This window comes from Micromonospora sp. NPDC085948, from assembly GCF_040686315.1.
Classification (GTDB): Bacteria; Actinomycetota; Actinomycetes; order Mycobacteriales; family Micromonosporaceae; genus Micromonospora.
Genome location: NZ_JBFBJW010000001.1, coordinates 722,463 through 837,805 on the forward strand (window position 1 = coordinate 722,463; position 115,343 = coordinate 837,805).

At 69.8% G+C, this 115,343-nt stretch carries 107 protein-coding genes (2 of these 107 cut by a window edge); 54 read left to right on the forward strand and 53 right to left on the reverse strand.

The window, feature by feature from the left end; translation table 11 throughout:
- Both AB0O48_RS03545 and AB0O48_RS03550 read right to left on the reverse strand, forming a co-directional pair.
- Positions 1 to 337 carry the 5' portion of a hypothetical protein gene (locus tag AB0O48_RS03545; protein ID WP_365062626.1) on the reverse strand. Its footprint begins 74 nt before the window's first position, so the window shows 337 of its 411 coding nt (coding positions 1–337); its start codon is at positions 335 to 337; the stop codon falls past the left edge of the window.
- A 185-nt stretch (positions 338 to 522) separates the two neighbouring features.
- Positions 523 to 1,050, reverse strand: coding sequence for a DUF6244 family protein (locus AB0O48_RS03550; RefSeq protein ID WP_365062628.1), 528 nt, complete (start codon positions 1,048 to 1,050; stop codon positions 523 to 525).
- A 244-nt stretch (positions 1,051 to 1,294) separates the two neighbouring features.
- Between AB0O48_RS03550 and AB0O48_RS03555 the strand changes: the two genes are divergently transcribed.
- Positions 1,295 to 2,149, forward strand: a complete 855-nt coding sequence (locus AB0O48_RS03555; RefSeq protein WP_365062630.1) for a hypothetical protein — start codon at positions 1,295 to 1,297, stop codon at positions 2,147 to 2,149.
- Positions 2,150 to 2,306: 157 nt separating this feature from the next.
- Here the strand turns inward: AB0O48_RS03555 and AB0O48_RS03560 are convergent, their stop codons facing one another.
- The 3 genes from AB0O48_RS03560 to AB0O48_RS03570 all read right to left on the reverse strand — a co-directional run bounded on the left by AB0O48_RS03560 (position 2,307) and on the right by AB0O48_RS03570 (position 4,431).
- Complete coding sequence (locus tag AB0O48_RS03560) at positions 2,307 to 2,741, reverse strand: NUDIX domain-containing protein (protein ID WP_365062632.1); 435 nt, start codon at positions 2,739 to 2,741, stop codon at positions 2,307 to 2,309.
- Positions 2,742 to 2,972: 231 nt separating this feature from the next.
- The gene (locus AB0O48_RS03565; protein ID WP_365062634.1) at positions 2,973 to 3,884 is read right to left on the reverse strand and encodes a GNAT family N-acetyltransferase; all 912 of its coding nucleotides are present in this window, start codon (positions 3,882 to 3,884) and stop codon (positions 2,973 to 2,975) included.
- Between the two features lie 76 nt (positions 3,885 to 3,960).
- Entirely contained in the window at positions 3,961 to 4,431 is a 471-nt protein-coding gene (locus tag AB0O48_RS03570) for an NUDIX domain-containing protein (RefSeq protein WP_365062636.1), read from the reverse strand.
- 90 nt (positions 4,432 to 4,521) lie between these two features.
- Between AB0O48_RS03570 and cutA the strand changes: the two genes are divergently transcribed.
- Positions 4,522 to 4,857, forward strand: coding sequence for a divalent-cation tolerance protein CutA (gene cutA / locus AB0O48_RS03575; protein ID WP_365062638.1), 336 nt, complete (start codon positions 4,522 to 4,524; stop codon positions 4,855 to 4,857).
- Positions 4,858 to 4,945: 88 nt separating this feature from the next.
- Here cutA and AB0O48_RS03580 read toward each other — a convergent pair whose 3' ends face one another.
- Positions 4,946 to 5,860, reverse strand: coding sequence for a PfkB family carbohydrate kinase (locus tag AB0O48_RS03580; protein WP_365062640.1), 915 nt, complete (start codon positions 5,858 to 5,860; stop codon positions 4,946 to 4,948).
- Positions 5,857 to 7,236 carry a helix-turn-helix transcriptional regulator gene (locus tag AB0O48_RS03585; RefSeq protein WP_365062642.1) on the reverse strand — a complete coding sequence of 460 codons (1,380 nt, stop codon included), beginning with the start codon at positions 7,234 to 7,236 and terminating at the stop codon, positions 5,857 to 5,859. Before AB0O48_RS03585 ends, AB0O48_RS03580 begins: the two co-directional genes overlap by 4 nt.
- 302 nt (positions 7,237 to 7,538) lie before the next feature.
- On the opposite strand from AB0O48_RS03585, the gene AB0O48_RS03590 reads away from it, so the two are divergent.
- Positions 7,539 to 8,249: a sulfotransferase domain-containing protein gene (locus AB0O48_RS03590; protein WP_365062644.1), complete on the forward strand. Its 711-nt coding sequence runs from the start codon at positions 7,539 to 7,541 to the stop codon at positions 8,247 to 8,249.
- Between the two features lie 68 nt (positions 8,250 to 8,317).
- Here the strand turns inward: AB0O48_RS03590 and AB0O48_RS03595 are convergent, their stop codons facing one another.
- From AB0O48_RS03595 to AB0O48_RS03615, 5 genes are all read right to left on the reverse strand, one after another.
- Complete coding sequence (locus tag AB0O48_RS03595) at positions 8,318 to 9,634, reverse strand: MFS transporter (RefSeq protein ID WP_365062646.1); 1,317 nt, start codon at positions 9,632 to 9,634, stop codon at positions 8,318 to 8,320.
- Complete coding sequence (locus AB0O48_RS03600; protein WP_365062648.1) at positions 9,631 to 9,966, reverse strand: hypothetical protein; 336 nt, start codon at positions 9,964 to 9,966, stop codon at positions 9,631 to 9,633. Before AB0O48_RS03600 ends, AB0O48_RS03595 begins: the two co-directional genes overlap by 4 nt.
- Entirely contained in the window at positions 9,963 to 10,529 is a 567-nt protein-coding gene (locus tag AB0O48_RS03605; protein ID WP_365062650.1) for a kinase, read from the reverse strand. The genes AB0O48_RS03600 and AB0O48_RS03605 overlap by 4 nt, the downstream gene beginning before the upstream one ends.
- An 11-nt stretch (positions 10,530 to 10,540) precedes the next feature.
- Positions 10,541 to 12,547 carry an ABC transporter ATP-binding protein gene (locus tag AB0O48_RS03610; protein WP_365062652.1) on the reverse strand — a complete coding sequence of 669 codons (2,007 nt, stop codon included), beginning with the start codon at positions 12,545 to 12,547 and terminating at the stop codon, positions 10,541 to 10,543.
- 132 nt (positions 12,548 to 12,679) lie between these two features.
- A complete protein-coding gene (locus AB0O48_RS03615; RefSeq protein ID WP_365062654.1) occupies positions 12,680 to 13,162 on the reverse strand; it encodes an NUDIX hydrolase in 483 nt (160 codons plus the stop codon).
- 229 nt (positions 13,163 to 13,391) lie between these two features.
- Here AB0O48_RS03615 and AB0O48_RS03620 point away from each other — a divergent pair, with 229 nt between their 5' ends.
- Genes AB0O48_RS03620 through AB0O48_RS03630 form a run of 3 tightly spaced genes read left to right on the forward strand, consistent with a single transcriptional unit; the run spans position 13,392 to position 15,974 of the window.
- Entirely contained in the window at positions 13,392 to 14,729 is a 1,338-nt protein-coding gene (locus tag AB0O48_RS03620; RefSeq protein WP_365062656.1) for a helix-turn-helix transcriptional regulator, read from the forward strand.
- A complete protein-coding gene (locus AB0O48_RS03625; protein WP_365062658.1) occupies positions 14,726 to 15,436 on the forward strand; it encodes a 2'-5' RNA ligase family protein in 711 nt (236 codons plus the stop codon). The genes AB0O48_RS03620 and AB0O48_RS03625 overlap by 4 nt, the downstream gene beginning before the upstream one ends.
- A complete protein-coding gene (locus tag AB0O48_RS03630) occupies positions 15,423 to 15,974 on the forward strand; it encodes an NUDIX domain-containing protein (RefSeq protein ID WP_365062661.1) in 552 nt (183 codons plus the stop codon). Before AB0O48_RS03625 ends, AB0O48_RS03630 begins: the two co-directional genes overlap by 14 nt.
- Positions 15,975 to 16,103: 129 nt before the next feature.
- On the opposite strand, the gene AB0O48_RS03635 is transcribed toward AB0O48_RS03630, so the two are convergent.
- The 5 genes from AB0O48_RS03635 to AB0O48_RS03655 all read right to left on the reverse strand — a co-directional run bounded on the left by AB0O48_RS03635 (position 16,104) and on the right by AB0O48_RS03655 (position 21,915).
- A complete protein-coding gene (locus AB0O48_RS03635) occupies positions 16,104 to 17,495 on the reverse strand; it encodes a UDP-glucose/GDP-mannose dehydrogenase family protein (protein ID WP_169596961.1) in 1,392 nt (463 codons plus the stop codon).
- A gap of 202 nt (positions 17,496 to 17,697) precedes the next feature.
- On the reverse strand, positions 17,698 to 18,309 hold the full coding sequence (locus tag AB0O48_RS03640; RefSeq protein ID WP_365062663.1) for a GTP cyclohydrolase II: 612 nt from the start codon (positions 18,307 to 18,309) through the stop codon (positions 17,698 to 17,700).
- Complete coding sequence (locus AB0O48_RS03645; RefSeq protein ID WP_365062665.1) at positions 18,306 to 19,163, reverse strand: class I SAM-dependent methyltransferase; 858 nt, start codon at positions 19,161 to 19,163, stop codon at positions 18,306 to 18,308. The genes AB0O48_RS03640 and AB0O48_RS03645 overlap by 4 nt, the downstream gene beginning before the upstream one ends.
- A 17-nt stretch (positions 19,164 to 19,180) precedes the next feature.
- Positions 19,181 to 20,470, reverse strand: a complete 1,290-nt coding sequence (locus AB0O48_RS03650) for a hypothetical protein (RefSeq protein ID WP_365062668.1) — start codon at positions 20,468 to 20,470, stop codon at positions 19,181 to 19,183.
- Entirely contained in the window at positions 20,467 to 21,915 is a 1,449-nt protein-coding gene (locus tag AB0O48_RS03655) for an FAD-dependent oxidoreductase (protein ID WP_365062670.1), read from the reverse strand. The genes AB0O48_RS03650 and AB0O48_RS03655 overlap by 4 nt, the downstream gene beginning before the upstream one ends.
- 357 nt (positions 21,916 to 22,272) lie before the next feature.
- Here AB0O48_RS03655 and AB0O48_RS03660 point away from each other — a divergent pair, with 357 nt between their 5' ends.
- Complete coding sequence (locus AB0O48_RS03660; RefSeq protein ID WP_365062672.1) at positions 22,273 to 23,007, forward strand: haloacid dehalogenase-like hydrolase; 735 nt, start codon at positions 22,273 to 22,275, stop codon at positions 23,005 to 23,007.
- On the opposite strand, the gene AB0O48_RS03665 is transcribed toward AB0O48_RS03660, so the two are convergent.
- Positions 23,004 to 24,272 carry a helix-turn-helix transcriptional regulator gene (locus tag AB0O48_RS03665; RefSeq protein WP_365062674.1) on the reverse strand — a complete coding sequence of 423 codons (1,269 nt, stop codon included), beginning with the start codon at positions 24,270 to 24,272 and terminating at the stop codon, positions 23,004 to 23,006. The two genes, AB0O48_RS03660 and AB0O48_RS03665, sit on opposite strands and share 4 nt — an antisense overlap.
- A 188-nt stretch (positions 24,273 to 24,460) precedes the next feature.
- Between AB0O48_RS03665 and AB0O48_RS03670 the strand changes: the two genes are divergently transcribed.
- Complete coding sequence (locus AB0O48_RS03670) at positions 24,461 to 25,048, forward strand: class IV adenylate cyclase (protein ID WP_365062676.1); 588 nt, start codon at positions 24,461 to 24,463, stop codon at positions 25,046 to 25,048.
- 73 nt (positions 25,049 to 25,121) lie between these two features.
- Here AB0O48_RS03670 and AB0O48_RS03675 read toward each other — a convergent pair whose 3' ends face one another.
- The 7 genes from AB0O48_RS03675 to AB0O48_RS03705 form a co-directional block, all read right to left on the reverse strand.
- The gene (locus AB0O48_RS03675; protein ID WP_365062678.1) at positions 25,122 to 25,580 is read right to left on the reverse strand and encodes a DUF296 domain-containing protein; all 459 of its coding nucleotides are present in this window, start codon (positions 25,578 to 25,580) and stop codon (positions 25,122 to 25,124) included.
- 84 nt (positions 25,581 to 25,664) lie between these two features.
- A complete protein-coding gene (locus AB0O48_RS03680; RefSeq protein ID WP_365062680.1) occupies positions 25,665 to 26,372 on the reverse strand; it encodes a creatininase family protein in 708 nt (235 codons plus the stop codon).
- 20 nt (positions 26,373 to 26,392) lie between these two features.
- Positions 26,393 to 27,205 carry an endonuclease/exonuclease/phosphatase family protein gene (locus tag AB0O48_RS03685; protein ID WP_365062682.1) on the reverse strand — a complete coding sequence of 271 codons (813 nt, stop codon included), beginning with the start codon at positions 27,203 to 27,205 and terminating at the stop codon, positions 26,393 to 26,395.
- A gap of 15 nt (positions 27,206 to 27,220) precedes the next feature.
- Positions 27,221 to 27,820 (reverse strand): dTMP kinase, encoded by a 600-nt coding sequence (gene tmk, locus AB0O48_RS03690; protein ID WP_365062684.1) that lies wholly within the window; start codon positions 27,818 to 27,820, stop codon positions 27,221 to 27,223.
- The gene (locus tag AB0O48_RS03695) at positions 27,817 to 28,920 is read right to left on the reverse strand and encodes a radical SAM protein (RefSeq protein WP_365062686.1); all 1,104 of its coding nucleotides are present in this window, start codon (positions 28,918 to 28,920) and stop codon (positions 27,817 to 27,819) included. The genes tmk and AB0O48_RS03695 overlap by 4 nt, the downstream gene beginning before the upstream one ends.
- Positions 28,917 to 29,888, reverse strand: a complete 972-nt coding sequence (locus AB0O48_RS03700; protein WP_365062688.1) for an aminoglycoside phosphotransferase — start codon at positions 29,886 to 29,888, stop codon at positions 28,917 to 28,919. The genes AB0O48_RS03695 and AB0O48_RS03700 overlap by 4 nt, the downstream gene beginning before the upstream one ends.
- Positions 29,885 to 30,472, reverse strand: coding sequence for an HD domain-containing protein (locus AB0O48_RS03705; RefSeq protein ID WP_365062690.1), 588 nt, complete (start codon positions 30,470 to 30,472; stop codon positions 29,885 to 29,887). Before AB0O48_RS03705 ends, AB0O48_RS03700 begins: the two co-directional genes overlap by 4 nt.
- 36 nt (positions 30,473 to 30,508) lie before the next feature.
- Here AB0O48_RS03705 and AB0O48_RS03710 point away from each other — a divergent pair, with 36 nt between their 5' ends.
- Entirely contained in the window at positions 30,509 to 30,955 is a 447-nt protein-coding gene (locus AB0O48_RS03710; RefSeq protein ID WP_365062692.1) for a hypothetical protein, read from the forward strand.
- Here AB0O48_RS03710 and AB0O48_RS03715 read toward each other — a convergent pair.
- On the reverse strand, positions 30,945 to 31,556 hold the full coding sequence (locus AB0O48_RS03715; protein ID WP_365062694.1) for a hypothetical protein: 612 nt from the start codon (positions 31,554 to 31,556) through the stop codon (positions 30,945 to 30,947). The two genes, AB0O48_RS03710 and AB0O48_RS03715, sit on opposite strands and share 11 nt — an antisense overlap.
- A 446-nt stretch (positions 31,557 to 32,002) precedes the next feature.
- Between AB0O48_RS03715 and AB0O48_RS03720 the strand changes: the two genes are divergently transcribed.
- The 10 genes from AB0O48_RS03720 to AB0O48_RS03765 all read left to right on the forward strand — a co-directional run bounded on the left by AB0O48_RS03720 (position 32,003) and on the right by AB0O48_RS03765 (position 41,874).
- Complete coding sequence (locus tag AB0O48_RS03720) at positions 32,003 to 34,387, forward strand: nitrate- and nitrite sensing domain-containing protein (RefSeq protein ID WP_365062696.1); 2,385 nt, start codon at positions 32,003 to 32,005, stop codon at positions 34,385 to 34,387.
- Positions 34,384 to 34,794, forward strand: a complete 411-nt coding sequence (locus AB0O48_RS03725; protein ID WP_365062698.1) for a roadblock/LC7 domain-containing protein — start codon at positions 34,384 to 34,386, stop codon at positions 34,792 to 34,794. Before AB0O48_RS03720 ends, AB0O48_RS03725 begins: the two co-directional genes overlap by 4 nt.
- Positions 34,791 to 35,390 (forward strand): ATP/GTP-binding protein, encoded by a 600-nt coding sequence (locus tag AB0O48_RS03730; protein WP_365062700.1) that lies wholly within the window; start codon positions 34,791 to 34,793, stop codon positions 35,388 to 35,390. Before AB0O48_RS03725 ends, AB0O48_RS03730 begins: the two co-directional genes overlap by 4 nt.
- 46 nt (positions 35,391 to 35,436) lie before the next feature.
- Positions 35,437 to 36,651: an ABC transporter substrate-binding protein gene (locus tag AB0O48_RS03735; RefSeq protein ID WP_365062702.1), complete on the forward strand. Its 1,215-nt coding sequence runs from the start codon at positions 35,437 to 35,439 to the stop codon at positions 36,649 to 36,651.
- Between the two features lie 30 nt (positions 36,652 to 36,681).
- Positions 36,682 to 37,551 carry a branched-chain amino acid ABC transporter permease gene (locus tag AB0O48_RS03740; protein WP_365062704.1) on the forward strand — a complete coding sequence of 290 codons (870 nt, stop codon included), beginning with the start codon at positions 36,682 to 36,684 and terminating at the stop codon, positions 37,549 to 37,551.
- Positions 37,548 to 38,615 (forward strand): branched-chain amino acid ABC transporter permease, encoded by a 1,068-nt coding sequence (locus tag AB0O48_RS03745; RefSeq protein WP_365062706.1) that lies wholly within the window; start codon positions 37,548 to 37,550, stop codon positions 38,613 to 38,615. Before AB0O48_RS03740 ends, AB0O48_RS03745 begins: the two co-directional genes overlap by 4 nt.
- Positions 38,612 to 39,409 (forward strand): ATP-binding cassette domain-containing protein, encoded by a 798-nt coding sequence (locus tag AB0O48_RS03750; protein WP_365062708.1) that lies wholly within the window; start codon positions 38,612 to 38,614, stop codon positions 39,407 to 39,409. The genes AB0O48_RS03745 and AB0O48_RS03750 overlap by 4 nt, the downstream gene beginning before the upstream one ends.
- A complete protein-coding gene (locus AB0O48_RS03755; RefSeq protein WP_365062711.1) occupies positions 39,393 to 40,136 on the forward strand; it encodes an ATP-binding cassette domain-containing protein in 744 nt (247 codons plus the stop codon). The genes AB0O48_RS03750 and AB0O48_RS03755 overlap by 17 nt, the downstream gene beginning before the upstream one ends.
- Before the next feature lie 173 nt (positions 40,137 to 40,309).
- Positions 40,310 to 41,086 carry a hypothetical protein gene (locus tag AB0O48_RS03760; RefSeq protein ID WP_365062713.1) on the forward strand — a complete coding sequence of 259 codons (777 nt, stop codon included), beginning with the start codon at positions 40,310 to 40,312 and terminating at the stop codon, positions 41,084 to 41,086.
- A complete protein-coding gene (locus AB0O48_RS03765) occupies positions 41,083 to 41,874 on the forward strand; it encodes a methyltransferase domain-containing protein (RefSeq protein ID WP_365062715.1) in 792 nt (263 codons plus the stop codon). The genes AB0O48_RS03760 and AB0O48_RS03765 overlap by 4 nt, the downstream gene beginning before the upstream one ends.
- A gap of 258 nt (positions 41,875 to 42,132) precedes the next feature.
- On the opposite strand, the gene AB0O48_RS03770 is transcribed toward AB0O48_RS03765, so the two are convergent.
- A complete protein-coding gene (locus AB0O48_RS03770) occupies positions 42,133 to 43,602 on the reverse strand; it encodes a tyrosine-type recombinase/integrase (RefSeq protein WP_365062717.1) in 1,470 nt (489 codons plus the stop codon).
- A gap of 212 nt (positions 43,603 to 43,814) precedes the next feature.
- Here AB0O48_RS03770 and AB0O48_RS03775 point away from each other — a divergent pair, with 212 nt between their 5' ends.
- Positions 43,815 to 45,203: a hypothetical protein gene (locus AB0O48_RS03775; RefSeq protein WP_365062719.1), complete on the forward strand. Its 1,389-nt coding sequence runs from the start codon at positions 43,815 to 43,817 to the stop codon at positions 45,201 to 45,203.
- Between the two features lie 61 nt (positions 45,204 to 45,264).
- Here the strand turns inward: AB0O48_RS03775 and AB0O48_RS03780 are convergent, their stop codons facing one another.
- The 5 genes from AB0O48_RS03780 to AB0O48_RS03800 all read right to left on the reverse strand — a co-directional run bounded on the left by AB0O48_RS03780 (position 45,265) and on the right by AB0O48_RS03800 (position 49,143).
- Complete coding sequence (locus tag AB0O48_RS03780) at positions 45,265 to 45,633, reverse strand: DNA-binding protein (RefSeq protein WP_365062721.1); 369 nt, start codon at positions 45,631 to 45,633, stop codon at positions 45,265 to 45,267.
- 241 nt (positions 45,634 to 45,874) lie between these two features.
- Positions 45,875 to 46,360 (reverse strand): hypothetical protein, encoded by a 486-nt coding sequence (locus AB0O48_RS03785; protein ID WP_365062723.1) that lies wholly within the window; start codon positions 46,358 to 46,360, stop codon positions 45,875 to 45,877.
- A gap of 223 nt (positions 46,361 to 46,583) precedes the next feature.
- Positions 46,584 to 47,132 (reverse strand): DNA cytosine methyltransferase, encoded by a 549-nt coding sequence (locus AB0O48_RS03790; RefSeq protein ID WP_365062725.1) that lies wholly within the window; start codon positions 47,130 to 47,132, stop codon positions 46,584 to 46,586.
- A 108-nt stretch (positions 47,133 to 47,240) separates the two neighbouring features.
- Positions 47,241 to 48,155, reverse strand: coding sequence for a DNA methyltransferase (locus AB0O48_RS03795; protein WP_355517540.1), 915 nt, complete (start codon positions 48,153 to 48,155; stop codon positions 47,241 to 47,243).
- Positions 48,156 to 48,225: 70 nt separating this feature from the next.
- On the reverse strand, positions 48,226 to 49,143 hold the full coding sequence (locus AB0O48_RS03800) for a hypothetical protein (protein WP_365062727.1): 918 nt from the start codon (positions 49,141 to 49,143) through the stop codon (positions 48,226 to 48,228).
- 862 nt (positions 49,144 to 50,005) lie between these two features.
- On the opposite strand from AB0O48_RS03800, the gene AB0O48_RS03805 reads away from it, so the two are divergent.
- The 27 genes from AB0O48_RS03805 to AB0O48_RS03935 all read left to right on the forward strand — a co-directional run bounded on the left by AB0O48_RS03805 (position 50,006) and on the right by AB0O48_RS03935 (position 77,543).
- Positions 50,006 to 50,890: a hypothetical protein gene (locus AB0O48_RS03805; RefSeq protein WP_365062729.1), complete on the forward strand. Its 885-nt coding sequence runs from the start codon at positions 50,006 to 50,008 to the stop codon at positions 50,888 to 50,890.
- Between the two features lie 703 nt (positions 50,891 to 51,593).
- Positions 51,594 to 51,947: a pilin gene (locus tag AB0O48_RS03810; protein ID WP_357950961.1), complete on the forward strand. Its 354-nt coding sequence runs from the start codon at positions 51,594 to 51,596 to the stop codon at positions 51,945 to 51,947.
- A gap of 2 nt (positions 51,948 to 51,949) precedes the next feature.
- The gene (locus tag AB0O48_RS03815) at positions 51,950 to 52,864 is read left to right on the forward strand and encodes a conjugal transfer protein TrbL family protein (RefSeq protein ID WP_365062731.1); all 915 of its coding nucleotides are present in this window, start codon (positions 51,950 to 51,952) and stop codon (positions 52,862 to 52,864) included.
- Positions 52,861 to 53,823, forward strand: a complete 963-nt coding sequence (locus tag AB0O48_RS03820; protein WP_357950929.1) for a PrgI family protein — start codon at positions 52,861 to 52,863, stop codon at positions 53,821 to 53,823. Before AB0O48_RS03815 ends, AB0O48_RS03820 begins: the two co-directional genes overlap by 4 nt.
- Positions 53,820 to 55,640: an ATP-binding protein gene (locus AB0O48_RS03825; protein WP_365062734.1), complete on the forward strand. Its 1,821-nt coding sequence runs from the start codon at positions 53,820 to 53,822 to the stop codon at positions 55,638 to 55,640. The genes AB0O48_RS03820 and AB0O48_RS03825 overlap by 4 nt, the downstream gene beginning before the upstream one ends.
- Entirely contained in the window at positions 55,637 to 58,150 is a 2,514-nt protein-coding gene (locus AB0O48_RS03830; RefSeq protein ID WP_365062736.1) for a DUF87 domain-containing protein, read from the forward strand. The genes AB0O48_RS03825 and AB0O48_RS03830 overlap by 4 nt, the downstream gene beginning before the upstream one ends.
- Before the next feature lie 366 nt (positions 58,151 to 58,516).
- Positions 58,517 to 59,356 (forward strand): replication-relaxation family protein, encoded by an 840-nt coding sequence (locus tag AB0O48_RS03835; RefSeq protein ID WP_365062738.1) that lies wholly within the window; start codon positions 58,517 to 58,519, stop codon positions 59,354 to 59,356.
- Between the two features lie 470 nt (positions 59,357 to 59,826).
- Positions 59,827 to 60,639 carry a hypothetical protein gene (locus AB0O48_RS03840; protein WP_365062740.1) on the forward strand — a complete coding sequence of 271 codons (813 nt, stop codon included), beginning with the start codon at positions 59,827 to 59,829 and terminating at the stop codon, positions 60,637 to 60,639.
- A gap of 439 nt (positions 60,640 to 61,078) precedes the next feature.
- Positions 61,079 to 61,924 (forward strand): hypothetical protein, encoded by an 846-nt coding sequence (locus tag AB0O48_RS03845; protein WP_365062742.1) that lies wholly within the window; start codon positions 61,079 to 61,081, stop codon positions 61,922 to 61,924.
- Positions 61,921 to 62,238: a hypothetical protein gene (locus AB0O48_RS03850; RefSeq protein ID WP_365062744.1), complete on the forward strand. Its 318-nt coding sequence runs from the start codon at positions 61,921 to 61,923 to the stop codon at positions 62,236 to 62,238. Before AB0O48_RS03845 ends, AB0O48_RS03850 begins: the two co-directional genes overlap by 4 nt.
- A 258-nt stretch (positions 62,239 to 62,496) precedes the next feature.
- Positions 62,497 to 63,633 (forward strand): FAD-dependent monooxygenase, encoded by a 1,137-nt coding sequence (locus tag AB0O48_RS03855; RefSeq protein ID WP_365062746.1) that lies wholly within the window; start codon positions 62,497 to 62,499, stop codon positions 63,631 to 63,633.
- A gap of 30 nt (positions 63,634 to 63,663) precedes the next feature.
- On the forward strand, positions 63,664 to 64,014 hold the full coding sequence (locus tag AB0O48_RS03860) for an Lsr2 family protein (RefSeq protein ID WP_365062748.1): 351 nt from the start codon (positions 63,664 to 63,666) through the stop codon (positions 64,012 to 64,014).
- Positions 64,015 to 64,190: 176 nt separating this feature from the next.
- Complete coding sequence (locus tag AB0O48_RS03865) at positions 64,191 to 65,186, forward strand: MarR family transcriptional regulator (RefSeq protein WP_365062750.1); 996 nt, start codon at positions 64,191 to 64,193, stop codon at positions 65,184 to 65,186.
- A gap of 94 nt (positions 65,187 to 65,280) precedes the next feature.
- Complete coding sequence (locus AB0O48_RS03870; RefSeq protein ID WP_365062752.1) at positions 65,281 to 65,928, forward strand: GGDEF domain-containing protein; 648 nt, start codon at positions 65,281 to 65,283, stop codon at positions 65,926 to 65,928.
- Positions 65,929 to 66,067: 139 nt separating this feature from the next.
- Positions 66,068 to 66,541: a hypothetical protein gene (locus AB0O48_RS03875; RefSeq protein ID WP_365062754.1), complete on the forward strand. Its 474-nt coding sequence runs from the start codon at positions 66,068 to 66,070 to the stop codon at positions 66,539 to 66,541.
- Between the two features lie 195 nt (positions 66,542 to 66,736).
- Positions 66,737 to 67,183 (forward strand): hypothetical protein, encoded by a 447-nt coding sequence (locus AB0O48_RS03880; protein WP_365062756.1) that lies wholly within the window; start codon positions 66,737 to 66,739, stop codon positions 67,181 to 67,183.
- A 21-nt stretch (positions 67,184 to 67,204) separates the two neighbouring features.
- The gene (locus tag AB0O48_RS03885) at positions 67,205 to 68,242 is read left to right on the forward strand and encodes a hypothetical protein (protein WP_365062758.1); all 1,038 of its coding nucleotides are present in this window, start codon (positions 67,205 to 67,207) and stop codon (positions 68,240 to 68,242) included.
- A 103-nt stretch (positions 68,243 to 68,345) separates the two neighbouring features.
- A complete protein-coding gene (locus AB0O48_RS03890; RefSeq protein ID WP_365062760.1) occupies positions 68,346 to 69,422 on the forward strand; it encodes a M23 family metallopeptidase in 1,077 nt (358 codons plus the stop codon).
- A 113-nt stretch (positions 69,423 to 69,535) separates the two neighbouring features.
- On the forward strand, positions 69,536 to 70,198 hold the full coding sequence (locus tag AB0O48_RS03895; RefSeq protein WP_365062762.1) for a hypothetical protein: 663 nt from the start codon (positions 69,536 to 69,538) through the stop codon (positions 70,196 to 70,198).
- A 71-nt stretch (positions 70,199 to 70,269) separates the two neighbouring features.
- Positions 70,270 to 71,361, forward strand: coding sequence for a DUF4314 domain-containing protein (locus AB0O48_RS03900; protein ID WP_365062764.1), 1,092 nt, complete (start codon positions 70,270 to 70,272; stop codon positions 71,359 to 71,361).
- Between the two features lie 110 nt (positions 71,362 to 71,471).
- On the forward strand, positions 71,472 to 71,945 hold the full coding sequence (locus AB0O48_RS03905; RefSeq protein ID WP_365062766.1) for a hypothetical protein: 474 nt from the start codon (positions 71,472 to 71,474) through the stop codon (positions 71,943 to 71,945).
- Positions 71,946 to 72,293: 348 nt separating this feature from the next.
- Positions 72,294 to 73,475 carry an AAA family ATPase gene (locus AB0O48_RS03910; protein WP_365062768.1) on the forward strand — a complete coding sequence of 394 codons (1,182 nt, stop codon included), beginning with the start codon at positions 72,294 to 72,296 and terminating at the stop codon, positions 73,473 to 73,475.
- A gap of 33 nt (positions 73,476 to 73,508) precedes the next feature.
- A complete protein-coding gene (locus AB0O48_RS03915) occupies positions 73,509 to 75,146 on the forward strand; it encodes a VWA domain-containing protein (protein ID WP_365062770.1) in 1,638 nt (545 codons plus the stop codon).
- Positions 75,147 to 75,436: 290 nt separating this feature from the next.
- Entirely contained in the window at positions 75,437 to 76,048 is a 612-nt protein-coding gene (locus AB0O48_RS03920) for a hypothetical protein (RefSeq protein ID WP_365062772.1), read from the forward strand.
- Positions 76,045 to 76,587, forward strand: coding sequence for a hypothetical protein (locus tag AB0O48_RS03925; RefSeq protein WP_365062774.1), 543 nt, complete (start codon positions 76,045 to 76,047; stop codon positions 76,585 to 76,587). Before AB0O48_RS03920 ends, AB0O48_RS03925 begins: the two co-directional genes overlap by 4 nt.
- 108 nt (positions 76,588 to 76,695) lie before the next feature.
- Positions 76,696 to 77,067 (forward strand): hypothetical protein, encoded by a 372-nt coding sequence (locus tag AB0O48_RS03930; protein ID WP_365062776.1) that lies wholly within the window; start codon positions 76,696 to 76,698, stop codon positions 77,065 to 77,067.
- 14 nt (positions 77,068 to 77,081) lie between these two features.
- Positions 77,082 to 77,543: a DUF4262 domain-containing protein gene (locus AB0O48_RS03935; protein WP_365062778.1), complete on the forward strand. Its 462-nt coding sequence runs from the start codon at positions 77,082 to 77,084 to the stop codon at positions 77,541 to 77,543.
- Positions 77,544 to 77,902: 359 nt separating this feature from the next.
- On the opposite strand, the gene AB0O48_RS03940 is transcribed toward AB0O48_RS03935, so the two are convergent.
- The 15 genes from AB0O48_RS03940 to AB0O48_RS04010 form a co-directional block, all read right to left on the reverse strand.
- Positions 77,903 to 78,496 carry a hypothetical protein gene (locus tag AB0O48_RS03940; RefSeq protein WP_365062780.1) on the reverse strand — a complete coding sequence of 198 codons (594 nt, stop codon included), beginning with the start codon at positions 78,494 to 78,496 and terminating at the stop codon, positions 77,903 to 77,905.
- Complete coding sequence (locus tag AB0O48_RS03945) at positions 78,489 to 79,193, reverse strand: PD-(D/E)XK nuclease family protein (protein ID WP_365062782.1); 705 nt, start codon at positions 79,191 to 79,193, stop codon at positions 78,489 to 78,491. The genes AB0O48_RS03940 and AB0O48_RS03945 overlap by 8 nt, the downstream gene beginning before the upstream one ends.
- 330 nt (positions 79,194 to 79,523) lie before the next feature.
- The gene (locus AB0O48_RS03950; RefSeq protein WP_365062784.1) at positions 79,524 to 80,672 is read right to left on the reverse strand and encodes a DUF2637 domain-containing protein; all 1,149 of its coding nucleotides are present in this window, start codon (positions 80,670 to 80,672) and stop codon (positions 79,524 to 79,526) included.
- Between the two features lie 44 nt (positions 80,673 to 80,716).
- On the reverse strand, positions 80,717 to 84,097 hold the full coding sequence (locus AB0O48_RS03955; RefSeq protein ID WP_365062786.1) for a BTAD domain-containing putative transcriptional regulator: 3,381 nt from the start codon (positions 84,095 to 84,097) through the stop codon (positions 80,717 to 80,719).
- A gap of 32 nt (positions 84,098 to 84,129) precedes the next feature.
- Positions 84,130 to 84,576 carry a pilus assembly protein TadG-related protein gene (locus AB0O48_RS03960; protein WP_365062788.1) on the reverse strand — a complete coding sequence of 149 codons (447 nt, stop codon included), beginning with the start codon at positions 84,574 to 84,576 and terminating at the stop codon, positions 84,130 to 84,132.
- Positions 84,573 to 85,040, reverse strand: coding sequence for a TadE family protein (locus AB0O48_RS03965; RefSeq protein ID WP_365062790.1), 468 nt, complete (start codon positions 85,038 to 85,040; stop codon positions 84,573 to 84,575). Before AB0O48_RS03965 ends, AB0O48_RS03960 begins: the two co-directional genes overlap by 4 nt.
- Positions 85,037 to 85,489 (reverse strand): TadE/TadG family type IV pilus assembly protein, encoded by a 453-nt coding sequence (locus tag AB0O48_RS03970; RefSeq protein ID WP_365062792.1) that lies wholly within the window; start codon positions 85,487 to 85,489, stop codon positions 85,037 to 85,039. Before AB0O48_RS03970 ends, AB0O48_RS03965 begins: the two co-directional genes overlap by 4 nt.
- A 2-nt stretch (positions 85,490 to 85,491) precedes the next feature.
- Complete coding sequence (locus tag AB0O48_RS03975; RefSeq protein WP_365062794.1) at positions 85,492 to 85,698, reverse strand: hypothetical protein; 207 nt, start codon at positions 85,696 to 85,698, stop codon at positions 85,492 to 85,494.
- 27 nt (positions 85,699 to 85,725) lie between these two features.
- Positions 85,726 to 86,598, reverse strand: coding sequence for a type II secretion system F family protein (locus tag AB0O48_RS03980; protein WP_365062796.1), 873 nt, complete (start codon positions 86,596 to 86,598; stop codon positions 85,726 to 85,728).
- Entirely contained in the window at positions 86,598 to 87,446 is an 849-nt protein-coding gene (locus tag AB0O48_RS03985; RefSeq protein WP_013289172.1) for a type II secretion system F family protein, read from the reverse strand. The genes AB0O48_RS03980 and AB0O48_RS03985 overlap by 1 nt, the downstream gene beginning before the upstream one ends.
- Before the next feature lie 2 nt (positions 87,447 to 87,448).
- The gene (locus AB0O48_RS03990) at positions 87,449 to 88,759 is read right to left on the reverse strand and encodes an ATPase, T2SS/T4P/T4SS family (RefSeq protein WP_365062798.1); all 1,311 of its coding nucleotides are present in this window, start codon (positions 88,757 to 88,759) and stop codon (positions 87,449 to 87,451) included.
- On the reverse strand, positions 88,756 to 89,490 hold the full coding sequence (locus AB0O48_RS03995; protein ID WP_365063268.1) for a hypothetical protein: 735 nt from the start codon (positions 89,488 to 89,490) through the stop codon (positions 88,756 to 88,758). The genes AB0O48_RS03990 and AB0O48_RS03995 overlap by 4 nt, the downstream gene beginning before the upstream one ends.
- 20 nt (positions 89,491 to 89,510) lie before the next feature.
- Positions 89,511 to 90,191, reverse strand: coding sequence for an SAF domain-containing protein (locus AB0O48_RS04000; protein ID WP_365062800.1), 681 nt, complete (start codon positions 90,189 to 90,191; stop codon positions 89,511 to 89,513).
- On the reverse strand, positions 90,188 to 91,051 hold the full coding sequence (locus AB0O48_RS04005; protein ID WP_365062802.1) for a hypothetical protein: 864 nt from the start codon (positions 91,049 to 91,051) through the stop codon (positions 90,188 to 90,190). Before AB0O48_RS04005 ends, AB0O48_RS04000 begins: the two co-directional genes overlap by 4 nt.
- Positions 91,045 to 91,575, reverse strand: coding sequence for a hypothetical protein (locus AB0O48_RS04010; protein ID WP_357951637.1), 531 nt, complete (start codon positions 91,573 to 91,575; stop codon positions 91,045 to 91,047). The genes AB0O48_RS04005 and AB0O48_RS04010 overlap by 7 nt, the downstream gene beginning before the upstream one ends.
- Before the next feature lie 815 nt (positions 91,576 to 92,390).
- On the opposite strand from AB0O48_RS04010, the gene AB0O48_RS04015 reads away from it, so the two are divergent.
- The 4 genes from AB0O48_RS04015 (at position 92,391) to AB0O48_RS04030 (ending at position 97,775) form a co-directional block, all read left to right on the forward strand.
- Entirely contained in the window at positions 92,391 to 92,741 is a 351-nt protein-coding gene (locus tag AB0O48_RS04015) for a helix-turn-helix domain-containing protein (protein ID WP_269740070.1), read from the forward strand.
- A gap of 217 nt (positions 92,742 to 92,958) precedes the next feature.
- A complete protein-coding gene (locus AB0O48_RS04020) occupies positions 92,959 to 93,504 on the forward strand; it encodes a prepilin peptidase (protein ID WP_269740071.1) in 546 nt (181 codons plus the stop codon).
- Between the two features lie 763 nt (positions 93,505 to 94,267).
- Positions 94,268 to 95,791 carry an ATP-binding protein gene (locus tag AB0O48_RS04025; protein WP_269740072.1) on the forward strand — a complete coding sequence of 508 codons (1,524 nt, stop codon included), beginning with the start codon at positions 94,268 to 94,270 and terminating at the stop codon, positions 95,789 to 95,791.
- 1 nt (position 95,792) lies between these two features.
- Entirely contained in the window at positions 95,793 to 97,775 is a 1,983-nt protein-coding gene (locus AB0O48_RS04030) for a Druantia anti-phage system protein DruA (RefSeq protein WP_365062804.1), read from the forward strand.
- Between the two features lie 4 nt (positions 97,776 to 97,779).
- On the opposite strand, the gene AB0O48_RS04035 is transcribed toward AB0O48_RS04030, so the two are convergent.
- Genes AB0O48_RS04035 through AB0O48_RS04045 form a run of 3 tightly spaced genes read right to left on the reverse strand, consistent with a single transcriptional unit; the run spans position 97,780 to position 105,541 of the window.
- Positions 97,780 to 102,477: a DUF87 domain-containing protein gene (locus AB0O48_RS04035; protein WP_365062806.1), complete on the reverse strand. Its 4,698-nt coding sequence runs from the start codon at positions 102,475 to 102,477 to the stop codon at positions 97,780 to 97,782.
- Positions 102,474 to 103,982, reverse strand: coding sequence for a hypothetical protein (locus tag AB0O48_RS04040; protein WP_365062808.1), 1,509 nt, complete (start codon positions 103,980 to 103,982; stop codon positions 102,474 to 102,476). The genes AB0O48_RS04035 and AB0O48_RS04040 overlap by 4 nt, the downstream gene beginning before the upstream one ends.
- The gene (locus AB0O48_RS04045) at positions 103,979 to 105,541 is read right to left on the reverse strand and encodes a hypothetical protein (protein ID WP_365062810.1); all 1,563 of its coding nucleotides are present in this window, start codon (positions 105,539 to 105,541) and stop codon (positions 103,979 to 103,981) included. The genes AB0O48_RS04040 and AB0O48_RS04045 overlap by 4 nt, the downstream gene beginning before the upstream one ends.
- Positions 105,542 to 106,113: 572 nt before the next feature.
- Between AB0O48_RS04045 and AB0O48_RS04050 the strand changes: the two genes are divergently transcribed.
- Both AB0O48_RS04050 and AB0O48_RS04055 read left to right on the forward strand, forming a co-directional pair.
- On the forward strand, positions 106,114 to 106,497 hold the full coding sequence (locus AB0O48_RS04050) for a hypothetical protein (RefSeq protein WP_365062812.1): 384 nt from the start codon (positions 106,114 to 106,116) through the stop codon (positions 106,495 to 106,497).
- A gap of 245 nt (positions 106,498 to 106,742) precedes the next feature.
- Positions 106,743 to 107,759: a hypothetical protein gene (locus tag AB0O48_RS04055; protein ID WP_365062813.1), complete on the forward strand. Its 1,017-nt coding sequence runs from the start codon at positions 106,743 to 106,745 to the stop codon at positions 107,757 to 107,759.
- On the opposite strand, the gene AB0O48_RS04060 is transcribed toward AB0O48_RS04055, so the two are convergent.
- The 3 genes from AB0O48_RS04060 to AB0O48_RS04070 all read right to left on the reverse strand — a co-directional run bounded on the left by AB0O48_RS04060 (position 107,756) and on the right by AB0O48_RS04070 (position 114,409).
- The gene (locus tag AB0O48_RS04060; RefSeq protein ID WP_365062815.1) at positions 107,756 to 108,856 is read right to left on the reverse strand and encodes a hypothetical protein; all 1,101 of its coding nucleotides are present in this window, start codon (positions 108,854 to 108,856) and stop codon (positions 107,756 to 107,758) included. The genes AB0O48_RS04055 and AB0O48_RS04060 overlap by 4 nt on opposite strands.
- Before the next feature lie 230 nt (positions 108,857 to 109,086).
- Positions 109,087 to 112,209, reverse strand: coding sequence for a hypothetical protein (locus AB0O48_RS04065; protein WP_365062817.1), 3,123 nt, complete (start codon positions 112,207 to 112,209; stop codon positions 109,087 to 109,089).
- 388 nt (positions 112,210 to 112,597) lie between these two features.
- Entirely contained in the window at positions 112,598 to 114,409 is a 1,812-nt protein-coding gene (locus AB0O48_RS04070) for a hypothetical protein (protein ID WP_365062819.1), read from the reverse strand.
- Between the two features lie 515 nt (positions 114,410 to 114,924).
- On the opposite strand from AB0O48_RS04070, the gene AB0O48_RS04075 reads away from it, so the two are divergent.
- A protein-coding gene (locus tag AB0O48_RS04075; RefSeq protein WP_365062820.1) for a hypothetical protein crosses the window boundary here: on the forward strand, positions 114,925 to 115,343 show its 5' end (the start). Its footprint extends 1,165 nt past the window's final position; 419 of the gene's 1,584 nt are visible here — the first part of the coding sequence; its start codon is at positions 114,925 to 114,927; the stop codon falls past the right edge of the window.

Below are 115,343 nucleotides of genomic sequence, written 5' to 3' on the forward strand. Positions count from 1 at the left end.
GCCAGGTGTCGAACTGTGTCCGCAGGGCCGCGAGGTCTCCGTGCCAGTCGTGCAGGTTCAGCACCACGCGTTGGGTCTGCTCCTTGTCGACCTTGGCGCGGACCTCGCTCCAGACGCCCCGTACCGGCTTGCCGAGAGTGGGCGAATAGCAGTCGAACACGTGACCTTCGATCAGGTAATCCGGGTCTTTGTTCGGGTTGCCGGAGTCGCCGGTGCGAAGCCGGGCGTCGGCGATCTCCTGCCTGGTGGGGTTCTGGTGGACCCGGTAGCTCTTGCTGGCGACTATATCGGCGCATTCGTTCTCGAGTTCCAACGGACGTCGCCCTTCGTCGTCCAACCGGGGTGGAATTCTGGTTCTCGGACCGGTCGGCGTCCCGCCCGAGACACCGGTTGGCTGTCTGGTCCAGGGCGTGCCGTAGCCGTGTTCAGCGGATGTGGCGTCGCCGGCGGCATGAGGTGTCGACGGCGGGTCGCCGTGCTCGGAAGGGGTAGGGCTGGCCGGTAGGTGACGGCCAGCCCCTGTCAGTTTCCCGACGACCCCAACTGCCGGGCCTGCGCGATCGCCGCTTCGACGGCCTGCCGGGCCCCGCCGGTGCGCTGAACGACCAGCACCAGGACCTGCTTGATGCCGTCCAGGGCCTGCAGCAGCGGCCCGGGCTGCCCGCCCTGCAGGACCATGGCGACGAGTTGCTGCGCCTCACCGACTCCGGTGATGACCCCGGTCGCCGCGTCACGAGCGGCGTCCACGGCGCTCTGCACGGGCGCCAGCCCGGCGATCGTCTCCTGGGGGGTGGCTTCGTTCGGCACCGCCGCAGTGGCCTTCGTCGCCTCACCAATCGAACCGGCGAGACTCCCCAGGCCGCCCTGGATGCCCGTGATCGCGTTGCGCACCCGCGCCACACCCGCCGCCACGGCGACGAAGCCCGCGCCCGCGGCCCGCAACGCCACCTCCTGCGCCTGACTGTCGGCGGCGGCTGCCAACCCCTGCGCGCGTTCGACCCCGGTCATCAACGCGCGGAACTCACCGGTGATCGTCTCGATTTGCGACACGTGGCCGGCACCCCAATCGATGAGAGCGAAAGTGCTGGACAGCTGAACCTACCGGGCTCCTTGTGAGGCCACCAGACACGGCGAGGCGGTCGGCACCGCAGACAGCCGCCGCGATGCGAGTAGTCGCGAGGGGCTTCCGGTCCAGATTCCAGCTCGTGGGGTGGGGTCTGTGGCTGTCGTGTCCGGCTGTCGACGTGTCAGCATCGACGGGACGGCGGTGCGGGTGTTCGCGTCGGGAGGCTCGGTGGGTAATCGCAAGCGCAGTGGCCGTCGGCAGCGGCGGGAGCCGATCCGCCGGATGATCCCGCCCACCCGCGTGCCCGGCAGCCGGCGCCCTCACCGCCCGGACGAGACGGCGCTGATGCCGAAATTTGAGTACAGCCCGATGTTCGGACGGCTCGTCGACGCGCCGGTGGAGATGGTGCCGCTGCTCGCGGTCCTAGCCGTTCTGCACCAGGCGCAGAGCGGCATGCCGGTGGGTACCTGTGTCCCGACGAGTCATCAGGTCAGTGGGGCGCTGCGGCACCTTGGCTTCGAGGCCGAGGCGGTCGCCGCGTACGCCTCGCTGTACCGGGTGACCGACACGTTTACCGAGGTGTCCGAGGTCGGCGTGTGGAAACGACCGCCGGTCGTCCATGCCGATGGCACCACGAATGGCCACATGGTTGTTTGGACGCCGTCGTTCGCGCAGCTCGTGGACGCCACCCTGGTGCAGGACCCGCTTCTGCTGGCCGCCGCCCAGGTTGATCCGGTCTACTCGACGCCGGTGTTCGTCGAGGTTCCCACCGACCGGAGGGAGTTTTTCGCGGCTCGGCCCGTCGCCTGGCTCGACGATCACCTGTATGCGTCCTGGGTCCTGCTGCCGGAGTGGACCCGGCTGATGGACCCGGTTCTGGCAGGGGAGGCCGGCACGGTCGTGGAACTCGGCGCACTCGGTCTGGCCACCGACGCGCTCCGCCTCATCGCGGCCGTCGCGGAGGAGCGGGATCTGAGCGCGATGCTGGTCCAGTGCCCGCGGCTCGGGGCGCTGCTCCGAGGTGAACACCAGCTACCGGAGTTGCCAGTCGAGCCACCGCCGCATCTTGCTTCAGGGGTGTAGAACGTTCCGACCGGCCTGCATCCGCACCCGGGTCTCGCGGTCGTCTCACAACGCATGGCGGGATATTGGTATGACGGCATTGCCAATGATCAGGAAATGCCGCTGGCGCACTTCGGTCCCATAGCCGCGCATTGCCAAACTCGCGATGTACACCCGATCACGAACATAGTTTGGCCAGGAGAGCACCCTGGCCAGCCTGCAGGATATGCGCAGCCTTCAACGGTATCCAGAAACACTCCAGGTGGGTGGGTTCCTGGGTACCGTCGTGGTCTTCCTGACTAGCCCACCGCTCGGGCGTTGGCCCTACGAGTTCCAACTGAAAGACGTGACGGTACTGAATCTCGAACCGGAGCGGTGTGATGTCGTACTCAACCTCCCCCAGCTTGCGGACAACGCGAAAGCCCGTCAGCCCGGTCTCCTCGCGGGCCTCGCGCAGCGCGGCGTCCTCCGGCGCCTCACCTACACGAACGGTGCCTCCCGGCACCTCGACGCCCACCTGCTCATAGCTGTAGTCGGTGTGACGGAAGACGAGCAACCGCCCCTCTCGCACCACGTAGCAGAGAACCTTATCCACCACGACCTTCGCCACCATATGATCTCCCGTATTGGCATTAGCAAAACAAGGGCAGCCCGCGGAAAATGCGGCCTAGCCGCACGGCTCCCGACAATAGGTAACAGGGTGTAACTCATGGACAGGCTATTGGACTCTTATGGATACCAGGCGCGCAGGCCACGAGTCCATCGGCGATGAATATTGCCTATCTCGCCAACGGTGCGGGGCGGGCATTGGTCGACCATGACATCGCCGTGGGCGCCATTCCCGTCAGCGGACGATGACGAGGTTGGCCATGTCTACCACCGGCCGGTAGCCAAGCGCGGCGTAGATTTTGTTCGAGGTTGGGTTTGCTTGATCGGTGTACAGGCACACCCGCGCACCGTCGGCCTGGATCCGCCGGGAAACCTCGGCAACCGCGTTGCTGGCCCATCCACGCCCGCGCTGGGCTGGTGGCGTGTACACCGGACCGATGCGCGCGACCCCGAACGATGGAGGGCTGGCACCGGTGAGGTGCACCCGCTCTCCAGTCCCGTCGACCCAGAACCACAGATGCCCGGCCCGCAGTCGGCGCAGCACTTCCGCACGGTCGGGCACCTCATGTGCGCTGGTACCGCGTCGGCGGCCCGCCTGTTCGTCAGCGTCGCCCACGAACTCGCCGAACCACTTCATGACCAGCTCGACGTCCTTCTCGACCGCTAGCTCCAGGCTGCCAGGCACTGCCGCCGGACGAGCCAGCTTGCCGAGTTCGTGCAGCCGCGTGTGCTGGTTGACCTGGACCCTACCCCCGCCGAGCCGGGTCAACTCGGTGGCGCACAGCGCAACGGCAGGAACGGCCCCGTTGACCGCAAGGACCTCCTCCCCGCGCTCGTGCAGAGCGCAGGCCAGGGCCACGGCCGCCTCGTCGGGCATCGGCAGCAGGAACGGCGGATAGGGTGCGAACGGCGCCGCTCGCATACCGGCGCCGACGACCGTGCCGGATGCACCCCTAACCACCAACCACCAATTGCGGTCGGGCTGCGCGATCCCATCGGCTTGCAGCGCCAGCAGCCGGTGCGCGACGGTGGTCACGACCGTGCTGACTACCGGGTCGGCGGCCAGATGATCGCCAGCTACCGCGAGGAACTCGCCCGGAGTCTTGCAGAACTGCAGGCGCGGCGCGGCTACCGAGGTTGCGCTCATCTGCGCAACCTAACCGTCACCACGGGCTATGGGCACGGGATTTTCCGCGTCATCAAGGTGACACGCCCCTCCTTGCTCAGCCGATGTACGGCGTCGCCCGCTCCTTGAGGGCATGGTCGATACGCAGCCGCATCGAGGGGTGGATATCCAAGTGGTTGAGCTGGGCGGGGTTCACCCAGCGGACCTGACGCGACTCGCTGGAGGTCGTCAGTTTCCCGCCGACGGGTCGGGCTGTGAAGCAGATCGAGAACTGCTGGCGTACTTCACCGTCGTCGTAGGCCATCACGTGGTGGGGGCTGGTGTAGATCCCGACCAGGCCGGTGACCTCTACCTCGATGCCGGTTTCCTCGCGTACCTCCCGCACCACCGTGTCGGAGACCGACTCGCCGATGTCGTGACCACCGCCGGGTAGTGCCCACAGGTTGTTGTCAGTGCGGTGGATCATCAACAGCTCACCGCGCTGGTTACGCACTGCCGCCACAACCGACGGCACCACGCTGTTGGCAGCTGGCGCATTGGGGTCGTTGAAGTAGTCACGGCGCGCCATCCGTCATCTCCCGTCGAATGCAGCTACCAGCGCATCGATATCGCAGTGAGCTCCGCCCAGCTCAGCTGCCTCCTGAGTAGTGTCAGCTTCATGAATGAGGTCCTGTATGTCTACACCGCTGCGGGCAGTCTGGAGGTCGCGCGGCGGTTGGTGCAGGGCGCAGTGCAGGAGCGGTTGGCGGCTGGTGGCCAGGTCGTGGGGCCGGCCGAGTCAGCCTTCTGGCATGAGGGGTTCTTCGGCACCGGCCAGGAGTGGCAGGTGGTGCTCAGATCCAGTGCCGGAGCGTATCCCGAGTTGGAGAGCTACCTGAGGAAGCATCACGAGTGGTCCAACCCGGAGATCGTCGCGCTGCCAGTGGTCGCTGGCTCACGGCCGTACCTTCAGTGGGTGCGCGGTGTCACCGAAACCGCCGGTGAGGGTGGATGACGCGGCTGCCCTACAATGTAACGCCCACAGGTAGACCTTGTCTCGACGCTCGATTGAAGGTGAATGGCAGCGGCTGAGCAGCCGCACTTCATCGAGGGTCTCCGCGAGGCGAGTTGGTGTGTCGGATGTGAGCGCCGCTGTGCCCGACGGTGTGGGAGCCGGCGTGCACAGCGGTGGTGATGGCGTCGGGTAGCGGGGCGTGGCGGGCGAGATCCAAGGCAAGAGAGCCGAGGAAGGCGTCGCCAGCTCCGGTGGTGTCGACGACCGGGACGGCAGGTGCCGGCACGGTGCCGGATCCGTGGGGATCGGTGAAGGCTGCGCCGTTGGGGCCTGCGGTGACGACGACGGTACGGGGGCCGAGGCGTTGCAGCGCGGCGGCGGCGTCGAGCGGGTTGCCAATGGTGGTGCGCAGGATCGCGGCGGCTTCGTGCTGGTTGACCACGAGGACGTCGAGTTCCGCGAGCAGCCGGGGGTCGAGGTCGGGGTTAGGGACGAGATTGCCAACGACGATCGGTGCGCGGCGGTGGCTCAGCAGTGTGGTCACGGGTTCGGGTGGTAGGTCGAGCTGCACGATCACGGCTTCTGCGGCGAGGCCGGCGGTGGCGCGGTGGATATCGTCGGTGGTGAGTTCAGTGGCGGGTGAGAGGGCGAGGGTGATGTAGCTTTCGCCGTCTGGGGTCACCTCGATGATGGCCGCTCCGGTGGTGGCGTCGGGGACGAGCCGGACGTGGCGGGTATCGACGCCTGCGTTGGTCAGTGCTGTGGTGATCTGGTGGCCCCAGGTGTCCGCGCCGACGTTGGCGATCAGGGCGGCGCGCCCGCCACGGCTGGCGGCAGCGATGGCCTGGTTAAGGCTCTTGCCTCCGGCATTGACGGGTAGAGCCGAGCCGACGGCGGTGCGGCCGGGTCGGGCACGGTGGGGTACATGGATGGTCAGGTCGATGTTGGCCCGGCCGACGAAGGCGGCATCGACCCTGTCTCCGACCCCGCTGCTGTCGGTCACGAGCTCGCCGCGAAAGCGGCCAGGGCGGCATGCAACTGCTGCACTGCGGGCTCGGTGGGAAACACCGCGAGCTGACGGCCCGCGATCGCGACCTCGCGTTGGATTCGTGCCGATCGGGTGAGGTTGGCCAGGTTGAGCGCGGCGAGGGCAGAGGCAGCGGCTAGCTCGGGTTCATCGGCGGCAGCGTGGGCGACGGCGGTACGCGCCAGATAACGGCCCCGTTCCCGTCGGTACGTTTCCGGCCACGCGTCGAGAGCCTCACCGAAACACCGGACGGCGGCGCCGGGGCGGCCCAGCCGAAGCCAGCCCTCGCCCTCCTGCGCACTGATATATGCCGTGGTGCAGAACGCACCGAGCCCACCGCCGTCCGTTCCGGTGGCCGCAGCGAGGTGGTGGGCCTCGTCGATGGCGGCCCGGAACGAACCGGCGTCACCTTCGACCGTGTGCCCGTGGGCGCGCTGCACCGCCGCGAACGCGCGCACCTGCTCTCGCGTGCTGCCAGCGCGCTCGGCGGCACGGGCGAGCCCGAGTACGCGGTCCTGGTCTCCGGCGTCGCTGGCCCGCTGCGCCATGCGAGCGAAAACGTAGGCGGTGAACTCCATGTCGCCGGCCTCGTGGGCCATGGTCAGCGCTTGGGCGAGCCACCATTCGCCGGCGTCCCGGTCGCCCATATCGTCGCTGAGCCAGCCGGCGAATTCTGCCCACCGGGCCTCGGTACTCAACAGCGCGTCGCGCAGGCTGCCTCGTGCGGCTCGGCGGTAGTCGGCGATGTGACCGAGCTGCTGTCGGGCCGTGGGGAGGATCGCCGCGGCGCCGACCCGGTTGTCGGATTCCACGAGCACCGACCGCAGTGCCGCAAAGTGCTCCACGACGGCCGGATCAACTTGCGCCGCCCGTGTCGCTGCGGGCTGCGGTTCCGCACTCGACAGGGACGCCACCACACTGCCGGGGACCGCCTGCAGGAGAGACCGGCGGCTGACCTGAATGTGCCGTCCTCGCCCGTCTGCCACAGTCATCACGATATCCGCTTCCCCTGCGGGCTGGCCGCTTGAGCCAGTCACCAGGGTGGTGCCGGCTGCGGTCAGAGCGGTGGTGAATGCTGCTGTTCCCCTGGCCCGGCGGTACTTCTGTTCAATGGCCGCGACCCGGTCGTACCCGGCGGTGAGTGCGCCGTCGGTGTCGAGGACCTCGTCACAGCGTTTCCAGAAGGCCCGGTCCGGGTGCTGGCGTCCGACTTCGGTATTCGCGATCGTGCTGCGGCCGGTGAGGATCCTGGGCGCCAGTGAGTGCTGGGTGTGGCCAGCCGCCTTGCGGTACGCGGCCAACTGCTGGCCGAGCGCGCGCCACGCTTCGCTTACGTCGTGCGGATCTGCCACCGCCGCCTCCCCGGGGCCATCGCACCTCGGCTGGCTGAGCGAGATGGCTGAGTGCCGGCCAGAGGCGGTCTTCGATGTGAGTCGTTACCCTACCGTGCGGTCGTGCCTGCGTAGGCCGTTCACCCGCCGTTGCTGGCAGCGGCTTCCGTCGCGGGCGGTCGCCTGCCACGGCCGGGCGGCGTGCAGGGCGATACGCCTGCGGGTGCGACATCGAGGAAGGGTGCCCCGTTGGCGTCGATGGGTGACAGCCCGGCAGGCCCTCGCGTCTACACGCCTGGGCATCAGATCGTTACAGTTCGTGGATGATCGTGTGGGTCGCGTCGTTCCCCCGCTCCGGCAACACCTTCCTGCGGATCGTCCTGCATCGCATGTACGGCCTCCGTACTTCAACGATCTATGACGTCGATGGCGTGGCCGCCCGCCTGGGGCCAGATCTCATCGGCTTCACCGAGCGCTTTGCACCACTCGACGAGCTGCGGGCGGCGCCCGATGCGTACTTCATCAAGACCCACCGGCAGCGTGACGCGGACGTCCACGACGATGACCGCGCCATCTGCCTGATCCGTGACGGTCGCGACGCTCTGGTCTCCTGGGCACGCCAGGACAGTGAAAATGATTCGAGCCGCTACGAGGTTGAACTCCGCGCAAAGATCCTTCGCCAGAGCGTGGCCGGTACCGGCAGCTGGGGCAGCAATGTCCTCAGCTGGCTCCAGCCACCGGTCCCGCACCGATACGTGCTGCGCTACGAGGACCTGACCCGCGCACCAGCAGCGACCGTGCAAGCCGTCATCGCCGCCATGACCCCCGAACTCACACCGCTCGCGGACGCTTCGATCCCGTCCCTCGCCGAACTCCGCCAAGCCGACGACCAATTCTTTCGCCGCGGCCGTACCGGCAGCCACCGCGACGAACTGCCTGAGGACCTCCACGAGCTGTTCTGGTCCCGCGCCGACAACCGCGCCGCCATGCACCTGCTCGGCTACGCCGCCCCGACGGCACCTGCCCACGACTAACCGGACCGGCAAGAGCAGAGAAGTGCAATACCCGTCCGTACCTTCTGCCATAACGGTGCTGCCGTCGATCATGGTGCTTGAGGCTGCCGAGCTAGCACCCGCGCTGCACCGGCAGGTTGCGCAAGGTTGCTTTTCCAGGGCAGGAATCCGGCGCTGGCGGCGGTGAGGGCAGCCGTGGCGGTGATGGCGGTGCGGGGGTCGGTGGCGGCTGCGAGGATGCCAGCCGCGGCGATGAAGATCGGCTGGGTCAGTTTGCTGCTGATGGACCAGGCGGTCAGGACGCGGGACAGGCAGTGTTCGCTGGTGTGGGTCATGCGGTAGGTGGCGAAGGCGGGGTTGAACGCGCCGGCAAAGAAGAGCAGGAGCGTCTCCGCGATCACGATGACGATCAAGCCGGGTGTGCCGGGTTGTGCGAGCGGGATGAGACCCATCCAGAGGGTGCGGCCCACCCCGGTGGTAAGCAGTACCGCGTGGAGGCCGTAGCGGTTGGTGAGGTGTCCGGCGGCCAGGCACCCGAGGATTCCGCCGACGCAGGGCAGCCCGAGGGCTAGGCCGTACTGCCACGGCGCGAGGTGTAGGTCGCGGAGCATGAGCACCGTGACGACGGGCATGGCGGCCATGATGGCGCCGCCGAAGATGACCGCGTTGATCAGCAACGCCCGCAGGCTGGCGTGGTGGAGGATGTACCGCCAGCCCTCGACGATTTCCCTGCCTCGGCGGGGCGCGGGGTGGCGTGGGGGCGGTGGTGGCTCGGGGCTGCGTAGGCGGCGGATTCCGAGTGCGGACAGCAGGAAGCTGACGGCGTCGACGGTGACGGACGCGGTGGTGCCGAGCCAGGAGACGAGGATCCCGCCGATGGGTGACCCGATGCTGTTCGCCGTCCACTGGGAGGTGTCGAGCCGGCTGATGGCGGTGACGCGTTGCTCCGTGGTGACCAGGTTCTTCAGGTGGGCGCCGCTGGCAGCGCCGAACGCGACACCGCCGGCGGTCTGGACGATTGCCACGATGCACAGCTGCCCATATGTCAGCTCGTGCAGCGCGGCGGCGGCGGGGACGCTGGCGAGGGCCGCACAGCGCAGCAGGTCGGTGCCGCACATGACGGGTCGCTTACGGCGGAACTCGATCCAGGGTCCCAGGGGCAGGACGATGACCGCTGAGGCGATGCCGGAGATCACCGCGAGCAGGGAGACCTGCAAACTCGATGAGTCCAGCACCAGGATCGCGACCAGTGGCAGCGCGCCTGCCCCGACGGCCGATCCCAGTTCGCTGACCGAGTAGGCGCCCCACAAGCGGTAGAAGTCCCGGCTCAGAGGCGACGATGCCCCGCCAGCGGCCGGTGGCCGATGGTGGGCGGGCACGCTGGCGGTCGTCCGGATTCTGGTCACCGCGTCAGTGCCCGGGGGTCACGACGTGCCTGCCGCAGTGTCTGGCGCAACTGCGCGAGTCGGGACCTGGGCAGGCCGGCGACCGGTAGGCGGGTGTGGATGCGGAGCTGGCGCCGGCCCACCCAGAAAGGATCATCCATGGGACGTTTTGCTACCACTGGCTGGCCGTCCTGGCGTCCGATGGGGACGACGGCCCTGTCCGAGCGGTGTACGACCCGCTCGTTGCCCACCCCGGCGGGCGCGGCACCGGCGACGAGCGCCGCGCGCACGATGCCCGCCGCGCCCATCGGGACGCCCGCCCGGTCCGGGGTTGCGATGTGAGGCGTGGTCACGGGACGGCTGGTAGTAGGTCGTTGTCGCGACCGGTCAACGGTAGGCCGGCCGCAGTGGCGATGAGGTCGATCGCTTCTTCCATCGAGGTGCTCTCGGGCAGGACGAGTTCGCCCGGCCAGCCGAGAAGGTCGCGCGGGGCGTACCAGCTGCGCATGTTGTCGGGGGTGAACTCCGTCGCCTGCGGGCGCGTTTCGTGTCGCCGCAGTGTCTCGGGTAGCGACACGTCGAGATAGACGAACAATGTCCGCCCGCGATGGGCTTCGCACAGTTCCGTGAGCATGGTGCGGTATCGGGCGGTGTGCATGATCCCTTCCAGGATCACGTGGTAGCCGTGGTCGAGGCAGAAACGGACGTTCTGCGCGATGAGCGCGGGTGCCAGGCCGCCTGGTTTGTCGCGTTCTCTGAGCAGGATCCGGCGGAGATGGTCTTGCTCGACGAGGGCGCAGCCGCGGCCGTGTCGGCGCCGCAACGCGCGGGCGATGGTGCTCTTCCCGGATCCGGAGTTGCCGCGGATGCAGACGATGATCGTCTCGGGGCTGCCGGTGTGAGTCAGGTCGTCCATCGCGACGCTCCTCATCGCGAGACAGGCTGGTGCTGGTGCGGAAGCCGACCCTCCGCGCGGGCATCGGCGACCTCGTCCAGGCAGTCGACCCCGCTTCCATAGCCGGCCGCTTGGAGGTTGAACAGTTCGGCGTACCGCCCGTCGGCGGTTATGAGCTGGTCGTGGGTGCCGGCCTCGACGAGACGGCCGTGGTGCAGGACGTAGATGCGGTCGGCGTGGCGGACATTGGCGAGCCGGTGGGTGATCAAGATGGTGATGCCGCGTCTCTGCCGGTCGCGGATGGCCTGGAACAGGGCGTCCTCGGCGCGGGGATCGAGGGCGGAGGAGGGCTCGTCCATGATGAGCACGTCGGCGTCGCGCAGGAACCCGCGGGCGGCGGTGATGCGTTGCCACTGGCCGCCGGAGAGGTCCTGGCCGCCGGCGAAGGTGCGGTCCAGCAGGGTCTCGTAGCCGTGGGGCAGGTCGGTGATCATGTCGTGGGCGACTGCGCGGGCGGCGGCGGCCTCGATCCGGTCCTGCTCCGTCGTGGTGGCGATGTCGCCGATGGCGATGTTGGTGGCAGCGGTGAAGGGCCACTTGTGGTACTCCTGCGTGACGACGCCGATCCGGGCCCGCAGCGCGTCGGTGCCCCAGTCGTCGCCGGGCCGTCCGTTGTAGCGGATGGTGCCGCTGGTGGGGGTGCGGAGGGTGGCGATCATGGTGGCGAGGGTGGACTTGCCGGAGCCGTTCTCCCCGACGAACGCCACGGTCTGCCCGGCGGAGATGGTCAGGGTGACCCGGTCGACGGCGGGGGTGTCGCGGTCGGGGTAGCACAGGCTCACCGCGTCGACGGCGATCTCCCGCAGCCGCTCCGCGACCGGCGCACCGGCGGTCCGGTCGGTGGGCGGTGGCAGGTAGTCGGCGGCGCGGGTCATGAAGCCGGTGTAGTCGCGGAAGTGCTGCCCTTCGGTGTAGACGCGGTCGATCTGGAACGTCACCACGGCCAGCGAGCGTTGGGCGGACTGCACGGCGATCACGCAGGTCGCGGCGGCGGCGAGGGGGATCTGACCGTCGATGAGCAGTAGGCCGAGCAGGACGTAGACCACGGCGGTGGCGATCCCGCCGATCATCGCGCCGACGGTGGTGGTCGTGGTGACCCGGCGGGCCAGGGCGAGTTGGATCCGTGTCTCGACGTTCATGACCCGGTCGTACTGGTCGAGCAGGAACTCGCGCAGCCCGTAGGAGCGCAGTTCGGGGGCGGAGTCGCGTTCGGCCATCAACCGGTGCAGCAGCCACAACCGGCGGCGGCGTACCGATCCGGCGGCGTAGGTCTGGTAGCGCAGGTGCCCGGCCCGCAGCGCCGCCCAGCCGTTCGGCACGGTCGCCACCAGCAGGGCGAGCAGCAGCAGCGGGTGGACCACCACCACGGCGACCACGACGGCGATGACGCCGGCGAGGCCGGCGAGGAGGTTCATCGACGCCTGGACCAGGGCGGTGGTGGAGTTCGCGCCGCGGGAGGCGCGTTCCATGTCGTCGGCGAACGCGTCGGCGTCGAAGGCCTCCAGGCGTACGGCGGTGGTCACCTCGAACAGCCCGCGTTCGACCTCCCGGTCGACCTTCGGGGTGAGGCCGTTCTGGGCGTATCCCATGGCGGTGGCCATGCCGGCGCGCAGCGCGGTGGCCGCCGCGAGCGCGGCCAGGGCGGGTAGCGCGGCGGTCACTTTGTCGGCGGTCGGGCCGCCGGCGAAGAGTTCCACCAGCACCCGCTGCGCCGCGAGGAGCCCGAACGCTGACATCACCCCGGCGACCACCGTGGTCGCCGCCACCACTGACGTGCGCGCCCGGTCGGCGCGCCAACTCACCGTGAGCGCGGCCCAGACCAGGCGGGGTAGTTCGGAGAAGACGGCGAACAGGCCGGCTTGCGCTCGCGCCCGCACGCCGGTCTCCCACCACACCTCCCGCAGCTCCGGCAGCACCGAATCCCGCTGCAGTGGTGCGGGACGGGCGGGCGTGCGGTCGGGGTGGTCGGTTTTCGGCATGGCGGTACCTCCCGAAGGTGAGCACGGTGGGCGGTGGTGGTGTCTCGATGCGAACGGCGGGAGCGGAGGTGTCCCGTTGGCGTCCCGGCTGGAGCAGCCGACACTTCGCCCTTCCGGGCGGTGGGTCTCCGGTCAGGTGGCTCGGACGCCGTCTTCGAGGTAGTAGCTGCACCCGTCCGCACGGGCGTTCAGCGCCTCGGTGATCCGGCGGGTCAGCAACGGCGGTAGCCGCTGGGCGGCCTCTGGCGGGTCGGAGAAGGCCCAGCCCTTCAACTCGCCGGGCGGCACCACGATCCGTTCGTGCACGCGGGGGTCGAGGGTGCCGCCGTCGTAGATGACCATGAGGCCCTCGGTGCGCTCGGTGCGGGCCGGCACCCAGTCCACAACGAGCAACCGACCCGGTGCCAGGTCCAGGCCGAGTTCCTCCCGGCACTCCCGGATCGCGGCTTGGTATGGCGACTCGTCCGCCTCGACGCACCCGCCGGGAACTTCCCAGCCCGCCTTGTAGACCGGCTCGACCAGCAGAACCCGATCGTCCGCGTCCGTGATCAACAGCCCGGCGGCCATCCGCTTACGGGGCAAGCCAGCGGTGACGTCGCGGCGTTCGGAGGGCATGAAGGGACCGTAGGACGCCGGCCGGTCGACACGCCCGCAGCGCCGTGCGCCGACATTGTCGGCAGATGCCGACACAACTCCGACACCACCCGGACCACGTCCGCGTCACGGCCCCGCCCCGATGATGCCGGCACTGTGAACTGGCTATTCACCCATCGGGGGGCAGTCGCGCGGGGAGTCCGCCGGGTCCAGAAAGTGTCACCGGGAGCAGCTACGGTGTCGGCTCATCGTGACTGCGGCACCGGGGGTGGCAGCGATGGTCGACCACGACGAGATCGCCGCCGCTCGCCGCGCGCTCGGTCGCCACCTCGCCCACCTGCGTAAGGACGCCGGCCACACCCAGCACGGGTTGGCCCGGCTCGTGCAGTACGGGCGCAGTTCGGTGGCGAACACCGAGACCGGCCGCCAACATCCCGAGCGGTCCTTCTGGTCTCGCTGCGACGCGGTGTTGCGCACCGGTGGCGTGCTGACCGCCGAGTACGACCGCATCGCCGACCTGGACCATCAACACCGCCACCGCCCGGCGCCCCCACCCGCTGGCCCCGGCACTGCTACCGACGCGGGAGCCTTGTGGTGGGAGCACGAGGAGCGCATCACCGCCCGCCGATCCGCGCTGACCGTGCCGGCCGATAACGACGCGCGGCTGGCGCACCTGGAGCACGAGGTGCGGCAGGCGATCAGCGACAACGAACGACTCCCGCCGGCCACGCTCGTGTCCCGGCTGCGTCCGCTGCGGGTCAGCGTCGACCAGCTGATGGCGGCCCGGCAGCACCCACCGCAACGCGCCCGGCTGTACACCGCCGCCGCCCACCTGTCCGGGCTCCTCGCCACCCTCGCCCTGGACCTGCGCGCCTTCCCGGTCGCGCGCGCCTACGCCGCCGAAGCTTTCGACCTTGCCCACGCCGCTGGGCAACCCGACACGCAGGCCTGGGCCCGCGCCACCCAAAGCTTGGTCGCCTACTACACCGGCATGCACCGCGACGCGCTCGCATTCGCCGAAGACGGTCTACGCCACGCTGGCGCCGGCCCGCATCGCCTTCGCCTCACGATCAACGGGCAGGCCCGGGCGCTCGCCCACCTCGGCGACCGCCGGGGTGTCCACCAGGCCGTGGACCGTGCGTTCGCCCTGCTGCTCGAACACCCGGCGGACGGGCAGGTCAGCACCAGCCTCACCCTCGGCCCGTACTGCCCGACCCGGGCCGCCGCCAACGCGGCGACGGCCCACCTGGTCCTCGGCGACGCCACCGGCGTCATCGACCACCTCACCGCCGCCGTCGCGGCGTTCGACGCGGCGCAGCTGCGCGGTCCGCAGGCGCTCAGCCGCCTTGATCTGGCCACGGCCCACGCGCGGGCGGGCGACCTCGACCACGCCGCCGGGCTGGCGCTGGAAGCGCTCAGCCTCACCGCCGAGCACCGCTTCGAATCGGTCTACCAACGCACTCGTCAATTCCTCGCCGCCGCCCACACCTTCGGCCGTCACCCGCGACTACAGGACGTCGCGGACCTGTTCACCGAATTGACGCATCCCGGCAGCCCGCCACCACCGGGCCTACGATCGCCGACATGAGCAGCCGGGAACTGGCCAGCCTGCGGCAACGGTGGACCGCCTACCGGGACCTGACCGCACTCACCGAGCACTGGTACTGGCGTCCCGGCTGGCGCGCCGGCCGCCACTTCTACACCTGGCACCTCACCTTCCAGGAACAGCCCGACCTCCACCGCCTCGTCACCGACCTTCAACACCAGCTCCAGTTCCCCGGACTGGACCTGGTGCCGATCGACGGCCTGCACCTGACCATGCAGGGCCTCGGCTTCACCGACGAGGTGCCCGACGGCGACATCGAAGCGATCGTCACCGAAGCCCGGCAACGGTGCGCCGGCCTGCCGCCGCTGGACCTGTCCCTCGGCCCAGTCGACCCCGACGCCGAAGGAATCGGTCTGCTCGTCCGACCCTGGAGCTCCGTCGAACGGGTTCGCGCCGCGATCCGGGCCGCGATCGCCGCCGTGTGGCCGACCGTCCCCGAACCAGCTGACGGGTTCCGGCCCCACGTCACGATCGCCTACAGCGGGGCACCTGCCCCCACCGCCCCCATCCGCGCCAGGCTGGCCGAATTGCGGGACCTGCCCGCCGTGACAGCGACGGTCAGCGAGGTGTCATTGATCGCCCTCCACCGGGAGCACCGCACCTACCGATGGTCGACCCGGGCAACCGCGCCCCTGATCGGTCAGTGCCCTCAACGCGTTGAAGCGGAGGCAGGTCGTGGCGATCAGTAGCTCGGACATCTCTAGGGTTCTCTTGGCCTACCTTGAGTGCTATCCGGACGAGGCCGTGGCGCTGTCTGAGCCGGTGAAGCTGCTGGCTGAGGGAGAGGGATTCGCCTCGCGCCGAACCTTCCCGATGCATGTGACGGTTGGCGCTCTCCTGGTCCGCGGCGGCACCGAGGTGCTGCTTGTTGATCACCTCGCCTACGGGATCCTCCTCCAGCCGGGAGGACACCTGGAGCCGACCGACTCCACGTTGATCAGCGCGGCGGTGCGTGAGCTGGTAGAGGAAACCGGTGTTGATCCCAGCGAACTCGTCCCAGCATCGCAGATGCCGGTCTACGTCGAGTACGGCAGAGTTCCGGCGCGGCCGGCGAAGGACGAGCCGGAACACTTCCATCTCGACTTCGGCTACTCGTTCTTGACGGCGCAGGCGGACGTGGGGCGTATCCAAGAATCGGAGGTGGGAGGTGCGACGTGGTATCCCCTCTCCGTGGCTGAGCGGCTTGTCGGCCCTCGCATCGCGCGGGCGATGACCGCATTGACATGAAGCGATGACGGCCCAGTGGCCGTCACGTTACTCATCGCCGCTCATGCTGAGGCCGGCGGTTGCCCGACCGCGACAGGCAGACCGCCGGCAGAGTCGTACGCCGTCAACTTTGCCAATAGGCCAGGACAATCAGGTCTGGGAGCGCGGGGGGATGGCGGGTGCGGTCATGGTCAGGTATCGGTAGCCGATTTCGGTGAGCCTGTCGGCGTCGAGGCAGTGTCGCCCGTCGAGGACGAGCGGTGAGCGCATGGTGGGGGCGAACTTGGCCCAGTCGAGATCGCGGTAGTGCGACCACTCGGTGGCGACCACGATGGCGTCGGCGTCGTCGAACACGTCTTCGACGCGATCGGCGAGGTGCTCGGCCAGGGTGGGCTGTTCGCGGCGGAAGCGATCGGCGGCGACGGGGTCGTGCAGGGTGATCCGGGCACCGCGTTCGAGGAGCAGATTCGCGATGTCGATGGCGGGTGAGTCACGCAGGTCGTCGGTGTCCGGCTTGAACGCGAGGCCGAGAATGCCGATCTTGCGACCCTTGATGATGTGGAGTTCGTCGAGGAGCCGGTCGACGACCTTGGTGCGCTGACGGTGGTTGACGTCGCGGGCGGCGGTGACGATCGGCATGGCGAGGTGGTACTCGCTGGCGGTGGCGATGAGCGCTGCGGTGTCCTTGCCGAAGCAGGATCCGCCCCAGCCGATGCCGGGGTTCAGGAAGCGGGGGCCGATGCGGGCGTCGAGGCCGGTGCCGCGGGCGACTTCGCGGACGTCGGCGCCGACCTTGCCAGCGATCGCGGCGATCTCGTTGATATAGCTGATCTTGAGGGCGAGGAAGGCGTTGGCCGCGTACTTGATCAGCTCGGCCGAGGCCAGGTCGGTGGAGACCAGCGGCACGGCGCTCATGCCGGCAGGGCGGGGCAGCACGGTGGGCGGGGTGAAGGACTGGTTGAGGATGGGTCGGTAGAGCTGGTTGAGGACGTCCAGGCTCTTCTGGTTGTCGGAGCCGATGACGATGCGGTCCGGGTAGAGGGTGTCAGCGAGCGCGGTGCCCTCGCGTAGGAACTCGGGGTTCGAGGCGACGGCGAATCGACCGTCGGGGCGGTGACCGTGGTGACGTTCGTAGGCCTCGCGCAGGATCGCGTCGACCCAGTTGCCGGAGCCGATCGGAACGGTGCTCTTGTTCACCACGACGGTGAAGTCGCCACGCAGGTGCTGGGCGACGCTCTCGGCGGCGGATCGCAGGTACTGCAGGTCGGGGTTGCCGTTGTCGAGTTGCGGAGTCTGCACGGCGATGAACACGACGTCGGCGTCGGGTACGCCGACGGCGTAGTCGGTGGTGAAGGTCAGGTGGGAAGAGGCCTGCTCGAGAAGCGCTTCCAGATGCGGCTCGTAGATCGGGCAGTGACCGCCGCGGAGGGTGTCGATCTTCTGCTTGTCGAGGTCGATGCAGGTGGTGTCGTGGCCCAGGAAGGCCAGGCTGACGCTGGTGGTGAGACCGACGTATCCGGTGCCGACAACACAGACCTTCATTGAGCGTTTCCTCTCGCCATGAACGATACCGACGCGTGGTGATCCGGATTGAGACGTCAGCAGTGCCGCTGACCAGCGCCTTCGGCGCGCCACCATTTTGCTGCGGTGAACAGCCGGCCTGAAGGCCGTGGCCCGCCTGCTGCCCGCCGGAATGATACCGACCGGAGGCGGGCGGCGGGTCGTGTCGGACTGGACATTCGGGTCAAGAAGCGGCGGCTCCGCTGCTGTTCAGATGTCCGAGCAGGGTGTCTTTCTGCCCGAGATAGTCCCGGTTATCGGGGGTGACGAAACCGGAGAGTGGGACACGGTCAACGGTGATCCCGGCGGTACGGAGGGCGTCGATCTTGTGAGGATTGTTGGTGGCGAGTCGGGCTGAAGCGACGCCGAGCCAGGCCAGAGCGCTTGCGGCGGGTCGGTAGTCGCGGGCATCGGTGGGTGCGCCAACGGCGGCGTTTGCAGCAACGGTGTCGTAGCCCTGGTCCATGAAGGTGTAAGCGCGGATCTTGGTAGCAAGCCCGATGCCGCGGCCTTCGTGGCACAGCATGTAGAGCAGGATCCCGTAGTCGGATGCGCCGATCATGCGCAGTGACGTGGCCAGTTGGGGGCCGCAGTCACATTTGAGCGATCCGAGCAGGTCACCCGTGGCGCAGGCGCTGTGAATGCGTACCAGCGGAGTCTGTTGGGCGGCGGGCTGAGGGCGGTGGACGGCGGCGAGGACCTCCTCAGGGCCGGTCTCGGGGCCGAAGGCATGCAGTTGGAAGTGTCCGTATGCGGTGGGGAGGTCACAGCCGGCGAGCCGAACGGTGGTGGTCATCTCGTCTCCTTCGCAGCGGTGCTGTCGGGTGTGGGCTTGTGGGCGATGAGCAGGACGTGTTCGGACATGCCGAGGAGGGAGGGTTCTGCCTCGACCCGGCGGATCGCCCGCAGGAGGAGGTTGCGGCGGTGTGGGTCGCGGAGGCGGTCGGCGAGGTCGGGCAGCAGTTTGGCGGCGCCTTCGACCGCGAGCAGGGCGTGTGGGAGTAGGCCCGCGGTGGTGGCTTCTGCCGCGAGGTCATTCGGGTTGTGGAAGTAGCCGGTGGTGAACAGCCGTCGATCACCGGTCGGGTTGCGGTGTTGGCCGTCGCGAAGATGCCGAGCCAGGATCGCCTCCACCGCCGGGTCGTCGTAGAGGTTCTTGGCGAGGTACTCCCAGGTGGTGTAGTAGCGGGACGTCGCTGCGGCGGCGACCACACCACCTGGGACGAGTACGCGGTACGCCTCGCCCCAGGCACGGCCACGGTCAGCGGCGTTGGTGAGGTGATACAGCGGGCCGAGCAGAAGAACGGCGTCGCAGCTGGCGGAATCGAGCGGCACCTGGCGCGCATCCCCGCGCGAGATCGAGGCCAGCGGCGACTCGGCGCGGGCGGACGTGGTGGCGGCTTGCTCCAGGTGCAGCGGGACAGGGTCCACGAGGTGGACGCGGTAGCCGTCCCCGGCCAGCTGAAACGCGTACGCGCCGGGTCCTCCGCCGACGTCGGCAACCGTTCCGGCTGGGGGAAGGTGGCGGGCCAGGATGTCGCGGGTGCGCAGGTACTCGATGTGGCGGCGCGGGTCGTTGAGGCGTCCCTGCTCGGCCCCGTGGGCGTAGAAGGCGAGGACCTCCGGAGTGATGCTGGGCGCTACGGTCACGTCGGGAGGGTGGAGATTCACGCTGCTGCCTCCGGTGCGCCATGCTCCAGGTCCGCGAGGAAGCCGTCCTGGAACTGTCGACGCAGGCGGGTCTGCTGTGCCGACATGATCGGGCCGCGGAAGCGGTCGAGAATCGAGGCGACGCTGCCGCCGATCGCCGGGCTGCTGCCGATGGCGCTGAGCAGCTTGAACTGCATCACGAGGTAGACCGGCGGACATTCACCCGAGCTGCCGAGCCGCGCTGGGGACCAGAATCCGAGGTGGTAGTCCAAGCCTGCCAAGGTCAGGCACCGGTTCGCGAGATCCATCTTGGTTCGCAACAGGGCCATCTCGTGGGCGGTGATGTCCCGGAGTAACGCCCTCAGCCTGAGGAGACCTTGCCGGCCGGGTTCGGATAGCCAGGTGAGGTTGTTCAGGTTCGCCGCAACCTGGCCGGGCGGCAGCAGTCCCGGCCGAGTCCACGGAGGCAACGCCGCCGGGCTGCCGGTGAAGCACTCCCGTAGCTGTGCGTAAGCGCCGGCGGCCACCTGATGAAGTTGGACGAGGAGGCGCGCGCAGGCGGTATCGAGGAGGAAGTCCCAGTCCGGAAGAGCGATCTTGAATCCGACTGGGCCACCAGCAGCGGACAGATCTGCGTCACCCGCCAGATGGCAGCCGGCGGGCAGCGGCTGCATACGGGGGGCGTCACGCATGAGCTGGGCGGCCAAGTGCGCGATGGGGTCCACCAGCGCCCGTCGTCGGTTGAGGTCGTCTACCTCGCCCAGCGGCACGATCGAGGCGTCGCGGTAGGCGGCGGCGGGCCAGCAGTTGAGGTGCCAGTGCATCCGCTTGTCCCACCACTGCCCGTTGTCGCGGTCGACCGTGTACGGGTCGTGGTTCGTGCCGATCATGAGCTGCGCCCCGTCGAGGTCGAACCGGCGCCGAGTCGAGGCGGCGTCGACGTAGCCGACGAACTGCCTACAGAACTTGAGCAGCGCCGTCAGCATGGCCTCGGGGACATCGCTGACCGACGACGCGATTACTCTGTCGTCGCCGACTGTGGCAAGCAGCATCATGTCGTAGACGCTGTGCGGGAATGCCTTGTCGATGACCGCGAGCCGGTCCCCGGATCGTCCGGCGGGATATTCGCGCAGGATGTTGGCGCCGTAATGGTCGCGGTAATGCGGGCTGAGGTTGCGCACGTCCGGTGGCGGCGCGGCGAATCTCGGCATGGGAAGGCTGGGAATGACCGGCAACGTCATCGCCGACTCCGGGTAGAGCGGCCCGAACCGGTCCGCGACCGGGCGACGAGTCGTGACGGCGGTCATGCCGGCATACCGGACGCGATGGCGTCGCCGGCAGCAACGCCCATCATGGCAGCCTGCACGATGCCCTGGGCGATCCCAGCGGCGTCGCCGACCACGTAGATCGGCAGGCCCCGCACCTTGCAGTCCTCGTCGACCGGGACCCGGTCCCACAAGAACTCGACCTCAGGCCCGATCACGAGAACATCGTCGACAAGGTCATCCACGGACAAGCCGGCGTCGGCGTGGTCCAGAATCGAGCCCATGACCCGGCGGAGGCTCTCGATAAGGCTGACGTGCTCGGCGCCGGTGAACAAGCTGTCAAGCCGGGCGGTAGTCAAGTCCTTGACGGACGGCTCGAACGTCACTGCCGCAGCCAACTCCGGCCAACTACGCGGCTCGGCCGTCTTGTTAATGAACGCGCGCAGACTCTGCGCCACCGGCCGGCCTCCGCTGAGCCGCCAGTAATCGGACAGGATCTCGGCCCGGACTTCGGTGCTGGTGCCGGGTCTGGCGAGCTGGCACAACAGGCCGAAGTTGGCTGCCAGTGAACGCCCCCCGGGAAGGCGTTCACTGGTTTCGTGCCCGTCGAGAGTGATCACCTCCCGCCCGAAGGAGCGCTGGTAGTTGGTGAACTTGATCCGACCACCGTTCGGGCCGCCGCAGAAACAGAACGTCTTCGTCTTACGGTCCACCCGCTCTAACTGGGTGATCTTCAGATCGGGGTGCTCAACGCCGATCGCGGCCAGCACCTCGGCCCTCGTCTCGAGACGCACGCCGAGCGACATGTCCGGCGCGATCGTCTGCACCCCGAACGTCGTCAGGAGGTTGTGAGTGCTGGTCACCCCGTGCCGGCCCGTGGCCAGCACCAGACGTGCCGTCTCGACGGTGACGAGGCCAGCGTGGGTCGCTACCGCCAGCGTCAGGCGGTCCCCCTTCAGGGCGACGGTGACAAGTTCCGACTTCTCCCAGACGGCCAGAGCGTCGTTGCGGAAGCCGTGCAGCGCCGTGAGCATGTCCCGGACCTGCGTCTCCCCCAAGACCGCGACCGGGTACTCCCGGATGGCCAGGCCGTTCCCGGCAAACGCCTTGATGACTGGCGCGCCAAGCCTCGTGCCACTCAGAATGGGTGGCTCTGGCAGTGGAGCGGTCAGGAACTGGAAAGCGCGCTCGCACAGTTCGTCGGCGCGGTCCTCACCGAAGTGATCGATCAGGCGGCGGCCGGATGGCAGCAAGCTCAACTTCACCCCGTCTCCGTAGTGCACACAGCCGCCAAAGCCACTGATCACATTGCAGATCCCGGCGCACCCCGTGCAACGCAGACCTCGGTCGACCGGGCACGGCCGATTCCGCATCCCCCGCCCGGCCTCCAACAGCAGCACCCGTAGGTCCTGGGCCTGGCGCACGACCTCGTGGGCACAAGCCAGACCACCCGGGCCGGCGCCGACGACGACGACATCGAAGAACATGGCAGACATTCCTTCCAACAGTCGCAGGGGATCGGAAGCGAACAGCCACCCCCGCGACCGGACGCGCTGCATGTCCACGGCGGCCCAGCAAATCGACAGCAGCTGCGGCCAGCGCGATGATCACCATGTAGGGCAGCAAAGGTGCCGTCCGGACAGGACGATCCGCCCCGGCCTTTCGGGGAAGGCTCACTTACAGTCGCCGACGTCGGGTGTTGTCGGACAGGCATGTCATCGGACTATGACAATCCACCGACACCCGCTGCCGCGACCGCGTCCGCGCCCGGCCGTCTCGGTCCGGCCGCGACCCCGGCGATGCTCGACAGGGTTAGCTGCCCGTACGCGTGCGACGATGCTTCTATGAACCACAGCAGCGCCGGCTTGGTCATCTGGGACGTTGACGGGACGCTCATCCCTGCGGACTTGCGCTGGCTGACGCGCGCGATCGCTCGTGCGTACGGCATCGCGCAGTCCGAGGTTGTCTTCCCTGACAAGAAGGTGCATGGGTATACGGACGAGTCGATCGCCATCGACACGGCGATCGCTTCGGGCGTGGACCCGGCAGACGCGGAGGCGGGCATACCCGCCTTCCGTCAGGCCATCGCCGCGGTCATGCAGGAGGGTCGGCAGGAGTTGGCTGAGGTCCAGCCGCCCTATTCAGGTGCTGCGGCGAGCATCGCGAAGCTGCACGATCGTGGCTTCATCCAGACTGTGCTGACCGGCAACCTGCGTTCGGCCGCCGAGGTGAAGCTCGACGTGGCGGGCTTGGACGATTTTCTTGATCTTCGCATCGGCGGGTTCGGGTCGGACGCGCGAGATCGCTTCCAGCTTCCGGCAGTCGTAGCTCAGCGCTACTCCGCGATCTACGGTGATCCGCTCGATTCCGCTCGAGCGATCGTCATCGGGGATGCGCCCAACGATATCGCTTGCGCACGTCACGCCGACTTTCGCGTTGCTGTTGTCGCTCACCGGCTTGGGCGTCGAGAGCTGGCATCCTACGAACCTGACGTGGTACTCGACAGCCTCGACCCGACGACGGTGGTGGCCGCCGTCAGTTCGCTGTTGAGTGCGGGCGGGACGCCGGCTGCTCGTTAGGCGGCCATCTGCTCCTCGAGTTCGAGGACAAGCGGCTCATCGCGCCATCGGTCCAACCGTTGTCGAGCTCGTTGGGCTCGAGCGATGCCTCGATGGTTCCCACCTGCTTTCAGCTGGTCGTAGGTGGCGCCAAGCAGGGTGCAGGATTGTTCGAGTTCGCCGGCGTCGGCGTAGGCGCTGGCGAGGTCTACGGCTGCCGCCAACGCGACGTTGGCGTTGGCGTGGTCGTGTTGCAGCATCTGTACCGCACTTTCCAGCACGGTCACCGCCTGGTGGGGCTGACCGAGAAGGAGATGGCACGTGCCCGCGTAGACGTGGAGGCGAGCGCTGCTCCAGTCGCTGTAGAGGCCGACACAGTCAACGGGCGACAAGTCGTTGACCGCTTCTTCTGCCCGCTTCAGGGCCGCCGCGGCCTCGCGGGGAAGTCGCAGGGCCGCGAAGGCTTGGGCCTGCTCGGCAGCTACTCGCGCCCGTGCGGGTGGACTGAGATCGGTGGACGCGCGGGCGGCCTCATCGAGTAGCCGCAGGCCGATCATGATGTCACCGTCTGCGTCGATCAGTGTGGCGGCTTCGGAGTGGAGGTTGCTCTCGAAGATGCGTGCCGTTGCGCTGATCCTGCGGCTGCCAAGCCTGTCGCCGAGCTGGCGGGCGTAGGCACAGTGAGCGAGCGCGAGGGCACGGTTGCCCTGCGCGCTCCACAGCCTGCTGGCGACGATCGAGGCTTCGGCGAGCATCGCTCCGATATCAGCGCGGATGGGAGCACGACCCGCTTTGCGATACAGCGTCGACAGGCAGTCACGGTGGGCCTCGATCAGACCCAGTAGCGCGTCGGGTGACACGGCCTGGCGCTGCTGGGCCAGCATGCTGGTGAGTGTGGAAAAGCTGTTCCACTCGCCCATCAGGTAGTCCGTTCCCGGCGTGCGGGCGAGCGCCTCCGCAGCGGTGGAGGACGAGGGCTCAGCAGCCACGTGGCACGCCGTAGGGGCGGCCGTGCCGCTCAGCACGTGCCGGCTGCTGGCGAGCCGGATGCGATCGTATTCCCGGACCAGTCTGCCGCCGGTGCCCAACACCTCGTCGCTTCGGGCCCAGAAATCGCGGCCCACGCGCTGCCGGCCGGTCTCCACGTTCGCGATCGTGCTCCGTCCATAGCTCACCCGCGGGGCGTACGCCTCCTGCGTGTAACCAGCGGCTTTGCGGCTGCGGGCCAGCATTTGACCAAGAGCGATCCATGCCTTGGCCACGTCTTGTGGTGGCACGCTCGACATCAGCAGCTCCCGATGGGTACGAACGCTCGCGCGAGGCGAGGCAGGTTGGCGTGGGAGCACTGTAGTGCAGGTCTGTGATGCGTCAGCTACTCAGCGGCTTCATCCCACACTCTTCCGACAAAGTTCCGACATTGGCCTCGCGGTCGTCCGGACTCGCGTGACCTCCGATGCTCGTATGCTCCCTGTTCGTGACCCACGAGCCGGCCAACAATGATCACGAGATTGAAGCCAAGTACCGCGTCGACGACCTGCAGGGGTTGATCACGGCGCTCGCCCGGCGGCAGGTCGTGTTGACGGAGCCGTCGGTCCAGGACGACCAGGCGTACGCACCAGCCGGCTGGTCGTACGGAATGTCGAAGGTCGGCGTGCCGTTCGCGCGTCTTCGCACGCAGGAGGGGCGCCATCTGTTCACCGTGAAGAAGCCGATCGACAATGAGATGGCGTGCCTGGAGCACGAATGCGTGATCCTCGACCGTCACGCGATGCACGCTGCTCTGGCGACGATGGGTTGGGCGCCAACCGTACGAATCGTCAAGCACCGCCGAACTGGCGATTGGGACGGCGCGACGGTCTGCGTGGACGTCGTCGACGAGCTCGGCACGTTCGTCGAGGTGGAACGGGTGGTCAGCTCCCGGCACTCGGGTGAACAGGTGCAGCACGGACTCGACGCGATGATTCGCTCACTCGGTGTGCCAGTACGGCGGGTTGTGGACACCTACGACACGTTGATCTGGAATCTGACGAGCGCGGCCGTGAGGACGTCGGCCCCGTTCTGAGGTGGTCGAGTCCACGGATGTTGCCGCCCCGGCTGTGACGGCTGGAGACCTGGGCCGCCGCGCTCGACTGGCTTCAGGGGAACTGCAGGAGTGGCACGTCGTAGAGGTCGGTTTGGCGAACGCGGCTCATCGGTGGCTCAAGGATCTCCACGATGATCATCTCGGTGAGGAACTGGACAGTCGCGGCGAGCAGGTGGCTCGTGTGGGCGATGGCGCTGTGCGCTTTCAAGCCCACGGTGAGGTGGATGTGCGGCTGGATGGTGTCGGTGTCAGGATCGTAGGCGAGGGTGCCGCCACCGAGGGCCTCGATGTTGGTCACATGGACTTTGGACCAGACCGGCGCGTCGGGGTTGTCGAGGCGTTCGCAGGTGCCGACGATGTCCGCGGCCGCGAGGCCGGCGATGAAGGTGGGGATATAGCCCTGGCGGATGTCGTGGGCGCGGCAGGTGCGGTCGAGGGCGTCGTAGAAGTCTTCTCCGTGGTCGAATACCGCGACGATGGTGCGGCCGGGGACGACTTCGCGGCTGCGCAATGTGGGCTCCTTCGAGTTTCGGCCGGCGCGCGGTGAGCGCTGAGTGCCACCAGGAGGATCGTGTCGCGTGGCGCGAGTGTTGGCCTATTGACGGGTAAGCGTGGTGAGGGTGTCCGCGAAGCTGCGGGCAAGGCTGGCCAGCACCGCCTGCCCCTTGGCGTCAGTGGCCAACGATGGTTGCCCGACTACTCCGGTGCTCGTGTAGGCAGCCAAGCCGAGCGTCAGGAGATGTGGCCGTTCGGTGAGGTGATCGGCGGTTCCGAAGTCCGGGCTGACGGCATCCGGCGCGGCGTGGAGAAGGATCGACGTCTCGATCTCCCCGGCGTGCATGTCGTCGTGGGTGGTGCTGTCTAGGCTGGCGTCGCGGCGTGCTTGGTCCCAGTCCTGTCGACCTGGGAAGAGCGCGAGGCGTGGCCGGTCAGTGTTGGCCTCTTGGACGATGTTGGACAACACATAGTTGCCGCCGTGCCCGTTGACGAGAACGAGATGGTCGATGCCTTGCCCATGGAGGGACGCCACGACGTCGTTGATGATGGCGGTGAGGGTGGTCGAGCTGAGACTGACAGTTCCTCGCCACGCGGCGTGCTCGTGGGAGCAGGACAGAGTAAGTGGCGGAAGCAGGAACAGGTCGTAGAGTTCCGCGAGCGCGGTGGCGATGGCGCTGGCCACGATCGTGTCGGTGGCGAGCGGTAGATGCGAGCCGTGTTGTTCGAAGCTGCCGATGGGCAGGACGGCGACCGCCGCTTGGCGGCGAGCTTCGTCGGCCGCCGTGGCGATCGTCCAGAGGGTCACGCGCCTATTCTGCCGCTCGTCTAGGAGTACGTACGGGACGGCAAGCAAGCCACGACGTTGCTCGTACCGGCACCCCGTCCACCGGCGGCCGGTGCGTCGATGTCGGCGCTATGCGCCAAGTGGTCGGTGAGACCCTCAAGGCGAGGTTGGTTCAGGTAGGCGGCGGCTGCCAGGTGAGGCAGTAGCCCAGGGCCGGCATGGAGGTAGTCGAAGCGATATCCGTTTCCGGCCCGGCCGATCCAGCTGTGTGTCTGCACGTCGGGGTGCAGAGTCCGGTGGACGTCGCAGAGCCCGAGTGTGGCGAGGGCGTCGAGGAAGTCGTACTCGAAGGGTCGGAAGCCGGGGTAGCGGGGTTGGTGGTCGCGGCTGATGACGTTGTAGTCGCCGCCGACCACCAGATGGGCGCGGTCGGCGGTGGGTAGTCGGGCCAGGGTGTCGGTGACGGTGGTGAGGAAGGTCCGCTTCTTGGCGAGCTTGGCCGGTGCCCGGTCGCTGGAGGGGACGTAGAGGCCGAGGATCGTGACGGCGGGGTCGGTGCCGAGGATGACGGCGGGGGCCCGGCCAGGCAGGCTGATGCCCGCGGTGAGGTGCGGGGCTGGGCGGGTGGGGGTGCGGCTGGCGATGGCGCAGCCGCGGTCGCCGTCAGTCGATGGCTTGTGGGCGATGGACATCCCGGCTGCCCGCAGGCCGGTGAGCAGGTGCCGGGTGCCGGGTCCGTTGCTGGTTTCGGTCAGGATGATCACGTGGTCGTCGCGTTGCAGCAGCCAGGTCAGGAGCTTCTGCGCGCGGGCGAGCGCGGCGGCCTGCACGTTGATCGTCAGAATGGACAGCACGGTGAGCCTCGCTGGTCAGGGGCCGTCGGCGGGTAGCAGGGCGAGAATAGTGTCCACGACCTGTTCGGGGTTGAGGCCGTGGCAGGCGACGACGTGTTGGCGCCACTGCTGCCGGTGCAGGTGGGTGGCGGCGTCGCGGTAGAGGGCGAGTTCTTTCTCGGGCGAGCCGGCCAGTTCCAGCCTGGTCAAGTGTGGTCTAGCTGTCAGTCGGGTGCGGATGACCTCTGGGTGGTCTTCGAGGTAGATGACGGTGGCGGGCAGGACGTAGCGGTTGTAGGACCAGATCTCGCCGAGGTCGAGGCCGTCGATGCGTTGCAGCACCAGCGAGGAGGCGACGTACCGGTCGGAGACGACATGCAGTCCGTCGTCGAGCCGGGGGATGATCTCCGTTTCGATGTGCGCGGCGCGGTCGGCGGCCAGAGCGAGGGCCAGTGCCTTGCCGTGCAGGAAGGATTCCTGGCGGCGCAGGAGCTGGCCCAGGGGCGTGCGGGTGGGCTCGCCGGTCAAGTGGACCCCTGCCGGTCCGAGTTCGGCGAGGCGGTCGGCCAGGCGACGGGCGACGGTGCTCTTGCCGACTCCGTTGGGGCCCTCCACGGCGATGAACAGGCTGCTCACCCCTTGGCCAGGGACAACGGGAGCAGTCGACGGCCGGATGGGTCGGTGACGGGGCACTGCTCGGTATCGACATCGCCGATGCGGCCACCGGTGGCGATGACCGCGGCAGGGCAGCCCTTGCCGCACTGTCCGGCCAGCGCGCAGGAGCCGCAGGTCGGGTTGGCGCCGGGCCGGTAGCGGCCGTGGAAGTCGTAGACGTCGAGGCCGGTAACAACCTCACTATCGAGGATGTTGCCGGTGAGGAACTCGGTATCGCGGTGCACGGAGGCGGGCGTGCGAGCGGCGAAGACCAGGTAGGGGCACACGGCGACCTGCCCGTCGACGAAGACGTAGATCAGTTTTCCCGCGTCGCATCCGCCCAGCGGCAGGTCCTCGTTGGGGAACCGGATGCGCACGAGGTCGACTTGGCCGGCGAAGCGGTCGGTCACAGCCGTGATGGCGTCCATCGCCGCCGTGGTGGCGGCGAGCTTACTGCGGCTCTTCACCCCTCGTCCGAAGGAGGACAGCGGGTTCATCAGCACGTACTCGGCGCCGACGTCGACGGCGAAGGCGCACAGGTCAGCGAACTCCTGCGGCACGGTCAGCGCGTTGGGCGTGGACAGTAGGCCCTTGAGGAGGCCGGCCTCGGCGAACTTGCGGGTGGTGGCGACGGTGGTGGCGAACGACGACCGGTCGCCGCGGAACTTGCCGTGGCTGTCGGGCCGGAACCCGTCAAAGGACACGTTGACGTGAACGTTGCCCAAGGCGGCCAAGGCGGCTATATCGGCATCGCGGGTCAGCGTCGCGTTGGTGCAGATGCCCACCGGCAGTCCCTGATCGGCCACCGCCTGGCACATGGCGATCAGGTCGGGGTGGACGAAGGGCTCGCCCCCGGTGAGCGTGAGGCGTTCGACTCGGGCGTCGAGCAGCCGGGGCAACACTCGGGTGGTGAAGTCGCCCAGGGACAGGTCGGACCCGACTGCGGTCGAGGAGACGAAGCAGTGGGCGCAGTGCAGGTTGCACCGTTCGGTGATCTGCACCAACGCCTTGCGTCCATCCCCGCCGACGGAGGTGCGGAAGTAGCAGGACGAGGCGTGGGTGTCCACGATGAGGCGCTTCATAAGGATCTTCCCGCGGTAGTGAGATGAACTCCGGACGCGCCAAATGGGGCGGCGTCGAGCAGTTGCGCGGCAGCGTGCAGTTGGCGGTGCACGACCTGGGCGTGAGAGCCATCTGTGTGGGGCTGGTGGTGGCCTGCGGCGGCCGTGGTCAGAAACCACCAGGCTGCCCACACGCGGTGCCATCCCAGCGCCCACTGAGCCGCCGGCAGACCGCCGCGGTCCGAGTGAGCGTCGGTGCTGCCGCCAGCCTCGACGTAGGTGCGGATCAGGCGGATAAGTTGGGCGGGGTCTGCGGCGTTGCGGGTGCCGAACCAGGTGGCGAGGTCGAGCAGGCCGGGTCCAGTGAATGCTTTCGCCCAGTCGACGAGACGGCATCCCGTGCGGCTGACGTGCAGCGAGCTGCGGTGGAACTCGCCGTGGCACAGCCCAAAGGGTTCTCGCTCGGCGCCGTCGGCGCGTCTGCCCGCCACAGCTGTCAGCCGCCGCAGCAGTTCCTCGGCCGCGCCGGAGTCGACGAAGCGGCCCTGGCGGTGCAGCTCGTCGAGTGCGGCGAGCGCCTGCTCGGGCAGGCGCGCCAGGGTCCGCTGGTCGAACACGTGCAGCGCGGGCACGGGCGGGACGGCGTGGATTGCGCTGGCGACGGCTGCGGCCTCGGCGATAGTTGCTGGGCGGATGGGGTCGCCGAGGTCGTCCATCAGCATGCCCAGCGCCTGCGGACGTAGCGTGTAGCCGTGCAGGTGGGGCACGGCGGCACCGTGTTCGTTGAGGTGCCGCAGCACAGCGGCTTCGCCGGTGAACGGCGATGTGGCGAGCTTGCAGATCACACTGCTGCCGTCGCTCAGGTACAGCCGCTGCACCGTCGACAGTTCCCACTCCTGGATGACCTGCCCACCGGTCTGTTGATGGCCGGCGGCAGTGAGCAGGTCACGGCGTAGTTGGTCCGCCAACGCGGCATCTATGGCGATCATGGTTTGCTCGCCGTCTGGATGCCGGTGGCGGCTCTCTCGAGCAGCGCCAGCGCGGTGTCGAGGCGTGCCGACATCCCCGCCGGCACCCGGGGGTGGGCTGCCTGTTGAAAGGCCCGGAAGTGCGGCAGCATCGTGAGCAGCGCCGGGCGCCTGCGGAGGAAGTCGGTGACGTCGCCGCTGGTATGCGCCCGTCGCAGCAGCGATGTCAGCGCGACGATCTTGTCGGCGGTCGAGGCCAGCAGCACCGGCAGGTCGTCAACGCGGATGGGCGGGTCCGGCATGTCGAGGGCCCGGTGCTCGGCCTGCAGGGCGGCGATGATCCGCGGTACCTGCGGGCCGTAGGCGGTGGCGAGGACCTGGTAGATGTCCGGCGTGCGGGGCGCGAAGTCGGGGGTGTCGTGCAGCAGCGCTGCAGCTATCAGATCCGGGTCCGGGTGTAGTACATGTTCGCCGATGGTCACGGCGACCCGGACCGCGTGGGCCAAGGCGGGGCGGTCGTCGATGGCGTGTCCGGTGCACCATCGCTGGGCGTCCCGTAGGGCGCGGTCGACGGTGGCGGGCCGGGGAGGGGATAAGACGGTCATGGCCTGATACCTCCTGGTTGCCGTAGCATCGGCGCCATGTCCGGGCCGCTACCGCAGTGGTGTGAGCAAACGTGCGTCGTGTGTCCCGCCCAGCAGCTCGGGCCGGGCCAGTTCGACGTGGTCGACCGGCCCGGACCCGAGTTCGCCTACAACCCGGCTATCGGATGGCGGGTCACCGCCGAAGGTGTCGCGGTGTGTGTGCACCCGTACCGGGTCGGACTGCCACCGGGCCGATACGCCTCACGCGGTGAGCCTGTCCCCGACCAGACCTCACGACCGGCGCCGACGCCTGCATCCCTGGTGCTTCCTGCCGACCTGGTGGATCTGGAAGGCTGGCTCGTCGCCGTGCTGCGCGACGCCCCGTCGGAGCAGATCTTCGGTGCCGTCGCCCGCGCCGAGCGCCTCGCCGGCGAGAGATTCGACTCGAAGCAGGTGGTGGCGGCCATGCGGCGGGTGCTGTCGGTGGAGCTGGCTAACCGCTGACCACGACGGGCGCGGTCGCCGGGTCCGGCTGGTCGAAGGCGAAGTCGTGGCTGCGTCCGTCGCGCCCCAGGCCCGCAGCCTGGTAGTGGGCGTTGAGCTGGTGCAGCCGGCGGGTCACCTCGACGGAGTCCAGCCAGTACCGCAGCGGCTGCGGCCCCCAGCCGGCGGCGGCGTAGTACGCGTCGGTCAGGCAGCCGCGGGTGTAGGTGAACTCCTCCAACTCCGTGGCGTGCGGGAACGTGACCCCGAGGTCGCGCTGCATCCGGGACATCAGGGTGAACTGGGCCAGCACGGCGTGGATCATCTCGTCGACCGGCGCCGGCACCAGCAGCTCCGCGGCTTCCTCGTCGCCGCCGGAGAGCTCGAACACCGCGGCCTTGAGCGCCAGGACCCGCATCGCCTCGGTCAGCAACGGGCCCGCGTCCCGGTCCAGGGACCACTGGCTGATCGCCGGGTACCCGGTGAAGGTCGCCCAGCAGCTGGAGTACTTCATCGACGAGCTGCGTAGCCGCTCGGACGACGGGTGCTGCCTGATCAGGTCGAGGATCTCGGCGGCTCGGCGACCGACCACAGCGGGTTCGGGCATGGTTCGTGGGGCCATGGCACATCCCTCCTACGGGAGCGTTGGGCGCAGGCAGGCGAAACCAGCCGGCGGCCGGATCGCCCGTCACCGCTGTCCGCGCCGCTGCGCTCACGGTGATGCCCCCATTAACGGCCGGGTGCACGGATGTCGATAACCCATTGCTTTGACCTCTGACAAAGCTCCGACATTGATCGTCCAGACCATTGGGCGGCCCCGATGGCCGCAAGCCGCGATGCAAGGCGTCAGTAGGCAATGCGCGCCGCCCGCGCCAGGCGTGGTAGCCACCATCGGGAAAGGGCGGATTGTCGGCGGATTGTCAGACGTGGACGGCGAGCCTTACCGACATCGACGGTCTTCGCCTTTAGTCACTCTCGTCGCCGTGGACGCGTGTGCCGTATCCCGGCCCATCGCAGACCGCAGCGCGGACGACCGCGCCAATTCGCCGGATTGTGGGAAGGACTGTTGTGCCTGTTGCTCGGAGGCTTGCGCTCCTACTGCTGATCCCGTTGGCGGCGACTCTGGTCTTCGCCTCGTGGGGTGTGGCGTCGACGAGCCGTCAGGCGCGCAGTGCCGACCGCCTGCAGTCGCTGGTGGCGGTGTCAGCCGCGGTGGGTGAGGTGCTGCACGAACTCGACCGGGAGCGGCAGGTCGCCGGCGGGCTGGTCGGTGATTCGGCGGGTGGCCTCAACGGTTATCTCGAGCAGGTCGCGGCATCCGACCGGGCGGTGGACGCCTACCGGCAGCGCCGCAGCGAGCTCGATGCCTCGGCTTCGGTCAGTCGGCTGGTCGGGCCGTTCGACGAGCAGCTGCGGTTGCTTCCGGGGTTTCGGGAGCAGGTCAAGGCGCGGTCGGCGTCGCTGACGGCGGTGCTGGTGCGGTATCGGGCGGTGCTCGCGCAGGGGCTGGCGGTGCGGGAGACCGTGGGTCAGGTCGGCGGTGCGGACGGTGCGGTGGCTGACCAGTTGCGGGTGGCGGCGGCGTTGTCGCAGGCCGGGCAGTACGCGGGTATCCAACAGGCAGCTGTTGTCGCGAACAACGGCGCCGTGGTGTCGCAGGCGGTGCAGCGGGAGCTGGCCGCGACCCGTGCCGGGCATGACGAGGCATTGCTGGCGGTGTCGCAGCGGTCGCCGACGCGGTGGCGGTCGTGGCTGGACCAGGCGCTGTCCGGCCCGCAGGTCCTCGCGGCGCAGCGCCTCGACGACGAGGTCGCTCGCACTCAGGTAGGTCAGCGGTTGCGAGTGAACGCGTCCCGGTGGGCTGCGGCCAGTAATGAGCGGCGCGACCGTCTGCACGAGGTGCAGACCCGCGTCGACGCGGATATCGCCGCCGAGGTGGGGCGGCAACGCCGACAGCAGTGGGTGACCACGGGTGTGCTGTCGGCGGTCGCCGTGGCGCTGACCATGGCTGCCGCGGCGCTGGCGTGGCGGCAGGGTCGGGCGTTGGCGCGGCGGCTGCGGCGGGTCCGTGACGCGGTGACCCGGGTCGCGGAGCGGGACCTGCCGGACCTGGTCCGCCGCGTTGACGCGGCGGATCCTGCCGACCCGGCGTCGGTTCCGCCGCCGCCTTCCGCGCTGGCACCCGGATCGGCGCGGGACGAGGTGGACGAGGTGGCCGCCGCGTTCGACACGCTGGCGTTGAACACGTACCGAATCTCGACGGATCTGGCACGGCAGCGGCGGGTGGCCGCCGGTGCGGTGGAGGCGGTGGGGCGGCGGTGTCAGGGGATGACGCACCGGCTGCTGCGCGAGTTGGACATGGCCGAGCGAGACGAGAAGGACGCCGCGACCCTGGCGACGTTCTTCGCGGTGGACAGTCTCGCCGCACAGTTGCTGCACGCCACGCAGAGCCTGTTGGTGCTGTCGGGACGGTCGTTGGGAGCGGTGCACCCGCAGCCGGCGGAGTTGGTGACGGTGGCGCAGGCGGCGCAGGGCCGGATCCAGGAGTACCGGCGGGTGCGGCTCGGGGTGATCGACGAGCGGGTGCTGGTGCCGCCACCGATGATCGACGACCTGGTGCACCTGTTGGCGTCGCTGCTGGACAACGCGACTCGCTACAGCCCCGGCGACGCAGTGGTCACCGGGCATCTTCTGGGCAACCGGGCGATCATCCAGGTCACCGATGCCGGGCCCGGCATCAAGCCGGACCTGCTGGCTCGGCTCAACGCCGAGCTGGCCGAGCCCGCGCCGATGATCGAGGTGGAGCACATCCGGCGCCAAGGCCTGGCCACCGTCGCGCTGCTGGCCGCGGCGCACGGGTTGCGCGTGCGGCTGCTGCCGGGACAGCCGCACGGCACGGTCGCGGAAGTCGAGATCCCCGCCGACAAGCTCCTGATCAGCATTCCTGAGCCGGCCGCGCTGCGGGCCGGCCCGATCGCCGGCCGGCGTGCTCCCGGCGGCACGCCCGCGTCCACCCTTACCCTGCCCGCGCCCACGGCGGTACCGGCCCGGCGCGGCGGCTCGGCCGCGCTGCCCGCCCGACGCCGGTCGTCCAGCCTCAGCGTGACGGACGGCCGTACCCAGGCGCTGCCGGTGATTCCGGTGCCCCGCCGGGCGCCTGAGTCGGAGTCGACGCCGGCCTACGACGAGACGGCCCGACACCTGCCGGCTCCGGCGTGGTTCGTCGAGGGAGCCACGGTGCACATGCCCTCCACCCCTGCGCGCGGGCTGCCCGGACAGGACGCCACCACGGCCAACGGCCTGCCGAAGCGGCAGCCCATGTCCGCGTTCACACCCCCGCCCCTGCCCGCTGCCGACGCGCCGGTCCGCTCAATGGGTGGCCTGGCCCGTACGGCGGGGGCCTACCAGCGCGGCCTCGACCGCCGCTTTCCCCAGTCGAAGGGCCAGTCATGAGCGATCTGAGTTACCTGCTGAACACCAACCTCGTCGCCCGCGTGCCCGGGATCAGCCAGGCCGTGGCCGTGTCGGCCGACGGGCTGCTGCTGGCCTGGACCGACGGGCTCAACCGGGACGCCGCCGAGCGCCTCGCCGCGGTGGCGGCCGGAATGAACAGCCTGCTCAACGGCGCCGCCCGTGACCTGTCCGCGGGCGGGGTGCGGGGCAACCTGACCGAGCTGGCGCACGGGTTCCTGATTCTGGTGGCGGTGAGCACCGGCGCGTCGCTGCTGACCCTGGCCAGCCGCGACGCCGACCTCGCGTTCGTCACCGAGGAACTCGGCCGTTTCGCCGAGCAGGTCGGCGACCAGCTCACCCCCGCCTTCGCCGGCACACTCACCACTGCGGCGGCCGGCCGGCGATGACCGCACCCGCCCTCACCGTCCGCCGACCCGCCGGTGGGCCGCCGAGCCTGAAGATCGTGCTCACCGGGCCGTTCGGCGTCGGGAAGACCACCCTCGTCGGCGCGGTCTCCGACATCGCACCGGTCACCACCGAGGCCCGCATGTCCGCCGGCAACGCCGACGACGACACGACCCTCATGCCGGCCAAGACCACCACCACGGTGGCGATGGACTTCGGCCGCCTCGACGTCGACGGCGTCACCGTCTACGTCTACGGCACCCCGGGCCAGCACCGCTTCTGGTTCATGTGGGACGCCATCGTCCGGGGCGCCGCCGGCTCCGTGGTCCTGGTCGACACCCGCCGCCTGCAGGACTCATTCCGGCACCTCGACTACGTCGACCACGTCCGGCTGCCCTACGTCGTCGCGGTCAACCAGTTCCCCGGCGCCCGCTCCTACCCCACATCGGCCATCCGTGAAGCCCTCGCCCTGGCCGCGGACGTGCCGATCGTCGACATCGACGCCCGCGACCGCGACAGCGTCCGCCGGCTGCTCATCGCCCTCATCGAGCACGTCATCACCCAGACCACGCCCCGCTCGGCGGTCGCGCAGCCCTGAGCACCCGCAGAACCCACCCCTCACCCCTGACAAAGGAGCATCTTCGATGTCTGATCCCCGACCACACTTGCGACGTCGGCTCGCCGCCCTAACCGCTGTGGGTCTCCTGCTGACCGGCGCCGCGTGCAGCACCACCCCCACCGACTCCGGCTCGGTCCGTGTGGGGCTGCTGGTCTCACTGTCGGGTACCTACGCCACCGTCGGCGAGGACATGCAGCGCGGCTTCCGCCTCTACCTCGACACCCACGACGGCAAACTCGGCGGCCGGAAGGTCGACCTGGTCGTGGCCGACGAGGGCGACGGCCCCGCCACGGCCGTCCCCGCCGCGCAGAAGCTCCTCGAACGCGACCAGGTGGTAGCCCTGACCGGGCTGGTCGGCGGCGCGACGGTCGACAAGGTGCAGACCCTCACCACGCAGCGGAAGATCCCCCTGCTCGGCGCGAACGCCCGGCCGGCGTTCGCGCCCGTCGGCGGCAAGCCGCGCGACCTGGCCTACACCTGGCACACCTCCTACAACTCAGACGAGCCGGGCATCGCCATCGCCGAGTACGTCAAGGCGCAGGTCGGCGACGGTCAGGTGTACGCGATCGGCCCGGACTACCAGGGCGGCTACGACGAACTGCGGGGCTTCACCGACACCTTCACCCGCCTCGGCGGGAAACTCGCCAACCCCGACGGCAAGACCCTGTTCACGCCGTTCCCGGCGACGGAGAACTTCCTGCCGTACCTGAACAAGGCCGCCGAGACCAAACCGAAGGCCGTCTACACCTTCTACGCCGGGGCCGCGGCGGTGGCGTTCGTCAAGCAATACGCCCAGTCCGACCTTGCCGACGTCCCGCTCTACGCCGCCGGCTTCCTGACCGAAGGATCCGTGCTCACCGCGCAAGGACCGGCGGCCACCGGCATCCGCAACGTCCTCAACTACAGCCCCACCCTCGCCAACCAGGCCAACCAAGACTTCGTCGCCGCCTGGTCCGCCGCCGGCCACCCGGGCCAGCCGACGACCTTCGCGATGGCCTCCTACGACGCCGCCGCCGTCCTCGACCGGGCGCTGACCGCCGTGAACGGCGAGGTGACCGGGGAGAAGCTCAACGCCGCGATCGGGCAGGTCGGGCGGGTCGTCTCCCCGCGCGGGGACTGGCAGTTCCACCCCACCGAGCACCGCCCGGTGCAGCGCTGGTATCTGCGCGAGGTCCGCAACGACGGTCCGGTGCTGTCCAACGTCCTGGTGCAGGACCTCACCACCCTGCCCGCCAGCTGACCGGACCAAGCGCCACGAGAAGGGGGTGCGGTGCACGTGGACGCCTACCTGATACCCGCCGTCGACGGCGTCGCCTACGGGCTGCTCCTGGCCATTGCCGCCGCGGGGTTGACCGTCGCGTTCGGCGCCGGGGGTGTGCTCAACCTCGCGCACGGCACCCTGATCGCCGCCGGCGGATACGTCGCCGCCGCCACCAGCTCGGGGACCTGGCCAAGCCTCGCCGCCGCGGTCGCACTGGCGGCCGGTGTGGGAGCCGCCGGCGGCGGGGTGCTCGCCGCCGCGACCGCCGCACTGCGGGGTCGGGGGCACCTCGACCAGGCGCTGCTCACCTTCGGTGTCGCGCTCATCGGTGCCGACCTGCTCACCACCGCCTACGGCTCCGACACTCTGCGACCTCGCCTGCCTGAGGTGTTGGAGGCAACCGTCCGGGTTGCCGGGCACCGGTATCCGGTCGACCGGCTCGCCGTGCTGGGCGTCGCTGTCGCTGTCGTCGCGGGAGGCTACGTGGTGCTGCACCGCACCCACGCCGGACGGCTGATCCGCGCCACGGTCGACGACCGGGCGATGGTTGCCGGCATCGGGGTGAACCCCCGTCTGGTGGACGCGGCAGTCCTGGTCGCTGCCGGGGCTCTCGCCGGCCTGGCCGGGGCGTTGACCACTCCGATCCTCGGCGTCGGCCCTCACACCGCCGACACCGCGCTGCTCCTGTCGCTGATCATCGTGGTCTGCGGTGGCCTCGGCTCCGTGCCCGGCGCGCTCGCCGCCGCCCTCGCCGTGGGCGTCGTGCAGACCGTCGGCGTGACGTCGTTCCCGGCAGTCGCCCCGTACCTGCTTATCGGCGCCATGGCCGTGGTGCTGCTGGCCCGCCGGACCAGCCTCCCCACAGGGGCGTCGGCGTGAGCGGTCCACGACACGACATGGCGGCGACGGTGGTGCGCGCGCTGGCACGACGCGCGCACCCGTGGTCGGCATTCGGCCTGGCAGCGGCCGTGGTGGGCGCGGTGGCGATGTCACCGGATCCGTACCTGCACGCCACCGCCGCGCGGATGCTGCCGCTGGCGGTGCTGGCGGTCAGCGTCGCGGTGGTCACCGGCCACGCGGGACTGCCCACCCTCGGCCAGGTCGCCCCGTACGCGGCCGGCGCCTACACCACCGCCCTGCTCGCCCTCGCCGGCACCGACCTCGCCCCGCTGCACCTGCTGGCGGCGGCCGGAGCGGGAGCCCTGACCGCCGGGGTACTCGGCGCGGTGCTCGTCCGCTACCGCGCCACGGTGTTCCTCATGCTCAGCCTCGCCGTCGCGGAACTGACCGCGATCACCGCCGCCCAGTGGCGCACGGTCAGCGGCGGCACCGACGGGCTCGCCGGGATCCCCGCCCCCCGCCTGCTGCCCGGCCTGCCGCCGCTGCTGGCCGACCGCACGGTGCTGCTCTACGCCACGCTCGTGGCGATCGCCGCGACCGCCGCCGCCAGGGCACTGCTCGGCGACGACCGGCGGACGCTGCTGGCGGCCGTGCGCGGCAACGAGGCCCGCGCGAGCGCCAGCGGCCACCAGGTCACCGCCTACCTGTGGACGGCGCACACCGGCGCGGGCGCGCTCGCCGGCATAGGCGGGGCCCTGCTCATCCACACCCACCGGTGGATCACTCCAGCCGATGTTGGCTTCACCACCGCCGCCCTCGCGCTGCTCGCCGTGGTCATCGGCGGCGCCACCTCGTTGCCCGGCGCCGCCGTCGCCACAATCGCGGTCCTCGCCGTGCGCGACGTCGTGGGTGCCTGGCTGCCCGGTCACGCGCCCCTGCTCCTCGGCGTCCTGTTCGTCACCGCGGTGTACCTGCTGCCCGGCGGCCTGACCGCTCTTCCCGCGCGACTGGCCAGCCTGCCCCTTCCTCGTCACGGTCGGCGCCGTCCCGCTCTTCACATGCCCGACGGCCCGGCCCAGCCCGTCACCAGGAGCACCCCGTGAGGACCGTCCACCGCATCGACCCCGACGGCGTGCCGTCGCAGCGCGAGCCGGGTGACATCGACCGCGCCCACGGCAACGGCCTCGTCGCGACCGGCCTGCGCCACGCCTACGGACAGCTGACCGTCCTCGACCTGGACACGTTCACCGTCGCCCCCGGCGACCGCCACGCCGTCATCGGCCCCAACGGTGCCGGCAAGTCCACCCTGCTGAACATCCTGGCCGGCACCACCCGCGCGCAGGCCGGCACCCTCACCTACAACGGACAAGTCGTCACCCGGCGTGGCCCGGCCTGGCGGGCCCGCGCCGGCATCGGCCGTAGCTTCCAACACCCCCGCGTCTACCCGAACCTGACCGTGCTGGACTGCGTGCGCATGGGCGGCTGGCACCACCGCCACCAACCCGAACGCACGCCTCTGGAAGCCCTCGACCTCGTCGGCCTGCTCGGGTACGCCGACTACCCGGCCGCCGCGCTGTCGCACGGGCACCGCCGCATGCTCGACCTGGCCGTCGCCCTGGCCGGGCAACCCCGCGTGCTGCTACTCGATGAGCCCGCCGCCGGCCTCACCGACACCGACACCACCCGCCTGCTCGACATTCTCGGCCGTCTGCCCGGCTGGATGGCGGTCGTGCTCGTCGAGCACCACATGGACGTCGTCGCCGCCCTCGCCGACTGGACCACCGTCCTGCACCACGGCCGCCGCCACACCGACGGCCCCACCGACACCGTGCGCGCCGACCCTGCCATCACCGCCCTCTACCTCGGCACCGGGGGTGACGATGCTGCGCATCGGTGACCTCACCGCTGGCTACCGCCCCGACACCCCCGTCCTGCACCACATCACCGTCGATCTGGCGGCCGTCGCCGTGCACACCGTGGTCGGACCCAACGGCGCCGGGAAGACCACCCTGCTGCACACCCTCGCCGGGCACCTGCGACCCGCCACCGGGTGGGTCCTGCTCGACGGCCGCGACGTGACCGGCTGGACGCCCGTCCGCGCCGCCCGCGCCGGGGTCGCCCTCGCCCCGCAGGGACGCCGGCTGTGGCCGTCGCTGACCGTCGCCGAACACCTCACCGTCACCCGGCCTCCCACCCGCCGCCTGAACAGCCGCACCTGGACCGTGGACGAACTGCTGGAGATGTTCCCGGCCCTCGCGGCCCGGCTGCGCCACCGCGGCCACGAGCTCTCCGGCGGGGAGCAGCAGATGCTCACCATCGCCCGCGCCCTACGCACCGCGCCCCGGCTGCTGCTGTGCGACGAACCCACCGAAGGACTCGCCCCCACCGTGGCCGCACACGTCACCCACGCGCTGCGGGACCTGCCCCGCCACGGCGTCACCATCCTCGCCGCCGTGCCGCATGCCCGCGCCGCCGCCACCCTTAGTGACACCGTCCACGTCCTCGCCGACGGACGCCTCACCGGACCCATCGCCACCAGCGACGGACAGGCCGAGCAGGCGCTGCGCGACCACCTCGCCCTGGTCTCACCCGCTATGCCCAACCGTGGGCAGGCACACCGGTGACCCCCACCGCGACCATGGCGGCCCTGGTAGTGCTCGCCGCCACCGCCATACCCGCCGTGACGACGCCAGCACCGATCCCCGCCCAGCCCAGTTCCGTGCACTGTCCCACCTCAGCGGCGCCGCAGCCCATGCTTGCAGCGACGCATCGAAGCACCGGTCACCAGGGAACTCAGGTGGCGTACCCGCAGCCGGCACGTGCTCCGTTGCTGGCGCTGGCGGCACGCCTGCGGGTCAGCGCGTGCGACACCGCCGCGGGCCGGTATGACCTCGTGCACTACCGGCAGTGGAACAACCCCGCCCGTTCCGGGGCGGCGGTACGGGAGGTGGTCCGCTGGCGCGGCGACGACCGCTCCGGCGGCCAACTCGCCACCCAGCACCCCACCGGCGTCGTTCCGGTCACCCACGACTGGTGGCAACCCGGCGACCTCTACAGCGTCGGGCTGATCGACCCCTTCACCCGCACCGACGTGCTGCGGGAAGACCTGCGTATCAATGAGCCCTCACCAGCCGACTCCACTGAGGTGCTGGCGAACCTGGCGTACCTGTCGACCTGGTACAGCCCTCGCCGGGACGGCCGCGCCGCCACCCTCGATCTGCTGGCCGGCCTGAGCCCGCTCACCTACTACCCGCGCGTGGTCGACCGTTCCGGCCGCCCAGGCATCGCGGTCGCCGCTACCAGCGGCGACCGACGCGCCCTGCTCGTCCTGCACCCAGACACCGGGGAAGTCCTCGCCTACGAATCCGCCCACCTGAGTCCCTTCGGCTGGCGAGCGCAGACCTACCTCGTCTACCTCGCCCACAGCCACGCCACCCGCCGCTGGTGGGAACCCGCCGCCCGTCCCCGGGCAGCCACGCCGTCCTTACCGCTGTACCCGCGGCTGCAACAGCACTGGCTGCTGACAACGCCCCTGCCCTGCCTCACTACGACGCCCCAAGGAGTCACTCCATGACGGCCACCGCACCCACGCAGCGCTACCAGTTCCGCAACAGCCCCCACCAGCTCCACCCCCTGCAGGAGATGCTCGACCCGGTCACTCTCGACGACCTGACCCGCCTGGGAGTCAACCCCGGGCACACCGCCCTCGACGTTGGCGCCGGCGCCGGCTCCATCGCCCAGCACCTGTGCGAACTCGTCGGCCGCACCGGAAAGGTCATCGCTGTCGACATCGACACCAGCATGCTCAATCCCACCGGGGTGCTCGACGTCTACCAGCGCGACCTGCGCACCCAGCCGCTGCCGGTCGAACCCGGCACCATCGACATCGCCACCGCCCGCTGCGTCCTGGAACACCTACCGAACCGGCACCTGCTGCTCCACCAGATGATCAACGCGCTGCGCCCCGGCGGGCACCTCGTCCTCGGAGAGATCGTCTACGCGCCCGTATCCGCGCACGCCCCCGCCGACGGCGACAACGAACTCATCACCCGCGTCGTGCACACCATCCTCGACGTCCTCGCCGGCCGCGGGGTCGACCTGCACTGGGGAGACAAGGTTCCGTCGGTCCTGCTCGCCAACGGCTTCGAGCAGGTCCACACCCGCTGGGTCGCCGAGACCTGCGCCGGGGGCAGCGCCGGCTGCCGCCTGTACGCCGACAACGCCACCCAGCTACGCGACCGGCTCATCGCCGAGGACCTGTCCCACGATGAGCTGGACCGGTTTGCCGAGCTGATGGTCGACCCGGCGGTGCTGGTACGCGGCTACCAGTTCGCCTCCACCACTGCCCGCAAGCCCCGCTGAACCTGGCACGCGCGGGGGCGGCCGAGGCCGGTCGCCCCGGCTGGGCCGGGAGGCTATCGGGCCGTGTGCGTGACCCTCGCCGCGGATTACCTGGCGAAGCCGCACCTTGGTTCTTCATCCAGCCCGAGAACATGTCCTTGGCGCTCTCAGCCGGCACCTTGCACCAGCGTTCGGGCCTCAGGCATAGGGGCGATAGCCAGGAGAGAAGCACCCGCGGGACGATCTTGGCCCACTGCGGATGCCCGCCGGTGCTCGGTCTCATCCCGCGAGGCGGGTACTGCGGCGCTTCCGGTTGATTTTGTTGGCGACGGCATCGGCGGCGTCCTGGTGCATCCGCTTGGTGACACTCTGGTAGGTGTCGCGGGTCAGGGTCGTGGTGGAGTGGCCGAGTTGCTCGGAGACGACCTTGATGTCGACGCCGGCGTCGAGGGCGATGGTGGCGGCGCTGTGGCGCAGGTCGTGCAGCCGGATCGGGGGCAGCCCGGCCTTGCGGACGAGTTTGCGGAATCGTTGGGTGACGGCGTTGGGGTGCCAGGGGTGCCCGTCGGGGCGGACGAAGAACAGGCCGGTGTCGGGCCATGCGTCGTCGGCGGCGAGTTGCCAGGCGGCGCGGCGGGCCTTGTATGCGGTGAGGACCTTGGTCGTGTCGGTGTCGAGGGCGACGTCGCGGTTCCCGGCCCTGCTCTTCGGTGGTTTCTGCACGGCGGTGTAGCCGTGGGTGGCGATCTGGTTGTTGATGGTGGTCTCGCGCCGGTGCAGCCGCACCTCACTGTCGCGCAGGCCGCACGCCTCACCGCGGCGGGGCCCGCGGTAGGCCATGTAGTGCCACATCGGGTGCAGGTCGGGGGCGTGTACGGCGGCGTAGTCCAGGAACTGCACGACCTGGGAGTCGGTCCACACCATCACCGGTCCGGGGACCTCGCCGGTGGCCTTCCACCGCCGTACGCGTTCGTCCTCCCACACGATCGGCAGGGGCCGGTCGGCGGGGACCTTGACCAGGGCGGCGGGGTTGGCGCCGACGATGAGTTCGTCGGCGAGGGCGTCGTTGATCGCCTTACGCAGACAGGCGCGGATGCGTTGGCGCGTGGTGCCACCGGTGGGTCGCACGCCGGAGACGGACGCGCGGATGGCTGGGTCGGTGCTTGCCTTCGCAGCGGCGATCTCGTCGTTGCGGCGCTCGATGGCCGCGAACATGGCGCGGATGTGGGTGGTGCGCAGCTTGTCCAGCGGAATGTCCCCCAGGTGCGGGATCAGGTGGACCCGTGTGATCGATTCGTAGCCGCGCTGCGTGTTCGCGTCGATCGTGAGGTGGGTCAGCCATCCGGTGAGGTACTCCGCGACGGTGGGCATGTCGGCCAGCGCACCGTCACCGCGCATCCGCTGGCGAATGCGGTCAACCGCGGGCAGGGAACGTTTGGCGCGTACGGCGGTTTGCAGCAGGTCGGCGATCTCGGTACGGCGGCGCCGGTCACCGTTGGCGAGGGCGAGCAGGTCGCGGGCATGGTCGAGTTCGTCGGCGGCGCCACGGCGGGTGGAAAAGCTGGAGCGGCGTAGCTGCCGGCGCCCACCGTCGGTGGTGGGTGGTAGTTCGAGCTGGTAGGCCCAGTGGCCGTGGTCGGAGCTCCAGGCGCGGTTCGCGCGGCGTAGTTTCGGGCAGTCGTTTCCCAGTGGCTTGCCCGTGTCGGGGTGGCGGCAGCCGCAGCGCTTGAAGATGCTTCCGTCTGGCATCGGTGGTGGTGCTCCCGTTCGTCTGGGGTGGGGCATCGGTTTGGTCGATCGACATCCACGCGTGACCGGCGGCCACGATCAAGTCGCGGTTCCAGGTCCGGTGGGTGGTCCATGCGCTGGGGCCGGTGACCGGCGAAAGTCAGATGCGCCCTGCTGGGGGAGTCTGGGATCCTGTCCGGTTCGCATGTGAGATCGGGCATGGAGGACGGCCAATGGTGGCGACAGATGACGTGGCGAGGGGCCGGGTGCGGCGCCCACAGCTGCACGCGGCAGTGGGCCAGTTGATGGCGGCGGTGCTCGGCGACTTGGCCGCTCGCGACGGCGTGCCGGTGTTCGCGACCGTTCCCGACTTCGGCGAGTGGCACCGCCACGGGCAGCAGTCGTTCGTCGCGATCCGCCGCGACGTCTGGCAGATGCCGGGCCGGGTCACCGACTACCGGTTCTTGGACACCTTCGCCGAAATGGAGGCGGTGCGGGCCGTCGTGGCCGCTGATGAGGTGCTGCGCGAGCGGGTGGATTGCCTCGTCGGGGTGGAGTTCGCCCTCACGCTCCGGCAATTGGGGTGGACGCTGGTTAAGCACGTCCTGGAACCCATGGTTGCCGCCGTCGAGGGCTACCGGTTCGACCAGGACGCCTTCGACGCCGCATACAGCAGGCTGGAGGACGGTCTGCTGGCCACGCGGGCGCGGCTGGTCGAGGTGGTCCCGCTCAACGCCTTCACCCCCACCGCGGGCATCGAGGCGGTCACGTTGCCGGACGGCCTGGTGCTGCAAGCGATGAGCGACCGGCAGGTGAGCGCCGCGATCGGCTACCTCGCGGTGCCGATCGCCTTCGCGGGCGGCCCGACCTCGGTGACCGCGTCACGGTTCCACCAGTGGGCCCTGACCCGCTGCACCTCGTACCCGGTGTGCTCGGACATGGACGTACCCGCCCAACCGACGGCGCTGGATTCTGGCGCGCTGGTCGAGCCAGCCAGCCGTCTCGTGGCTGCGCTTCGGCTGGTGTGCGGCGGGTCCGTCACCGCGACTCGGGCGATCCGCTGCCCACCGGACGACGACTTTCCCCAGGGACTGGGGCCGACGGCGTCACTGTCGGCGCTGCCCACCTTCGACGAGGAGCGACCGACAATCCTTGGGCGAGAGCATGTTGAGGCGGTGCGCGAGGTGTACGACCTCCTCGCGCATCCCGCGGTCCGGGAGAACCGGGGTCTGCAGACCGCGCTGCGCCGGCTGGTCCTGGCCGGGGCCGACCGGGTGCCAACCGACCGGCTCATCGACCTGATCGTCTGCGCCGAAGTGCTGTTCATCAAACTGCCAGGCCTGCCAGCGGATCGTTGGAAGCAGGACAAGGTCGTTGCCGGAGCGACCATGCTGTTGGCGGACGACCCGGTCCTGCAGGCGCCGCCCGAGCGGATCGAGGCCCTCCTGCGTCTGGGATACCGGCTCCGCAACAACGAGATGCACGGCGACGACCCGAGCAGGCGGGAACTGCGCACCCTCACCGGCCAGCCGACAGATGACCTGTCAACGGTCGTGGATGACATCGAGCGGGTGTTGCGTCGCGCCCTGGTCCGGCTCCTCTCCGGCGTCGTCGAGCAGTAGTCGGCGGCTGCACCGACACGACATACGGAGCCGCACATTGGGCGTCCTACCCGCGGCGGGGTCACGGCGGAGGGCTGCAACCCGTGGTGTCCCTGGCCCCGCCCGAATACCCGCCGTCCTCGTCGGCACCCGCCCCGCCGGTGTCACCAGATGTCGGTAGCGGTGGGAAATCGAGGTGCAGTTTCCGCAGGATCGGGGCGGTCGGCACGCGGTAGTACGCGCCGGCTCGGAACAGTGGCACGGGGAAGGCGTCGCGGGCGGCCAGCTTGTAGGCCGCCGAGCGGGAGATGCCGAGGATTGCGGCGGCGGTGGCGAGGTCCGTGGTCGCCCCGAGCGCCAGGATCCGCTCGGTGGTCCAGGTACAAGTTGCGACGTCGCTGTGGGGGTTGGCGGCGGGGGCGAGGTTGCGGGTTCGTCGTGCTGATCGCATGGGCATGACTCCTATTTCTCGGACCACCAGCCGCAGCGGTAGGTGGGTTCCTGGGTTTCAGACGAGGGCTGCCTCTCCGCAGGCGGCACCGCCATCGCGTCGGACTGGCGGTGCCGCCTGCGGAGCGAGGCCGTGGAGGCACGGAGCACGCCGATGCCGGTTAGCGGGAGCTCACTGGCACCCTGGCCTCAGCCGGCGCGTCATCACTGGCCACGTCGGTAGGCCAAGGGACCTTCTCCCGCTACCACGTGTGTGGGCACAGCAGCAGCCGCAGGGCGGCGGCGGCCTGTTGGGGCACGACGCCGTTGCCGAGGACCCGCAGCGCGAGCGTGCGCGGCAGCCCCAGGTCGGCGTCGGTGACATGGCCTGGGTCGAGGCCCATGAGCCACTCCACGAACGGCGGCGCGAGGACGGGTTTGCCGTGCCGGCCGATCTGCGTGGGGTGTGGTGCGGGCCGGCCGAGCAGCCGCTCCCAGCGGGCGACCGCGTCGGCGTAGCCGCCCCACCGCTGCTCGTCGGGCCGCCCGAGCCCGGCGATGGTGGTGCGCAGATCCGCACCGCCGTCGCCGTGCCGCCCGGGACCGCGCCCGTCGGACGCGCGCGGGGTGGGCAGGGTACGGGCCGGGACCCGCACCGCCGCGGACGGCAGGGTCAGGTCGCCGTGCGAACCGCGCTGCCCTGGGCAGCCTTTCTCGCCGTCGGTGGCCCGCGGGGTGGGCAGCAGCACCTGCGACAGCGGGGGCCGGAACCCGGCCCCCGCGCGTCGCCCGGGCGTCCCGGTGTCGCTCGCTCTGGGGGTGGGCAGCAGACGCGCGACATCCTGCCGCTTATGCCCCTGCTCACCGGTACGAGCGGTGCGCCCCGCGGTGGAGGTGGATAGGAGGCCGTGGGTGGAGCCTGACGGTTCGATGAGGTCGGGCAGCCCGTGCTGGTGGCCGGGGCCTTTGCCGTCACGGGCGCACGGTGTCGGCAGCGTCCGCACCCCCTCCGAGTCGTCCGGCAGGCGCGGCCAACAGGAACAGCCTGTCCCGGCGGTGGGCGGCGCCGATGTCGGACGCCCGTAGGCACGTCCACCTCGTGTCGTACCCGATCGCGGCCAGGTCGGCTTCGACAACGTCGAAACCTCGCCGCAGGAGCGCGGCGACGTTCTCCACGAACACGAGCGGCGGTCGAAGCACGCGAACGGCGTCGGCAACGGCACTCCACAGGCTGGAGTGCTCTCCGGTGATGCCAGCGCGCTTGCCGGCGTTGGAGATGTCCTGACACGGGAACCCGGCCGTGAGGACGTCGACCGGTCCAACGCGGGTCCAGTCGACGACGCGGATGTCACCGAGGTTGGGCACGCCGGGCCAGTGGTGGGCACAGACGGTGCGGGCGTGCCGGTCGGTTTCGGCGTACCAGGTGAGCTGGCCGCCGAGCACCAGCTCGACGGCCATGTCGAGACCGCCGTAGCCGGTGCACAGCGATCCGATGCGCGGTGCGGGTCGATGGTCAATCACGCACCTCCCCGGCGTCTAGCGTCGGAGTCTTACCGCGCGCGGCCAACCGCAGAAGGCAGCAGCTGTCCACTCCCGCCGCGCGGCTCGGGTGGCGGTGGGCATGCGCACTCACGCGACCACCCCTCCCCCGAGGGTGTCCCCCAGGCTTCCTGAACCCGAGTCGGTCTGGCTCTTGATGAACACGAGGACGTCCTCGTGCGCGATCAGGTGCATCGGGGTGCCAGCGGCCCGCGCCTTGCGGACGGCCTGGAGTTGGAAGAACGACGGGCGGGCCACGAGCCCGCCGTCGCGGACCGCGGCGAGCAGCGCCACGCACCGATCCACAGGGGTGAGGCCGGCGCGGACGCCGGCACCGATGACAGCCGACGGAAGGTCGACCAGTTCGCCGTGCTTGCGCCACGGTCGGGCGGTCACGACGACGACCCCACCAGGCTTGAGGAGGGTGTGGCAGCCGGCGAGGATCTGGGCGAACCCGTCGGCGAGTCCGGTGAGGTCGCGGTAGGCGAGGTTCCCGCGGTCGGTGCCGTCGTTGTAGGCGTTGTCGAACTTGGCCACCCCGTCGGCGCCGGGCCGGACGAGGCCGTGCACGGTCGGCCCGTACGGCGGCGACGTCACCACGAGGGCGACCTGCCCGGCCAGGGCCGCCGGCACCAGCGACAGGATCCGGGTGGCGTCGCCGCGGATGACGCCGGCGCGGCCGGTCGCTCCCTGGGTGTGGGCGTGCTTGATGTTGGCGTCGGCGATGTCGGACCAGCGGGACTCGTACTCCACCCCGATCGCGTCCCGGCCGGCGTGGATCGCCTCGACCAGGGTGGTGCCGATCCCACACATGGGGTCCAGCACCAGGTCCCCGGGCTTGGTGTAGGCGGTGACGGCGTGCGCGGCGATCGCGGGGAGCATCCGCGCGGGGTGCTGCACCGACTCACGGACGTACCGGCCGCGGCGCTGGACGGGGCCGGTGGACTGGGCGGTCGCCCACACCGACAGGCCCTCCGGGCCGGGAGTAGCCCGGTGGCGTCCGATCGGGTCGGGGCTCGTGGCGGCAGTGGTCGTGGTCTGCTCGTGGGACGGTTCGGGGGTGTGTGCGCGGTGCCTAGCCACGGCGACCACCGCCCTCGCGTCCGTTCCGGCGCGGGGCCGGGCGCTGGGCCTGGCTGAACACCATCAGGTCCGCGTGGACCCGCAGGTGCGCCACCCGCCACCGGTCGCTCACGGCGGTGGTGAGGGTGAGCAGTTCCTCGTCGGTGACGTGGTAGACGAACGCGTCCCCGTCGGTGTCGGCGGTGACCGCGACAAGGTGCTGCAGGTAGCCCAGTCCGACGCCAGCGGCGGCTTGGACCACGCCGGAGAAGTCCTCCGGGCCGGCGGTGGTGCCGGCCGGGACGGTGACGACGAGGATCAGGCAGCCGCCCGGCTGCAGCAGCTGGGCGCAGGCGGCCAGCAGCCACGCCAACCGGACCCGGTTGGTAGCGGCGTTGGGGTCGAGGGGCCAGCAGGCGACCACGAGACTGGTTGCCTGCTGCAGGGAGCCGCCGGACGGCAGGCCGGCGCCCGTGTCGGCCGGTGGGTGCAGGTCCGGGTCGGTGAGGTCGTCCCCGAACCAGGCGCCCATCTCCGGCAGGTCCTCCTCCTCGTCCGCGTCGCCGGTGATCCCGCTGGCGAGCGGGACGGGAGTGGCCGGGCCGATGATCAGGCTGGACGCGTCGGTGAACCACGCTGGGTGGTGCCGGCGGGCCCCGGCCGCGCAGGTGGAGGTGAGGGCGTGGTCGGTGGTGAGGTCGACGACCGCCTCGCCGGGGCGGCTGTAGGCGGCGATGAGGCGGTCGGCCAGCCGGGTGCCGATGCTGCGGCCGGCGTCGCCCGGGGTGCGGGCGGTGCGCCAGACGGTGAGCGGGACCGGCGGGTCGCCGGCGACCAGGTCGGTCGGTGTCGGGTCGCCCCCGGCCAGGAGGCCGGTGTCGACGATGGGATCGTGCTGCGGGTTGTGGTGCTGCGGCGTGTGCTCGCTCATGTGGTGTCGGCTCCGCGCCGCGCCGTGGTGCGCTGACACCCTCAAACCGGTGTTTGTGAGCTGTGGCGAACACCTAGCGATCTCACGGGGATCTCACGAATGTCTGACAACCGATTCCTGTCCGCTCGGCTGGCCTCGGGAACGCGGGATGATCCGGCTGTCGCCGGCTCGACCGGGCCGGGGTCGGCGTCGTGAGATCGTCAGAGCGATCGGCCACCCCGGCTGTCAGACACGCACGGTCACGACCACCTCGACCATGACAGCGACTTGCATCGATGACACAGGGGCGTTGGCTGGTCTTGTCAGATCGCCGTCCGATGTCCCGGACGGCGACGGCGTCTGTCCTGACGGCGGCGGCGTCACGGAGGACACCGGTGCTGGATTGTCATCGGAGACGGCGGCCGTGTCAGACCTTCCCCACGCCGGACGAACGCCGTCAGACGGCGCGCCACCGCGGCGCGCAGGGTTGACGATGACATTCGGCTGCAGTGTCAGCCTGTCGCGATCTGACACCCTGCCGCCCGCGGGGCGCTGTTAGACGCTGTGAGACCGGCTGGGTCCCCGTTGTCAGACCCCTCGGCCGCTGTCGTGTCCCTCGCGGCCTTGTCCCGCGCCCTTCGCCTCCTGTCGTGTCAACGCGCAGGTCAACGCGGCTTTGTCAGAACGGTGAGGCGCGCCAGCGTCGGTCGTCAGTCAGCGGGTGGCCGGTGGCGGCTGGTGCTGTCGAGCCGAGGATTCATGCCTGCTGGCCTGCGTTGTCAGGGGCCAGTGAGACCGAGGTGGCGCAATGGCGGTCAGGCGCGCCGGCCGTACACCTCCGGCCGTCATCGACATTCGTCTCTCTGACATGGGAGTTCGTGACATGACCGCGTCCGCCAAGGACTGGCCCGACTCGCCGCTGGACGCCGTGGACACCGCGTTCGCCGACCTGACCTGCGACCCCGACCCGTTGTCACTGGACCTCGACCCGCTGGCCGATCAGCTCGGCGACGACAGCGGTCTGCCCGGCGGTGTCATCGCCCTGCCGGCGTTGCGGCAGTGGCTGCTGGAGCACCCCCGCGCCTACACGGCCCGTGACGTCGTGTGGCGGGAGCTGGTCCGCCGCGCCCGTCTCGACGGTCCTGCCTGGGTCATCGCCGCGGTCGCCCTGGCGATGCCGGCGCTGCGCCGCTACGCCGGCCGGCTGCACACCGGCTGGGCCGGTGACGCCCACGACCTGGACGCTGAGATCCTCACCGGCTTCCTGGGCGCCCTGCGTGACCGGGTCGACCTGGCCAAGCCGGCGCCGTACGCGGCGCTGTGCATGGCGGCATGGCGGGCCGGCCACGAGCTGCGCCAGCGTGACGGCGCCGAGGCCGTGCCGGTGGACAACCTCGAACACGTCACCGGCTCGCGCACCCCGAAGCGGCCCTACGGGCACCCGGACCTCCTCGTACGCCGGGCCGTCGAGTTGGGCATCGTCGACGAGTGCGACGAACAGCCCTACATTGACGTGCGGCTGGGCCACCGTGCCATCGAACCCATCGCCGCCCGCCTCGGCTTGGAGGTCGACACGCTGCGGCGGCGCGTCGAGCGCATCGACGTCCGCATCGCCGACGCGCTCGCCGCCGGGATGCTCACCGAGGCGACCTCACCCCGGGCGCGGAAAGACCTCACCGCCGCGGCCGAGCGACGGCAGCACATCCGGGCCGCCCGCGGCGGCAGCGCAAGGCATCCTGTGGCGCAGGTGACGCTGGCAGCCGCCTGACCGCCGACCATCCCCTAGGCTCTCCGGACGCGGGCCCGACCATCTGGTCGGGCCCGCGAGCGCGTACGGCGAACCACCACGCCCCACCACTTCGACCGGCTCCCACCCTGGTGCGGGAAGGGTCGTCGTACTCACTTTCGGGCGGCCCGTCGGATCTCTCACGGATCTGACAGCGGCGCCCACGAGGAGTTGAGGCGGCGGCTGTGAGACCCCGGCGCCGACGCCGACGGCGAGGTCCGCCACCAGCGGCACGATCGTCGGACAGCCGCTAACCAGGGCTGTCAGAGGTTCGTGAGGTCGTGTCGGAGCGCTGTGGGATCGGCAGGTGTTCGCCACAGCTCACAAACGCCGGTTTGAGGGTGCGGAACTCCTCCGACGCCACCACGGCGTCACGCAGGAGGTTGATTCCGCCCGCCGCCGGGCCGGGAGGCCGGGTCGGCACGGGACCGGGTGCCTCGGGTGCCGCGCCACGTTGATGCGCTGACACCACATCGATCATCGCCAACCCGAACGGGAGGACGAGCTCCTCCCGAGGTTCACCACGGTTCCCGGCCGACGTGTCTTCCCGAGCCCGGCGGCGGCTTTCCGCCCACCGTTTCGACGAATCGCCCCGGCGCGAGCCGGGGCGGGAGGTGCAGCCATCATGTTCCGCCCGCTGTTGGCACGTTCACGTGCCCTGACCATCGCCCTCTCCCACGCACCGATGACGACCCGCGCGCTTCGCCATGCCGCCCGGATCGCCGCGCCCGCCGCGGCGGCCGTGGTGGTGCTGGCCGTGCCGGCCGCTGCCTACGCCGACCCGGGCGGCCCGGTCGTCCTGGCCGCCAACGACCTGCCCACCGTCATCGCCAACCTGCAGACCTGGGTGATGGGCATCCTGGCCGCCGTCGCCACCCTGTTCCTGGTCCTGGCCGGCGTGTACTGGGCCACCGCCGGCGGCGACCCGGCCCAGGTCGACAAGGCCAAGGGCGCGTTGAAGAACGCCCTGATCGGCTACGGCCTGGCCGTGCTCGCGCCCATCCTGCTGGAGGTCGTCCAGGGAATCGTCGGAGGCTGACGATGGCCTGGGCGCTCAACCAGATCCTCGACTGGTTCGCCGGCCTGCTGCTGGACTGTCTGAACGGGCTCATCACCGCGATCACCCACGCGCTGCTGATCACCCCGGACGTCACCAGCCTGCCGCAGGTGCAGGCGCTGACCGGACGGTCGATCTGGGTCGTCGACACAGTGTTCGTCCTGGTGTTCGTCGCCGCCGGTGTCCTGACCATGGTCGCCGGCGGCGACGAACGCGCCCGCTACACCGCCAAGGATCTCCTGCCGCGGTGCGTCGTCGGGTTCGTCACCGCCCACTTCTCCCAACTGATCGCCGGCACGCTCATCGAGTACGCCAACGCGTTCACCGCCGCACTGACCGCGCAGGACTTCAACGGCGACGGGGCGTTGAACGCCGTCAGGACCCACCTGATGGCCGCGCGTGACCAGACCGCCGGTCTGCTGTTCGTCGTCTGCCTGGCGATCATCGTCTTCCTGCTCGCCGCCACCGCCTGCAGTGTGATCGTCCGCTTCGCGGTCGCGCTGGTGCTCACCGCGGTCGCGCCGATCGCCCTGGCGTGCCACGCCCTGCCGCAAACCGACGGCGTGGCCCGCATGTGGTGGCGGTCGTACGTCGCCATGCTGGCGACCCCGGTGGTGCAAGCATTCGTACTGTTCGCCGGACAGTGGATGCTGCTGGACACCAGCACCATGCTGCCGCTGCTCGGCCTGCCGGTCGAACCGGGTGGCGTGCTCAACCTGTTCGTCGTGATGGTCCTGCTGTGGACCACGCTCAAGGTGCCGGGGCTGATGCGCCGCTACGCCACCAGCGGCGCAGGCGGGCGTGGCGGCAACGTGCTCGGCGCGGTCGTGCGGGTCGTCGTAGTGCAGCAGCTCACCCGCGGGCTGCGCATCCCCGGCCTTGGGGCGGTGCGACGATGAGCCGCGACCGCCGCGACGAACAGGCCGTCACCGCCCGCATGCCCGCCGACGTGGACGCGCCGGACAAGGTGCTCTACGGGCTGACGTTCCGGCAACTCGCGATCCTCGCCGTCGCCGCCGTCATCTTCTACGGCGCTTGGCGCGCCCTCCACGCGATCGTGCCCGCACCGGTGCTACTCGGCGCCGCGGTCGTCCTCGGCGGCCTGGTGTTCGGCCTCGCTGTCGGCCGCCGCGACGGACTGCCCATGGACGTGTGGCTGGCCTCTGCGGTCCGCCACTCCCGCGCACCACGCGCTCTGTCCACCACCGACACCACCGCGAAAACACCCGACTGGGTGCAGGCCCCGGCGTCGAAGGTGATGCTGCCGGCGCCACTGAAACTGCCCGCCGACGCCATCGACGACCACGGGGAGATCAGCCTCGGCGGTGTGAAGGCGGCGATGGTCGCGGCGACCAGCGTCAACCTCGCCTTGCGCACCGCCGACGAGCAGGCCGCCCTGGTCGACACCTTCGGCCGGTGGCTCAACAGCCTGTCCACGCCGACGCAGATCGTGGTGTCGGCGCAGCCGGTCGACCTGCACTCCGCCGCCCGCACCCTCGCCCAGGCCGCAGACGCCATGCCGCACCCAGCTCTCGCCGACGCGGCAGCCGACCACGCACGCTTCCTCGACGACCTCGCCGAACGGCGGGACCCGCTACGCCGGCAGGTCCTCATCGTCACCCGCACCAACTCCGGTGAGCGTGGCGAACACGCCGCCCGACGCCGCGCCGACCAGACCGTTCGGTCCCTGTCCGGGCTCGGCGTCACCACCCGCGCCCTAGATGGCCATGCGACCACCGCCGCCCTCGCGGCCGCGGCGGACCCCTACCGGCCGCCCCGTCCCGGGGGCCTCGCCGCACCCGACACCACCATCACCGCGCCTCCGGCCAGGAGGCCACACACCAGGAGGACATCATGATCTCCGTCAAGCGCCGACGCACCCCGAACAACGACAGCACCAGCCCGCCGTCCGCAGGACTCGCGGCGACGGTAGCTCCGGCCTCGGTGGAGGTCACGCCGCGGTTCCTGCGGGTCGGGGACGGCTACGCCGCCACCCTGGTGGTCACCGGCTACCCGGCCGAGGTCGGGCCGGCGTGGCTGGAGCCGCTGCTGTCCTGGCCAGGCCGCCTCGACCTGGCCCTGCACATCGACCCGATCCCCGCGCCGGTCGCGGCGTCCCGTCTGCGCAACCAGCGGGCCCGGTTCGAGTCGTCCCGGCGGGCCGACGAGCAGAAGGGCAAGCTGGCCGACCCGTACGTGGAGGCCGCCGCCGACGACGCCGCCGACCTCGCGGAACGCCTTGCTCGCGGGGCGGCGAAGCTGTTTCGCGTCGGCCTGTACCTGACCGTGCACGCCCGCACCGAGGCCGAGCTCCTCGAGGCGTGTGCGCAGGTGAAGGCCGCCGCCGCGTCCACCCTGATCGAGGTGCAGCCGGCGACGTGGCGGCACCTGCCCGGCTGGACCACCACCCTGCCGCTTGCCACCGACAGCCTGCAGATGCGCAGGACCATGGACACCCAGGCATTGGCCGCCGCGTTCCCTCTCGCGTCGGCGGACCTGCCCGCGCCGCTGCCCGGCGACCCGGCCACCACCGGTGGGGTGTTGTACGGGGTGAATCCGGACTCGCAGGGCATCGTGTGGTGGGACCGGTGGGCGCAGGAGAACCACAACAGCGTGGTCCTGGCCCGCTCCGGCGCCGGCAAGTCCTACTTCGTCAAACTCGACGTGCTCCGCAATCTGTACCAGGGAGTGCAGGTGGCCGTCGTCGACCCCGAGGACGAGTACCTCCGCCTTGCCGACGCGGTCGGCGGCACCATCGTGCGACTCGGCGCACCCGGCGTGAAGATCAACCCCCTGGATCTGCCGGCCGGGGACACCCGTCCGGACGTGCTCACCCGCCGCGGGCTGTTCCTGCACACGTTGATCAGCGTGTTGTTGGGGCAGCTGCCGACCGCTGAGCGCGCCGCCCTGGACCGGGCGATCCTCGCCGTCTACCAGCAGGCGGGCATCACCGCCGACCCCGCCACCCACCACCGTCCCGCGCCGCTGCTGAAGGACCTGGCCGCGACACTGCGGGCCGACGACAACACTGCCGCCCACGAGTTGGCCGCCCGGCTGGCACCGTGGGTGGCCGGCTCGTTCTCCGACCTGTTCGACTCACCCACCACCACCCGCCCGGACGGGCACCTCGTCGTCTGGAGCCTGCGCCACCTGCCCGACGAACTGCGCACCGTCGGCACCCTTCTCGCCCTGGACGAGATCTGGCGGCAGGTCGACCTCCCCCGCCAGTACCGCTCCACCTCCTCGCCGCAGGCGCGGCGGCTGGTCGTGGTGGACGAGGCATGGCTGCTGATGCGCGACGGTGAAGGCGCCCGGTTCCTGTTCAAGATGTCCAAGGCCGGCCGGAAGCGCAACGCGGGCCTGTCGGTCGTCACCCAGGACGTCGCCGACGTGCTCGGCACCGACCTCGGCCACGCCGTGGTGTCCAACGCGGCCACGCAGGTGCTGCTGAAGCAGGCTCCGCAGGCCATCGACCAGGTCGCTGACGCATTCGGGCTGACCGCCGGGGAACGCCGGATGCTGCTGTCCGCCCGAGTCGGCCACGGCCTGCTGATATCCGGCACGAACCGGACCGCGTTCGAGTCGATCTCCTCCCAGGCCGAACACCTTCTCGCGACCACGAAGCCGTCTGACCTCGCCGACCTCGACTCCGACGACGGGGAGGAGGACCTGTGACACCACTGCGTGCCCTGTCGCCGATGCCGGCGCCCAGCCCGTCGGGGCCGGGCGCCGGTCTCATCTCTCCGCCGGGCGCGCCCGCGCGGTGGGTTCTGCACGCCGCGGATTGGGCGGCCGGCCGGCCGTGGCTACTCGGCGTCGCCGCCGCCCTGCTGGTCGCCTATGTTGCCGGGCGCAACCTGGTCGACGGGTGGCGGCACCGCCGCCACGCCGACGGCGCCCGCCTCGTCACCGTCGCCCCGCCGCCGGAGGTCGACCCGCACAGCGCCGCCGCGCTGTGGGCGAACCTGCACGGCACCCTCACCCCATCGCGCCGCCGCCGGCTGCGGTACGGCAGCCCGCACGTGGTGTGGCAGTACACCTGGACCGGCCGGCAGCTGCTTATCTCGATCTGGGTGCCCGGCAGCGTGCCGCACCGGGCGGTGGAGGCTGCCGTGCGGGCCGCGTGGCCCGGTGCCGCCTGCACCACCGACGACCAGGCGCCACCGCCGATCCCGCTGGACGTGCCGGCGGCCGTCGGCGGGCACCTGCTGCCGACCGCCGCGGAGTGGTTGCCGTTCGAAACCGACCACGACAACGACCCGCTGCGGGCGCTGATGTCGGCCGGGTCGCAGCTCAAACCGGACGAGTACGCCTGCGTGCAGGTCCTCGCCCGCCCCGCCACCCCCCGCCGGGCCGCACGAGCCCGCCGCGCCGCCGGCCGGCTCCGCGACGGCAAGACCGCCGTACCGGCCATCAATCCCGCCGCACCGCTCCTGTGGCTCATCGAGGCGTTCCTTCCTGGCCGCACCGCCACCACCCGCAGCGGCGGCCAGCCGGCCGGCCGCCGGGACCCCGGTGTGGAGCGCGACGTGCGGGCGATCCTCGACAAGACCGCCCACCCGCTGTGGACGATCGGCATCCGCTACACCATCGCGAAGAACAACCACCGCGGCGGGTCCCGGCCGGAGGGCCGCCTGCGGGGCATCGCGGACGCGGTCGCCTCGTCGTTCGCCGTGTACGCCGGCCGCAACCGGCTCGCCCATCGGGCGCGGATGGCGCGGCCGGTGGCCGTGCTGGCCACGCGGCGGCTCGGATCCGGGTTCCTGGCCTCCACCCCCGAGCTGGCCGTCCTCGCGGCGCTGCCGCGGGATCTGGCCGTTCCGGGGTTGGATCGGGCGCGGGCGAAGTCCATGCCCGCCCCGGTGGCGGTGCCGACCGGCGGCCGCGGGATGAAGGTCCTCGGCGACGCCGAAGTCGGTGGCCACGCGGTGGCCCTGTCCGTCGCCGATGCGAGGTATCACATGCATGTGGTCGGATCGACGGGCTCCGGGAAGACGACCCTGCTGGTCAACATAGCCGTCGAGGACATCAAGGCCGGCCGGGGCACCGTGGTCATCGACCCGCACGGTGACATGGTGCTCGACATCCTCGACCGGCTTCCCGCGAGCGTCGCGGGCCGGGTAGTGCTGTTCGACCCCGACCAGCCCAACCCACCGACCCTCAACCCGCTGTCCGGCAACGACCCGGACCTGGTCGTGGACAACCTCGTGTCGATCTTCGGGAACATCTTCGCGAAGGCGTGGGGGCCGCGGATGGACGACGTCATGCGGGTGGCCTGCCTGACCCTGCTGCGGCACGCCAACGTCACCCTCCAGCACATCCCACCCCTGCTCAACTCGGCGCAGTTCCGCTCGGCGATGACCGTCGGCCTGGACGATCCGGCCGGCCTGTCCGGGTTCTGGCAGTGGTACGACGACCTCAACCCGGCCCTGCGCTCCCAGGTCATCGGCCCCGTCCTGGCCCGCCTGCGGGCGTTCCTGCTGCGGGACTTCGTCAAGCGCACCATGCGCTACCCCCGTTCCAGCTTCGACATGGGCAAGGTCCTCGACGGCGGTGCGCTCCTGGTGCGCATCCCGAAGGGCCAGCTGGGCGAGGACACGAGCAAGCTGCTCGGCTCGCTCGTGCTGGCGCAGGTGTGGCAGGCGGCCACCGCCCGCGCTGCCGTGCCGGCCGACAGACGCCGGGATGCCACCCTGATCATTGACGAGTGTCAGAACTTCCTGACCCTGGCCAACAGCCTGGACTCGATGTTGGCGGAGGCGCGGAAGTACCGGCTGTCGATGGTCCTCGCGCACCAGGACTTGGCCCAGTTCCCGAAGGACCTCCTGGCAGCGGCATCGGCGAATGCCCGTAACAAGCTGTACTTCTCCGTCGCCCCGGAGGACGCCCGGGTCCTGGCCAGGCACACTCTGCCCGAACTCGACGAGCATGACCTGACCCACCTGGACGCCTACACCGCCGTCGGGCGCCTCGTCGTCGGTGGGCGGCAAACACCGGCGTTCACCCTCAAGACCCGGCCGCCGAAGCCGATCGTGGGCGAGGCGACAGTGATCCGACGAGCCGCGGCGCAGGCGGTGCCGGCGCAGGACACCAGCGCGATCGACGACCTCGTCGACCGGTTCTCAGCTCGACCCGACGACAACCGCCGGTCCCGGGCCAAGGGCGGCCCGAAGGCGACCACCTGAACGCCGCAGGGCAACCGGAGCGAGATCGACAGACTGGTCAACCGAGTCCCGGTCGCCCCTTCCGTGTGGGCTTCACCAGCCCTTCACCACCGATCACCGCGCGGCACTGACAGATCCGGCCGTCCGGGTCTGTCAGTGCCGCTCACCGGTGGTCACCGGCCTCCGGTGACCACCTCACCGAACTCAGACACCCTCCCCTCGGAGGGAACTCCTCTTCCGCTTGGAGCATCCATCGTGCCCACCAACAACCGGGTCTCGCGCTCGCCTTCCGCCTCTTCTTCCGGTTCTTCGTCCGGTTCTCGTTCGTCGTCTCGTCTTGCTCGTCTGGACCGGCTTCGTCGGCTGACCGCCCGTGATCATCAGCTGTTGCGGTGGCTCGCCGAGCACTACGTGCTGTCCACCGACCAGGTCACGGCGGCGCTGTTTCCGTCGCGTCGCTCGGCCCGGCTCCGCCTCGCCCAGTTGCACCAGATTGAGGCGGTCAGCCGGTTCGTGGACGTCACCACCGGCAGCGGCCAGTACCTCTACACCCTCGGCCCGCTCGGTGCCGTGGTCCACCCCACCCAGTTCAACGACCCGAACCAGGCCGGTGCGCGAGCGCCGAGGACCAGCATCGAACGGACTGAACGCATCATCGGCAGCCGCCGCCTGGCCCACCTGCTCGGCACCAACCAGCTGTTCGTCGACCTCGTCGACTACGCCCGCACCGACGAGCACGCCCGCTTGGCCCGGTGGTGGTCCGAACAGCACACCACCGCAGCCTTCGCCGCCGCCTCCTACGCCGCCGGCAGCGGCACCGGTGTCCAGCCCGACGGGCACGGCATCTGGCACGCCGCCGGGCGCACCGTCGGGTTCTTCCTCGAACACGACAACGGCACCGAACCCCTCGGCACCGTGCTGCGCAAGCTACGCGGCTACGAGCAGCTGGCCATCTACGGGCCGCGGTACCCGGTGCTGCTGCGCGTCCCCGGCCGCCGCCGCGAACAGCACCTCCTCGACGCCCTCGCCGGAGTGCCCACCGCCATGCCCGTGGCCACCGGCCTCCACGGCGAGCACCCCGCCGGGCCTGCCTGGACGCTGACCACCGACCCCGGGCCGCGACGCTGGCTGCACGAACTGCCCTCCGACCACGGCCCGGACAACCCGGCCACCAACCCGCACCGCTTCCCCGACACCGACCTTAGCGGCCCCGACCCGGAGCCCTGACATTCACCTGCACCGCACGCGGAGAGGAGCCGTCCACCGTCGTGGGCGGCTGTGAGACCGACCGGATCTCACAGTCCCGCCGTCCCTCACCCGCGGAATCGAGCGGTCGTCTGACAGTGCAGGTCAACGGCACTACTGACGATCATGACGGCGGCCGGCGCTGACAGATCCGGCCGCTACCTTCATCGGCACCACCTTCACCCATATATCGCTCCACCCGGTCCGGTCCCACCTCGGGAACCACCGCCGCACCTCACGGTGCGCTCCGCCCACCCGCCCTTGTCGGCCGGTCGGCGCCCGCGCCGCGCGGCGACCCCTAGGTCGCACCGCACCACCCCGCACCATCCCGCTCCACCAGCAGCGACTCTGCTGCACCCATCCGCTGTTCGTCCGTGAGTCGACCCATGTACCCGGTGGGCCGGCTGCTTCCGCGCGCCCAACAACGCGCCCTACCGAAGGAGGAACCCCAGATGACCGCAACCAACGGTGCCGCGACCCCGCTGAGCCGCTACGGCACCCGCGTGCCGACGGTGACGCCCCGCCCGGGCCGCAAGCCCGCCCCCGCGGCCACCGCCGCCAGCACCACGGCGCCCACCAGCCCGGTGGTCACGCCGACCGCGACGATCAACACCATGATCGTCTGCCTGCCCGACGGACTGCCGTCGCAGGCCCTGACCGCCACCCAGCTCGACCGGCACTTCGGCGTGTCCGGCACCCTGCAGCCCCGGTTCTGGGCCATCCCGGACATGTGGCTGTGGCAGCGGCGCGACCTGGTCGCACCTCGGAAGGGACGTCCGGTGTACTGCGCCGGCGGACCGGTCAAGCTGCTCGACCTCGCCGCCATGCGCCACGCCGCCGGCGTCGGCGCCGGCATCCGCCACGAGGTGTGGCAGCGGGTCGTGCACGGCACCCGGCCGGCCACCCCGTGGCCGACCCTGCTGGCCCGCCACCTGGCGGACCCCGCCCGCTACCCGCGCGAGCGGGCCGAGGCGGACTTCCACAACCAGGCCCGCGTCAACGCGATGCGGATGCACAACGCGGCCAGCTACGGCGCCGCCCACCTCGCCGTGGGGGAGCTGGAGATGTTCCAGGCAGGCCCGATGGCCTACCAGCACTACAGCGCCACCACCGCCGTGTGCGGCGACGCCCTGCTCACGCCGGACGGGCACAAGCTCGCACCCGCGAGCGACGCCCTCACCCACCGGGTGACCTACCTCGAGCAGGCGATGCGGTACCTCGACACCGTCGAGACCGACCAGCGGCTGCTCGCCGTCGCCCTGTAAAGCACCACCGGATCCGGATCCGGTCGGGCACCGCCACCCATCCCCCTCTTCCCTGGGGATCGGCGGCGGTCCGACCGGCTCCACCCCATTCCCAACCGCGCCGCGCCGGCCCTGGCAGCAGACGGCGAGCTCTACCAGCCGCACCCATGAGCCCCGCCGGCCTGCGACGCACACCCCTAACCCGACCAGCGCGGCGAGACCGCCATGGCAGGTAACCGCCTGTCGTGGTACTCGCCGACACCGCCACCCGAACCCCAGTTCCCCCTGGCCTCGCGCTCGATCCGGCTTTCCGGGCCCGACGCCGCACGTCGGGTCGCCGCGGCGGGTGTGAGCACGCTGCCGCCCGCGCACGGCCCGGCGCCCCGGGCTGGGGCGCCCGCAAGCCCGGCCAGCGAACGGCCGACCTTTCCCTCTTCCCCCATCAGGAGGTTCCTTCGCCATGTCCGACCGACTGTGGTTCCGCGTCGACGAGGTCCTGCCCCTCGCCGCACATGCCGCCGCCACCGCCGCGCACTTCAGGACTCGGCAGCAGTACCGGGCAGGTGTCCCGGACCAGGCCGCGCTCATCTGGTCCCACGACGCCGACGGTGACTGGTTGTCCTCCAACGGTGTCCCCCGCTGGTACGACGCCGACGGCGCCGACCACCGGGCCCTCGCCGAAACCTGGACCCACACCGCCACCGGCGCCACCGGCAACCCGGTCCCCGCCGACGACGGGCAAGGATTCCTGCCCCTGCACACCGAACACCTCGACGGCCGGCGGGACCTGCTCGACCTGCTCCGCCACGCCCGCCACCACGGGGCGCACTGGTTCGGGCTACACCCCGACCCGGAGAGCGAGGCCACCGGCGACCGCTACCGCATCTCCCGCCACCGCGGCGACATCACCCCACCGCTGGCCACCTGGACCCCGGCGACCGTCACCTGCGACGTGATCGGCGGCGGCACCTACCGCGCCATGGTCGCCACCGGATACACCACTCTCACCCGCACCGGGCTGCTGTGCCGCTTCCCCCTGTTCGCGGTGCAGCGCATGGCCGCCCACCTCGACGGCCTCTACCCCGGTGACATGCCCGGGGAGCACCCCCGGCTGCGGTTCGGCGGCGACGAGGTCGTCGTCGAGTGGGAGGACGACGACGGACTGGGCAGTCGCTGGGTCGAGGACGACCGGGTCGTCCCGGACGCCAACCGCTGCTACGCCATCGGCGCCTACCAGTGGCCCTGGACCCTCGTCGCGTCCGAGGCGACCTCCCGCGCCGCCGACCCGACGGACCGGTCGCGGTGATCGTCGACGAGGTGTTCCACCAGGGCGGCCCCGGCAGCTACGAGCTGACCCGGGTGCACCACACCGACGGGTACGTCCCGCGGGTCCGGGTCTACCGCGACAGCTACGCCAAGCAGAGCACGGCGGTCGCCGAGGTCCTCACCCCTCTGGTCACCTGGACGATCATCGCCAGCAGCCCCGGTCACGGCTGGCACCGCACCACCCCGACCACCTCACCTGACGCGACGCCGCTGATCCCGGTCGCCGACGAGGTGCTGCAGCGGGCGCGGCGGATCCTTCCCATGCCGCCGCCGTTCACCACGCCCGGCCGGTAACCCGCCAAGGCCACGCCCTCCCGCGCCGCCCTGCCCGCCCGGTCGCACCTCACGCACCAGCGGACCCAGCCCGGCGCCGGATCTTCCGAACCCCATCCGCCCGCCGCACCACGGCGGGCTGATCAGCGCGTCCACGGCCCACCGCCGCTGACGCGCTTTCGCACTGGCACGACCTGGCCGATGCCCGGCCACCCGCGCACTCGCGCACACCCGGGCACGGCCGTGCCCGGGTTCCCACCCCGCAGAAGGGAACCCCCCATGACATCCACCAGCAGGCCCCGCATCGCCGTCGTCGGCGGCAGCCTCACCGGCCCCGTCACCGCGCTGCTGTTGCTGCACGCCGGATTCGACGACGTCACCGTCTTTGAGGCGGCACCGGCGTCCGCACCCCTGGGCGGCGGCCTCATCGGTCTGGAACACCCCGCCCTCGACGTGCTCGACCGCCTCGACATCGGCCAGCACGAGTTCGTCGCCCACGACTCCGAGGCCATCGTCCAGCTGACCATCCGCGACCGCCACCCCGCCGAGACGATCAGGCGCACCTACCCGGGCCGCAACACCACCTGGACCCTGCTGCACCACGCACTGACCCGCCGCCTACCCGCCGGTGTCCTGCACTCCGGCATGAAGGTCACCGCCCTGGCCGAGCAGGCCGGCCAGCCAGTGCTGCGGTTCCGCGACGGCCACACCGAGGCCGCCGACCTGGTCGTGTTCGCCGATGGCCGGTCCTCCACCGGCCGCCGCCTCCTCGACCCTGATCGGACCCTGCGGTACGCCGGCTACGTCGCCCACCGCGGCATCGCCGACACCACCCCCCAGCCCGGCCTGCGGGACTTCCTGCGGCTGCAGCCCTGCCCCGGTGCGCAGTTCAACCTCGCCCCCGTACCCGGCGGCTGCGACTGGACCTTCTACCTCAACTGCACCAGCACCGAGTACGCGCAGCGGTTCGGCGCCGACCCCACCCGCCGGGTATTCGCCCTACCCCGACACGTCAGCCCCGCCGCCCGCACCCACGTCGACACCCACGCAGACCAGCTCCTCCCGGCCGACCACGCCGCCGTCGTCCACGCCACCACCACCCGCATGGCGGTGCCAGTCCTCGACATCACCCCACCGGAGCGCATGGTCTGGCCCGTCGGCGGCGGCCACGCCGTCCTGCTCGGCGACGCCCTCGCCCCCGTCCGCCCGCACACCGCACGCGGCGCCAACAACGGCATCGAACAAGCCGCCGGCCTCACCGCCGCTCTCACCCAGCACCGCAAGTACGCCGCCGACCTCACCGCCGCCCTGCACGGCTGGCAACGCCGGCACCTGCCCGCCGCCGTCGCCGCCGTGCACCGCGGACCCGCCATCGGCCACCAACTCGGCCTCGGCACCCACCAACCCGCCCAGTAACCCACCTCGAGCGAAAGGAGGTGGCCCCTCGTGGCCACCAAGACCACCGCGATCGTCGTCGACGACCTCGACGGCTCCACCGACGACGTCGGCACCTACCAGTTCGCCTTCAACGGCGTCACCTACGAGATCGACCTGTCCGCCAGCAACTTCGACCGGATGGCCGCGGCATTCGGCCCGTTCATCACGGCCGGACGCCGCCTGCCGAAACAGCCCCGGGCACCACGGCGGCAGCACGGCACCACGACCGGCCGCACCCAGAGCCAGGAGATCCGCGCCTGGTGGTGGACCACGAACTGGCAGGAGCTGAACCTGCCCCGACCACGAACCGGGGGCGTCATCCCCGCCGCGGTGCGCGACGCCTACCACGCCGCGCACTGACCCCGATCCCCGATGCCGCCCGGCGAGCTATCGCCGGGCGGCACACCTGCGCGCGTCGCCGGAGTCCCGCACTCCGGGCAGACGACTTGATCAATGCCCGATCCGAAGCGTGCATCAGTGCACGCGCCTCACTCACCGACCCCTGCCGACGGCAGGAGAAAGGGGGCCACGCTCCCATGACCAGCACCCCAGCCAACACGACCACCGATACGGCCGTAACAGCGCCACTGGCACCCAGCGTCGCGAAGGTCCTCGCCGCGCTGCACCGGCTCGGCGAGGCCACCGCCGCCGCCATCGCCACCGAAGCCGGCCTCGGCTACTCCACCACCACCCCGAAACTGCGCACCCTGGAAACCGCGGGACTGGCCGAGCCCACCCGAAGCGACACCGGACGCAGCCTGTGGCGGCTGACCGACACCGGCCGCGCACACGCCGAACAGGGCGATCACGGCCAGCCCGCACCGGAGCCCGCCACCCGCGACACCGACACCGACACCGCCGCAGAACACAGGCCGCACGGCGACGACACGCAGGACAGCGAAGAGACCGCCGGGCAGGACCACGACCAGCGGCCAGCCGCCGAGGTTCCCGCCGACGGGCAGCCGGATGCCATACAGGAGTCGACATCGCCGGCTCCTGGTGGTGTCGAGGCGGCACCCGACGAGGCCGCTGAAGCCGAGGACACCGAAACCCACGACGGCGACGATGACGACCGCTCGACTGCCGAACCCGAGGCACCGGTCGCGACCGACGACACCGACCGGGCCACCGGAACGACGCCCGCAGCGAACGAAGCGGACGCCGGACCGGCCACACCGGACTGTCCCCCTGCCGGCACGGCCACCGACAGCACCACGGGCGACCCCGCCACGGAAGTACCCGCCGCACCGCCGGCCACGGAGGCGGCGGGCGAGGCGGCACAGGCCCGTACCCGGCGAGCGTCGGGCACCCTGCGCGGCGCGATCCTCGACATCCTCGAGGCCAACCCCGGCCAGCAGTACAAGGTCAGCGAACTGTGCAAGCTCGTCGACCGGGCCAACGAGGTAACCGGCGCGAAGAAGGCCAGCGCGGGCGCGGTCCACAACGCCGCCGTGAAACTCGTCGCGACCGGGCGGGCAGTGCTGGCCGCCGAGAAGCCCGCGACGTTCGCTCTCGCCGACACCACCGCCTGAACGACCCCGCCAGCCAATAGCCCGGAGGCGGGCGTCGAACTTCCCGGAACCACGCCCGCCCCCGGTGCTCCTTACTGCAGAAGGAGCTCTCGAAGTGTCTCCCATCCTGACCTCGATCGTCACCGCCACCGGTGGAATCCTCGCCGGTCTCGCCCTCGCCGCAGCGCTGCTGTGGCGCCAACAGCAGGCACTGACCCGCGCCCGCCACGCCGCCGACCACGACGACACCACCGGCCTGCCCAACCGGCGAGCACTGCTCGCCGCCCTCACCCGCGCCACCCGCACAGATGCCCCGTTCGGGCTCGTCCTGCTCGACCTCGACGGCTTCAAAGCCGTCAACGACACCCTCGGCCACGAAGCCGGCAACGACGTCCTCACCGAGGTCGGCCGACGGCTGGCAACCCTGCGCGGGCCGGTACGGCTCGCCGCGCGGCTGTCCGGCGACGAGTTCGCCCTGCTGGTCGACGGCGGCCCCGACGACATCGCCGCCGCCGCCCGCGCCGCCTGGCGGGCGGTCGGCCGCCACCCCGTCGACCTCGGCGAGCACGCCGTGGCCGTGCACGCCAGCGTCGGGCACACCAGCGCCGCCCTCGGCGTCAGCCCGCGCACCCTGCTACGCCAGGCCGACATTGCCATGTACCAGGCCAAACAAACCGGAGCCGGGGTCCACGGAGCCACCGCCACCACCGGCCACACCGGACCGCCGCCGGGCACCCGCCTACGGGACCTGCGCCGCCGCTGACCACTCACGGACACACCAAGAGGACCTCGCGCCCGCCGACGTGCGCGAGGTCCTCAGCATGCCCCGCTTCCCTCCGCCCAGCCCTGCTTTCCCCGTTCTCGGCGACGGTCGCCGAGACCCGTTAAGGAGCGCATCCGCCATGAGCAGCCCCCACGCGTACGCCATCGGTGACCGAGTGACCATCGACCCGGCGGTGGCCCGCGCCAGCACCCGGGGCGTCACCTACCGCGTCACCCGGCTGCTGCCGGTCAACGTCGTCGTCGAACCCGTCGACGGCGGCCGACCGGTGAAGGTCAACCCCACCTACCTGCGGCCCGCCCCCGCAGCGGACACCACCACCAGCGGTAGCACCACCAGCGCTAGCACCGGCGGCGAGTGGACCATGATCCACGAGGCCCCGCTGCATCCGGGCACCCTCGTCACCGTCGCCGGCGCGGGCTGGAAGCAGCCTCCGGGCGAGCTGTACGTGGTGCTGCGCGACACCGGGACCGGCCGCGTCTCCCTCGTGCCGCTCGGCGGCAACAACGGCCGCTACTGGCGCGGCGTCTCCCGCCACCTGCTCACCACCGTCGACCCCACCCGCGTACGCCTCGACCCCGAACAGACCACCTGAACCACGACTTCACGCTGCCGTGCCGGGCGGGCAAGGTTCTGCCCGCCCGACACGACTTGACCTTCGTCGAGAGATGAGCGTCGATCAGCGCTGGTCGTCGGCCATCGTGCGGACATCAGCACTCCCAAGGGCTGCGACGCGAGTCGGGCGGCGACCGCGCATGCCCGCGATCCGCCGACCGAAGGGCCACCCGCCATGGCACACCCCGCACAGCCCAAGGGCCGCGACCGGCGTCCCAGCGACCGCACCGCCGCACCGGACGACGTCACCGACAGGCTCCTGTGGGCCCTCGCGGTCGACGTCGCCGCCGCCCACCAACCCGGACCCGACGGCGCCTGCACGAACCTGCAGTGCCGCGGGCAGCAGGGCCCCTGCTGGGCGCTGCGCACCGCCCGCCGCGCCGAACAACACGCCCGCCGCGCCCCTGCCACCCTCGCCCCGGCGCCCCCACCGCCGTCGCCGCGCCCGGTCGGGGTCGTACGGGGACGCGCCCCCGTGCCCGCCCCGCCGCGCCGCTTCACCGGCTGGTTCACCCCCGCCCGCCCGCCGGCACCCCTGACGCGGCCTGCGCCCGTACCGGACGCGGTGCCGCCGGAATCCCCCGTCTACCGGCGTCCACCCGTGGCGGCGCTGGCCGCCTGAGCACGCACCTGGAGGTGCACAGTGAACTTCCTACCGAACGACACACTCGCCGGCTACGCCCGCACCGCCGTCGACCTACGCACCCGCATGGTCGACTACCACCGCAGCCCGCTCGCGGCGCAGTACCTGCAGGCGTTTTTCGACAGCCGCCTCGCCAACCACCCCAGCCCCAGCCCAGCGGGCATGGCGAAGGTCCTCACCGCGGTGCGCGCCATCACCGCCAACCCGTGGCGATTCGGCGAACCGTACGTCATCGCCCCCGCGATGACCGCGATCATCGCCGCCGCCGCGACGGCCCTCGACCTGACCGGCGAGGTGCTCCCCGCCGACATCGCCCCCGACAACGGCGGGGTGCTCTTCCTCCCCGAACCGATCTACCACCGCAGCCTCAGCGGCGAGGTGTCCTCGATCGGGGCGATCACCTGGGCCCGCACCACCAACACCCACAGCGGCCGGTCCTTCTGGGCCATCGCCGGCTGGGCCGACCACCACGACCCGCACGACCCCGCGGCCGTCCGCCGCCGGCAGCAGCTCGCTGACCGGCCCGACCTCGCCCGCCAGTTCGGCCCCTACGTGCTGACCGACTTCACCGAGATCCCCATCGGCCAGCCCGTCGACCCCCGCCCCGACCTGCCGGTCCTCGACGGGGACGACCGCGACTGGGAACCGGCACCCGACGGCCGGTTCTGCATCAACGAGACCACCACCCCGATGCGCGCCTGCGCCGCCGTCGCCTACGCCTTCTGGCGCATCCAGGCCCAACCCCTCGCGACCGTCGCCGCCGCCCCCCTGGACCGCGCGGCGCGCCGCCGCGCCGTACGGGCCAGCATCCGTCACGACACCCGCGTGGTCATGCTGCGCCGCACCAGCCCTCTCGCCGAACCCACCGACGGCGAGCCCAAGTGGCACTACCGGGTGCGGTTCGTCGTCCGCGGCCACTGGCGACGCCTGATCGACCGAGACGGCCACCGGTTCCGCATCTGGATCAACGCCCACATCAAAGGCCCCGACGGGGCACCCCTGCTGCACGGCGAAAAGGTGGCCGTCCTCGCCCGCTGACCTCGCACCCACCCCGAAGGCCGCGCGACGCCTCCCACTGGCCCGCGCGGCCTTCGCCGTCCCCGCCCACCACCCGGCCGCCGCTTCGAAGGAGTGACCAGTCATGACCACCCGCGTGCTGTCCGGGATCGCCATCGCGGTCGTCGGCGTCCTGCTGCTGTGCTCCGGACTGGCCACCACCCTGATCTTCGGCGGCGGCGCAGGCGCCGGCGCCTGCGGTACGGCAACCAGCGTCACACCCACCACCTCGTCGGCGACGCGCAGCCCGGCCCCGGACGGGATCGGTCCGATCGGTGACTGGAGCACCGAGCAGGTCGGCAACGCCGCCACCATCACCGCCGTCGGCATGCGCCTCGGCGTCCCGCCCCGCGGCTGGGTCATCGCCGTGGCCACCGCGATGCAGGAATCCTCGCTGATCAACACCCCGAGTGGGGACCGCGACTCGGTCGGCCTGTTCCAACAGCGGCCATCCCAGGGCTGGGGCACCCCCGAGCAGCTACGGGACCCGCAGTACGCGGCGACGAAGTTCTACCAGAAGTTGCAGGCCGTCGACGGCTGGCAGGCGATGGCGCTGACCGAGGCCGCCCAGGCGGTGCAGCGGTCGGCCTACCCGGACGCCTACGCCAAGTGGGAACCCGACGCCACCCGCATCGTCGCCGCCCTGACCGGCGTCACCACCGGCCTGGCCGCCTGCGGCGTGACCGTCAGCGCGCAGGGCTGGACCCAACCGGTGCACGGCGACGTCGGCTCCGGTTTCCGCACCCCAGGCCGGCCCGGCCACGACGGCGTCGACCTGATCGTGGGCAAGGGCACCCCGATCCACGCCGCGTCCGCCGGCACCGTCACCGTTGTGCGCTGCAACGCCGTTGACGTGCGTACCGGCCGGGACTGGGGCTGCGACCGCGACGGCGACCCGGTTCTCACCCGCGGCTGCGGCTGGTACGTCGACATCACCCACCCCGGTGGGGTGATCACCCGCTACTGCCACATGCTCGCCCACCCGGCCGTCGCCGAGGGCCAACAGGTCGCGGCAGGTGACGTCATCGGCGTCTCCGGCAGCTCCGGCCACTCGTCCGGGCCGCACCTGCACTTCGAGGTGCACCTCGGTGACCACAGCTCCGGCACGGCCGTCGACCCGGTCGCCTTCATGGCCTCCGTCGGCGCGCCCCTGCATCAGTAGTCCCGATCGCGGATGCCGACGGCGGCTCCGTGGTCCACCCCCAGCTCGGTGGTCGTCCCGCCCCGGGAGGACCACCGCAACCCCATCCACAGATCCCTGAGGAGGAAAAGCCCGTGAGCACACCCACGCTCATCGGTGTCGCCGCGCTCCGCGGCAGGTACACCGCACGCTGGATCCAGTTCGGCGAGGACCCGCAGGTTCTGGTGCCGCTGCTGCGCCGGATCTGGACCGACACGTTCAGCCGCGACACCGACGCCATGGCCACGGCGCTGTTAGCCCACAACTGGTGGTCCCTCGCCGTCAACCCCAAGCCCCGCCGCTGGGACCAGCAGCCGCCCGTACCGGGCCTGGGCTACCCCGCCGACAACGACACCGTCCGGCGGGGCGCGCTGCGCGAGGACGTCGCCGGGGCCCTCGAGTGGCTGTACCTGCTGCACCTCGACCAGCGGCGGCTGGTGGTGTACGAGGCGACGGTCCACGGCCGCTGGCTGCGGCACAGCGCCCACCACCTCGACCCCGTCGAGGAACTGTTCATCACCGAACCCGCCGACGACGGCGGCCCGGAGATGACGGTGTGCACCGTCTGCGGCGCGGTCGACGAGATCGACCACGTCGAGGTGCCGTCCATGGCCGGCTACGGCTACGACACCGCCACCAGCTGCACCCGCTGCGGCTCCTCGGTCACCACCGACCCGATGTTCGGCGACCACGTCACCCGCAAGCCCTGGCCGCCACACAACCCCACGACGGATGACGCGACGGGCAGCGCCCGATGAACACACCCGACCCCACGCCGCCGCCCAACAGCGGCAGCGACGGCCCGTCCACTCACCGATCGGAGACCACCATGAGCTACCGACCTGGCCAGCGCGTCGCGCTGGTCCACACCAGCGACCCACATACCCGGCTGCGTGCCGGCGACACCGGCACCGTCCGCCGCCACGACCAGCGGCAGAACATCGTCGAGGTCGCCTGGGACAGCGGCTCGACGCTGTCGATGAGCCTCGACGACGGCGACCGCATCGCACCAGCCACCACCCCGCCGCCCACCGGCGATCCGGTCGCCGAGGCCACCGAATGGGCCGCCACGCTGCGGCGCATGCGGGCCGCCGGCACCGAGGCCGGCCAAACCGCCGCCGAGTGGTGGGCGCAGGACACCATCGGCGCCAGGGTCAGCGGCGACACCCGCCTGGCCGCCCGCCGGATCCTGGCCGGCATCAACGACGCCGATCCCGCCGTCCTCGACACGTTGCCCCACTTCTCCTCGGCTGGAGAGTCGGTCGATACCGCCGGGTGGGAGCTGTTCGCCGACGCCACCGGCGATGTCTCCGGCTGGTTCGGGCTGCGCCTCCAGCAGCGCGACGAGGCGATGGCCGTCTACCGCGACGCCTTCGCCACCGCCGCCGAAGAGCGTGTCGCCGAACTGTGTCACCTCGCGGCCAGCCCCACCGGCAGCGACGTGTCCCACCTGCACCCCGACCGGGTACACGTCGGCGACGTCGGCGTGTTCTCCGGCGAGTGGGCGATGACCGTCGGCCCGGACGGCGATCACCGCTTCGAGATCGGGTTCGTCGGCACCCTGATCGACCACTGGAACGGGTGGGCGGTGTTCTCCTGCACTCGCCCGGTGGCGGAGGCGATCGTCGCCGACCAGCACCGGCTCCGCGACCAGCACCGCCGCAGCCTGCGCGAGCAGGGCGTGGCGGAGGACGACCTGGATCGCCGGGTCGACGCGGATCTGGCCGACCTGTCCTTCGACGGAGACGTCCTCGTGGTCGACCAGCGCGCCCTATCAGACGATCCGGAAGCCATCGAACGCGTCGCCCCGGACGGTGACGGCCGGTACGTGGTGATGGGCCGCAGCTGGTGCTGGGAGGCCGTCGACCCGTACGCCTGCGACCGGATCGTCGGCGACCTGCCCGAACCCGACCAGGCATAGGCCCAGCGACCCCCGGCCAGGCCGCGCCGGGTCACCCGGAACCGAGCCGTCTCCGTCAGCGGCACCCGACACACCACCACGACAGGTAGGACCAACAGGAAGGAAACCACGTGACCATCCGTACTCAAGAGGAGATCGTCACCCGGGTCTGGGCTCTCCGGGCCAACCGACAGGACATCCTCGGCTTCCGGGAGGACGTGCTCGTGGAGGCACTCGACCTCGACCACGCCCGCCAGGTCATCACCCCCCGCCACCCGGTTGAGTGGACCCAGCGGGTCGACCACGAGACCTACGCCCGGGACTACCTCGAGTTCGCCATCGGGAAGATCCTCGACCACCGGGGCAACTCGGCGAGCCGGTCGGTGGACAAGCTCAGCGAACTCGCCTGGCTCCTCGGCCGCGACGACATCGTGGCGGCGATGGACCACGCCGGCTACCCGATGTACGGGGCGCCCAAGGTCAAGGCGTTCGCCGACGGGTTCGGCTGGCCGTTCCTCGACGGCGACGACGGGCTGGCCCTGGCCCGGATGGCTGACGGTCAGCAGTGCGACCCGCAGGGCTGCGAACGGGGCTGCGCCGACTGACCACGACCTGGCCACCGGCCCAGTGCCCGACCCTCGACGTGCCCGCGTAGACAGCCGGCACGTCAGCGATCCCGCGCCCCGCACCAATTCGACTTGATCGATTGGGCTGTGGGGCGTTCCATCGTCGGCGCAGACACCGCCCGCGCGGCGTCGACACCGACCAGCACGCACCGGCGGCGACCCACGTGTCGCCGTAACCCTTCAGCACCACCGGGGTGTGGTCGCCCACCCGCCCGGCCCGACCAGGCCGGCACGGGGTTGGCCCCACCCGTCTCCGCTGTGCGGTACCCACCGCCCGCGCACCCGGAGACGGGTGCGCGGGCCCGACCTTGGAATCGAGGCATCACCATGACCACACCAACCCCACCGGCCCCCCAGGCCGGCGCACCGCAGAACAACCCGGCCGCGACCGACACGCCCACCGCTGAGGTCGCCTCCGGCCGGTCCGGCTACCTGTACCGGAAGGTGGCCCTGCACCTAGCCGACCACCCCGACCAGATTCTCAAAGTCGGCGAGATCACCCGGGCGATCGGCGCGCCATCCTCGGGGGCGGTGTTCGAGGCGCTGAAGAAGATGGCCGCCGCCGGACACGCCACCCACCACCGCGACCCGCACCACCGCTTCCAGATCACCCAGGCCGGCATCGACGCCGCCGGCACCCTCCCCGCCACCGCACCCCGCACCCGCACCGGCGGCGGTGGTGGTGGTGGTGGTGGTGGTGGTGGCCGGCAGTCGCGGCCCGCGCCGGTGGCGCGGCCGAACGGGACGCTGTACCACCCGCGGCGGCTCGGCCGGGGCTGGGACGTCGAGGAACTGCGGCGGCTGCGCACCCAGCAGGTGCCCGTGCTGCTGTACGGGCCGCCCGGCACCGGCAAGACCGCCATGGTCGAGGCCGCCTTCCCCGACCTGCTCACCGTCGCCGGCACCGGCGACACCGTCGTCGACGACTTCCTCGGCTCCTACAACCCGATCCCCGGCGGCGGCTACGAGTTCGTCCACGGACCCCTCGTCACCGCCATGCGCGAGGGGCGGGTGCTGCTGGTCGACGACGCCACCCTCATCCCACCCCGCGTCCTGGCAGTCCTGTACCCGGCCATGGACGGCCGCGGGGTCATCACCATCCCGGCGAACGGCAACGAGAGCGTGCAGGCCGTCGACGGGTTCTACATCGTCGCCGGCCACAACCCGGGCGTGCACGGCGCGGTCCTCACCGAGGCCCTGGCCTCCCGGTTCACCGTCCACCTGCACGTCACCACCGACTGGGACCTCGCCCGCCAACTCGGCGTCCCCAAACCGGTCGTGGCCGCAGCGATCGACCTCAACGCCGACCTCACCGCCGGCAAGACCGTGTGGGCGCCGCAGCTGCGCGAACTGCTCGGCTTCGTGAAGGTCCGCGACCACCTGGGCATGACCGCCGCCCTAGCCAACCTGGCCGGCATCGCCCCCGAGGACGCCCGCGACGACGTCACCGCCGCCCTGTCCCGGCACACCGGCACACCCATCACCGCGCTCGCCCTCGGCAAGCGCTGACCGCAGTCCACCCCTTCTGGAAGGAGCCAATCCGTGTCACACCCCAGCACCCACCTACAGCAGGGCGCACCGCCGACGCCGGCCGGCGCCAGTGACTGGCATAGCTGGTCCGCAGCGTGGACCAGGCACGTTCCGCTGCTGACCGGCCGTACCGACCTCACCGTCCTCGTCGCCCCCGGCGCCGCCGGAGACGCGCCCGAGTGCTTCTACCCCGCCCTGAACCGGATCGAGGTCGACGCCACCTACATCGCCGAGCGCCCCGACGTCACCGACCCGACGAAGGCCCGGCACAAGCGCCTCGTGCCCACCGGATACGGGCTGCTCGTGCACGGCGCCGCGCACGCCGCGCACAGCCGTTGGACCACCCCGCCCGGCACCCCGCCGATCCTCGCCGCTGTCGCCGACATGCTGGAGGAATCCCGGGCCGAAGGACGCCAACGCGCCCGCCGCCGCGGCGACCGCCGCTGGCTGCGCCACGTCGTGACGACCCTCCTCGACCCCGAGGACGCGGCCGTCGACGACGCGTGGCACGCCGGGCAACTCGCCGCCCTGCTCCTGGCCCGCGTCGACGCCCGCATCGTCACCAGCAAAGACGTCCGCCCGGTCCGGGCCGCCGTCACCGGCGTCCTCGGACGCAAACGCCTGCGGCAACTGCGGGACATCTGGCGCGAGGCCCACACCTGCGACGACACCGACGCCGACACCATGATCTGCCTGGCCCGCCGGTGGTGCCAAGTCCTCGGCATCGACCCCGACCAGCAGTACGACACCCCCGTAGCGGACGCCGGGCAATTCGCCGGCCGCCTCGCTGCGGCCCTCGTCGACTACCTCGCCGTCGCCGCCGGCGTCACCCCGGCCGAGTACGCCGCGGCGCTGCTGGCCCACCGGCACAGCCCACCGTCAGAGTGGGACCGCCGGGAACCGACAGAGCAGGAACACCGCGCGGCCCGCGACCTCGCCCACCGGCTGCGGCAAGCCCGCACCCAACACCCCGAACCCGGCCGGCGGCCCTCCGCGATCCCACCCGGCCGGCTGCGCACCCGGCAGGCCATCACCGCCGAAGCACAAATCGCCGCCGGGCAACTCCCGACCGCCGCTCCGTGGCAGCAACGCGCCCAGCTGCCACCGGAGAAACCCCGTTTGCACCTGGCTGTCCTGGTCGACCTGTCCGGCTCGATGGACCGCTACACCGAGGCGATGTCCTCCGCCGCGTGGATCTTCGCCAACGCGGCACGCCGCGCCGACGCGACGACCACCACCATCGGATTCGGCGACCGCACCACCGTCCTGGTACCCCCACGCACCCGCCCCACGCAGGTGCTGACCATGCGCACCGGCCTCGCCACCGCCACCTTCCCGGAAGCGGTCAAGGTCGCCGACCAACTCCTCGACCTACGCCACGGCCGCACCCTGCGGATGCTCGCCGTCGTCTCCGACGGCTACCTCGACGACATCCCCGCCGGGCAACAACTCGTCACCACCCTGCACCAGGCCGGCTGTGCCGTGCTGTGGCTGCACCCCGCCGACCCGCTCGCCGACAGCGAACTGACCGGCCCGGACCAGATGTGGAGGCACACCTTCACGCACACCACCACGCTCACGGTCGCCGATCCCGTCGAGGCCGTCGCGGCGATCGCCGACGCCGCCGTCGCCGCGCTCGCCCAGGCCTAGCCCAGCCGAGCCGTTCGGTGACCGGCCAGTCCCACCCCCGCGCCGCGGCGCTGCAACGGCCGTGGCCGGGCAGCGCCGCGCGCGGCCACCCGACGTACTCAAGCCCCGCAGAGGCGGGCTGCCGCCGGCTATCCGCCGCGTCTCGCGGGGCCGGCAGCGGACGGCGCTCGCCGCCGGTCCGCGACTTGACCATCCCGCGCCATCGAAGCGTCCATGCATCGCGTCCCCAATGACCCGGTGGGCCAGGTCCGGACGCGATACGACGCCGCCCATCACAAGGAGCTCATCCCATGCGATTCGGCACCGACAACGAACACCCCTTCGACACCGACAACCGCGCCTGGCGACGTCTCGGCGACGTCACCAGCGAACACTTCGACGTGATCACCTGGACCCGCGACCCGGACGGACGGCCGGTCCTGCTCACCCTGGGCGACCTGCGAACCGGGGACATGATCACCCTCGCAGTCCTGGACTCCCTGGAGATCCGCGACCCGTACGCGCTGCTCGCCGTTCACACCGGCGGCGAACTCGCCGCACACGGCCCTACCAGCGGCGCCGAAACAGCCCGCTCCCTCGCGCCCATGCTCGCGCTCGACAGCACCACACTCGCCGTGACCAAAGCCGTGCCGCTGCACGACCCCGCCACATCAGCCCTACCCGCCACCTGCTGGGTCGACCTGCCCACCACCCTCGCCGCGGCCCTACGGCCCGCCCTCGACGATGCCCGCACCGCCGTCCTCGTGCTGCTCGACCGCGCCGACGGCTGGCTCGCCACCGTCGGCCCGTTCCCCACCCACGCCGCCGCCGACACGTGGCAACCCGACGGCGGACCCGGCCGCGCAGCCGACCGGCTCATCGTGCCGCTGCACCCGGTCACCCTCCAGGAGGCCCAGCCGTGACCAGCACCCGACCCCTGGCACACCCAGAGCTTCCGCCGATCGTGGCCCTCGACGTCGACGGCGTCCTCAACCCCGCCAACCCGGCCCACGCCGCAGCGCTTGGCTACCAGCCGCACCGCTACGACGGGCCCGGACCCGACGGGCAGCACGTCACCGGCACCGTCTGGCTCCACCCCGACCACGGGCCATGGCTGCGGGAACTGGCCGAACACGCCCAACCGGTGTGGTGCACCAGCTGGAACCACCTCGCCGCCCAATGGATCGCCCCACGACTCGACCTGCCGACCACCTGGCCGCACGTCCCCGTCCACGCGGGCGGGGTCCGCTTCGGCCACCAGAGCAAACTCTCCGCCCTCTACCCCTGGGCCACCCGGCGGGCACTCGCCGTCCTCGACGACGAGTTCGGCGGCAAGGACCCCACCACCGCCGACCAGCGCACCCGCGACGGCGTACCCACCCTGCTCCACCCCGTCGACCCGTCTCACGGGCTGCGCCGTGCCGACATCGACACGGTGCTGACCTGGCTGCGCCGGCTCTGACCAGGCCACACCGGCGCCGCCCGGGCGCCGAGGCCTTCCGCTCACTCGGATTCGTGGGGCCCGCATCGACGGATGCGGGCCCCACGCCGTTACGCCAAGGAGTTGATTATGGACAACATGTTCGATCCCGTCGACGAACCGGGTAACGACCGGTCACCCCGGCTCAGCGTCGGCGACCCGGAACTGCGCAAGACTCGCCTGCTCGCCCGCGAGTGCTCCACCTGCATCTTCAAGCCCGGCAACCCGATGCACCTCGACCCCGGCCGACTCAAGCAAATGGTCGCCGAGGCGCGGGGTGCAGCGGGATACATCATCTGCCACTCGACACTGCCCTACGCCGATAGTCCGGTCCCGCCCGCGGTCTGCCGCGGATTCGCCGACCGCTACCGCACCTGGCAACTCCAGGTCATGGAACGACTCTGGGGCTTCGTCGACGTCGAGCCACCCGACCCGGACTCCTCCACCCGTACGCCCGAATGACCAGGAGACAGCACGTGCCAAACACCGACGACTTCCTCCAACGCCAAGAACAGATCATCGACACCACCGGCTGGGCCGTCACCCACGTCCTGCCCACCGACGACGACCCCGACACCACCGCTCCGTTCGCCTACACCGTCGGGCTCACCGCCCACGACTACCCCGAACTGATCACCGCCGGACTGCCACCCGAGGTCGCCCACAGCCTGCTCAACGACCTTGCCCGCCGGGTCTACGACAAGGCCGAACGGTTCACCCACGGCCAGCGCATCAGCGACCTCATCGCCGGCTACGACGCGATCATCATCGACGGACCGCCCACCGACGAGCTGCTGCCCGGCATGGCGATCGCCCGCTACGGCCGCGACCAGATCCGCCTCCAGCAGCTCGTGTGGCCCGACCAACAGGGCCGGTTCCCCTGGGACAACCGGTACAACTTCGACCCGCGGACACAGCCACTGATCGCTCAGCTGTAACCAGGCAGCCCAACCGAGGCCCGCCGGGATCCGGGCGCCTCATAGGCGCTCGGATCCCCGGCACGATCGGACTCACCATCTCCATCGATCGGCACCGCGTCGTCACGACCACTGAGTACAACACACAGGCACTTGGTCACTCGCCGGAAGCGCAGGCGACTCCCGGTGGTCGCCGAGCATGAGTGAGAAGGCGACCCCTTTTCGTGGCGGTGCAGTCCAGCCGAGCCGATTGACTCACCAAGTTGGAACTGTCTCCTCTGCCGATGTGCTGTCAATGAATTCTGGCGGCCCGCCGAGATCGGCGAAGTCCATCTGCGCGGCGAATGTGATCGGCCGACCGACTCGCACTGGTGGGACGGCTACCTGGGCGCCTGAGCCCAGTGCAGTCTGTCCAGGACCTGCGCGGCCTCGTCCCAGAGCGACCGAAAGCTGGCGAGCAGGTCACGGGTCAGCAGTTCGGGGTCCACGACCCCGCCTGCGGGTTTCTGGAACCGCCAGTAGGGCCACGGTGTCGTGCACCGTCCCCCGAGTCGCCTGGCTACTGGGGTAAGCGCATTCTGCAGTGCCCGGAACCGCTCCCGATCGGCCCGGTCGCCGCAGTAGCGGACGGCGGCAAAGGGCCATTCGTTTTCCGCTAGAGGCCTCAGTAGCGTCTTCGGGTCCCATTCGACGACCACCGCAACGTCGTTGACGCCCTTCCAGGTCCACCCTGCTCGACGGAGGCCCATGACCTGGAATTTCCCGTCGCCGAGACTTTCAAGATCGACGTCGGCGCCAACCTCGCCTGCCATCTCGCTCAGTGGCGTGGCGAGCGCTCGCAGATAGCGGCCAAGAAGCGCTGCCGCATCGTCTCGCTGAGCTGCCCACGCCTCGATGTCCGCCCGACGATCCAGGTAGAACCAGGCCTTCGCATCAGCCGGATCCCGCTGGGGAAACTCAATCTCGTCAGGCATCGTGGAAGATCTCCAGTGTCATGAGGTAGTCATGGAGGCCAGGCGCGATCGTGGCAGCGTCCTTCTTCACGAGGGCCGCCCTAATGAACGCGGCTACCTGTCGCCAGGTGTGGTTGTGCCAATGATCCGCGCTCTCACGAGCTGTGACCGGCTGCCTCTCCCCGCGGGTGAGAAAGACGAACTTCGGTCCGGCCTCTCGTCCCCACAGCTCATGAATCCGATCCAGCTGGCGCGGACGCTCGGAGGAGAAGGTCTTCGCCTCCACAATCAGCGTCCAGCCGGAGCCATAGACCACAAGGTCGGCACGGGTGTCGTGACGCACCTCCTCTAGCACGACTCGGACGGTGCCGGCCACGTCGACTCCGACGACCGCGCCTAGCCCGTCGATCACCGCACGCCCCAGGCCATGCTGGCCGTCCGGCCGTAACAGCCATCCTAAGGCGGCCGTCATAGCCGCTTCGCGGTACTCCTGACCGATAGCCGCCAAGAGCGTAGGCGGCCCGCCGACCCATTGCCCGGCCGCGACGAGGCGCCGCTCTTCCCGCTGGGCCTCTTCAAAAGTGTCCCGCCAGCGATCTACCAACGCGGCGACGCCAGCGTCCTCGCCCGCGATCAGGCCGCGCCACTCCGAAGCCGCGTCGTTATACCTAAGCGCCCACCCAGCGACGTCATCCAGAGATCCCGCGCCGTGCGTCATTCCTGCCCCCGTCCCCGAGCTGACCTTGGTCTCTGTCGCCGCCAGCGTCTGCCCGCGAAGACGTTTGCCTATATTGACGGCGTCATAGACGCATGCTTCACACCCTTGCGGCGTAGTCCCGCCTACCTCCCGGGATTTGGGAAGCTTCGCGTCGCCCCTGCCAGTCCGTTATGCGGCATTACCGAAGTGGTGCCGCCGGGTGCCGCACGCGTCAAACTGCCGGCTCACTGGAGGATGAGCCGACCTGACCTAACTCCCCTTCGCGCCTTGAGCAGTACCTTTTTGAGTGCGCCCGGTACGCGACACGTGCCTGGCGCTCCCGCACGACGCTCACGAGGCGCCAACCTGCTCGGTGGCACGGCTGGTGTCGTGTCCGTTGGCGCTTCGCGGGACGGGTGGCCAGTACCGGCGGACGGTGCGTTCCGATCGACCGATTCTGGTGGCGATGTCGGCCGGGTGTAAGGAGGGGTCGTGGCGGTACCAGTAGGCCACGGCCCCGGCGGTGTCAGACGGCACCTCGTCGGCGCTGGTTCTGCTGTCGCCCGAGTTGGGGCTATGTGCCTGGTACTCGATGGTGTCCGAGACAGCGTGCTCGGCGTCGACCGATTGGTTCACCCGGTCCCGCTCGTCGGAGTTTTCGAGCTGGGAGACCGAAAAGCCGGTGGCTTGAGACCTGCTGGTTCCAGGTCGATCCGCCTCGAGGTTAGATCGGTCCGTTTCCCGCAACGGCGTCGTCTCTACGGGCACCGAGGCTTCATCGCCGTTTCGAAAGTGGTAAGCGTCCTCGTGGTCGAGGGCGTCGACCAGCGGGTGTTGAGGTGCCACGCCATCCGTGCCGCTCGAACCGGTCGGCGCTGGAGTGACGACCTCTGTAGCCAGTTGCTCGTCCTCGTCGCCACGGTTCGCGGCCTGCGGCTGCTGCGGTGGCGACGGGTCGTAGCCTCGGGCCAGCCGCGTGGCGCCGACCGGTTCCGGAGCGAGGGCCGGCGCTTCCAGGCTCGGTGGTTCGGCCACCAGGTTAGGAGCTTCTGTTGTTGTGGTGGTGAGTTGCCTGCGGTCGGCCGAGCTGAGGGCGGGAGTGCGGATGCGTCCCGCGATCTCGACCAGGCTAATGCTTGCTACGACGACCAGCCCGTCGACGGAGATGGGCAGGAGGTAGGAGGCGGCGGCGCCAGTTTCGCCGTATCGGGCGGCAACGCCGACCATGTGCCAGTAACTCACCCAGGCGGCGATGCCGGCGATGACGGCGGCGGCGATCAGCCGCGCGGCGGCCAGGCCGCGGCGGTTCGCGGGTACGCGGGAGATGAGTTCGACGGTCAGCAGCAGCGCCAGGGGTGGCCACGCGGCGATGACCTGGCTGATGAGGTTCGGCCGGGCGTGTAGGACGTTCGCCGCGATGGACGCGGCGACGCCGAGTGCGAGCACCGCCCGCACGGCCCACCGCAGACGGGTCAGATGCCGGAGGTCGGCCTCTGCCACCTCCAGGGTACGTGCGGAGGTGTGCCGGGGTAGCGGCGTGGCGGTCATGCGGCGGCTCCGTCACCGGGCCGGGGTGCAGGCCGCAGGTCGGGTCGTCGAGCGGGGCGCTGCACCTGGGCGACCAACTCGTCGGCCAGGGCAATGGTGTCGTCGCTGGGTTCGGCGTCGATCTCGCCGAGGGCGCGGATCAGGGCGCGGCGCAGGCTGCGGATCGCGTCGAGGTGCCCGAGCGCGGCGCGGGCCCGCATCGCTTGCTGGTACAGCTCTTCGGCGTACGGGTTGTGGCCAATCGCGGCGTCGAGGACGGTGAGCTGCTCGGCGGGGCTGTCGGCGAGGGCGTCGGCGAGGGCGAGGTAGGCGTCGAGTGCCTGCTGCCGGACGGCTTCGCGGTAGGGCTCGATCCATTCGTAGTCGGCACCGTCGGCCAGGTGCCCTCGGTAGGTGTCGACCGCGCGGCGCAGAGCGGCGAGGCGCTCGGCCGGGTCGGTGGCCTGGTTGGCGTCGCGGATCGCGGCGCGCATGCGCCACAGGTCCACGTCGACGGCGTCGCGGTTGAGGACGTACCGCTGGTGGGGGTGGGTGAGGTAGGTGCCACGTCCTGCGGTGCGGCGCATGATGGTGCGCAGGTCGGACACGTAGGTGTAGAGCCGGCCGGGTGCCTTGTTGGCGGGGGCGTCGGGGAGCAGGTCGTCGAGGATCGCCTCGGCGGAGGCGTCGCCGTCGTGCACGGCCAGGTAGACGAGCACTTCGAGGGATTTCTTGCGCAGCGTCGGCCCGGGCGGCACGTCGACGATCGCGGCGGTGCCCAGGACGGTGACCTGCACCCTCCCGTGGCTGGTCTCCTGGCTGTTCTCGGCCGCGCCGTCGGTGTCCGGTTCCTCCACGGCGGGCGGGGGCGCACCGTCGCGGGGAGTCTCCGTGCCGCGGGCATGGGCGCCGGTGGGCGGAGTTGTCGCCGCTGCCTGGGTGCCCGGGGTGGTCTGACTGTCGGCGCTGTCTGGTGTTGTTGTCGGGGCGGCGGGCACGGGCTCCGGGCCGGATGCCGGCAGGTGTTCACCCTCGCAGAAGGGGACGTCGGGTGGCGCCGGCTCGGTGTCGGGAGAAGGTTGCGCATCGGGTGCGGCGGTCGTGGCCTGGGCGGTGGTGACGGGTTCGGCCGGGGCGGGAGCCTGCGGCTGGCCGGTGTGGGACTCGGCGAGGGTAACGAGCAGGTCGCTGGTCTCGGACGGGGTGAGGACGGCCAGCCGGCCGATGTCGGCCGGGTGACCGCCGTGGCGGGAGCCCTCGCCGTCGGCGCGGCTGGTGACGCCGTCCGTGGCAACCACCATGGTGTCGCCGTCGGGCCAGGCGCCCAGCAGCACGCCGTGGATGTCCAGGCGCTGGCCTTGGGCGAGGAGCGCGGCGATGCGGGTGCGCTGGTGGCGGGTGTCGGCGTCGGCCAGCAGCAGGACCGGCGGCATCGGCTCCCCGGTCGGGTCCGCCGCGCGGGCCTCGGCAACGGTGTCGACCTCGTGGGCGTAGGCGATGCGGCTGCGGTGCAGGGTCTGCGCCTCGAGCAGGTCGAGTGCCTCGTCCAGGCCACCGGTGACGGTCAGCCGCGGGGTGCGGGGCAGTGCGACGGCACCGGCGCCGAGCAGCGTCGCCGCGGTCGCTGATGGCATGACCAGCCAGGTGCGGTCTTCTGGTGCGTCGAGGCCTCCGGCGGCCAGGGCGGCGGCCATGAACCCGCGGGCGGCGGCCTCCGCGCCGGGACCGGTGAGCCCCAGGCCGGCGGGCGGCCAGACCGCGGCGATCGGGTGCGCCAGCGACGGCACCACCGGGCGAAGCGCAGCGTCATCGCCCAGGCTCGGGTCCGCGGCAGGCGCCGGCTTCTCAGGATCGTCCTCGTCGTCGAGACCGGCATCGTCGAGGGCGTCGTTCTCGTCGTACCGCCCGGCGATCCCTGGACGGTCGTCGTCGAGCAGGTCGGCGTCCTGATCGGAGGCAGCAGGGCTGTCCGGTGCGGAGGTGCCGTCGTCGGTCTTGTCGTTCGCTTCGGTGTCGTCCGGGTCGGTGAACAGGCCGAGGTCGTCGTCCGGACCTTCGTGGCTGGCCGGGTCGGTGGAGGTCGTGGTGGCGTGGCGCAGGCGGCGGCGGATCTGGTTCACCGCGGGCGGCATGGGCGCCACGTCGGGGTCGTCCAATCGCAGGTCGGCCGACACGGGCCGGCGGATGTAGCGGCGGCGGCGGTGGGCCCAGACGAGGGCGACGGCCGCGAGGATCGCGGCGACGAGCCCGGCGTCGAGCCAGCTGCCGGTGCCGAGTGAGACACCGGGTGACGCCTCCGTTCGCGGCCCGGGTGTCTGCTGCCCGTCCACCGAGGGGCGGGGCGTCGTCGAGGCTCCGGAGGCCGACGGCGGGTCAGCGGGCGCGGTGAAGACCGACGGCGAGGGGACGTGGACTACGCCGTCGTCACCGTCGTGCGGTGCCCGGGTGGTGGAGCCTGGCGACGGGCTCGCGGATGACGCGTCGGGTGGCTGCGGATTGGTTTGGCTCGGTGGTGTCGGCGCGGGCGTTGCGGTGCCGTGTGTCGGCTGTTCGGGGCCTGTCGCCGGGGGGTCGGCGGGTGGTGGGGTCCGGGGTGTGCCGGCGGGTGGTGTGGCGTCGTCGGGCAGTTCCAGGGTCCAGCCGGGGTAGATCAGGTTCGGGTTGGTGAGGGTGCCGCCGATGTCGCGGAAGTGGGTGCCCCGGTTGAGGGCGAAGATCTCCGGCCACCGGTTGGCGTCGCCGAGCCACTGCTGGGCGATCTTCGACAGGGTGTCCCCGCGCCGCACCTCGCAGGTGTAGGTCTGCCCGGATGACACGAGCGTCACGTGGCCCGCTACCAGCCGGGTCGGCACCGGTTCCCCCGTGTCCGCCAGGGCGGACGTCGACGCGGCTGTCTGCCAGGGCTGCGTGTGGTGCCCATCCGTGCTCACCAGCCGCGCGGTGCTGCTGGGCACGGTGGTTGCCGGGGCCGTCGCGGTGGCGCTGGTGTGGGCGGTTGTCGCTTGTGCTGGCTGGGTGAGGGTCGGTGCGGCCTGGGCGGCGGTGGCGAGGACGCCGCCGGTGATGGCGGCCACCAGGATGGCGGCGAGCCCGCGGGCCGGCGCGATGGCTCGGGGTTGCGGCAGGCGGATGCCCGTGACGGTTTCGGCGACCTCGGCGATCAGCGACCAGATGAACGCCGCCCACACCGCCCAGAGCAGGCACACGACGGCGTTGCCGAGCATGGCGTCGGTCAGCGGTGAGGTGAGGGCCGTTGCGATGTCCTGCCAGGTGGGGGCCTGGCGGGGTAGCGGCCAGCCGACGTATCGGATGAGCGCGTACGGCACGCCGGCGGTGAGCAGCACCAGGATCCCGAGTCCGGCCAGCCGGCGGGCGGTGGCGGCGAGGAATGCGAACACTGGGGCTCCCGGTCGTGGCGTGGCGGTTCTGGTCAGTTCGGTGCGGTGACGCCGGTCAGGGGACTGGCGGTCGCGGTCGCGGACACCGGCAGGGCGCTGATCCCGACGAGGTGCAGCAACTGCGTGGGCCGGGTGCCGTTGATGGTGACGGTGACGGCGGTGGGGGTGGCGGAGGCGGTGACCTGTCCGTCGACACCGGCCTGTTGGGCGAAGCTCCGCGCGGCTGCGGCGGCCTGGGTGGGCTGGAGCTGCACAGTGCCGGTGGCCCTATAGGTGGCGAGGTCGATCTCGCGGGCGCCGGCCCGGGCGGCGCCCTGCGCGACGTCGAGCAGCCGCACCTTGTCCGACATGCCCAGTCCCAGGTCGAGGACCAGGCCGGCGAGGACGAGAACGAGAACGACGCCGAAGATCGTCCACGGGGTGATCTGGCCTCGGTCGTCGTGGCGGGCCTGCCGCAGGCGGGTACGCAGCCGGTTCATGGCGCCGTTGTCCCGCGGTAGGTGTCGAGGGGCTGGTGTGAGGTGCCGCGGATGGTGATCGTGCCGGGCAGGCCGAGGCCGTAGAGGTCTTCGAGGCGGACGGTGCACGCCACGGTGGCGCTGATCTGCCCACCGGGGACGAACGCGCCGGGGTCGACGGTGACGGTGGACGGCTGGCAGGTGAAGGCCCGCCCGGCGAGGGTGGCGGAGGCGCCGTCGGCGCCTGCGGCGCGGGCCTCGCCGGGGGTGCGGGCGAGGGACGCCTGGCGGGCCGCGGCGGCGGCAGCGGAGTTGACGTCGATGGCGGCCGAGGCCAGGCGCAGGCACGCCACCACCGCGAGGGCGGCCAGGACCATCAGCGGTACGTAGCTCAGCGCCATCTCGACGCTGACCGAACCCCGGTCTCCCCGCAGCCGAGGCGCGCGGCGGCGTGGATGTCGGCTGCGGCGCTGCTCGCGGGTCACGTCGAGTCTCCTTCCACTCCAGGCGGGGAGGGGGCCAGCGACAGGGTCGAGGGGCGGAAACGCTCGACCGGGGCGCTGGCCTGGGTGCTGACCTGCAGGCGCAGGAACGGCACGACGGCGGGCACCCGGCCGGCCACGGCCACCGTGGCGGTGTCGGCGGTGCGGGTGACCGACACGCTCGGGTCGACGACGACCTGCCCGGCGACCTGGCGGAGCACCTCGGTGGCGTCGGCGCGGCCGGCGGCGGCGGTGCCGCCGGACACCCTGGTGGTCTGCAGGGCGTGGTTCGCGGCGTGCTGGACGCCGAGTTGGGCTAGGGCCCACAGGGCGAACTGCACGCCGACGAGGACAAGCAGGAACAGCAGGGGCGCGTAGAGGACCACCTCGGTGGTGACCGACCCGCGGTCACCACCGAGCCGGCGTCGCCTGCCTCGTCGCGTGCGGTTCATGTCTAGAGGTTGATTCCGGTGATCTTGGTGATGATCTTGCCTTGGAAAATGGCGTAGACGGCCAGGACGAGGGTGACGAGCAGGGCGATCCACATGACCTTCTCGGTGGTCTCGCTGCCCCGGTCGCCGGAGTCGCGCAGCCGGCGAGCCCGGTCGACGAGGGTGAGGTGTGCCAGGGTCAGCAGGGCCATCAGCTTTCTGGGGTGCACGGCGTTTCTCCTTCTGGTGTGTCGGGGTCAGAAGCTGTCGACGGCGGTGACAGCCGGGTAGAGGAGGAACAGCATGTAGGCGGCGGCCAGGAGCATGACCGGCATAGACATGCGTTCGGTGGCGGAGTTGGCCCGGGCCTCCAGGGCGGCGGCCTGGTGGGCGCGCAGGGTGGCGGCGCGGATGGTGAGGGAGTCGCGGATGCGGGCGCCTTCGGTGCCGGCGAGACTCATCGTCGCGGCGAGTTCCTGCAGTTCGACGACGCCGGTGTCCTCGCCGAGTTGGCCGAGGGCCTGCCAGGGCGGGATGCGTAGCAGCCGGGCGGTGGCCACGGCACGGTTCAGGCGTCCGGCGGCCCAGCCGTGGGTGTCGGCGCAGGCGTCGTCGAGGGCTTGTTCGAGTCCGGCGCCGCCGGCGAGGGAGATGACGACGAGGTCGAGCACGGCGGACAGGGCGTAGCGCAGCTCGTCGCGGCGCCGCTGCGCCTCGGCGTGCACGGTGGTCTCGGCCAGCCACCAGCCGCCGGCCGCACCGGCCAGCGACGCCCACAGCGGCATGCCGGCGGCGAAGCTGACCCCGCCGGAGGCGAGGACGGCCATCGCGACCGGGGGCAGCAGCAGGCCGGCGAGGACCGCGAGGGCCTGGTCGGCCAGGTGGGTGGCGGTCGGCCGTCCGAGTACGGCGAGGTCGGCGCGCATCCGCTGCCGGGGCAGGCCGAGGGCACGCAGGGGCGCGGCGAGCAACCGGGTCCTGGCCCCCACTGGTGCTTCCGGGGCCGCCGGGGTGCGGCGCAGGGCGTCGAGGGCCTGAGCGAGGCTGGGCCGGGCGGGATGCAGGCCGCTGCCGGCCATGACCAGCCCGAGCCCGGTGACGACGCCGCACGCCACCACGAAGGCGGCCATCACGCCACCTGCCCGGGCTGATCGGCCGAGAGCACCCGTGGTGGTTGCGGGACGCGGGAGGCGCGGGCCAGCCACCAGAACCCGCCGGCGAACACCGCTCCGACGACAAGGAGCACGAGCTGCCCGGTGACGCTGCGGTACGGGGCGAGGAACCCGCGGTTGAGCAGGATCAGCCCGGCGACCATCGCCACCGACGTGCCGGTGATGACCCGGGCGGCCGTGCGGGTCGCGGCCCGTTTGGTGGCTACCCGCATCCGGATGCCGGCGAGCTCGCGGGCGGTGGCGGCCAGGCTGGTCAGGCACTGGGACAGTTGGCCGCCGTGGTAGCCGGCGGCCTGCGTCAGGGCGCGCACGACGAGGTCGGCGGTGGGGTCGGCGAGGTCGGCGGCGAACGCGCGCAGCGCGTCGGGCAGCCGTGCTCCGCCGCGCACCGCCCCCGCGAGGGCCTGCACCTGGGGGCGGATGGGCTGGGGGGTGACAGGGGCGGTGGCGGTGATGGCCTGCTCCAGGCCGGCGGCCGAGGACAGGGTGTCGCGCAGCAGTTCGGCCCAGGTGGCGATCGCCTCGATGCGGGCGATCGCGCGGGTGTGCTCCCGGTCGGGGCCGAGGACGCGGGGCAGCGCCCACACCGCGGCGGCGGTCAGCAGGGCCGCGACCGGCCAACGGGTCGCCGCCGCGGCGGCGAATCCGGCGACGATGGCCGCGAGGAGCCGGGTGCGGTCGGCCGACGTCCACCGTTGCCGTGTCCGGGTGGTCGGGGTGCCGGGTGGGCGGCGGCGTAGCCCGTCGGCGACGAGGATCAGGCCGGCGGCGCAGCCCAGGCCGAGCAGGATCGGCAGCAGGTCCATGCTCACCACCGGTCCCGGATGAGGAGGTCGGGTTTGAGGCCGGCGGCGGTGAGCTCGTCGAGGGTGTCGGCGCGGATCGGCGCGGCGGGGATGGCGCGCCGGTCGGGGCCGGGGCGGTAGATCTCGTTGGAGGGGACCTGGGTGCCGTCGGTCTCCAGGACCTGGCGGATGGAGGACACCACCCGGGTGCCGTCGGTGGCGACATCCAGGTGCACGACGAAGTCGACGGCCTGGCCGATGAGCACGTTGGCCGCGTCGAAGGTCAGCTTCTCCGGCGCCTGCATGACGTACATGGCCAGCCGGGTCAGCGCCTGCTTGCTGGAGGAGGCGTGCAGGGTACACATCGACCCGTCGTTGCCCTGCGACATTGCCAGGAGCATGGGTACGGCCTCGGCGCCGCGGGTCTCGCCGACGATGACCCGGTCCGGACGCATCCGCAGGCCCCAGCGCACCATCGTGGACATGTCGATGCCGCCGACACCCTCGAGGTTCGGTTCCCGCTGCTGCAAGGCGGTGGTGTTCGGGTGCGCGTCGGTGTCCTCGTCGAGGCCGAGTTCGTAGGCGTCCTCGACGGTGACGATCCGCTCGTGCGGGCTGATCGCGCCGGCGGCGGCGCGCAGCATGGTGGTCTTGCCGACGCCGACGCCTCCGCAGATCACGATGTTCTTGCGCGCCCGCACCAGCGCCCGGATGAGTTCCCGCAACCCCACCGTGATCTCCCCGCGGTGCAGCAGGTCGTCCAGGGTCACCCGGTGCAGGGTGTTGCGGCGGATCGACAGCGAGGGCCGTTTCGCTACCGCCATCACGGCGAACAGGCGTTGCCCGCCGGGCAGCCGCAGCGACAGGCCGGGCGAACCGCGGTCGAAGCGGCGCTCCTCCTGCCCGCTGCGCGCCGCCGCGACCCGCACCAGGTCGACCAGGTCGTCGTCGGAGGCGGCGACCGGCGGCACTCTCTGCACCTGCCCGTCGGTGGTGCGGATCCACACGTTGTCGCAGCCGTTGGCGAAGATGTCCTCCACCCGCGGGTCGTCGATCAACCTCTGCAAGCCGCCCAGGCCGGTGAAGCTGTCCCGCAACGCCCGCGCCAGGGCCGCCTCGGCCTGCGGAGTGAGCGGGACACGGCCGGCGGAGATGTCCTCGCGGGCGTGGACGACGAGTTCCTCCGCGATGTATCCCGCGATCACCGCGTGGCGCTCGCCGTCGGGAAGCTGCGCGCCGTGCGCGGCCAGGCGGTCGCTGACCCGGGCCCGCAGCCGCGCCACCACCTCCGGCGGCGCCGCGGTCGTGCCGCCGTTCAGGGTCTGGGCGGTCACCGCACGACCTCCAGCGCCGCACCGGCGGGCTGCCCGCCGGCCGCGACGGACGCGGCGAGGGCACGCAAAGCCTGGGCGAGGCGGGTACGTGTCCACGCCCGCCCCGTCATCCGCCCGGCGAGGACGCCCGCGCCCCACCGGTCGGCGGGCAGCTGCGCCCACACCGGGACACCGAGGCGCCCACTGATCTCCGCCGGGGTGAAGGCGGACCTGCCGCAGACCGCCAGCCCGACACCACCCGGCCGCGCCACGGCACGCAGCGCCGGCAGCCGGGTGTCCAGGTGATCCAGGTACTCCGTCGACCCCGAGGTGACCAGCACGACCGCGTCAGCGGAGCCCAGCAGACCCCACGCCGGACTGTTGACGTAGAGGCGCCCCACGTCGGCGACCACTACCGGCGCCAACCGCGCGACCGCCTCGGCCTGGCCGACGAGGACCGACACCGCCCCCGCGGCAGTCTCGGCCGCACCCGGCCCGACGAGGACGTGCAAACCCAGCGGCACCTGCTGCACGTACGGCGCCGCCCCGCTGGCGTGCCCACCGTGCCGGGCCGCCGCGGCCAGGGACGCCAGCCCTGGCTCCTGCGCCAGCCCGAACCGCGCCGCGACCACCCCACCACCGGGATCCGCCTCCACCAGCAACGCCGGGCGGTCCGGCCACAACGCCGCCATCCCCAACGCGGCCGTCGACGCGCCCGGCGCGCCGGACACCGACGCCACCACCACCAACATCTCCCGCACCTCCTCACGTCTCACTGGGACGGGCCGAGCTGCACCAGCGACACGTCCCCCGGAGCCGCCGCGACCGCCTCCGCCGCATCCGCGGCTAGCAGCACCGTCACCAACTGCGTGCCCACCTGATCGGCGCCCGCCGCCACGGACACGACCGTGGCCACCGCCCGGCGCACACCGTTGTTCTGCTGAGGCGCCTGCTGCCCGCCCCCCGCAGGCGGGGCGACCAGCACCACCACCCGCGACCCGGCGGTCAGGCTCGTCGGGGCCCGGCCCGGCTTGACCGGCACCGCGATCACCGCCTGCCCCGCCGCCGGCCACGCCGCCGGCCCGACCTGCGCCGACACCAGCAGGCTCCCTGCCGCCAGCGGCACCGCCGCCGAACGCCCGACGACCCCGCCGCGCCGCTCGGCCGGAACGAGGTCCAGGCCGGACGGGTTCGCCACCCGCACCACCCGCACATCGGCGTCGGCGATGACCTGACCCGCCGGCACGTCCCGCGCGACGGCGAGGAACTGCTCGTCGGCGTGCCGGCGCAGATCCACCTGCCAAAACGTCACCACCGTCGCCAGAACCAGCAGCACCCCGGCGACCACACGCCGCCCGCTGCGCCGCCCCACCCGCCGCATACCGGTGGACACCGGCGGCAGATCCGCAGCGGCGATGCTCCCCGGCCGGGGACGGTCCGTCGTGACGCTCACCGGACACCTCCGACGATCGCCTGGGACTCCGCCACCCGCACGGACACCGTTGAGGTCGTCGTGAGCGGAGCGAGAGTGCCCCCACTACCGGCACCAGACCAGGTGACCGACCACGTCACCGTCGCCCGCAGCCGGAACGCCGCCCCCGCCGCGACAGCGGACGAGGAGGTGTAGGTGTGCCCGCACGCCGAGGCCGCCCGCGGGTCCGTGCCCGGCTTCCACGGCTTGCCCGGACCAGTGCACGTCAGGTCGCCGCTACCGTCACCGAAGGACCACACCACCCGAGTCGGCGTCGCGGTCGCAGTCACCGACACCCCAGGCACCGACGCGGTCGCCGACCGGGCACCCCACGTCGCCGGGTCCACCCACAACCACACCGGCACCTGCACCAGCACAAACGGCGCAGTGCCGGGATTCGTGCGGATCTGCGGCGAAGGCAGGCGCAGCCGAGACCGCGCTGCCTGCGCCAACGCCACCAGGTTCACCGTCGGCGCCTGGTCCAGCCACACCGGCACCTCCTGCGAACCCAGCCCGTTGCCCACGCAGGTCCGCGAATACCAACCGCCCTCAGGGCCCTTGCCCGGCGGCGGCGGGAGACTCACCTCGACCGGCGCCCAGTAGCAGCCATCGCCACCGCCGCCACCCGAGCCGTCATCGGAACCGCCGCCGCCCTCGTTGCCGCCATTCGAACCGCCCGGTCCGCCCGGAGTGCCGACGGTGATGTCACACTCGGCCGCGTTCGGGGTCTGGCTGCAGTCCACGTTTCCCAGCCCGTCGTCGGCCCAAGCCGAGGAGAAGGCGCCGACGGCGACGCCAACAATCAAGAGCGCGATCCCAGCGCGCAGAGCAAGCCTCAGCATGAGCCGACCGCCTGTACACCGAAGCTGGACACCTTCCAGCCGCCGTCGTCGCGGGTCACGGTCGCCCTCACGGCACGGTTCCCGCCCGGGACGTCATCGGCCAATGCTCCAGTCGCCGTCTTGTAGGTGAGGAATCGCGCCGTGTTCAGGCAGTCCTGCACCGAGATGCTCGACGGCGTGGCAGCGGGCGAGGCTTCCGTGACCTGCGGATCCGACTGGTACTCGCCCTTTATGACCTCGCCGTCCCGGCGGAGCTTCGCCAGGCCGTTCTTCAGGTTCGTCAACGCTTCCCCGGTGGTGTGCACAGGCAGGGAAGGCTCGTCCGGATTGGCCGTTAGGCCGGCCTTCGCGTAGGCCTGCCACATGCCTCGGTAGGCGTCCAGCGCCGCTTCCTCGGCTCTGCCGCGGGCGTCCTGGGTCGGCGCGGGAACAGATGGCAGCGGAGTTCGGCTGTCTTCGGCAGGCTCGGCACCCGTGCAGCCGCCCGCAGCCGCAATAGCGACCAGTGCGGCGAGAACAGCCACAGTGGATAGCGGATTGCGGGGCCGGCATGGTCGGTGCCTGACCCGACGCCTCCGCCGATCACGGAAAGTCACTTTTCCTCCTCAGGTGCGCCCAGCCACAGCAGGCGCTGGCGTTCCTGCAGCGATGCGTGGAAGTTCCAGGGAGCGCGGTCTGAATCCACCTCTACACCCGGACCCCGCAGTTACCGCAACGTACTTACCGTCAGGTGATTACGACTCCGTGAGCACCCTTCGGTAAGCGCCAATACACTGGAATCAGAACAAAACGGCGATCGGGTGTCGGGTTAGCGACACTATGCCCGCAGGCATCGATGCCTCTAGAATCCCTCTGAACAGTTCGAGGGAGTCCCGATATGAGTCGCAGTGCCGAGGCTCGTTGCCCCCGCGACCTAGCCCGCGAACTGGGCCGGCGAGCGAGCGCGGTCGCAGCCCTCGTCACGCTGCGCGACCACGGCGACTCCAGCCTGGACGAGCTGGCGAAGCTTAGAAATTGCCGAGACGATGCTGAACTTGCAGGCGACCTGCGCTGGTTGGCGGCTGCTGGACTGGTGCGGCGCGCCTCGGGAGCCGGAAGCTGGGACGTAACAGATGCCGCGTCCGTCTACCTGCTCTCACGGCCAGGTCGGGCCCTTGCGGATACCCTCGCGGCGTTGGTGCAGGCGTGCGACAAGCTGGGCGAGCGCCACTCTTCAGGACGCACGTCTGTCGATTAGCCAGCACCTCATCCCTCGGAGGTCGTGAATTTTACTATTCACGCTGCGCAGTGCTGCCCTTACACTCTTCGGGGTAGCCGACCTTGACGGGGAGGGAAGGCGGTGCATTCCTTTCAACGCGTCTACGACGCTGTCCGGCTGTGCGGACACCGGTGGTCCCTGGAGATCCTGACCGCGCTGCAGCAGGGGCAGCCCATGCGCTTCACCGATCTGCTGCACACCATCAGCCCTGCGCCCAGCTCGAAATCACTGAACGAGGCTCTGCGGCGGCTGCAGGAGCACGGCCTCGTCGGGCACGTCGCAAGCACTGAGGGCAGCCGCTACGCCCTAACCGAAGCCGGTGAGGAACTACTGCCGGTGCTCATGTCATTCATGGCCGACCTGGGGCAATGGCTCGATACCTACGGCGATGAGACCAGCCAGGCCTCGGGCAACAACCGCACCCGCCCCTGAGTAGCGTCGAGGGCGCGAGGGCTCGGTGGTGGTGAGTCACCTCGACGTGGCCGTCTTACTCGCCGGTGTCGGGCTCACCGGTGCGCTGGCCGGCGCGGCTCTACCACGGGCCGCGCGGCTGCTATCGGTGCCAGCCAGCCGATGTGGCAACAACATCACGGTATCGACAGAGGCCACCCTCTGGGGCGGCCGGGACCGGCTTGCAAGCTGGCGGTGGATGCGCGTGCCCGGGTGGCTGCTCGGCAGCACCACCCTCGCGGTCGCCTCGGTCGGCATCGAAATGCGCCTGCGGTCTGCAGAGCCGCGCAGCCTTGCGACCTTGGCGGTGTGGCTGGTCGTTCTCTACAGCGGGGCACTGCTCGCGGCCGTCGACATCGCCGTGCGCCGCCTGCCCACTCCCGTCATCGCCGTCGCGGCAGCTGCGGTCTTCGCCATCCTCGCTGCCGAGGCGGCGATGACCGCTGACGGGCGGCGGCTCGTCATCGCTGCGGCGGCCGGCGCAACGCTCGGCGGCGGGTACCTGCTGCTTGCCCTCATCGCCGGCAGCGGCATGGGACTCGGCGACGTTCGACTCGCCGCACTTCTCGGGGCCGCCCTCGGCACACTCGGCTGGGACGCAGTGCTCGTCGGCGCGGTCCTGCCGTACCTGCTCGCCGCGCCCGCCGCGCTGATCCGCCTGGTAGGCCGCCGGGGTGAGGGCAGCATGCCCTTCGGGCCATACCTCGTGGCCGGCGCCCTCGCCGCACTTCTACTCACCGCTTAATGACGATGGTGAGCCCAGGCCGACCAGACATCCCGACTCGATGTGCCCAGCGCCCGGCTGATGCCCTTACCAGGAGGACGAGCCGGCGGCCCCGTACGCAGCTCGCGGTCCAGCCGGGTTGATTCGGACGACGACGGAGAATCGCGGTGTGTTTTGGCAGCGCACCTCGCAAGCTGGCAGGCCAAATTCATTGGGCATGAGCCAAAGCCTGCTTGGGATCTTTGCGAGCAGGACGATGTCCCTCGATCCGGTCGGCTCGCCACGGCCGGTTATCGGCACCGGTTCCAGACCGGGCGCCCGAGGGCTCAGTCAGAGCCGGCGGCGCGGGCGGGGCCCGGGGCGGTGGGAACGGATCGGGACAGTTGGTTCGTCGCTACTACCACTGAGCCGTGCAGCCCGGGCCTTGGCCCGCCGGTAGGCGTGCAGCAGAAGCGCCACGTCCTCACCTACCGGGGGCGCAGCGAGGATCAGCGAGGCGACAAGCTCTTTGCGATTTGTTCGTTCGCCCGTCTCCTCAGCGAGCGTTACGAGATCGTCAAGTCGATCGCTGATCGGAGCTGGCAACGAAAGGCCGACGCGCTTCTCGGGGCATTCAGGCAGTGGCGTATCGGCGCTGATTCGTCGCCGCGTGGTCATGTACCTGCTCCGGACACCGAGGTAGTCTATCGCCAAGACGCGCGTCTAAAACATATCTATCGCATTTCAACGTGGCAATGTACGATCACGCACCCGGCGAATGGGCCGGCAGGAGGTGGCGTTACTGATGGCGACGCAGGTCGACAGCGGTCCAGTCGTTCGGCCTCGGCTCGTGAACCCCGCCAACTTCCTCTTCGCAACCCGCGATACTGGGTACAAGACGACCGGACTGGCGATCGCGGAGCTGATCGATAACTCCCTGCAGGCTGGAGCGCGGGAGGTCGCGGTTGAGGTTGCTACCGCGCGTAGCCCCGACCGGCAAATTGAGATCATGGTCGTCGACGACGGCGTGGGCATGGACGCTCAGACACTCGCGGAGGCGCTGACCTTCGGCGGAACGAGCCGGTTCAACGACCGGAGGTCGCTGGGGCGCTACGGCATGGGGTTGCCGAACGGTGCGCTCAGCCGAAGCCGGCGCGTTGAGGTCTACACCTGGCGACCTGGTGTCGGCGTCCTCTGGTCGAGGCTAGACATCGACGAACTGGTGCACGCTGGTGATGCTGCGCTGCCTCCTGTCGAGCACATCGACCGGCCGGCGTTTGTGCCCAACACCGGCTCCGGTACAGTAGTGCGGCTGACGCGCTGCGACAGGGTGGAATACAAACGTTCTACTGCGCTCGTCCGGAGGCTCAAGGACGATCTAGGGCGAATCTACCGACACTTCCTTGCCGACGGCGTCAGCCTCCAGGTGAACGGGCAACCTGTGGTAGCAAACGATCCTCTGTGTCTGCAACCTGGGTCGAAGATCACCGGCGGTAGACAGTTTGGCGATGATCTCCTCTACGAGATCCCGGCAGGTTCCACGACCGGCACCATATCGGTTACTTTCAGTGAACTTCCGATCGATCGCTGGCACGGGTTGTCGACGGAGGAGAAGCGGACGATGGGCGTTACGGCTGGCCCGCCGGTCTCTATCGTCCGCGCGGGCCGCGAAATCGATCGCGGGTGGTTCTTCATGGGCGGTAAACGTCGCGAGAACTACGATGACTGGTGGCGGTGCGAGATCAGGTTCGACCCGGTCCTTGACGAACTTTTTGGGATCACCCACGCCAAGCAGGCAATCTCACCGCGACCAGAACTGTTGGAAATTATCTCACCGGATCTGGAGACGATCGCTCGTGCGCTAAACGGTCGCGCCCGAAACCGATTCATGCTCGTCAAGGCCGCAGAGCCGCTGAGCGCGGCGGAACGGCAGGCGGCGCGTGCTGAGGCCTCACTGCCGTCCTTGCCGCGCGGGCGCCGGCCCATCCCTGACGAACTCAAGGACTTGGTGGATGGCCTGCACCGGCACGACGCGCCGTACCAGATTGCAGCCGCGGAGCTGCCCACGATGGGCGCATTTGAGGTCGTCGTGCGAGATCGGCAGATCATCGTGTTACTCAACACGAAGCATCCCTGGTATCGCGATCTGTATGGTCCGCTCGCGATGAGTGAGCTGGGCAGAGACCACGACCTTGCTCGTCAAGTTGCTCTCACACTTCTGGCCTCCGCCCGCGCTGAGGCAACGCTGCGGCGAGGCGCCGAGCGGGGGCATGCACAGACGCTGCGCCAGATGTGGGCCGACGTCCTCGCCACCTTCATGAATGCCTAGCATGATCGAGATGTGGTACTCGCTCCCCTGCCCGCCAGAGTGTCAACCCGCTGAGCGGCGGGCGTTTGTGGCGCTTGGTCGTGCGCTGACAACCGATGACGCTTCGGCACGCCAGGCCGCGCGGGAACGTTGCCTCGCGAAGGACAACGCCGCGCTCACAGCCGCCACCCACGTTCTGATTGATCTTGTTGGTCAAGGCTGGAACGTGCGGGTCGATGACCACGAGGTGGCCATCGCTCCGCCGCTTGGAGTCGCCGATCCGGTCGAGGAGAAGAGTCGAGTACGGCGACAGGAACTCATCAAACGAGATGAGCAGCTGTCCATCCCGTCGGTGCGTCGTTTCATCGCTGCCATGGAGAAGCCGCGGGAGTTCGAGGGTAAGTTCGTATCGATCTTCAGCCTTATGAGAGATGGCAAGGAACTTTCGACGGCTCTTCAGGCTCTCGAGATCGACGGAGACGCGGATCTGGCTCGGTTGCGTGGAGTGATCGACCCATACGTACAGGTAGTGTCCAGTAGTGAGCGCTGCATGCAGACTGGTTTCAGGCTCATGGACATTTGGCGGTACTTTCGTCACACCTGGTCTAATCAGTACACGAGCACTCCCGGGCGCACCATGATGATTCTAATTCGGGACCGTGCAGCCCCATTCCACCCGGTAATTGGAATCGCCGCACTTGGCAGCGCGGTCGTACAACTAGCGGAACGCGATGACTGGATCGGTTGGCAACCGGCAGTGTTCCTTGAAAACCTGCGCGCCGCCCCGACTCTGCGGATGGCTCGGTGGATTACCGCCCGACTGCAAACAACGTTGGAAGAACTGCATGTCGATGACTTGGTTAAAGACGGCTTGTACTGGCCCACGCTGTGGGAAAATCCCACCACGGATGCAATCGAGCGATTGCTGAAGGAGGCGGAAACTCGCCGCCGAGATCATCACCGGTTCGTCAAGGCGACGGACTTCAAAAAGGTTCACGACGCCGACGATGTCAAAAGCTGGCGTCGACGTGCCGAATCCGACCTCTTCCGCAGCAAGCGTTGCCTGGCACTGGCCGATCTTCTCAGCGCTCGACAAGCGCTCGCGCCCTACCTATACCCAAAGGCAAGCCGCACCGGGCTGTCCGACGCGCTCGACAGCCCGAAGGCCCGGCGGGCGATCATGTCCGTACTGCGTAGGGCGAAAGCCGACGCAGTAGGAACCGAGATTGCCGATCTCACCGTATGCGGCGCTGTCGCTCCCTATAACGCGCTGCTGGGGGGCAAGCTCGTCAGCATGCTGGCGGTCAGCCCAACGGTCGTCAAGGCCTACCACCGGCGCTATTCGACCTATGCCAGCGAGATCGCGTCATCAATGGCCGGTCGACCGATCCGTCGGCGGTCAAACCTTGTTTTCGTCGGAACGACCTCGCTCTACGGCTCGGGCGCCAGCCAGTACAACCGGATCCGGATCCCGCCCGAGGTCCTCGGCGGGCTCTCGCCTATCGAGTTCCGCCAGCTCGGCCGGTCGAAGTCGTTCGGCACGTCGCACCTATCGGCGGAATCGGTGCGAGCGTTGGTGCGTCTTGCGGAGCAGACCGCACGCGGTGCGCGGGTCAATAGCATCTTTGGCGAAGGGGTGAACCCGAAGTTCCGCAAGGTCCGTCACGGCTTCGACCTCCTGCAGTGGCCGTCGGATACCCTGCTGCAGCATGGGCGTCAACGCATCATCTACGGCATCAGCTTGGTGGACAACCTCTTGCCCTACCTACTCGGTAGCGACGCGGAGCCGAGCTACAAGTTCCGCCGTCGTAAGAGCACCGCGGACGTGGACACCATCTCCGCATGGTGGATGCGTCGGTGGTGCCACCCACGCAGCAAGTCGCCAGCGGTGCTGGAGGCGGTCACGGCGCACCGCCCAACCAGACCGGTCAGGCACGGTGCACGCGTCACACTGCCCGATTTGCCACTTGCCGCCGGCGAACATGAGCAGTTGGAACTGTACTGACTGCCTAGAAGAGGCGATCGTGTGGCGCCGGGTCAACATCGATGATGCGCTCGTAGTAGGGACGAACTGAGGTTCGTGTGTACGGCGTCTGGTGGGCGTTCTGCACAAAGCAGGTAAGGGGAGCCATCGTTCTTACTGCCTCGGCCAAGCGTTCGGCTTCAGGACCGCTGGTCTTTCCGACCAGGGCTTTCTGGACCGCACGGACCTGGTCGACCTGGGTCTGGCTGAAAAACAGCCTCGTCGCCGTAGCGCCAGACACTGCATCGGGCAGATCCTTCGGGTACTGCGTAGCGATGACGACACCCGCGCCGAACGCCCGGCCCTCTCGCATGAGAGGTTCCAGGAAGGGCGATTGGACGAGACGCCATGCCTCGTCCAGCACGACAAGCCGCTTCAGCACCCGCGGCTGTGGGCGTCGGATGAGCTGGTTGTAGAGGGCCATCAACAGGAATTCCGCCACCGCATTCTTGACCTCCTCGCCGGGCAGTTGGCTGAGGCGGACCACGGAACGCCCGTCGAGCAGTTGCTCGAGCGTGGCACCGTCTCCATCGCCGGCGAACAACCCCAGATCAAAGATGGGCGACAGGCGCCCGATGAGCGCATCATGGCCTTCACGTTCGAGCACCTCACGGATGGCGTCAAACGGTAGATAGGTCTGGTCCGATGCTGGTGTGAAGGCCCTACCGTCGAGTCCCAGGATCGTATAGGTCTCTTTCATTGCCTCTCGCAGGTGGTATGCCTGCTGATCCCCAAGCCGATAGATCCGCTTGAGGATGCCGACGAGTTGATGCACGTGCGACATCGGGTTTGCCCGGCCGGAGGCGGGATCGGTCGGCGGTACCAACGGGTTGAAGGGCAGCCCGCCGATACTGGCGTCGAACATGGACAGCTGCTCGGTACGCGTGTACTCCGCGCCCGCGTAGTCATCTTTAAAGTCGAGAATCAGGGCCGGCAGACCGTTCGGCGCTGCCATGAGTTCGCGCAGGATCGCTTTGGTGGCTTGAGTTTTGCCACTGCCTGTCTCACCAGTGATTGCAATGTGGCCGTTGGCCAGCGGACGGTCCGGACGCTGCGGGTCGTACCAGACCTCAACCGGCCTGCCGTACTGCCCGGCAGCTTCACCAAGAAACGCGCGTGGCCGGTCAGCCGACGACGACGCTGCTACCGCGGTCTCAGGGGCTGCGACTCTGTTGGACGACGACCTTGCATGGGTCGTTTCGGCGAAGGCAGAGACTGGTCGCCCTACTTCAGAAGGCGAAGGGCTGTCAGGTTCCGCCCTTGGTGGCGTCTCTTGTTCCAGCGGACTGGGCAGCTCAGGTACGGGCGCGACGGCCTGCTGAAGCGCGCCTACGCCGGATTCGTTGAGCTGCGTCACGGTGAGCGGAAACGTGTGACCTTTGGCGGTCTGGGCGCTCACACGCCTGGGCGGTCGTAGTGACTCCGTGTCCACACCGATGGAGACCTCGACGAGATGAAGCTCGATGGTGAAAGGCACCTCGCCTTCAAACAGCCGTTGCGAGGCGCTTGCCCAAGCACGCCGTTCGTCGGTGTTGTGGCCGCGTTTCGCGAGTTCGCGATACACGTGCGCTCGAAGGATCTCCCGGCGAGCTGGCGTAGTGATGAGCTCATCCGCCCGGTTGGGATTGAACACGTCACGAAGCAGCATGCCGGTGGACAGGGCCTGATTGACCGCCGGCCCGGTGGCGGTGTCACCATCAATATGAAACTCAGCCGAGGTGTCCTGCATCGTCTTTACCTCGAAGACGGTGATGATGCACCCTTCTTCGCTGTACTCGATCCCGAGCAGGTCGGCCCTTCGGGCATCTTCGTGAAGGTGCAGCCACCTGCGGGCCATGTCGTCATCTAGGCTGATGAGCAGACGCTTGCGATCCGCGGGCCGGTTCTTCTTATACCACCGCGCCACGATGAGCGTTCCAAGCAAACCCTTGGTCCGGTTCTGGTCAACTTGGCGTTCGAGGTCAGGCGTGAGTGTCAAAGCGCCCACGTCGAGAAGCTCGGTTAACTCCTGTAGGAGTTCGTCAAGATCAGCGTCACTGACGGCAGTGTTGTACTGACGGACCACCTCGCGCAGCGCTCGCCGGAACGGGTCGGTGGCGTCGGCAAATGCAACTACTTCACGGGTGCGATCGCGACCGCTGAAGACCTGAAGCTTCCCGAGCATGAGGTCTCGGTCGACGTGCCGATCGGCCAGGACGAACCACGGAGCCGTTGCCGCAACGGCCTTGAGCCGTTCCCGCACGTCGCCATCCTGTCGCACGGCCAGGCGTGACGCGGGCGCCTGCTTGGCAATCAGTTGGGCGACAGTGAAATAGGCGGCGAAGGGACCGCCTGGCGCGGGTTCCAGGTCCACAGTCTTGGCAAATACGCGAAACTTAAGTCGCTGAGGCATCGCGAGGGGCTGGACCGGCTGCTCTATGAAGCTGAGCGCATCCTGCATACCCGCCGATTGGTCGAATGCGACCAGGACGTGTGCAAGCATGCCTGCCGGTGGCTTCACCGTGTCGGCCGGCAGCGCGCGCACTTCGAAACTGAAACGCCGATCCTCTGCGGTTGCGTGGAAGAGTTGCGCTACCCGCGCCTCGTCGTCGTCATCAAGTTCGAGCGACTGGATTCCAGCGTTGCGGCCCTTGTAGAGCACGGTGAGGTGAGCGCCCTGGATCTTCTCGCTGTACGCCAGGTCGGTCAACAGCTTCAGATAGGGCCCTGGGCCGGGCGGGTCCAGCAACGCCAGGCGGAGCCCGTGGCGCGCTGGAGGGTGTGCTTCAAGGAACGCCTCGACGATGCGACGAATTTGCGCATAGCCGTCTTGCCCCACGCTTCGTTCTTGCTTAACCGCGAAGTACGGAAGATGCCCGATGTCGCTGACGTGGGGCAGAACCTGTGGCGTGTCAGGCGTCAGATCTGGGAGGCAAAGACTGGTCAGAAAGTTAGGTAGCTTTCCCGCAGAGTCTCTCACTAACTGGAGGTCGCGTGCGCTGAGCCGATCACGCTGAGCGACGACGATGCGCGCGAATTCAGAGTACCGCCACAGGTACAAGGGATGCAGGGGCGTGAGCATCGCGATCGTAGTCAGGCCAGACCCAAAGGCAATGGTGTCAAGCTTCAAGATCTGGGAGATAACCTGATTGACATCTTGGGTGTACTCCGCAAACAGCTTCCCGTACGTGTTGCCGATGCACGTTAATAGGTCGTGATACCGCTCGACGTAGTCGCAGATCGCGACCCTTGAATTCCGTGCCGCCGCCACCGCAAGGGGCTCGACTGTCAGACGACCCGCATACCCCACGATCTTGTCTCGAGCCTTGTCGAACGACTCAAATCGTGCACGTAGTTCCCGGCCAGCGTCGTCGTCGAGGCTATCGAGGAATTCAAGGATCTGCTGGCTGGTCCACTCTGCCTTGAGGTCATCTTCACCCCGGTAGCCGCGGATTCTCTCCCAGATGTCGCCGTCGTTCCCGTCGATCCAGCCCCCGTAACGACCGACGCCCACCAGCCGGGTCACGATGTCGACGACTTCGCCGGAGACCTGCCCTTGGACGATGATCCCGGAGGGAAGCTCGTCCTCCCATCGTTCCGTGCCGACGGGAGTTCCCCCGCTGTCGAGTTCGCTGACCCCTGCAGCCGATTCCACGGCGGCGTCGAGATCATCCTGAAGGGACGCGTCACCGGAAAGCAATGCGTCCGCAGCGACAGTCGAGGCCGAAACCGGCGTGTCGAGCGGCCGATTGCCGCTCCCATCATCCGCGACGCCGCCCGAGGGGTGAGAGCCTTGGGTGCTGGTATCTGGCGGTATGTTGAGGCCAGTTTGCGGGACCGCGTCATGGTCTGCTGGCAGGGGCGGGGGTTGCCACCGGCGGACCGAGAAGAGATCTTCGGCGTCAGCGACGGTGAGCTGATCCGCCGACTCGCCGCGGCGCAGCTGCCGAAGGAGGCGAAGACTGCGCCGAAGGGCCGCGCGCCGGTTCGGATCGGCCTCCTTGGCGATGTTCTCGGCGATTGCACGCCGGTCCTTTTCCGTCAGCGTTTGGAGCCGACCAACCAGATCGCGGTTCCTCTGAATGCGATTGGCGACCGCCCGGTCGCTCGCGTCGTCAAACAGCTTCGGGTCTGCCAGCAGGCCCAAGCGCGGAAGTTCCCGGCTCGACTTCAGTTTGAACTCCATCGCCTGGTCAGGCCCGTCTGGCAATGAGGTGTAGTAGTCGAGGAGTTGGCCGAAAGAGATGTTGCGGTCGCCGCCGAGCCTTTTCCACCAACTGATGAGTACATCGTTGGCGCCAGCGAGCTGCTGCTGTGCTTGCCTGATAAGTAGACCCTTGAGCTCGACTGGGCCGATGGGAGCGAAATCTTGCAGCGATGAAAGCCGGGCCTGATCTCCGGCCGCGATCACCACGATCGTCGCCTCAAGGCTTCTGTCATTACGCCACTGCTCGGCTCGCTGGACGCTGTTGGTGAACTTATCTGCCGGCATACCGACCTCGGCGGCCAGAGCCAGGGCATCGCTCGACAGCAACGCAACCCGCAAGTCGGACCTGTCTAGGATCCCGCTGAGCCGGGCTAGCACAGTACGTGCGTCGAAATGCGGGATGTCCCGGACAAGGACGCCCACCGATCCGTACAGCTCAATAACCTTGCGGCACAGCAGCTCGCTGACTAGCTGTTCCCGAGGGCCGATCGTCGTCATAGCAGCGCCAAACTCTTTGGGTCGGTAGTGATGACGGTCTGCCCGTCGGCGAACGCCTTCGCGTAGCCAGCCTCAAGCATTGCCCTGCGCAATGCCTCGACGTTGAGTCGCAACTCCTCCTCGCTTACGGAAGTTGGCGTCCCGAACGGCTTCTGAGCCAGGTTGTTGCATCGCACGATCTGGTCATCGGAGCGCTGTCCGACTACGATTCCATAGTTCGCGCGAATCTCGTCGAGAAACTCCGGAAAGTCGAGCGGCCTTTCTGGATCGACAGTGGCCGCAACGAGCGTTTCGAGGAATTCGGCGTTGATCCCATAGCGCTTTTGCTGCTTGCCGCCACGGCCGGCGACGGACCAAGGAGTGAGGTAACCAGCGCGGCGCCCAAGGTCTGCCAGGAAGCCTCGCGGATGGTTCTTCTCTTCCGCGGCAACCTGCCAGAACGCCTCAGCAATGGCTTCCAACTCGGACACCTGGTCGTCGTGACGGTACGCATCGAAGCCCTGCCGGACCCGGTCCTGAACCTTGGTGGGGAGGCCTGCGATCACTTGTTCAGCCCCGCGGGCACTGACCTGCGGCTGAAGCCTTTCTCGAATGCGAAGCAGCATCAACGCCTCGATCGTGTCGCCCGCAGCCCGAAAAGATGCTCGCGATGCATTGCGCAGGGATGTGCGGGAGCCATCGAACATGTCGAGCAGGATCGGGGAGCGTGGAGCGCCTTCAACAGCTTCGGAGTAACGGGAGATCAGATGGACGTGTACGGCGAAGCAGGCGAATGTCACCAGCCTTCGAAGGGAATTCAACTTCGAACCGCTGGTTTGCTCGAAACGGGCGAGACGGTCAAAGGAGCGGCGAAGATTGGTGAGGGTAGGTGAAGCAAGAACAGGCGTGCTTGCATCATCAACGATCATGGGGGCATAGGCATGCTGCATTGCGGCTTCAGTTGCGGTGTCAACGCCCTGCGGTTTAGCGAGCTTCGCCATCGGCATTGCCAGCATCGACCATGGATCGTCGTCTGTTGACAGTAGTTCACGGATATGGATGGCGGCATCCGTTTCATGCCCAGCCGCCAGTAAACGCGCCAGAAAGATGCCGCAGCGATGATCCGATGGGTCACGGGTGAGGAGTGTTTCGTTGGACAGGGTGTATGAGGAGCGTGCCGCTTCGCCGAATACGGCCTTGTCTGTCCCCAGCACGCCTTCGGCAAGGTTCCGCAACGTGCTAAGTGAGTCTCGATCGATGACCTCACCATCGCGACCGGTGATCGCCTCGCCGTAACGCTCAAGGATTGCGCTATTCGGGTTGCGCTCGACTTTCTCACGTGTCTTCTGGTTCAGGATTGATGGCCGAAGAAATTCGGCTAGCGCGTCCGAGTCATATGCGCGTCCCGTCAACGCCCTTCCGAGGCCGTTGGCCACATGCACAGGTTTGATTGAGTTGTTGGTGGGAACAAGTCCGAACTCGGCGATGTAGAGGTCATTCAGGAACGTCTTCAGGTCCGTTGTCACAGTCGGTACCTCGCCGGATGACGTTGAATTTCGAACCTCGCTTCGATATTTTTCTCCACGTTGCGGATTCGCACATCGACAACTTCTGTCTTGCTCGGCCCCACGGAATTGTGCACGCTGTCGACAAATCGTGTGATGCGCCGAGTTGCGCTCCGCGACCAACTCGTTCGCCCGAGACCCCACCTGGCCTCGGTAAGCGTTAGGTACAACGCGCGATCGACCAAGAGGCTGGCGACCGCCACGCCGTACTCGTCTGTAGCGGTGAGGGCGAAGGTCCGGACGAGACGCTGCTCATCGGGCAACCACTCGTCCACCCACGGAGCCAGCTTGGGTGGATCTACCTCGAATCGGCCATGGTGGACCTCGTGCAGGGAGAGGAACGTGCTTGGGGCCCTGACGTCGAAGCGGTGGCTTTGCCAGAGGACGAGGCGTTCGCGGTCGCTATCGGGGCAGTCTGGCTCGTAGAACCTGTTGATTGCTAGAAGCAGTTGCCGGACAACGCCTCCGCCTGCTCCGTTACCCTCCGTGACCAGCCTGTCGAAGCTGCGTTCGTCGCTCGGCAAGAGGTCGAGAAGCGACCGACCGTCACGGTGCTCAAAGAAGAACCGCCGCTTGAGCGCGCGATACTCGTTATCTCGGTCATCCGCCGGCATCGGCTGTATGGCAGACGGGCGGAGCCCGTCGATCCACTCTTCTGCCTTTGTGGTCCCCTGCCAGAGCTCTGTGTCGCGCCGGGGGTGCGTTACGGCAGCGGGGTCGAAAACCTCCCGGACAGCATCGAACAGCGGTCCGACGCCGCCTTCGAAGGCAAGCTGCGCGTAGTGGTATCGGTGCGAACCCTGACTCGCGAGCCGGACCGCAGCCGTTGCCCCTCCGGCGATCAGGAACGCCACGAAGCCGACCAACTGCCGCATTGTTGCGTGGTGGCCTCGCCGTGCAACCTCCGCAAGCATCAGGGCGATCCGCTCTCGAACCTGAGGATGGCGCAATGCCTCGCGGTTGACGACGGCCGGGTCGGTTGGCGACAAGCTGGCGTAGAAACGATCATCGGTTAGACGGGCGATGACCTCGAGTGTGATGGGCGCAGCAAGCACATTTCGCAGGCTCAGGTCGAGGACTCGAACGGGACCCTCAACATCCTTCACAGGCTCCCGGCCATATGACACCGCCTGCTGCACCTGCCGAAGCGCTGCCTTGAGTGGCTCGAAGTCGACAGCCAACGGATGGCGACGCAGCACGAAAAGCGGCCACTCATTGATAGCTAGCACCATGGCTCGACGGTCGCGGTCGCAGTCGCGCCAGCGAGAGAGGATACTGTCATCGGACAATTCGTTGGCATCGGTAAGGACAACCGCCCCGGCCGCCTCTAACGCTGGCCTGAGTCGCTCGATGAGGTGCGTCTTTCCGTCACCGGGGTTACCCGTGATGATGATCTGATGGTGGGCGCGAGCCAGACCCAGGACATGATCGTTGAGACCGAGGTCCACATCGATCCAAGCGAGTTCTTCGGCGGTCAAGCGGTCCGCATAGCTGTTGGTGCTGCGGTACAGGCGTTCCACGAACTCACTGGTCTGAAGAGAGGCCGGCGAGCTTCCGAGGGACCCGGTGGCGTCCATGCCGCCCGAAACTGGCGCACTCTCACCGCTCGGTGTCACCCAGCAACCGCCCGTTCCCAGGTACATGCTGAGAGGTCGGCCAACCGCTGCTGAGGCACAGGCTCATGCGGACGGGGCATCGAGGTCACCACCATAAGCTTCTCGCTGCTGCAGAGGGCTGACTAACGAGGGTCGACCGCGCAACCGCGGTCAGCACACCCCGACAGAGTAGTACCTGACACGGTATCGCCCACGTCTGACATTCGGTGCAACCGATCTAGATGCCCTGGGATCGGTCAGCGGATTTAGAGATTAGGCGTTGGAACAAGTCGATTAGAATCGATAAGGCTGGTTCTGGCAGAAAGGTTGCTTTTGCGGTTTTCGCCATACTTCTCATGGTCGTTGCCCCACGCGGCCTCAGCAGACGGCCTCGGTGCCGCAGTGTTGGGCCGGATGGCATCACCCCCCAGGACCAGGGGAGACAGGACCCGTAGGCTGTGCTCTGGCGATCGTCAGGCTCGAGATCGGAGACCGCCGTGGGAAGAGCGCTGGCTTCACAAGAGGTCAACACAGCGCGCGAGTGGGTCGCGGGTAAGAAGATCGAGTCCTTCCGGGTGTACGGCGTCAACTCGTTGAAGACCTTGGCGCCCTCGCTCGACGACCTCGTCGGCGACCAGATCGTGGACCTGGTCGCCCAAGACGATGCTCGGCGGGTCGACGTGGTTTGCCGCGTCCACGTCATAGCCGTCGACCTTGAGCGGACCGGAAAGATGGCGGCGTTGCGCGAGACAGCCGCATGGAGCCCGGCCGCCGGGACACCTATGCCGACCGGACGAATGACCTTCGAAGACGGCACCGGACTTGACTTCAGGGAGCCGGGGAAGACGAAGCGAATCACGTTTGCCGTGCGTCGTCGCTGATCGCAACTACTTGCTGGCCGAAACACCACGCACGCCAGCACGCAGATCAGATGCTTGCTGCTGGCCTTCTCAGTACCCGCTTGCAGCGGTCGGGGGCGGGAGATGAGCGTCAAGGTTCCACAGCCCAGCCGATGTCGCGCGTTCGGCCACTTCCTCTTCCTGTGTGCCCGTACCCGACCAGAGGTCGTCGCGAAGCAGCCGCCAGCCTCCCTCGTAGCCGCACAGAGGTGTGCAAGCATCGTTGCATGGAGGTCCTACCCGGCTCCACGACACCGCCCGCCTCGGTACAGGGGTTGTTGGACCTGCTAGAGAAGGCGGAAGGGTCTGTGCAGGTTCTGGACCCCCCAGAACAGGTGAGAGCGGCCTGGCGTCGACTCATTCATGCTTTGCGGTCTGGCGGACATGTGCCGAAGGGCTGGCATCTGGTTCACCGCGGCCGCAATACCGGTGACCTGGTTATCGAGCTACGGCGGGGCCGCCACCCGAGCAAGCAGTACCTGCCGGCAGGTCGCTCATCAGTGCCGGTCCCCGAGTTCCTGGTGGATCCTCATCCAGTGATCGACCGGTTGCGTGAGCAGCCCAGCCGCCTACCGGAGTCCGACGAGAGCCGCTCCCGGACGCTGTTACTCCTGCAGGCGCTGTGTCTGGAGGCGGAAAAGCGGGAATGGGCCGTCAGGTTCGGTACGGACGCGCTGCTGAGCGTGGTCGTCGACGAACAGCCGCTCGAGGTGCGGGTACGGGAGGAGAAGGGTGCCCGCTGGATGCTGCGCCTGGTGCTCACGGTCACCGACGCCGACGCCGGTGTGGCCGAGTGGAAGGACTACGCTCGCAAGCGGCTTGAGGACGAGTTGCCCGCCGTCCTGACAGACCTGCGCCAACGTGGCCGGCGGCTACGTGGCCGCCGCGACGCTGCAGCGCGGGCGGAGCAGGTGCGGCTGCAGCAGGAACGCGACCGGGTGGTGCCGGCGCACCGCGACCAGATCCTGCGGCAGCAGGTGGCTGCGTGGCTGCTGGCCGAGGACATCCGCTCCTACTGTGCAGATCTCGTCAACGGCGGCATGCCGATCGACGACCCGTGGCTGGCGTGGGCACACACCTACGCCGATGACCTTGACCCGCTGGCCGACCCGCCCGGAATTCCCAGCGATCCACCGTCATCGGTGGCCGTGGCGACACCGAGACAGCAGCACGTCGGGAGGACTGCCTCTGCGGCGCCGCCCTATCAACCGTGGCATCCGAACCGCCGCTGGTACCACGGCTAGTAGTGCCAGTGGCCCGCAGTCAGGTACGGCAGCAGGTCATCGCGCTCGGGCTTTGGCGTCTTCGGCATGCCCTCCTGGCTGAGCCGGGGATCCACCTGGTCGGCATGCTGCAGGATCCACGTCGCCCAGGCCCGCACCTCCTGCGCACGGTCGGGCTCCAAGTCGTCAGCGACCGCCGCTAGCGCTGCCGCGTAGGCGCGGGCGTCGTCGGCGAACTGCCGCTCGCCGATACGAGCCTGGATGGTCTTGCGGCGGTGGTCCTCGGTGAACTGTCGTTGGGCCTCATCTTCGCGCCGCTGCCGTTCCCGTCGGCGCTCCTGTTCGCGGCGCTCCTCGGCCTCGCGGCGCGCGATCAGGAGGTCGGCCCACCGCTCGATGTGGGTGAAGATCTCGCCGAGTTGCCTGTGCAGGGGCTTGTCGGCGGTGTCGGTCCAGGTGTCGCTGCCGCGGCGCCGCGCCGGATGCACGTCCTTGATCGTCAGCTGTAGCGGCTTGCCGCGCTCCCCGTAGAGCTGGAGCGGGAAGTCGTCACGGTCGATGCGCAGGATCAGCTGGCCGCTGTCGTAGTGGTCCCGTCGGTTGTGCCGAAACAGCGTCTCGTACCCGCGGAACTCGGCCTCGGTGATGATGGCCTGCCAGATCTGGCGCATCCGCTGCACGGGCCGACGCTTGTTCGGCATCAGGTAGGGCCGGTGCTGGTAGATCATCCGCTCGGGGAAGTCCAGCGCCTCGGTGAGGTCCTGCACGATCGGGTGTGGGCGGCGCACCGTCGAGGGGACAGGGACGATCCGGCCGAGGAACTCCTGGGTGCGGGGCCGTGGACGCGGAGGCGGAACCCACTGCCGGGTTGGCTGATCCGGTGGCGCCAACGCGGACGACTCGACGCCCCGGCGGTCGACCTCCACAAGCAGCAGCGACATGCCACCCGGAAACGACCAGCTGCGCAGCCGGTGCGGACCGGCTCGCAGCAACCGCAGCTTGGCCACCTTCGCCGCGTGTCGCCACGCGGCCAGGGATTCCTCGTCCAAGCCCTCTAGCTTGAGCCGGCCATGCGCCGCTCTCACCCGCTTGAGCACCAGCTCCGGTGTCACCTCCATCACCGTCTCCTTAACGATCCCACTCGCTGTGCGGGACGCGTTCATCCTGGCCAAATTGCTGTAGCGAATTCGCCTCCGGGTGCTCAGGCACGGGCATGGCCGAGTTCCTCGATGCACTCGTCGATTGACTAGCCAGAGCCAGTGGTGCGCTGGGCATCGTCGCCAGCTGGCTGGGGCTGATGCTTGGAGGCTTCGTCCGCGCTCGCCGCGCGAACAGCGGCCCTGGGCGCCTATGGCCCCAGCTCCGAATATCGGGGATAGGGCAGACCGAACCACTCCGCGAACGGTGGAAATTCGTTGACTGCCGTGCCCACCTCGGGGGTGGGCTCAGGTGCGCGCCACGGCGCTGCGGTTCGCCCATCAGACTCTAGCCCGTAGCGGCGCAATTGCTCCGCCTCGACCCCTTCCAAGCTGAGTTCGAGATCAACGAGGCCGGCACCTGCCAGGCACGCGTCGCGAAGCGCTCGATCCGCCTCCTTCGCGCGCCCGTCATTCTCGAGTACATCGGCCAGCGCCGACAACACTTCCGTCGTTGGTTGCGCCACGCCACGCAGTAGTTGTTCCGCCTCAGCAGTGCGCCCGGTTTCGCCGAGCATGCCGGCCAGTTCGACGAGCGCGTGCAGGTCCTCGGCGGCTGTCTGACGAAGGAGCGCTTCGGCCTGCTCGGGCTGACCGGCTTGCCGCAGGAAGTGCGCGAGCCGAACCGGCGCCTGGGGTTTGCCAGCGGCGGTCAACCGCCGAAGCACCTCGTTCACCTCGTCGTGATGCCCGAGGTGCATGAGTTCGTAGGCAACATCGAGAAGGACCTCCTGGTCGTCGGTGGCCGCCCGCTGCTGTAGGACATCCGCCGCATCCTCGGTCTTGCCTAGGCGGTGTAGCAGGTTGGGCAGCAGCAGATTCGCGTGCTTGTCGCCGGCGTCGGCGGCCCGCCGCAGCCAGCTTTCGCCTTCTTCGAAGAGCTCGGGATCGTCGTCGAGTTCGATGCCGTCCTCGATGAGCAGTCCGGCGAGCCGCTGCATGGCCCAGGCATGGCCCTCTTCGGCTGCGTGTCGCAACAAGTCGTCCACTCCGCGCCACTGGTCGGCCTCGATCAGTAGTTCGATGCAGTACTGGAGGGCATCCGCGGGGATCCTCTGGACAATGGTCGAGCGTAATGTCCGACTCTCCTCTGCGCGGCCGAGGTCATCCAGAAGGCCGGCGAGCAGAATCGCGGCGATCGGGCTGCCCTTGGCGGTCTGCTGGTGCAGCAGGGGTTCCAGATCGCCTTGCTGGTCTTGCTCGTACAGCACGTTGGCCAGCACGACGAGTGCAGGGGGGTCGCCTTGTTCGGCGCGGCTCGTCAACAAGCGGTGGGCCTCGTCGCTGCGTCCGCTGTCGGTGAGCAGGTCCACGAGCCGAACAAGAGAGTCAAGATCGTCAGGGTTCGCGACGAGTTGTCGCAGGTGTCGCTCGGCGTCAGCCGGGTCTTCGTGCACCTCCTGACCCGAGGTCGCGTCCCACGCGTACCGCTGTGCGAGCGACTTGATGGCGCCCTTATGGCCGAGTTCGGCCGCTCGCCTTACCCAGGGGTCGCTCTCGTCGTGCCGGCCGAGCCGGCTGAGGAGCACGCCGATGGCCATGGCCGCGCCGGGTGCGCCCTGGTTGGCCGGCGGCGCGCAGAGTGTGATCGCGTCGCGGTAGAGGTGGCGTTCCTCGGCTTCCCTGGCCAGGCGTAGCTGGTCCTCAAGCGGGCCTGGGTCGGCGAGCAGGACGGTCCACAACTGTGGGGGCAGCGGATACATATGTTGCTCGGGACGCAGGTGCTGAAGGAGGTAGTCGGCGAGCACGTAGCCGTCGGGCTCGCCGAGGTCGGGCTGAGACCGCACCGGCGTCAGCGGAGCGATGGCGCCCTTGGCCATCCGGGTGACGTAGGCGATGGCCGCGGCGAACCAGGGCGCCGTGCGGGCCCGTTGCTGTTCGTCGAGATAACCTGCCGCCGCGTGTTCGAGCATGGTCGCCGACAGCGCGGCGGCGCGACCGACGGCGCGGGCATCGGCTGCGGCGAGCATGAGCGCTCGGGCGTACGGATCGGCATCCCGGTAGGCGGCGATGAGGTCCGGGCCGGCTGCCAGTGCTTGGGTGATCCGGTTCGAGGATCCGGCGGTCGCGATGGCGTCGCGGAGGCGTGGATCGGAGCGCGACCGGGCCAGTTCGACATCGGCGGGTAAGAATGTCGGCGCTACGTCGATGCGGACGGCTCGGGCCAGCAGTGTTCGAACTTCATGGTGCGGATCGGCGTCGCCCGGGTTCGGCTGCGTGGTGAAGCGTTGCCAGTACTGCGGCCACAGGGTGCCGATCACGACCACAGGCGCGTTCGATCGCAGTATCTCCATCAGGGCGATGGCCGCCGCCTCGCCGTGGGGGGAGCTGAAATATCGCTGCGCCTCGTCGAGCCAGATGACGGTGGGTGGACTCGCTGGCCGATCCCGCAAGGCGAGCGCGGTAGTGGGGAACTCCAGCGCCCAGTCCGGCAGGCACGTCAGGACCGCCTCGTATGCGGTGCGCGTCTTCCCTGTAGACGAGCCACCGACGAGGACGACGAACACCCCGTTAATGGGCATGGGATGCAGCAGGCGGCGAAGGTGCGCGTCATGGCTTCGACCGACGTAGTCCGGCAGCGTCGTCGCGACCTGCTCCGCCGGGCTGATCGAGCGGTGCACGCCCAGGTCGAAGGGCTCCCAGTCGACTGCCTGGCGCTTCGGCGCTCCGGCCGCGCTCCGCCGCTCACGCGGGGCTTCGCTCCGCTGCTCACGCAGGGCCTCGCTGACATCATTGATGGTGTCCATGGCCTGAGCCAGGACATCACCGGGCGTGAGGAATTCCGCGAAACGTCGGCTGATCTCGGGATAGGCGTCCAGGTAGGCGGACAACTGATTGGCGTCCCACAAGGCCCAGCCCTTGAGGCCGAGGCGCTGCCCGTATGCGCTGAGCAGGTCGTTGACACGGTCGATGCCGCCGCGCCCCGCGACGCTGGAAAGGCGGACGTTCGTGGCAACGATCAAGTACTGCGGGATCCGGCCGTTGGTGACGCGCCGTCGTCCCGGATCAAGCCACTGGTCCAGTTCGCTCGTGAGGGTCTGGCACAACCATTGAGCATCGGCGGCACCGCCAGCGGTCCGGCGGCACTTCGCCTGGAGGACGCCGTAGCCGCACCAATCAGGCCGAAACGACACCTCGCCGTCGAAGGTGGCCTCGCGGCCACCGTCCGGTCCCGCGCCAAAGGCCTGGACCGCCGGGCCCAGCACTCGCATCGCGAGCGCCCTACACAACTCCTCGAATCGCCGCTCGTCGAGTCTGCTCAGCTCGTATGCCACAGAACCATCATGAACCTAAGCCCTAACGCGCCCTGTCCTGGCTGGACAGGGCCTAGCTCGAACGAGGCAGTCCTAATGTCCTACGCCCTCGAGGCACCACGAACTACGAGCCTGTAGGCGGGTGGCCCCTCGACTTCTTTGACCGGGAGAAGCGGCCAGACTCGTCGTGCGTGATCAGCCGTGTGATGTGATGGGCGGTGCAACGCTGGTTGCGAGTGCAGCGCCGACTTCTGCAGTGCAAGTAGTCCGAAGTGGAGCACAGGCGCCTTGGTGCCGCGACATCTGGACATTCCGGACAGCCGGTCGAGTTGGGCTGCTGCGTCGCTGCTCAACGCTCGCTGCCGCCGGGAACTGGCGACGGAGCCCGCCCGACCGGCCGGAGCTGCTGTCAGTCATCGGGTTCGAGGAACCCGAACCCGGACGCCAGATACCGCAGTGTGTGCTCGACGAGGTCGTCGACCTCGGCGACGGTGAGGTTCAACGGCGTGGTCACCGTCGCCGACATCCACGGACTGAGCTGCTCGGGTGGGCTGCCCCAGTCGGCGAGATCAAGCATGTCCAGCAGCCCGACGGCCCGTCCGCCAGGCGGCGACGCCCACGGCCGTTCAGTGCCCAGGTGCACTTCGAGACGGCTCGGTCCGGCAGGTGTGGCGGCGTCGGGATGCGGGGTGGCGGCGAGCGGCAGAGACTGGGACGCGGCCAGCCACGCAGCGGTCAGGTAGTGGTGCAGGTCGGCCGGGTTTAGCCGGTGAGGCGGGTCGACCGGCGGGGCGTCCGGGCCGGTGACGTGCTCGGGCAGGGCGGTGAAGTCGATGCGCAGGTCGATGATGCTCACGACGGTGTCACGCAGCCCGTCGGCCAGCTGAAACCGCGCCCACACTCCGAGCGCTGGACGGCCCTCGATGCCAGGGACGAGCCGGCGGTAGCTGGCGAAGCGCCGGTTGTTGTAGCCCTCGGCCTCGGGAGTCCGGTCCCAGTCGCCGCCTGCGTCGAGCCCGAACCGGGCGGCGAGCGCGGCGATGACCTCGTTGAGCGGTCCTTCGCGCAGCGCGGCGCGCAGCCGCCGCCGTCCGTCGCCGTCGATCGCGAACGCTGCGATGTCGGCCCAGCGCATGGTGGCGGCACACCTTAGCCGCAGGTCCATCATGTCGCCGCCAGCGGTGTGCCAATCGCGGGTCATGCCGACGTCGAAACTGAACGCCGTCTGCGGCTTCCACAGCCAGCCGCCGGGGTCACGGACCAGGCGGCCAGCCTGCCAGTCGCCGCCGTCGAGGAGCACCTCGTCGGCATCGGTGGATAACAGCGGCGGAGTGTCCGCAGTGACGACCGGGTAGCCGACCGAGGACAGCTGCCCGGCACCGCCGGCGGCGCGGATGGTGTCCCACAGTGCGGCGGCGACCGCGACCGCCGGTCGGCCGCGCCCGGCGCAGATCACCGCCTCGCCGCCGACCGGTACGTCAGATGTCTTGCTGGATGGGGCGGTGAAGTGCTGTACCCAGCCGGGTCCGTCGTCGTAAACCTCGCTGCTCGGCTCGCCCAGAACGGCCGCACCACCGGCGGCCCGGTACGCCGCCTCGAACGCCCTACGACAGCCGGGCTCGCCTTGGCCGACCGTGAACCGGCCGCCGGACAGGGCGGTGTGGACATCATCGAGCGTGCCGATCGCCTTGAACAGCACCTGACCCGGCGAAATGAACTCGGCGAAGCGTGCCGCGACATCGGGATAGGCGTCGAGGAACGCGGAAAGTTTGTTGGCGTCCCACAGGTCCCAGCCCTTCAGGCCGAGTCGGTCGGCGTAGCCGGCCAGCAGGGTCCGGACCCGGTCGATGCCGCCGCGCCGCGCGACGCTGGTCAGCCGCACGTTCGTTGTGACGATCAGGTAGTGCGGGACGCGGCCGTCGCTGACCCGTTTGCGGGCGGGATCGGCCCACAGGTCCAGCTCCCGGATGATCGTGCGGCTCAGCCAGTCCGCGTCGTTGCGCCCGACGTCGTGCTGGCGGCACTTGGCCTGCAGTATGCCGTAGCCGTCCCAGCCGTCGCTGCTGGTCGGGTACGGCACCGGGCCGTCGAACGCGGCTTCCCGGCCGCCGTCCGGTCCGGGACCGAAGACCTGCAGGCCAGACCCAAGCACATGAACCGCCAACGCCCGGCACAGGTCCTCGAACCGCCGTTCGTCGATCCGGGTCAGGTCGTATGCCACCGCACCATCATCCGGCACAGATGCGGCAGTTCCTAAGGGCGACGCGGGTAGCACCGCGCCGCAGGCAAGCGCGCCACTGACAGCCGCCGCACCGGATCGGGTGAACACCGGCCCGGGCCGACGGGGTCCGCACGTTGCTGCCGATGGCCCGAGCGGCGGCGCTCATGCCGGTGTGCTGAGGGAATACCGGTGGCGTCGGCGACGAGTTGGGTGCGTCCGAGCCAGAAAGTCAGCGGCGGCATCCCGGGTAAGTGCGGCAAGATAGAGCGGCTCCAGGCGGTCCATGGACACGTCCTGTTGAGCGAGGCAATAATCCGGCGAGTTGCGGTCGGAACGGCTCGACCGACCCGACAGAGCATCAGTTTCGAAAGGTGGACGGCGTCGTGCGCGCACTCAGGGTTCGCTTGCAGCGCTTCCGCGGCTTCGTCGACTTGGAGCTGTTCCCGGCCGAGCACGCCGTGGTGGTAGGAGAACCGAGGGCAGGTCGCACCGATTTGATCACTGCCTTGCGGCGGGTGCTTGATCCGCGTAGCACCAACGCCCGTCCCAACCTGCTCGACGTGCACCGACCGGTCCCGACGCCGGACGCGGAGGATGAGCTGACCGAAGTCGAGGTCACGCTGGTCGAGCTCGACGATGCGGTCGCCCAGGAGCTCGACGACCGGTTGGAGCTGATCGATCCGGACACCGGTATGCCGGCGGAGGAGGCCCGTGCCGACAAGGCGGTCATGGGGCTGCGGTTGTGCTACCGGCTGCGCGTCGACCAGGCCAGCGAGACCGCCGAGCACTGGGTGGAGTATCCGAAGAGCGGCCTGCGGGCACCTCGCGCCGAGCGTAACCTCGTCGCGGCGATCGTGCTAGACCGGCGTGCTCCGCTGCAGCTGCGCCCGGACGGGACGTTCCGGCGCCTGGTCTCCGACGCCGACAATCCGGA

Coding starts and splice junctions, on each gene's coding strand:
- AB0O48_RS03765 (WP_365062715.1), top strand. CDS start 41,083: ATGACGGCCACCGCACCCACGCAGCGCTACCAGTTCCGCAACAGCCCC.
- AB0O48_RS03980 (WP_365062796.1), bottom strand. CDS start 86,598: ATGGCCGCCTTCGTGGTGGCGTGCGGCGTCGTCACCGGGCTCGGGCTG.
- AB0O48_RS03930 (WP_365062776.1), top strand. CDS start 76,696: ATGGACAACATGTTCGATCCCGTCGACGAACCGGGTAACGACCGGTCA.
- AB0O48_RS04020 (WP_269740071.1), top strand. CDS start 92,959: ATGCGCGTGCCCGGGTGGCTGCTCGGCAGCACCACCCTCGCGGTCGCC.
- cutA (WP_365062638.1), top strand. CDS start 4,522: ATGAATGAGGTCCTGTATGTCTACACCGCTGCGGGCAGTCTGGAGGTC.
- AB0O48_RS04060 (WP_365062815.1), bottom strand. CDS start 108,856: ATGGAGGTGACACCGGAGCTGGTGCTCAAGCGGGTGAGAGCGGCGCAT.
- AB0O48_RS03880 (WP_365062756.1), top strand. CDS start 66,737: ATGGCACACCCCGCACAGCCCAAGGGCCGCGACCGGCGTCCCAGCGAC.
- AB0O48_RS03660 (WP_365062672.1), top strand. CDS start 22,273: ATGAACCACAGCAGCGCCGGCTTGGTCATCTGGGACGTTGACGGGACG.
- AB0O48_RS04055 (WP_365062813.1), top strand. CDS start 106,743: ATGGAGGTCCTACCCGGCTCCACGACACCGCCCGCCTCGGTACAGGGG.
- AB0O48_RS03900 (WP_365062764.1), top strand. CDS start 70,270: ATGAGCTACCGACCTGGCCAGCGCGTCGCGCTGGTCCACACCAGCGAC.
- AB0O48_RS03840 (WP_365062740.1), top strand. CDS start 59,827: ATGACCGCAACCAACGGTGCCGCGACCCCGCTGAGCCGCTACGGCACC.
- AB0O48_RS03945 (WP_365062782.1), bottom strand. CDS start 79,193: ATGACGCACGGCGCGGGATCTCTGGATGACGTCGCTGGGTGGGCGCTT.
- AB0O48_RS04030 (WP_365062804.1), top strand. CDS start 95,793: ATGATCGAGATGTGGTACTCGCTCCCCTGCCCGCCAGAGTGTCAACCC.
- AB0O48_RS03715 (WP_365062694.1), bottom strand. CDS start 31,556: ATGGCCCCACGAACCATGCCCGAACCCGCTGTGGTCGGTCGCCGAGCC.
- AB0O48_RS03805 (WP_365062729.1), top strand. CDS start 50,006: ATGACCGCGTCCGCCAAGGACTGGCCCGACTCGCCGCTGGACGCCGTG.
- AB0O48_RS03635 (WP_169596961.1), bottom strand. CDS start 17,495: ATGAAGGTCTGTGTTGTCGGCACCGGATACGTCGGTCTCACCACCAGC.
- AB0O48_RS03590 (WP_365062644.1), top strand. CDS start 7,539: ATGATCGTGTGGGTCGCGTCGTTCCCCCGCTCCGGCAACACCTTCCTG.
- AB0O48_RS03560 (WP_365062632.1), bottom strand. CDS start 2,741: ATGGTGGCGAAGGTCGTGGTGGATAAGGTTCTCTGCTACGTGGTGCGA.
- AB0O48_RS03825 (WP_365062734.1), top strand. CDS start 53,820: ATGATCTCCGTCAAGCGCCGACGCACCCCGAACAACGACAGCACCAGC.
- AB0O48_RS03985 (WP_013289172.1), bottom strand. CDS start 87,446: ATGGACCTGCTGCCGATCCTGCTCGGCCTGGGCTGCGCCGCCGGCCTG.
- AB0O48_RS03625 (WP_365062658.1), top strand. CDS start 14,726: ATGAGCAGCCGGGAACTGGCCAGCCTGCGGCAACGGTGGACCGCCTAC.
- AB0O48_RS03780 (WP_365062721.1), bottom strand. CDS start 45,633: ATGCGATCAGCACGACGAACCCGCAACCTCGCCCCCGCCGCCAACCCC.
- AB0O48_RS03920 (WP_365062772.1), top strand. CDS start 75,437: ATGCGATTCGGCACCGACAACGAACACCCCTTCGACACCGACAACCGC.
- AB0O48_RS03855 (WP_365062746.1), top strand. CDS start 62,497: ATGACATCCACCAGCAGGCCCCGCATCGCCGTCGTCGGCGGCAGCCTC.
- AB0O48_RS03605 (WP_365062650.1), bottom strand. CDS start 10,529: ATGGACGACCTGACTCACACCGGCAGCCCCGAGACGATCATCGTCTGC.
- AB0O48_RS03610 (WP_365062652.1), bottom strand. CDS start 12,547: ATGCCGAAAACCGACCACCCCGACCGCACGCCCGCCCGTCCCGCACCA.
- AB0O48_RS03640 (WP_365062663.1), bottom strand. CDS start 18,309: ATGACCACCACCGTTCGGCTCGCCGGCTGTGACCTCCCCACCGCATAC.
- AB0O48_RS03710 (WP_365062692.1), top strand. CDS start 30,509: ATGTCCGGGCCGCTACCGCAGTGGTGTGAGCAAACGTGCGTCGTGTGT.
- AB0O48_RS03960 (WP_365062788.1), bottom strand. CDS start 84,576: ATGAACCGGCTGCGTACCCGCCTGCGGCAGGCCCGCCACGACGACCGA.
- AB0O48_RS03970 (WP_365062792.1), bottom strand. CDS start 85,489: ATGAACCGCACGCGACGAGGCAGGCGACGCCGGCTCGGTGGTGACCGC.
- AB0O48_RS03910 (WP_365062768.1), top strand. CDS start 72,294: ATGACCACACCAACCCCACCGGCCCCCCAGGCCGGCGCACCGCAGAAC.
- AB0O48_RS04005 (WP_365062802.1), bottom strand. CDS start 91,051: ATGCTGAGGCTTGCTCTGCGCGCTGGGATCGCGCTCTTGATTGTTGGC.
- AB0O48_RS03705 (WP_365062690.1), bottom strand. CDS start 30,472: ATGACCGTCTTATCCCCTCCCCGGCCCGCCACCGTCGACCGCGCCCTA.
- AB0O48_RS03845 (WP_365062742.1), top strand. CDS start 61,079: ATGTCCGACCGACTGTGGTTCCGCGTCGACGAGGTCCTGCCCCTCGCC.
- AB0O48_RS03695 (WP_365062686.1), bottom strand. CDS start 28,920: ATGAAGCGCCTCATCGTGGACACCCACGCCTCGTCCTGCTACTTCCGC.
- AB0O48_RS03820 (WP_357950929.1), top strand. CDS start 52,861: ATGAGCCGCGACCGCCGCGACGAACAGGCCGTCACCGCCCGCATGCCC.
- AB0O48_RS03570 (WP_365062636.1), bottom strand. CDS start 4,431: ATGGCGCGCCGTGACTACTTCAACGACCCCAATGCGCCAGCTGCCAAC.
- AB0O48_RS04035 (WP_365062806.1), bottom strand. CDS start 102,477: ATGACGACGATCGGCCCTCGGGAACAGCTAGTCAGCGAGCTGCTGTGC.
- AB0O48_RS03735 (WP_365062702.1), top strand. CDS start 35,437: ATGTCTGATCCCCGACCACACTTGCGACGTCGGCTCGCCGCCCTAACC.
- AB0O48_RS03700 (WP_365062688.1), bottom strand. CDS start 29,888: ATGATCGCCATAGATGCCGCGTTGGCGGACCAACTACGCCGTGACCTG.
- AB0O48_RS03755 (WP_365062711.1), top strand. CDS start 39,393: ATGCTGCGCATCGGTGACCTCACCGCTGGCTACCGCCCCGACACCCCC.
- AB0O48_RS03725 (WP_365062698.1), top strand. CDS start 34,384: ATGAGCGATCTGAGTTACCTGCTGAACACCAACCTCGTCGCCCGCGTG.
- AB0O48_RS03940 (WP_365062780.1), bottom strand. CDS start 78,496: ATGCCTGACGAGATTGAGTTTCCCCAGCGGGATCCGGCTGATGCGAAG.
- AB0O48_RS03650 (WP_365062668.1), bottom strand. CDS start 20,470: ATGACCGCCGTCACGACTCGTCGCCCGGTCGCGGACCGGTTCGGGCCG.
- AB0O48_RS03865 (WP_365062750.1), top strand. CDS start 64,191: ATGACCAGCACCCCAGCCAACACGACCACCGATACGGCCGTAACAGCG.
- AB0O48_RS03615 (WP_365062654.1), bottom strand. CDS start 13,162: ATGCCCTCCGAACGCCGCGACGTCACCGCTGGCTTGCCCCGTAAGCGG.
- AB0O48_RS03565 (WP_365062634.1), bottom strand. CDS start 3,884: ATGAGCGCAACCTCGGTAGCCGCGCCGCGCCTGCAGTTCTGCAAGACT.
- AB0O48_RS03800 (WP_365062727.1), bottom strand. CDS start 49,143: ATGAGCGAGCACACGCCGCAGCACCACAACCCGCAGCACGATCCCATC.
- AB0O48_RS03655 (WP_365062670.1), bottom strand. CDS start 21,915: ATGTTCTTCGATGTCGTCGTCGTCGGCGCCGGCCCGGGTGGTCTGGCT.
- AB0O48_RS04025 (WP_269740072.1), top strand. CDS start 94,268: ATGGCGACGCAGGTCGACAGCGGTCCAGTCGTTCGGCCTCGGCTCGTG.
- AB0O48_RS03995 (WP_365063268.1), bottom strand. CDS start 89,490: ATGTTGGTGGTGGTGGCGTCGGTGTCCGGCGCGCCGGGCGCGTCGACG.
- AB0O48_RS03730 (WP_365062700.1), top strand. CDS start 34,791: ATGACCGCACCCGCCCTCACCGTCCGCCGACCCGCCGGTGGGCCGCCG.
- AB0O48_RS03775 (WP_365062719.1), top strand. CDS start 43,815: ATGGTGGCGACAGATGACGTGGCGAGGGGCCGGGTGCGGCGCCCACAG.
- AB0O48_RS03890 (WP_365062760.1), top strand. CDS start 68,346: ATGACCACCCGCGTGCTGTCCGGGATCGCCATCGCGGTCGTCGGCGTC.
- AB0O48_RS03810 (WP_357950961.1), top strand. CDS start 51,594: ATGACGACCCGCGCGCTTCGCCATGCCGCCCGGATCGCCGCGCCCGCC.
- AB0O48_RS03770 (WP_365062717.1), bottom strand. CDS start 43,602: ATGCCAGACGGAAGCATCTTCAAGCGCTGCGGCTGCCGCCACCCCGAC.
- AB0O48_RS03815 (WP_365062731.1), top strand. CDS start 51,950: ATGGCCTGGGCGCTCAACCAGATCCTCGACTGGTTCGCCGGCCTGCTG.
- AB0O48_RS03875 (WP_365062754.1), top strand. CDS start 66,068: ATGAGCAGCCCCCACGCGTACGCCATCGGTGACCGAGTGACCATCGAC.
- AB0O48_RS03665 (WP_365062674.1), bottom strand. CDS start 24,272: ATGTCGAGCGTGCCACCACAAGACGTGGCCAAGGCATGGATCGCTCTT.